Source organism: Planococcus sp. TJ-301 (genome assembly GCF_058268475.1).
Map to the genome: position 1 here is coordinate 228615 of NZ_JBZDOH010000003.1, position 112651 is coordinate 341265.

Below are 112651 nucleotides of genomic sequence, written 5' to 3' on the forward strand. Positions count from 1 at the left end.
AATGAAATTCGCATCGATTTCTTCTGCAGTTTGGTAAGCGTATTCAACGGGCTCTTTGTAAGCGCCTTTGACGATGCGCAGCCGAAGATCCTTATGCTTTTCAATATCGTCCATTGCCCGGTAGAAATAAGCTTGGATCACCGTTCCGACATTGTTGTAATCTTTCAGAAGAGTATCCATCAAATCATATGAAGGTTGTAAATGTCCATAATCTTCCATGTCCAAATTGATGTGCATATCATACTTGCTTGCCGCATCGACGATTTCACGTAAATTTTCATAGCAGAAATCATAATCGATGTCTAAGCCGATTTGGGTAGGTTTTAAGGAAATATGCGCATCTACTCCATTTGAATGAATGCTTTCAATAACTTCCAAAATGCTATTTTTCGCTTTGAGGGCTTCTTCTTTTTCAAAAACAAATTCTCCTAGGTTATCAACTGTGCAGCTGATGCCTTTCGCATTCAATTCACGGATGCTTTTGATCGTCTCTTCGATATCCACTCCCGCTACAACAGTTTGCGCCCCTAATTTAAGGCCATATTTTTTGGCCGCACTGGTTAGAAATTGGTTTTTTGATAAACCGATAAATACGTCTTTTAACATAATTTCTCCTCCTGATCCAATTCACCCAAAAGCTGATTCTGCCCAATGGCATCTGGAATGTTTCCCACTTTATTCACTGTTCGGTATAAGCAAATTTAATTGTAATCTTTTTTCTCGGAACCTGCATCAAAAAACTTCAGTCAATCTCGAAAAGAGCTATGGCATCGCCATAATTTCATCAAATTTCGGAAACGCTTCCCGATATCGCACAGTGTATCATGCGGCCGGCAGCCTCGCCTAATCATAGCTTAAGCTAAAAAAAAGCCTTGCCGCCAATTGTTGGACGGAAGACTCTTTGCAGATCAATTATTGATATACTTTTCGAACACATCGCCAAAGTCTTTGACGTGGTATTGGTTGCGTACCGATGACATCCACGTAAAGCCGAAGTCGGTCAGCTTGGAATACTGCACATCCAAAGCGACATCGTTTGGACGCGAATTCTGCAGCACGACGACAGCTTTGTCCAAGCTTTCATTGGCCATGGAAATCAAGATTTTGTTTTCATAAGTGATTTCCGCAATACGCAGCAGCGATTTGTAAAGGTCCGTCAATTTCTCAATCTGATTTTTTTGAACATCGATCTTGAACGGAATTTGGCCAAGTTTAAAGCCGATTTCAACGTCCAGATCAATTTTCCCTGCTGTTTCCATAAAGACATCCGAAATGAAATGCTGGGAATATGGGTAGCGCCTCAAGGTGCGCTTTGAAGACATTGCGCTTTCGCCGTCAACGTGAATCAAGGCGAGGTTCGTAAAGCAGTATTCATCCGCTTTGGTTTTAATCAGGAAAAAGATTTTTTCCTGGTCTTCATGCATGACATAATCGTCAGCGTCTGTCTTGTCATAGTCCTGTGGGTCGATGATTTTCCCGACATCCGATAATCCTAAAGCGTCTGCAGCCATTTTCTTGAACATGTTTCCATTCCCCTTTTCATGAAAAATAATAATCCTTATGTAAGAAACTGTATACAATTTTCTCCATTTTATCAAATGCTAGCAAGCCGCTGAACAACAAAAAGCCGTTGGAAGTTTCCCAGCGCCCCCTTTCCTTATCCTTCATTTATTCAGCTTCCAAATCGAAGCTTTCAAGCCCATTGCGAATGCCACCCAGGCGATGTAAGGGACCATGAGATTGCCCCGGCCGTTTGATCGTATTGATAAAATTCATACGTCGTCCAAGTTATTGCCGCGAGCATCAATGCCATTTCCGCAAACGCTGTGCCGCGCAGCCCCCATTTGAAGAAAAGGAATGACCACAGAAAATTCAGGCCCAATTGCAGATTGTAGGGAAGCAGCACTTTCTTCGCTTCGTTTTTCGATGCGGATTTTTCCGCCGCCCGGTATTTTGCAACTCCCATGGAAGTGTATAAAGCAGTCCAGGCCAACGGAAAAATCCAAGGCAGAGGGGAAAAAGAAGGCTTTTTCAATTCAGCATACTTTTCTTGAGTATTGCAGTTTGCGAACGCGCCGGCTAATGAACCTCCGACAACCGGCACCATTATGCTCAATGCCAGTTTTCCGGGTTCAATCTTGCCATCCACTTTCAGGAATTCCATGCTTTTTCCTCCTTTAGTTTCCATCAGGCTCTTTACAGGGGCCGCGGATTTTCTTCGCTGCCTTTGTCCACTACATATGTGAACTCCACTGCTACCGATTTCCCTGCGCCCACCCACACGCGGAATTCAACAATCCGCGAACTTTTCACCTCGTAATCGTGCGATGATGACTCCATCTTCCACAAGGTTTCGAAAATCTCATGGTCGATATCGATCTTCACACCTTCTTGTTTTTTGTTCTTCACTTCGTAGATGCACGTCACAACTTCCAAATTGCCGCGCCGTTCGCGCAGCGCTTCTCGGCTTTCCGACAAAATGTCCACTGCTTGCCCGATTTTCAGCGACACGGTTTCCCCATTTGCCGTATGCTCCAAAAAATCTTCTCCGGCAAATTCCAGTTCTCCGTCCGTGTCCTGCTCAAAAACTTTCACGAGCCCCTTCGGCAGCGGAATGCCCAAACCGTTGGCGCTGCTGTTCTTAAACTGCAGCTTCACGGCCGCCTGTCTGCTGTTCCGTTCAACCACATAAGCTTTCTTGAAACTCGCGCCTTCCATCCGCATGAAATTGATTTGCTTTAATTGGCCATTCATTAGCGTGACCGGCCGTTCCAGTGTAAAGGCGTGGTAGTCAGCGAAGCCATGTTCTTCGAACGGCAGGTCGGCGTCCATGTTTTTTTGCTGCATGAAACTCGACTCACGGAACAGATGTGGCGTTTCATAACGGTTCACTTCACCGGAAATGAATTTGAACGCCGCATCCGGAAAGTTGGTTCCGGTATCATTGCGCAGCTTGACCCACCCCGAGAGGCTGACCGTTTCGCTGGCGATTTCAGCAACATAAGATGCCTCCCATTCAATCCCTTTCGTCATATAAGAGACTTGGATTTCTTGCCGCAAGGGCATCGGATCAATTTGGAAAATCAATGAAGGTTTCAGGAAAATCCCATCCGGCAATGCTGGCAAGACTAAGCCCCCTGGCGGATTGATGAGAATCTCACCATTATAAGTGCGTTCACCAACGATGCCGTCCGACGTACTCAACAGGCGCATCGCCATTTCTTCGCCAGCTTCCTGATTGCGAACCGTCACGACCTGCCCGATGTATTTTGCGAGCAGCTTTTGCCCATCAGCCAAGTCATAATCATAATTCTGCTCAAGCACTTGAAGGCCCCGGACCATGACCGAATCCGCCTCGATATGCTCCGCGATATCCATGAACTGGATTTCTGATGCCGGTTCGGATGACTCAAGCAACCGCACTTCTTTCACCAACCCGAAACCGCCATTGTAAACCGTTAGCCGAAGTGATTTCCGTTCTTCTTGCGTTGATTGTATTTTCATGAAAACACATCCTCTCAGCAATTTAAGCCCATCAAAACCGCACATCCTATTTTCCATATAGTAGCATAAATCCGGCTTTTCTATCACATTCATCTGAATATTGTCTACAATTTCACCGCATAGCGATTGAACGGCGCGCAAAAAGACCGCTTCAGCGATTGAAGCGGTCTTTTAAATAGGCGATGACGTATTGCCGGCAGCCGTCTGATAATGGCGAATGCTGTGGATGGACGAATTCGCCATACAGCAAATCGCCCAAAAACCGCACTTCTTCCTGAAATTGACGCTCGGTTTCTGCGTCGTATACCGCCAGTTGAATATAAAGCGAGGATCCGCGTTCGACAAAGTCAATCAATGAAACCCTATGTTCGTTGGCCATGCTTCTATTAAAACAGCCCGACTGCTTTGCCTTCTGAGTCGACATCCATATTCAGAGCGGCCGGCAGTTTTGGCAAGCCCGGCATCGTCATGATATCTCCCGTCAGGCAAACAAGGAATCCAGCGCCCAGTTTCGGGATGATTTCACGGATCGTGATGGTGAACCCTTCCGGGCGGCCTAAAAGTTTCGGCTGGTCAGATAACGAATATTGTGTTTTCGCCATGCAAATCGGCAATTCATCCCACCCGTATTTCTTCAGCTCCAGCAATTGCTTTTGTGCTTTATCCGATAACTGGACATCTGTGCCGCCGTAAACTTTCTGTACAATGGCACGCAGCTTTTCTTCTACTTCATCGCTTTCGTTGTAGAGGAATTTGAAATTAGTTGGGCGTTCCAGCTCTTGTTTTACCAATTTCGCCAGCTCAATCCCGCCTTTTCCGCCTTCAGCCCAGACATTGGTCATGGCAATCGCGACGTTCTGCGCTTCTGCCCATCCCATAATCTCTGCAAGTTCGCCTTCTGAATCTCCGACGAAGCGGTTCAGAGCAACCACCGGTTCGATGCCGAACTGGCGGATGGTATCAATGTGTTTTGCCAAATTGACCATTCCGCGGCGAACCGCATCCGGATCTGTATTCGCCAAGTCGCCTTTTGCAACGCCGCCATGCATTTTCAACGCACGCACAGTGGCCACGATGACCACTGCATCGGGATGGAAGCCGCCTTTTCTCGATTTGATGTGCATGAACTTCTCAGCACCCAAATCTGCTCCGAAACCAGCTTCCGTAACTACAATGTCCGCTAATTGGCGGGCCGTGTTCGTCGCCACCAAGGAATTGCAGCCATGGGCAATGTTCGCGAACGGTCCCCCGTGGATCAATGCCGGCGTCCCTTCGATCGTCTGCACCAAGTTCGGCTTGAAGGCATCTTTCAGCAATAGCGCCAATGCGCCCTCCACTGCAAGTTCGCGCACGGTTACCGGCTCCCGTCCGTACGTATAGCCGATGACCATCTGTGCAAGGCGCTCTTTCAAGTCGTCCATTGATGTTGCAAGACACAGCACAGCCATAATCTCAGAAGCCACCGTGATATCAAAGCCATCTTCACGCGGCACGCCTTGAGCAGGGCCTCCAAGCCCGATTGTCACATGGCGCAGCGCCCGGTCGTTCATATCAAGCGCACGTTTCCACGTAATTCGCCTCGGATCGATGGACAATTCATTTCCTTGGTGCAAGTGGTTGTCGATAAATGCCGCCAATGCATTATTGGCTGACGTGATGGCGTGGATATCTCCTGTAAAGTGAAGATTGATGTCTTCCATCGGCAGCACCTGTGCAAAACCTCCGCCAGTGGCCCCTCCTTTGACACCCATGACCGGCCCAAGTGAAGGCTCTCGGAGTGCCACTACAACTGATTCTTCCAGTTGGTTGAAAGCATCCGCCAAACCGACCGTCACTGTCGATTTCCCTTCACCTGCAGGGGTTGGGCTGATTGCCGTCACAAGGACGACTTTCCCAAGAGCTCCCGCCGGAGGCAATGAATTGACATTAATCTTCGCTTTAAAGTTTCCGTAAAGTTCCAGAGCATCTTTTGAAATTCCCGCACGTTCTGCAATTTCCTGTATTGGCAGCATTTTAGCGCCAGCAGCTATCGACAAATCCGTAAATGGCATCCATGTCCCAACTTTCAATTTTTCTTTTTAGTATAACCTGACAACCTGAAAAATAAAATCAACTGCCGAGCAAAAGTGAACGCCACCTGCAGTTCTGCCCATAAATCCTGCTTTCGCACTATTCTCGCAAGCAAAAATCCCGCACGCCAGAGATCGGCAAGCGGGATTGCATTGTTTAAGGAATCATTTTTGATCTTTTTCGTCTGTTTCGGTTTCTTCCTTTTTACCATGTGAGAAACGAACTTCTTCCATCGACTCCTGGGCTTGTTCTCTGAATTCATGTTCGAGCACATTGTCTTTCAATTCGTCTTTGTTTTTGTCTCTAGCCATGTAATCCCTCCTCTTTGGTGTTAGTCCTTTTATTCCCTAATCAGACCTGATAAAACTGGAAAATCTTTTTAAATTTTTCTGAGTTTCGTAATCTTGCTTTCTCATCCAACAAACCTCATTGCACCAACGAAAAGGTATATACTGTAGAAGAGGTGAAGACATCATGGCCAAACTGAAACCGATTCTGGTCCCGGATACTTTCTGGAAAGCGATTGTGGACAATGATGATTCTTTTGACGACCAATTTTTCTACGGCGTCAAAACAACAGGCATCTTTTGCCGCCCTTCATGCAAATCACGCCTCCCTAAAAGAGAAAATGTCCGCATTTTTAAAAACGCTTTTGTTGCGCTCGACGAAAATTTCCGTCCATGCAAACGCTGCCGGCCGGACGGCTTGAATCTTCCCGCTGAAGAATGGATTGATCAAGTGGCCGAGTGGATTGACTCCCATTTCACCGAGACTGTGGCTTTGGAAACATTAGCGGAAACTTTCCACGGCAGCCCGTATCATTTGCAGCGCCTGTTCACGCATTTTAAGGGCCAATCGCCTTTGGCTTACACCCAGCAGAAACGTCTTGAAAAAGCACTTCAGCTCTTGCAGGCCAGCGATTTGCCGATCGCAGAAATCGCGAGCACCGCTGGATTCGGCAGCACCGCTTACTTTATTACCTTTTTCAAGAAAAAGACCGGGCTTACGCCAGCCCGGTATCGGAAATCATTTCATATAACAGAAAGGGACATGCCCAATGGACACTCTGATTGAATGGTCAATGCTTGAAAGCCGCCACTGGTCACTTTATATCGCCAAAACCCGCGACGGGCTTTGCTATGTTGGGTCGCCAGGAGAATCTTTTGAACATTTCAGCGAGTATTTAAAAAAACGCTTCCCCGGCTGCCACTTAGAAGAGAGCGGGCAAGCATTGGAACCCTACCGCAAGCAATTGCTTGACTGCATCAGCGGTGCCGAATCTTCTTTCACCTTGCCGATTGATGCCAAAGGCACACCCTTTCAGCGCGACGTCTGGAAGGTATTGCAGCAGATCCCTTTCGGACGGACCGTTCCATATTCCGAAATCGCCGGGCTCGTTGGCAGACCAACTGCCATACGGGCTGTCGGTACAGCAATCGGCGCGAATCCTGTGCTCATTGCCGTGCCATGCCACCGGGTCATCGGCAAGAACGGTGCCATTTCAGGATACCGTGGAGGTTTGGAGCTGAAACGATTTTTGCTTGAACTTGAAGCCGGAAAAAACCCCTCAAATCCTTTGATTTGAGGGGTTTTCATTAGCGCTGGACACAGTCATTTCTTCTCAGCGAGCATGCCATTCAAGATAAAGTCTGTATGCATAAATGCAAGCTCAGTCACAGACAGCGTACCTGAAGGATTAAACCATTGATAGCTCCAGTTGGTGACGCCAAGTATTGCGAAAGTCGCCATTTTCGGCTCCAGCCCGATGCGGAATTCACCGCTCTTAATCCCTTCTTTGACAACCGCCTCGATCTTGTTCCGGAACTCAGCGCGTTGGTGCCTGATAATAGCTGCATTCTCTGGAGACAAATGGCGAATTTCACGGTAATAGACTTTGCCTATTTCACCTTGCTCCTCGATATCCCGGATAAGCAGTTCCACAACCTTCACCAGTTTGCCTTTCGCATTTTGCCCGCTTTCCAGAATCTGATTCTGCCTTCTGAGCAAGTCGGCGATATAAGAAGACTGGATATGCATCAACAGTCCTTCTTTGCTTTTAAAATGATAATAGAATGACCCCTTTGTCACTCCGACCCTGTCCACAATGTCCTGGATAGACGTCGCACTAAACCCTTTTTCCACAAAGAGGCTGATGCTTGCCTGGATTAGTTCCGCTTTCATAACACCACACTGCCTTTCTCTGAATCCCGCTGCATATTTTATCCCATTACCTATCGGAGTACCCTCTTAGGCAACAAAAAAACCGCCTGACAGACAGGCGGTTTCAGTTTGAAATATAAATGACCGGATGCTCAGAGAAAATTTTTTTGCGCACTGCGCCGGATTCGACCCATCCCTCAATCTCTCTGCGATTGTCTTCAATGAAAACTTCCACCACTTCCTGGTCCCAGGCCTCGTCGCCTGCTGGGAAATCCAAGAACTCTTCGGACAGGATTTCCACCATTTCTTCTCTCTCAATGGCGAAAGAAAAATCGTCGATGCGGAATGAGTATGAACTGGAATTTGGCACAAGAAGCGTTAGGTAGACTGTATTGTATAGGAAGTTTTTCTCCATGCCTTTATTGTCATCGAACCAATAAGCCAAGATATCGCCTTGCGGCAGCGAACCTTTTTTAGTGCCGTATGTAATTCGGACCTTTTCACCTTGCAAATTCAATTCCTTCAGCGTTTCGGCACCGGGTAATTCCTGGACAATGCCCAAGACCCGTGAGTTATCCCCTACATAAGTTGCGCTCAACTCCGCCAGGTCATTTTCTTTCACAGTTTCAATTGTGGTGATTTCGGTTCCCGCTTCCGCTGAACACGCTGACAGCATGAATGCCGCAAGTATTGCTATCCCTTTTGCCCATCGCATTTCCCGTACCCCCTGTCGCACACTCTCTTACTTTAACTATACGTGCGACTTCCAGAAAAGTTCCAAAAAATTTCAGAGAATTCGGCGAAAGAAAAATCCCTTACCGGTTTTTTAGCATAATAGCGACTGTGCAACGGGAAACGCAGATCAATTTTTCTTCTTCATCCACGATTTTAATATCCCACACCATCGTACTCCGCCCTTTATGGAGCGGTGTGCCTATTGCTGTTACGACTCCAGAAGCTTTCCCCCGGATGTGGTTGGCGTTGATTTCCAGCCCTACAGCAATTTCACTTTCCTGATCGATTAAATTCCACGTTCCGACACTCGCCACTGATTCTGCCAGTACGACAGATGCCCCGCCGTGAAGCAACCCGAACGGTTGATGCGTTGATGCATTTACCGGCATTGTTGCAATTACACGTTCTGCGGAAGTCTCAGTGAATTCTATTCCCAGCGTGCCAATGATTGTTTGTTCATAAGGTTTCAATTCCATGCCTAACACCCTTCCTTTTTATGGTTATTCTCAAAATACCATACCGATGCTCATTTTCCCAGGAGTGAATTTTATATAATAAAAAAACAAATATTTAATAATATGATAAAAAAGAGGACTTTTTGTTCATTTTTGTTTTTCTCACGTCTTTTTTTCGATCCGTTTGATATCCAATTAGAATATCTGTGATTTATTTTCTACTATAAATAACGAATTACATTTAAAGACCTTTAAATTTGTATTTTTTTTACTTTAAACCCCTATTATCTATTTGTAACACAATTGTAATATTAAATCATATTGCCTATTTCTTCTTATAAATATACAATGAACTAGACTATTAGATGCTCGTATATTTTACTATTTTCTGAAACTAAGATGATGGAATGGGGAGAATTAATGAAGAAAATTGCTTTTTCAGTGCTTGCTACAGGTTCTTTAGCCTTATTTTTAGGTGTTACAGATGCAGATGCCAGCTCTTACACGATTAAACCTGGAGACAGCCTTTGGAAAATCGCTTCTTCCAACAAGGTAACTGTAGCAGATTTGAAAAAATGGAACGGCTTAAGTTCTGATGCAATATACGCTAATCAAGTGTTGAAATTAGCACCTGCAGCAACGGCTGCTTTTTCAAACAGCCCGGCCACAGCCCAGAAGCCCCAAACAGCATCGAGTTCCGAATACATAGTAAAATCCGGGGATACACTTTCCCGAATCGCAACTCTACATAAAACGAAAGTCAGCGACATCCAGAAATTAAATGGCCTTACTACACATTTAATTTTTCCAGGACAAAAGCTGAAAATAGCCGGGGCAGCTGCAACCTCTGCTAAACCTGCAACTCCGGCTCCGACTCCAGCAATTGCGCAAGCTCCAGTTGCTTCTTCGGCTTCTTACAAAGTTGTTAAAGGCGATACGTTGTCAGGCATAGCGAGCCGCCACAAAGTTTCCGTTTCTCAGTTGATGAGCTGGAACAGCCTTTCTTCAAGCACGATCCGGATCGGCCAAGTTCTTAAGCTCCAAACGGCTGCTGCGGCAGTCAAACCTGCGCCAGCAGTTGCTGCCCCAGCTCCGGCTCCAGTGGCTTCAGCCGGAACATACACGGTCGCTAAAGGAGATACGTTGACGGGCATCGCCATCCGCCATGGCATTTCAGTGACACAGATCATGAACTGGAACAGCTTGACGTCGAGCACAATCCGAGTCGGCCAAAAACTGAATGTCCAAAATACAGTAGTCGCTACACAACCGACGCCAAAACCTGTTTCCAATCCTGCACCGGCGCCTTCTGGCACTGCCGGGAATCTGATTTCAATCGCCACTTCCCAATTAGGCACACCATATGTTTGGGGTGGAGCATCCGTAGGCGGCTTTGATTGCAGCGGCTACATCTATTACGTATTCAACAAAGCAGGCATCAAAATTCCACGCACCAATACAACAGGCTACGATGCGCGTTCATATGATATCAGCAATCCGCAAGTGGGCGATTTGGTGTTCTTCGCCAATACATACAAACCAGGAATTTCCCATATGGGCATTTATATTGGCAATAACAACTTTATCCATGCCGGTGGGGACCGCGTCCAAATCACCAGCCTGAGCGATTCCTATTGGGGCAAAAAATTCGACAGCTTTAAACGCTTCTATTAAATAAAACCATAAAAAAATCCGATGCCGCTTCCTAAAAGCGGCATCGGATTTTTTAGTTTATCGAATGGCAGATCAAGTACTTTCAATCACGACAGCAATGCCTTGTCCGCCGCCTATGCACAAGCTCGCTACCGCGTATTTCGCTCCGCGGCGCTTAAGTTCGTAAGCAGCCGATAACAGGATGCGAGTGCCGCTCGTGCCCACCGGATGGCCAAGTGCCACCGCGCCGCCGTTGACATTGACTTTATCACGGGAAAGCCCAAGCTCTTTTTCGACCGCCAAATATTGGGCGGCGAATGCTTCATTGATTTCGAACAAATCGATGTCCTCAAGAGACAAGCCGGCACGTTCGAGTGCTTGTTTGATGGCAGGGACCGGACCGATTCCCATAATGGTCGGATCGACTCCTGCCACTCCCCAAGAAACGATGCGCGCAATCGGCTCCAGGCCGTGGCGGTCGACAGCTGTTTGCCCGGCAACAACGACTGAAGCTGCTCCGTCGTTGATGCCTGAGGCATTGCCCGCTGTGACGGTGCCATCTTTTTTAAATGCCGGACGCAGCTTCGCAAGCGTTTCTGTGCTTGCCTCGGGTTTGATGTGTTCATCTTTATCAACCACAACGGTTCCTTTGCGGGTCTTTACTTCGACTCCGACGATTTCTTCTGCAAATACGCCATTCTTTGTGGCGAGCGCAGCCCGCTGGTGTGATTCGACTGCAAAAGCATCTTGTTCTTTGCGTGAAATCGAGTATTGCTCCGCCAATTTTTCGGCCGTCATCCCCATTCCGGCGCCGGTGTATTGGTCTGTCAGCGTAGCCGTCAGCATATCCTCGAATTGCATATTGCCCATTTTCGGGCCATTAAAGCGCTGGTTGAAATTGGCATAAGGCGACATCGACATATTTTCGGCGCCTCCGGCAAGGACCATATCGGCCTCGCCGAGCAGAATATTTTGAGCCGCTGTTACGACAGCTTGTGCACCCGAACCGCATAGGCGGTTTAGTGTCAATGCCGGAACTTCTTTCGGAATGCCCGCTTTTAGGCCGATATGGCGCGCCAAGTAAGCAGCGTTGACGCTTGAATGGATGACGTTGCCGTATACGACGTGGTCGATGTCTTCTACTTTTACATTGGAGCGTTTCAGCGCTTCTATTGCTGTTGCCGTACCCAGCTCCGTGGCGCTGACATTGGCGAACGATCCTCCAAACCCTCCGAATGCGGTTCGTGCTCCGTTTACCAAATATATATTTTCCATCATTTCATTTCCCCTTCCCAATCCACTCATTTTGTTTGTTCCGCCGGTTTGCGCAACGTATGTTTCAGTACTTTTCCTGAAGCGTTTCTTGGCAATTCATCCATAAACTCCACTTCCAGCGGCACTTTGTATTTTGCCAACTGGGCGCCGCAATACGCTTTGACTTCTTCTTCGCTGATTGCCTGTCCTGCTTTTACAACGGCATAGGCTTTCGGCACTTCGCCGTAAACTTCATGCGGTACTCCGACAACCGCCGCCTCCAGCAGCTGTGGAATCTGATAAAGCACTTCTTCCACTTCCACCGGGTAAACGTTCTCACCGCCGCGGATGATCATGTCTTTCTTGCGGTCCACTATATACAATAAACCCTCCTCATCGAATTTCCCTAAATCCCCGCTGTAAAGCCAGCCGTTTTTAATGGCTTGGCGAGTCGCTTCTTCGTTGCGCAAATAGCCTTTCATCACTTGAGGGCCTTTAACCGTTATTTCACCCACTTGCCCTGCAGGGAGCGATTCTCCAAACTCGTCGACCACCCTGATTTCTGTCAGCGGCAGTGCTTCTCCCACCGAACCGATTTTTTCCAATGCCAAATGGTCTTTCAGCGATGAAGCGGCGGGCGCATTTTCTGTTTGCCCGTAGCAATTCTGGACAGCCACTTCCGGAAACGCCTCTTTCAGCTGTTTCACAAGTTCATAGGGCATCGGTGCAGCACCGTAGCAGAACAAGCGCAGCGAAGACAATTCCCGGCTTTTAATATCCGGGCGGTTCAAAAGAATGCTGTACATCGCCGGTACTCCGAAGAACATTGTCGGCTGCTCTGATTCCAGCGTTTGCAAAGTTTGGTCCGGCGAAAACGCTTCTTCGATGACGAGCGAACCGCCTTTTGCCGTAACCGGTGCTACGAATACGTGGCTAGCCGCGCAGTGGAACAAAGGCGTTGAAATTAGCATGCGGTCATCGGCGGTGACGGACAGCGCCTCCGCCCAAATGTCTGCGGTAGCGCCGAGATTGGCATTGGTCAGCATGACCCCTTTCGGTTTCCCGGTAGTGCCTGACGTGTACATGACCACCGCTGTATCATCTCCAGCCAGTTTGACAGGTTTGAATTCTGGCTGCTCACCCGCCATCAAGCGATCGAACGGACCGCCTGCGCCGATTTTCAGCACATCTTGGAATTTGTGTTCGCTCTTTTTGATCACTTCTTCGATTTTCTCTTCGTAAATCAGCGCTTTCGCCTGCGAGTTCGAAAAGATATACTCCACTTCTGGAACGGCCAGTTTTGTATTGATCGGCATGGCGGTAAAACCGCCCAATTGGATGCCGAAATAGCACACGAGAAAGAAATCCGAATTCAACGCATACAAAGCGATGATGTCTTCTTTTTCATAGCCTTTTTGCTGGAAATAAGCCGCCACGCCTTCGGCTTTCCGGTAAAATTCACGATACCTCATTTCTCTGCCTTGGAAAGAGGTATAAACTTTGTCCGGCTGCGTTTTTGCGTATTCAGCAATGCTTTCTGTAATGAACATGCGCTTCATCCCCTTTGGAATCGAATAGCCGCTTCCTCTGCGTTTTGCGGCGGCGGACCAATTGTAAGTGCTTACAAAATATAGTTTTCTGAAAACTCTTTCTATCCTTATCTTATCGGCTTTTATTTTGGATTGCAACGAGATGCTTACCCTGCAGTTTAAAATTCAAATCTTCGTTTAAAAATTTATTTCATTCCATTTCTAGTCACACATTATTTATAATGATTATCATTAAGGATTGATTTTAATGTAGAAACTGTTATCATTGATAAGGTAGTGTTTAATACAAATCCAGAGAACGAGGTGTTCGATTCATGAGTCAAGACAAACAAGGTCTTACAACTAACTGGGGCGCCCCAGTCGGAGATAACCAAAACTCACAGACAGCCGGACAACGCGGACCTGTCCTATTGCAAGATGTTCACCTTCTTGAAAAATTAGCCCATTTTAACCGTGAACGTGTTCCTGAGCGCGTCGTCCACGCCAAAGGTGCAGGCGCACATGGTTATTTCGAAGTGACGAATGACATCACCAAATATACGAAAGCTTCTTTCTTGTCGGAAGTCGGCAAAAAGACGGAAATGTTCGCACGCTTTTCCACAGTAGCCGGTGAAAACGGTTCTGCGGACACCGTGCGCGATCCGCGCGGATTCTCTTTGAAATTCTACACGGAAGAAGGAAACTACGATTTAGTTGGAAACAACACGCCGATTTTCTTCATCCGCGATGCAATCAAATTCCCGGATTTCATCCATACTCAAAAACGCCATCCACAAACCCATCTAAAAAACCCTGACGCAGTGTGGGACTTCTGGTCGCTATCACCGGAATCACTGCACCAAGTCACTTATTTGATGGGTGACCGCGGAATTCCTGCGACGCTTCGCCATATGCATGGATTCGGCAGCCATACGTTCAAATGGACGAACGCTGAAGGTGAATCGGTATGGGTGAAATACCATATGCTGACGGAACAAGGCATCAAAAACATCACACAAGACGTGGCAGATAAAATTGCGGGCGAAAACCCCGACTACCATACGGAAGACTTGTTCAATTCAATCGATCAAGGAGATTTCCCTGCTTGGAAGATGTACGTACAAATCATGCCTTTGGAAGAAGCCGACACGTACCGCTTCGATCCATTCGATGTGACGAAAACGTGGTCGCATAAAGATTACCCGTTAATCGAAGTCGGCCGTATGGTCTTGGACCGCAATCCAGAAAACTATTTTGCGGAAGTTGAACAGGCGACATTCTCACCTGGCACATTGGTACCGGGGATCGATGTATCACCTGACAAAATGCTGCAAGGCCGTTTGTTCGCCTACCACGATGCACATCGCTACCGTGTAGGCGCCAACCACCAGATGCTGCCGATCAATGCGCCGAAAAACCAAGTCAATAATTATCAGCGCGACGGCCAGATGAACTTTGGCAAGAATGGCGGAGCTTCTGTCTATTACGAGCCGAACAGCTTCAGCGGCCCCCAAGAAACAGCTGCTGTTAAACCTGCTCCGCTTGCTGTTGAAGGATTCACTGATTCTGTCACTTATTTGCAAGACGATTTCTATACACAGCCTGGCGACCTGTACCGCCTGCAAAGCCCTGAAGAACAAGACCGGTTGGTCGCTACGTTCGTCGGCGGTTTAAGCGCTGTAACGTTAGAAGAAATCAAAATCCGCCAAATCAGTCATCTTTACAAAGCTGACGCTGAATTCGGCGCTCGTGTTGCTGAAGGATTAGGCCTTAAAGTGCCTGCCTTCTCTGAAACGTTATAATCAATTAGCCCAACCATTCTCAATTAACTGCCGCTCCTCATGGATGCGGCAGTTTTTCTATACAAAAAAGGAAGCGGCTTTTTAAAGGCCGTTTCCTTTTTTAATTTTGCTGCTGCAAACTATTTGCGATAGCTTGCGCCAAGTCTTTGCCGTTTTGGATGCACGCCCCGATGCCGACTCCGTAATACGAAGAACCTGCCAAATGGACATTCGGTACCACGGCTGCCATCTTCATTTCCAATGCATCGACCGCGGCTTTATGGGCCATATGGTAATTGGGCATAAGCCCTTTCCAATCGGTTACTTCGACCGTTGTCGGCTGCGCTTCGATATCCAGGCTTTTTTGGATATCGGACAATGCCACTTTCACTAGTTCTGCATCGGACAATGCTGTCAATCCTTCGTATGCCGGATTCGAACTCTTATAAAAGAGCCTGACAAGCAGGTGGTGGCCGCGTGAAGTATGGCTCCATTTCCGGCTGGTCCACGTACAGGCGTTGCATAAGATGTCACTGCCTTCCGATACGATAAAACCGGTGCCGTCTTTAGGCAGGTTTTCATCCGCAATATCAAATCCCAGGTAGACGCTGATCAGCGAAGAATTCGTCAATTTCTGGAATTCCTCGTCCAGCTCCTCAAGCCCCAACACTTGCTGGGCCACTTGGTGCGGTGTTGCCAAGACAACAAAGTCAGCTCCGATGACGTTTCCTCCTGCGAGCTCAATTACATACCCGTCACCTTGTTTGACAATAGCGGAGACCGGGTCCTCTTTCACGATTTTCGTATCATGAAGCGTTTCTTCAAGCCGATCAATCAATACCGCCATTCCTCCATCAAAAGAAATGAATTTCTTGTTTGCTGCTCCCTGGAAATGGGCTTTATTGGCTTCAAATCCTTTGATGATGCTGCCGTAGTCATTTTTGTAATCCACCAGATAAGGCAAGGTCGTGGCCAGCGTCAAATCGTCCAAGCTGCCGGAATACACGCCAGACAATACAGGGGCGATCTGCTTCTCTACCAGTTCCTCGCCTAGAAACGCCTTCAGGAACTCCCCGAGCGAACTATTGCGTGTGAACGTCTCGTTTGTGCTTTCAAAATCTTTCAGCGCTTCCAGCTTGCCCTGTTCTGACACAAGCGTAGAACTGAACAACGCTTCTTTGTCCATGGGAATCCCGAAGACACTGTCTGCTGGAATTGCATGCAATTTGTTATTGGCATATAGATAAGAAATCCCCGTGCCGTTGTAGACGACTCTTTCCTGCAGCCCCAATTCTCCTACAAGCTGCAGAACACTTGCATGGCGGGCGACGATCGAATCCGCTCCCGTTTCCATGATGAACTCGCCATTGTCCACAGTGCGTATTTTGCCGCCCAGCTGGGCCTCTCCTTCAATCAGCACAAGATCCAATTCAAGGTTCTGGTCCTGCTTCAGCTTTTCCAAATAATGCGCGGCTGATAATCCGGTAATGCCGCCGCCGATGATTGCCACTGTCGCCATATCCAATCCACTCCTTACTATGGTTTCTATTCTATCAACAATTCCCTTTTGCCGCAGGAGATATTTTGTCTTTTTTAACACGCTTTTATTGCGTTTCCTTCTGCAGACTGGTTTGATTAAGATAGAAACATTTAAGTGGACAGAGGAGGACGCACTCATGATAAACGCTATAGACCAAAACATTATCGGACGCCGATCAATAAAGAAATTCAAGCCGGACCCGATTGATCCTGAAGAAATCATCGACTTGCTGAATGTCGCCAGATGGGCACCGAACCATATGCTCAATGAACCTTGGCGTTTTCAATTATATACCGGAGCGGGCAAAGAGAAATTCGTCCAGGCTTTCCTGGATGCTATGACCCAAAAAGATGGCACCATTCCGCAGACAGCGCTGAACAAAGCGCAGTATTTCCGCTCTATACCGGTGCACGTTGTGGCCATTATGCCAGTCGATCCGCGGCAGCGCCGTTGGGATGAAGATTACGGCGCAATTTCTTCGCTGCTGCAGAATTTCCAGCTTGCAGCCTGGGAACGTGGCATCGGCATGATCTGGCGCTCGAACGACTGGGTCTACAATCCGGTATTCCGTAATGCAATCGGGATTGCGCCAGCTGAAAAAATAGTGGCCACGATGATGATCGGCTATCCGCAGCACGTGCCGGAACAAGGCCAACGCACCGACATCCGCAACAAGCTGACGATTATAGACAAATAAAAGATGGCGTTCAGACGCCATCTCTGACTGTAGACTAAAGAGGTTTTAGGATGAATTTTCCCAAAGCCTCTTTTTTCCATATAAAAAAGACCATAAACGCCTCGCATCGATCGAGTTTGTCTACAGCCTGAAAGAGTTCCACGAGTCCTTTTTGCGTTGAATCTATCTTTCCATTACCGCAAAATAATTATCTTCATTGTCCGCAAAGTTGAACACTTTGCCTGAAGGCATTTCTACAATTTCTCCGACTGTAATGTTCTTACCGGTAAACTCCTTGAAAAGCTTTTCGGCATCTTCCGTGAAAAACATCAAAGAAGGAGTGCCTAAATTTAATCCAGGCGACATTTTTGCGACTGTTTCTTTGTTATGCAGAACGATGCTCGTTTCAGCACCCTCTGACGGAGCTATTTCAATCCATCTCATTCCTTGGCTGTTCTCATCAGCGACTACAGCAAACCCCAATTTTTTTGACCAAAAATCCACTGCTTCGTCTTGATTGTTGACGTACAACATAACCTGGCCAACTTTACTGATCATTTCTTCAGCTCCTTTAAGTGTCATGGACTCGTATTTAGTTTATCTTAGTCTATGTTTCAGAACATTTAAATAGTCTTTAGCTTTTTCCTGGATATTGACACGGCCGTACTTATCATAAAAAAACTTTCAAAGCAAAGGTAACCCGTTCAGATGAGAGAAGCAAAACCTTCTATTAGCATTTAAAATCGCAACAATTCCCACTACAAATAAACACCTTATAATAACTCAAAAAAGTATTCTAATTCGTAAGGTTTTCAAAACCTGAAATCTGCGAAACTACACGCCATTTTTTCTTATGCAGTAACTTCATATCGTTCATCTTAAATGAAACAAACGCCGTCTAAAGGTGGCGTTCAGTTAGTCTTTTTTTGTTCATTGTTTGTTAGCACTTGATGCAGTCCATCCTCATACCCATCCAAATATTCGATCTTCCCGATTTTTCCTTTTTCAGGGGCAATTGCATCCCCCTCGAAATTGAATTGACTAGATTCTCCATTCTCATCTGTATATTCTACTTGGAAAGTGAAGGCGTATAGCGTTGGTCCGTGTTCGCTTTGAGCTATTTCAATATTAGAAGCGTTCAACTCATAATCTTGATCAAAACCAGAATACATAAAAGCAGGAACTGCATTTATGAAGTTATCATACCCGTTCTCTGTAAAGTAGGATGCATAGGTTTCTTCCATATAGCTCATTAATGCTTGATATTCGGCTGATTCCAGATAGGCTTCATAATCATCCATATATTCTTCTGAAATTTGCGCTTCCATCGCGGCATCCAATAATTCTTTATATTTCTCATCTGGCCCATCGAATTCCTCTTCGATAACAGCCCGAATCGCTTGTTCATTTTTATCGGCCGTCTCTTCCGCTTCTGCTCCATTTCCCTTTGCTGGCCCTTTGGCTGAACAACCCATAATCAATAAACTGATGAAAATCAAAAAAAGAATGCCGAGAGCTTTTTTCATAGATGAGTGTTCGTTGTTTCTTAAAAAATCCATAAAATGACCTCCTCATAAATTTAGTAAAATAACTACACTATTTCTTCAAACAAATGTGTTCATAGTAGTAATACGGATGAAACTTTAAACAGTTTCTCTTTCCTTACAATTAAATTCCATTTATAGATTTCTATGAAAAAAATAAACTTTCTCTTTTTCAAATTAGGGTTAACAACTGAATTGGCAGTCGTTTCAGCAAGGTTTTAACACCTTACAATAAATATTGTATGTCAATTGAAAGTACGGTTAATTCAATTGTTTAAAAGGGTGCGATTTAATATTGAACGCTTAGATGACAGCAAAGAAAAGACCGCTAATTCAGTTGCGAATTAACGGTCTAATAGCTGCTTTAGTTTTGATTTTGCGCCTCTCAACTGAACGGATTAAAGCAAAGTTTCATGGTCTTTATTGGAGAAAAAGCATTGTGGCAGCGAAATGAAAAGAGCTGTCGAGAGACACTCGACAGCCATTTTTCAGATTAAACTCTTCATCGCTCCGACCGCTCCGGAAAATTCACCGTTCTCCAGGAACAGCGGTATAGAGCCCCTTAAAATCGTATAGCTTTCCACCACTTGTTTGAGCAGCGCATTTTCAATAAACGACGACCCAATATAAATAATAGTTGAGCTGCTGCATTGGCGCGCCGCTTGGACGCTGACAGTGCTGACCGTTTCCCCGACAAGTCCGATGACCGTTGCCAGCAATTCCTCGACCGACAATTCGCTGGATATCGAAAAAAGATCTTGGCCAAAATTGCTGGCTGTCAATTCGCCGGATATCGGCGGTTCTTTGCCTTCATAGATATGCTTTACTTTTAAATCAATCCGCTCTCTGGATCCTTTGCTTGCCAGCCGCACAATTTCATCGAAATCGGTCAAGCCTGTCAGCAAATGGCTCAGGCCAATCAACGTGCCGCCGCCGACTCCCGTCCCACCTAGCCGTTCATGGGTATTGTTCTGAATGCAATGGATAGAAGTCCCGGTGCCTACATTTGTCACCAAATACGCGTCATCGTTGCGCCCCATCTTTTCAAGAAGAAATTGGACGCCTAAATGCGTCGCTTCGAATTCGACCATTTCATTTGTTTCTTTCGTTAAAAAAGAACGCAAAACGCCTGATTTTCCCCCAGTTACACAAATATCCGCTTGGCCCAGCCCATTTATCCAATCAGCCACCTGTTCCATTTCCGCAATCGGATATTTCGCAAAGTGAATTCCCCCCGCTTCCGCGTAAGCCACTTTGATCAGCGTCCCGCCTGCATCAATTCCAACTATCATTTTTGCACCTGCTCCTTCTGGAAACTCCAGCTAATGTGAATTATATCTCAAGAAATTTTACCACAATAATGGTATTCGCGAAATTTTTTTGCCGGATAACGATTGGGCCAGTAACTTGCAGAAAATCCTCATACCAGCTTTTACACGAGGTTTTTGTTTTACATCACTGGCAGTCAGGGTATAGAGGTGAAACTGCAAAGAAAGCCGCGGCTTTTTCAATCTTGTATCCCGTTTGCCTCAATCACTCAATTTATCACCTCATTAAAAAAGGAGCTTGCCAATGCCATATGCTGTTATCGATGATTCCGTCTCTTTGTATTACGAGATAAAAGGGCAAGGCCAACCAATTGTCTTTGTCCATCCGCCTGTCATGGGCCACCAGGTGTTCATGCATCAGGAAATATTGTCCCATCATTACCAGACCATCTTTTACGATCTCCGGGGCCACGGCCGTAGTTCCATCGGCAAAGATCCGCTATCGATTCTCTTGCTGGCCAACGATTTGAAAAAACTGTTGGATTCTATTGGAATTGAAAAGGCGGTTATTTGTGGATTTTCCAATGGAGGTACCATAGCGCAGGAATTCGCTTTGCTTTATCCGGAACGGACAGCCGCTTTGATTCTTACCAGCGCTTATCCAAAAGTGGACCATTTAGGCTTGAAAAGCTTGATTGTTTTCGGAATGGCCATGTCCAAACTTCACCAGATTCCGCTGCTCGCCAAAATGCAGGCCAAGACGCATAAGTATTACCAAAGCGACGAAAAGAAGTTTTTCGATTATGCCAAAAAGGCCAATGCCAAAAGCGTATACGAATTTTGCAAAGAGGGATTGAAGTATGATTCCACCCATTCGCTTTACCGGTTGACCATGCCGGTGCTGATGATCTATGGTTCTCAGGAAAAACCGATGCACCATCATCAAGACGCTTTTCTGCGATCAGTGCAACACGTAGAAGTAGTCTATATAAAAGGTGTCTCTCACGAAACACCACCAAAGAAATTTCCGGAATTCAATGAAATCGTCCATCGATTCCTGCAAAATCTAAACAAGCCGTCTGTCCTTTAATAAAAAGGAGACGGCTTGTTTTATGTTCTTTTCATCTTTTGGCTGTCTGAATCGGCCGTGTTCACGTGGACATTGGCTTCGGAGAAATTCTTTTCGCTGGCTTCTTTTACAATAAGGTGAGGAGAAACCTCTTAACAGCTTAATTCATCTCGCTTCAGAGGGAATATAAAACTATAAAATAATCATTTTTATAACTCAAAACTTCTTTTGAGGCCACCCCTAACTTATTCCGTGTCTTTTTGTGCCCTCTTCTATATAGTAGGAGAAGTAAAAATGAAAATATTTCAATAATTCAAATTACAAAGAAAGACATATTGCTGCTTGGCTCCGCAGGAAACATCTCTTGACCATAAAATGAAGGAGGAATTCCATTGTCTTTGAAAATTGAAAATGCCACGATTTATACAGGAAGAGGCGAGAAGCTGTTACAGTCAGCCATCGTCATTGAAGAAAACAAGATTGTTGCTGTCGGTGAAGAGGCGGCCAAAAGAAGCGCAGAAACCGTTATCGACGCACAGGGAAAAACCATTTTACCGGGCTTTTTCGATATGCACATTCACCTTGGCATGGATGGCATAGCTGATCCATTCGCTCAAATTGCTACTGACAGCCAGGCTACTTCTGCCTATCGCCACCAAGCCAATGCGCAAAAACAGCTGAAATCAGGAGTCACCAGTGTCCGTAACCTGGGTTCTAAGTGGCATATTGATCTGGCGTACCGCGATGCAGTCAATGCAGGTCTTATATCGGGCCCGACTGTTTACGGTTCTGGCCAGCCAATCGTCATGACTGGAGGCCACGGCTACCCTCTCGCTTCTGAAGCTGATGGCGAAGACGAAGTCCGCAAAGCGGCTCGCCAAACATTGAAGCAAGGCGCTGACGTGCTGAAACTGATGGCGACTGGCGGGGTTATGACGCCTGGAGTTGACCCGGGTTCGCCGCAGTTGTCTGAAAAAGAAATGCGGGCAGCTGTTGAAGAAGCACTCCACGCTGGAAAGACCACCGCTTCACATGCCCAAGGTACTGTAGGTATTCAGAATGCCGTACGTGCCGGAATTACAACCATTGAGCATGGCATCTTCCTAGACGACGAAACCATTGAATTGATGATCAAATATGGAACTGTGCTTGTTCCTACCCTTGCCGCACCTTATTATATTGTGAAAAATGCCGATTCCGGAGCGATACCTCCGCATGCCGTCAAAAAGGCTATTTATTGCTATGAGGCCCATAAAGAAAGTTTCCGAAAAGCAGTCCAAGCCGGAGTGAAAATTGCTGCCGGCACAGACGCTGGCACTCCTTTCAACTTGCACGGCGACTTTGCCAAAGAGCTTGAATTGATGCATGAAGGCGGGATGAATATCCGTGACATCATCGCTTCCGCTACTTATGATGCGGCCTCAGTCCTGAATGTCCAAAACGAATTCGGTTCACTGGAAAAAGGAAAAATAGCTGATTTCATCATCTTGTCCGAAGATCCAGAAGAAACCCTTTCTGCTTTCCGTGCAGTCGAGACGGTTTATAAAGGAGGAGCAGTTGTGCATGGCAATCACCACAGAGAAACCATCCCGACTAAATAAAAGACGTGGTCAGCCAAAAAATTGAATATAGTGCTTGTCTGTAAACTTTCGTGAATTTCTTACTTTAGCTAAAACAAGCCGCCTTCCTAAATTACAGGAAGGCGGCTTGTTTTGATCCTATAACTGTCTGAAGCCGCCTGTGTTTGCGCGGACATTGACTTCGGAGAATTTCTTCTCGTTGGCTTCTTTCGATAACAAGGTCCCGACGACTCCACCGAGGAATCCAAGCGGAATGGAAACGATGGCGGGATTGGTCAGCGGGAAGAGAGGAGTGCCTGTAATAATGGCTGCCCCGGCTTCCGGGTTCATGACGCTCGGGCCAATTGACACCAGAACAAGCGCGGACACCAGTCCAGTAATGATGGCCGAAACTGCTCCGGTCGTATTGAATTTCTTCCAGAAAATCGTGTAAACGATAACCGGTAAATTGGCGCTAGCTGCGATACAGAACGCCAGCGACACCAGGAACGCCACGTTCAGGCTCTGGGCAAAAATGGCCAGGATAATCGAGAACACGGATACCCCGACAGACGCGTAGCGGGCCGCAAGCATTTGCTGCCGTTCTGTTGCTTGTCCTTTTTTGATGATCTGGCCGTAAATATCATGGGCAAACGCGGATGCCCCGGTCAGCACCAGGCCGGCCACAACGGCAAGGATCGTAGCAAAGGCTACTGCGGAAATGAACGACATCAGGATATCTCCGCCCAAAGCTTGCGCAAGGAGTGGTGCCGCCATATTGCCGGCAGGGTTGGTATTGATGATGGTTTCAGAGCCCACGAATGCCGCAGCACCAAAACCAAGGAAAATGGTCATAACGTAGAAAATGCCTACTATCCACGTTGCCCACATAACAGAACTCCGCGCCGTTTTTGCGTCACGCACCGTGAAGAAGCGCATAAGGATGTGCGGCAGACCAGCTGTACCGAGGACGAGTGCCAGCATTAGCGAAATGGTATCCAAAGGTATTTTGTATTTTACACCAGGATTGAGGAACGCTTCTCCGTGCGGTGTCGCCGTTTTTACTTGTGCGAACATCTCCAGGATGCTGAAGTCGAAACGCTGCAAGACCAGGAACGACAAGATGACTGTACCGATCATTAGCAGCACTGCTTTGATAATCTGCACCCAGCTCGTCGCGGTCATACCGCCAAACAGGACATAGATCGTCATCATAATCCCGACCAGCAAGACAGCCCATAAATAGTCGATACCGAATAATAATTGGATCAACGCGCCGGCACCGACGAGCTGGGCAATCATATAGAAGATGACAATTGTGATAGAGCTGAGCGCCGCAGCGCCGCGCACTTTCTTCGCGTTAAAACGCGCATTGATCATATCCGCCAGCGTGTATTTCCCCAAATTGCGCAGGGGTTCCGCTACGACGAATAAGACTACCAGATAGGCCACTAAGTAACCGATTGAAAACAGGAAGCCATCAAAGCCAAATAACGCAATCGACCCGGCGATTCCTAAGAATGATGCCGCAGACAGATAATCCCCGGCAATCGCCAGACCGTTTTGCCAGCCGGTCAATCCGCCTCCTGCTGTGTAGAAATCACTCGCTGAATTGGTGCGTTTCGCTGCAAAATACGTTATGACGAGAGTCATCGCAACGATGACTAAAAAAATGATAATGACAGTTGCGTTCATCGGTTTTCCTCCTCGTCATAATTGAATTCTTTTAATGTATCGTGCGCCATTTCATCAAATTTCGCTGCGCGTTTCATGTATACGGTGACAAGAATCCACGTCATGGCGAAAAGGCCGAAAGCAAATATCCACACCCATGAAATATCGCCGATGAAAGGCGCACTTAGCCAATCGGTATAGGAAATGATGAGGTTGAATAATAGATACAAGCCTAAAAATAAGATCGTCGTCGAAATCAAAAATGCCTTTTTCTTCTTCATTAATTCCCGGAAACTGGCAGATGCCTCGATTGCTTCGAAATCCGGGACATGCCCCGCCTCTCTTCTATTCCCTGCCATCTTCGCCTTGTCCTGGCCCTTTGCAGGAACTGAAGCGTTATTCCCCGTTGCCGTTTTCGCCATAATCAACACCCCTTTTTTACTTATACTTTCAGAACATACAAACTATTAAAACATTTAACATTTACCAAGTCAATGTGTTAAATGGTATAGATGGCATTTAATACCATTTCGATGAATGGAATACGACACGCCAAAAAGCCCCGTTGCCATTGTCAGCAACCGGGCTCTAATTTACGCTTTTGCTGCGCCTTAATTTTCGCGCTGGTTTTCTTGGCCGAACGAGGAATTGAACAGTTTGAACAATTGTTCAAATTTGCTCAGGATGTCCAATGCCAGCAAGCCGTTTCCTTCCGCTGTCTTCGGATAGCCGAGCGGCACTGTGCGGCGTACGAGCTGAGCGTATAATTCCGCTTCCGTCAGCTCACGCGCAAATTCCATTTCTGCAATGTTCTTGATCAAGACCAATGCGCCAGAAATATGGGGCGTCGCCATCGAAGTCCCTGATAATGTCGCATATTGGCTGCCAGGATAAGCAGAGTAGATGTTGATGCCCGGTGCAACAATATCGATTTCGTTGTTCGTATTGCTGAAAGGAGCTATTTTTCGGCTGAAGTCGACTGCCCCGACTTGAATGACTTCGCCATAGGCACCGGGATAAGCGAATTCATCGGTCGAGTGGCTATCGTCTCCTTCGTTGCCAGCGGCACAGACAATTGGAATGCCATTGTCGACCGCTCTTTTCACAGCATCGTGAAGTTCTGGGACGTTATCTGGTCCACCAAGCGACATCGAAATGACCGTTGTTTTTTCGCCATTCGGTCCGCGCCAGTCAATAGCATAATGGATGCCGCTGATGATGCCTGCGTAATCCCCTGACCCTTCACCATTCAGCACTTTAAGAATCAGCAGCTGTGTTTCCGGGGCAACTCCCACGATTTTTCCATTAGGGCTCAAGGATGCGGCAACTGTACCTGCTACGTGGGTTCCGTGGCCATTATTATCAGAAAAGTCATTAACATCGCTATTAAAGTCAGCAGTGAAGTTCCGGCCGCTGATGATCCTTCCCTGAAGATCGGGATGGTCCGGTTGGCATCCCGTGTCCAATATCGCTACAACCGTACCTTTGCCGTGCTTGGCCTGTTCCCAAACCGCAGGTGCTTGGATCATCCGCACACCTTCTGGAATTTGCGGGGCTGCTGAAACGATTGCTTCCACCCGAAAAGGGATCAAATGAATATCATGCATAAAAGCGCCTCCTTTTTCATTCATTCTAATGCTGCTACCTGTCCGCCTGTCCGCTGCTTCTAAATCTACTTTCTCTTGCTCTTAGTTCTGTTCTATTTTTCCTTGAAATCCCCTTTTTATTTCCCGGGAAACATTTCTGCAGTATTTTTGCAGGCTGCATAGACAGGCTGCAAAAAAGGTTTTTTAGCCCCTCGGAAAGAATAGTTAAAGAAAGAGGGGGTTTTAAAATGAATGGAAAATGGCTGATTTATGGTGCATATGGCTACACAGGCGAGCTGATTGTGCAGGAAGCGGTGCGCCGGGGGCTGCATCCCGTGATTGCTGGGCGCAATGCTGAAAAACTGGTAGCATTGGCTGCACAATTCCAGTTGGAAACACGAACCTTCCCTTTGGACGGCAGTGCCCATGAACATTTGCAGAACATCGATCTCGTGCTGCATTGTGCAGGGCCTTTCAGCGAAACGAGCAAACCGATGATCGAAGCTTGTCTGGCGTCAGGCGCTCATTACTTGGATATTACCGGGGAAATCCCCGTCTTTGAACATACACATGCCCAACACGAACGGGCCATTGCTGCTGGCGTCATCCTTTGTTCCGGGGTTGGCTTCGATGTCATCCCGACAGACTGCACCGCTTTGAAACTGAAAGAAATCCTGCCGGACGCCACGCAGCTGGCACTGGGCTTCGACTCGGATTCCGGCATATCTCCAGGCACCTATAAAACCGCCGTCCGGGGCCTTGGTTCTGGCAGCGCTGTGCGCCGGAACGGACGTCTTACCGCTGTGCCTCTTGGCAGCCAGCATCGCCGGATCGACTTTGGAAGGGGCACCAAGTCTGCCATTGGGATTCCTTGGGGCGATGTCGCCACAGCCTTTTATACAACCGGAATCCCAGATATTTCGACATGGATTCCGATGCCGCGGGCAGCCGTTTTCGGCGCACGCCTGTCAAACGTCTTGCGCCCTGTACTCGCATCAGGTCCGGTGCAGCAAAAACTCAGCGCTTGGGTTGAACAAAACGTCAGCGGCCCTGACGAAACGCTGCGCAAAAATTCGCCCGCTTTTATATGGGGCGAAGCATCCAATGCGGCAGGCATCCGGAAATCCGTGCGCATCCAAGTAGCGAATGTTTATGACCTGACCGTCTATGGCGCTTTGGAAACGGCGGTACGCCTATTGAACGGCAACTTCCCTGCCGGCAGCTCGACTCCAGCCCGCTTATTCGGCTCGCAGCTCATAGAAGCTCTTCCCGGTTCTGGGAAATTTGAGATTGATACGTTCTACCCTTCCCCAACAAATAAAAACTGATGTGCACAAAAAACAGACCATAGGCGATGCCCAAGTTTAAGGGCACGCCTATGGTCTGTTCGGCTTTGTATGATCAGCTTTTTAAAATCTGCATTCGTTTATTGAATAATGTCGGATAAGACAGGAAACCAAGCATGATGCTTGTCACGGATGCGGTCGTCAACAATAAGAACATAATCAATAGCTGGAATTGGACGGCTTGAATCGGATCTGCCCCTGCAATGATTTGCCCGCTCATCATTCCGGGCAGCTGGACGAGCCCGACAGTCTTTTGGCTTTCAATCGTCGGGATCATGCTGGCTTTGATCGATCGGATCAACTGCCTGTGGATCGCCTGTTTCGGCGTTCCGCCAAGTGACAGGATTAATTCTGTCTGGTCTTGATGCGATTCCACTTCTGCCGTAAAGCGGTTAAGGAAGAGAATCGACAGCACCATCGAGTTCCCGATGACCATGCCGCTGATTGGGATAATGTACTGGGCCGTAGGCGGGGTAATATTAAAACCGATAAGGATTCCTTGCGTCAACACTTCCACAAACACTAGCGTAGCGGCAACCTTCAGCGTAATGCCTTGGATCGAAGCCCCTTTTTTCTGTGCATTATGGGTGGCTGCAACGATCATTAGCGTGACCATCAGAAAAACATAGATCAAGCTGCTAGAATCGAAGACAAATTTCAAGACATAGCCGACGGCCAGCAATTGAATGATTGAACGCACTGTGGCAACCATCGTATCTTTTTCCAAACCCAATTTAAAGGTTTTTGATAAGATCAGCGGGATCAGCACAAAAATCAGCGTTAAAGATAACGTGAAATAACTCATCTCGCTTCCCCCTTCACAAAACGTCTGACTTTTTCATTATGCGGGTCGTTCAATAATTCGCTTTCTCCGGTTTCAATGACTTCGCCGTCCATCATCACCCATGTGTAATCTCCGATTTCGAGTGCCTGTTGCAGGTTATGCGTGATCCATATGATGGTGGTGCCGTATTTATCATTTATTTTCACGATCAATTCCTCTATTTCCTTCAATGAAGTGCGGTCCAGCGATGAAGTGATTTCATCCAGCAGCAGCACCTTGGGTTTGTTGACAAGTGTTCTGGCAATCGACACTTTCTGGCGTTGTCCGCCCGATAAGTCTTTCACATTGCGGTTCAGCAAATCTTTTGCCAGCCCGACGTCTTCCAGCAACGCTTCCGCCTCCTCGACGGGCAATTTCTGGTTCTGCAAATCCAATGGCAAACTCAAATTATCGTAGACAGTGCCGCTGACCATCGGCGCACTTTGCAGCGCGATACCTACCAATCGCCGCAAATCTACTGGATTGTACTGGTTGACCGCTTCACCTTTAATGTACAGTTCGCCTTCGTCCGGTGATAACAGGCCATTGCATAGTTTCAGCAAAGTCGTCTTTCCGGCGCCAGAAGGCCCAACCAGCGTCGTTATTTTTCCTTCAGGAAATGATCCGGTTATCTCTTTTAAAATGTGGAAATCCCCAATGCTGAATCCGACATGATTAAAATGGACAGCCGGCTGGTAGTCGATTGTCATGCAAATCACTTCCTTTTCAAAATGAAGCGGCACACAAATTGATGTGTACCGCCGCGCTGCGCTTACAATTCCCGTTCAGCAAATTCGTCGTCCATTTTCAGGAAATACTCTCCGCCTTCTTCAATATGCTTCATGCGGATGATGATGTCCCGGAAGGTTTTTTCTTCCTCCATCTGTTCTTCGATGAACCAATCCAAAAACGATAGAGACGCGTGTTCTTGAAGTTCATTAGCAAGGGTGACGAGCGCGTAAATATTGCTGGTAACGTCTTTTTCCTGTGCAAGAGAACTTTCCAATACGTCCAGTGCGTCTTCGAAATGGTTTTTAGGTTCATGCAAGGCTTGAAGGACTGGCTTTTCATCCATCGCCGTTAAATAATGGTAAAATTTCATCGCATGTTGATGTTCTTCCTGTGATTGAACTAAATAGAAATTGGCGAATCCGTGGTACCCTTTTTTCGAAAAATAAGCCGCCATGGCCGTATATGCATGCGCCGCCTGTAATTCGTTATTGAATTGGTCATTTAAAGCCAAAGTCAATTTTGCTGGTAACATGATTAATTCCTCCTCTTCCTTATTTATAATCATTCTAATATAGATAATATAACACACCCCAATCCTCTCTGCCAAGCTAATGAGAATTTATTAAGTTAAATGAGAATTTTAATCATTTAAATTGTCTTTCTTCTTAATACTAACGATAATAATTATCATTTGAAGAAAAATAGAATAAAAACAACACTTATAACTTACTTTTAGTAAGTAGTTAGAGTATAATAACCGTTAGATGAAAAGAAACGTATGTAAAGGGGGAAATCCGATGACGGCGATGAAACTTGAACCGGCAGTATTTTCGGTATTAAAAGATAAAATCCAATTGATCAAAATGGACGGCGAAGCGATTTACTTGGTAGGCCCGATCCGCCTGCCTGTGAGCCTTAATGGAGCGACCGTGGAATTCCAGTGGTATAGCTGGCTAAAGCACGATGAAGTGACAGAGGATTATGGCAGTATCATTGAAAAATTATCTTCTTCGAACTTGGCTGAATATCAACAGTCGAGTGTGCTTGTCCACGGCGATTTTAAAAACAGCGAAGAGGCGCTAATACGCATGCATTCGATTTGCCACACCGGCGATATTTTCGGCAGTAAGCGCTGTGACTGCGGCTTCCAGCTGAAGCAATCGATGCAGCAAATCATCGACCACGGTTCGGGTGCCTTGTTCTACCTTGCTAACCACGAAGGGCGCGGCATCGGCCTGTTCAGCAAGGCGATGGCGTATGTCCTGCAGGAGAACGGCTACGATACAGTCGAAGCGAATGAAAGCTTGGGCTTTGTCGATGATTCCCGGAATTACGAAGACGCCATTGCCGTATTAAAGCAATTGCGCACGAAAGCTGTTACCTTGATGACTAATAACCCGAAAAAAGTATCTGCGCTTGAAAATTCCGATCTGGCGATTGCTGGAAGAGTGGCTCTTTGGGGTGACAAATCGGAATACAACGAGAAATACCTGCAGACAAAAATCAACCGCTCCGGGCATTTGGAAGAACTGGAGGACGAGGCACATGCCGCAAGATGATTTTTACATGGCGCTTGCCATCAACAATGCCAAGACAATGAAAGGCCAGACAGAACCGAATCCGCTCGTCGGATCGGTCATCGTCAACGGCGGCCGGGTTGTCGGAATCGGCGCTCATCTGAAAGCGGGTGAACCGCATGCCGAAATTCATGCGCTTCGCATGGCCGGGGATGCCGCATACGGCGGCACCATCTACGTCACCTTGGAACCTTGTTCACATCACGGCCGCACCGGGCCTTGCGCGGAAGCAATCGTAAACGCCGGCTTGAAAAAAGTCGTGATTGCTACGCTGGACCCGAATCCTTTGGTTTCAGGCAACGGCGTGGAGATACTCGAAAAAGCAGGAATCAAAGTAGTCGTCGGTGTATGCGAAGAAGAAGCGCGCCAGATGAATGAAGTTTTCAATCTCTTCATCACCGAAAAAAGGCCATTTGTCACATTAAAGGCTGCTTCGACCTTAGACGGCAAAATCGCTACCCGCTCGCTCGATTCAAAATGGATCACATCAGAAGAAGCTCGGCTGGATGTCCATCAGCTTCGGAGCGAAAACCAAGCGATCCTTGTCGGTGTCGGAACTGTCGTCGAAGATGATCCTGAACTGACGGCGCGCATACCGGATGGCCGCAACCCGCTCCGGATTGTCCTGGATTCGTCGCTGAGGATTTCCCTCGACTCGAAAATCATTACGGACGGACTTGCTGAGACATGGATTTTCAGTGCCCAAAAAGTCGATTCTGAGAAAAAAGCAGCATTGGAACAGCTTGGAATTTCCGTCTTTGAAACCAGCGGCGTGAAACAAGTCGACGTCCGCGATGTCGTCCGCATTCTGGGCGAAAAATCCATTTCTTCATTGTTTATTGAAGGCGGCGGTACAATCAACGCGGCATTTCTTGAAGCGGGCTTAGTGGACAAGACGGTCTTCTACTTTGCACCGAAGCTAATCGGCGGCAAACAGGCGCCTACTTTCATCGAAGGCATGGGCCATGATTTGATGAAAGACGCCGTTGAATTAGAACGCGGCGAATTTGTTAAAATCGGGAAAGACTTTAAGTTTACAGGCTATCCTGTCAAAAAGGGGCAGACATCATGAAATTCGGATTTGACATAGATGATACATTGATCAATTTACGGGGGTACGCTTTCGGAATTTACCAGGAAAAACTTGGCCAGAAAGTCCAGGCATCACATTTCCATCAGCTGGATCGGGTGGAAATCCACAGCCTCTTCGGTATGACCGATGAAGAAGGGCATCATATGTGGAATAGCGTGTTGGAGGAATTGTATTATACGGAATGTCCGATTTACCCGGGAGCGATTGAACTGCTTCAAAAACTGGAACGCCAAGGGCATGAAATCTTTTACTTGACTGCCCGCCCTGGAAAACATGCAGAACGCACAAAAGCTTGGATGAAACAGCAGGGCTTTCCAGTGGCAGACGCCCGTTTTTACTGCGGAATGAAAGATGCTGAAAAAGTGCACATCATTGAAGAGCTTGAACTCGATTATTATTTTGACGACAAGCCTGCGGTTGTTGAACATTTAACGCGCGAATCGCTGACGGTAGTGATGAAGGACCAGTCTTATAATCGCCACTTGGAACATCCGCGCATTAAAGAGTGGAATGAATTTGAACAATTGATTGAAAGCAAAACGAAATCGTAAAGCGTTCAAGAATCAATAAGACCAGCCGGAAGATTTTCCGGCTGGTCTTATTTTTTGAATGGCTCAACGTCATGTTGCAGAATCAACGATCTCCCGGATCAGTCGAGCCGCTTCTCTCGGATTCTCGCTGCCAGTGATGGCCCTGCCGACGATCGCTATTTCAACGGAACTGCTGAGTAGCTCCTTTACAGCATTTTTGTCCAATCCACCGGCTACAGCGATTCTGGCTAAAGGCACGTCGGACACCAGACCCAAAGACGCTGCTCCGGCAGCCCGCCCTTGTTTCTGGCTGTCTTTCCCGATGTGGACGCAAAACAAGTCGGCACCCAAATCCCTTAGCTTCTTCACTCTTGCAGGGTCTTGAATTTCCAATAAATCGATCATGACAGCTTTCCGGTACTGTTTGGCCGCTTCCAAAGCGCCGCGGACCGTTGCGTCACCGGAAAACCCCATGACGGTTACAATATCCGCTCCGGCGCTGAATGCTTGTATAGCTTCACTTTTTCCTGCATCGCAGGTTTTCATATCGGCAAGCAGCACTTTCTCCGGATATAAGTGCTTCATTTGCCGAACAATGTCCAGCCCATATTCTTTAATGACCCCTGTTCCAATTTCAATCAGATTAACAAATTCATAAGTTTCCCCGACCAGCCGAAAACATTCTTCTTTCGGCAAACGGTCCAGGGCAAGCTGGATTTTCATCTTTATCCTCCTTATAGAAAAAACCACATCCATAAGAATGTGGTTTTTTGTTATACTCCTGAATACGCCAGAAATCCACCATCTACAGGTACCGTAATGCCCGTAACGAATCCCGAGTAATTTTCATCAAGGAGCCAGAGCATGGTGCCCACCAACTCGACTGGTTTACCGAAGCGTTTCATTGGTGTACTGTTCATGATTTTCCCCGAACGCGGAGTCAGCGAGCCATCCGCATTCGTCAGCAAATCCTTATTTTGCGATGTCAGAAAAAATCCTGGCGCGATTGCATTGACCCGGAGATTCTGCTCAGCAAAGTGGACAGCCATCCACATCGTGAAATTATTAATGGCTGATTTCGCTGCACTGTAAGCTGGAACTTTTGTCATCGGTGAATACGCACTCATCGAAGAGATATTCAAAATCACTGGAGCTTCCTGCTTCAGCAGTTCCTTGCCGAATACTTGGCTCGCGAGGAAAGTGCCTGTGAAGTTGCTGGCAAATACACCGGAGAAACCGTCTTCCTGCAAATCGAAGAACGTCTTTCCTTGTGCATCTTCCTCGTGTATTTCTATATCCGTGATGGCATCTGGGTGGTTTCCACCAGCGCCGTTGATCAGGATGTCTATGCGGCCGAAGGCTTCTAGAATCTGTTCTTTCGCCTTCTCCAAAGAAGCGCGGTCGAGCACATCCGCAGCAACAGCAATCGCTTCGCCGCCACTGGCACGGATTTCCTCAGCGACAACTTGCCCTTTTTCAGCCGTCCGGTTCAAGACGGCGACTTTTACGCCTTGGGCTGCCAACTGGCGCGCCATTTCAGAACACAAGACTCCGCTGCCTCCTGTAATGACGGCTGTTCGCCCGTTGAGATTTTCATGAGAAGAAAACATAGCGTCCTCCTTTATTTTGATTGATGTGCATCCCATAACCCTAACAAATACATGATGCCTAGGGCACGGTCATAAAGCCCGTAGCCCGGCCGGCATTCTTCGTTCCAAATATGGCGTCCATGGTCAGGTCGTGCATAGCCAGTGTAGTTCTGGTCCGACAGCTGTTTGACAACGCCATTCAAGTCGATCGAGCCGTCTTGTGTATAGTGGGAAGTTTCGATGAAATCCCCGTTTTCGAATATTTTCACATTGCGCAGATGGGCAAAAGGCGAATGCTTCGCAAATTTCGAAGCCAAATCCACCATGTCGTTCTCGGGGTTTGCACCCATAGAACCCGTGCAGAACGTAATCCCATTTGACGGAGAATCCGAAATCGAAATCAGCCGTTCCCAGCTCCTCTCGCCGGTCATGATGCGTGGCAGCCCGAAGATCGACCATGGTGGATCATCCGGATGGATCGCCATTTGAATCCCGCTTGCTTCTGCTGTAGGCAGTATCGCTTTTAGGAAATACTCGAGATTTTCCCATAATTTTTCTTCATCCACGCCTTCATAGGCAGTAAACAATTCCTGGATCCGTGCCATTTTTTCCGGTTCCCAGCCTGGCAATGTCAGATCCGAGGCAGAAGCCACCGTTTCGATCAATTCGGCTGGATCTAAAGATTCGATCTTCTGCTTTTCCAAGAACAACGCTGTCGAACCGTCAGGCAGCGGATGGTAGAGAGATGTACGCGTCCAGTCGAAAATCGGCATGAAATTGTAGCAGATGACTTTCACTCCCGCTTCTCCCAGATTGCGGATCGTTTCTTTGTAGTTTTCGATAAAGCGGTCTCTCTCAGCGTCGCCGAGTTTGATGGATTCATGCACATTGACGCTTTCGACGACATCTGCGTGGAAGCCGAATGATTTGATGTACTCGATTTCGGATTGAATTTCTTCTTTGCTCCATACTTCTCCAGCGGGTTTATGGTGGAGTGCCCATACAATCCCTTTGGTTCCTGGAATTTGCTTGATCTGCTCTAATTGGACACTGTCATTGCCGCGTCCATACCAGCGGAACGTCATATTCATAGAAATCCTCCTTTTATGCTAATTTTCCGAGATAGTCTTTAACCAACTGAACCACTGCTTCTTTGCCGGAAGAACGGTAGGCTTTTGTCAAATCGCTGCCGATTCCGACAGCCACCGCCCCAGCATCAAGCCAGGCATTCATATTGTTGATATTGATGCCGCCAGTCGGCATAATCCGCACATTCGGCAATGGCCCGTTGACAGAGCCGATGAACGAAGGTTCAAACCCGTTGGCCGGGAACAGTTTCAAAATATCGCAACCTGCTTCTGAAGCTTGTACCATCTCTTTGATGGTCATGCACCCCGGAAGGTACGGTACATTATAGCGGTTGCATGTGGCGGCAATATCCGCATCGAAGTGTGGGCTGACGACGAATTTCGCACCGTGCAATAAAGCATGGCGTGCTGTTTCGGCGTCTAAAACAGTTCCGGCGCCGACAAGCGCTTGTGAATTGCTTAATTGTTCGAACACTTTGGCGACATTCGGCGTGGTGTAGGTCAATTCAACCGCCCGCAACCCTCCTGCAACTGCAGCTGTTGCAACTGCAATCGCTTCTTCTGCATCTTTCCCGCGGATCACTGCCACTACTTTCGAATCGAGCAATTGCTGATAAATCTCCATTTTCGGAATCATGTCACTGCTCCTCATTCAAAGACAATTAATGCTTTACGCACTTTGTCCGGATTGTTTTCAACGAAACTGAAAGCTTCCTGCACATCATCCAACGCAAATTTGTGAGTAATGAGGCCATCGGATTGAAGCGCTCCACTATTCAGCAAATCCACTATTTTGCCAAACTGGTTTGTTTGGAGCCTTGAACCGACAATCGTGATTTCCTTTTTCGTAATGGGCAATTGCGGAATAGAAGATGGCCGTTCATCAAAACCGAGAACGACTACATACCCTGCAGGGGAAACCAAGTCAATGCTTAACTCCACTGTTGCCGGCATGCCTACTGCATCAATGACCACATTCGGGCCTTCTCCATTCGTCAGCTCCAATATGCGGTCTTTTACAGACACTTTACCGGCGTTGATTACTTCGTCCGCTCCGCTTTTTTTAGCGAAAGCCATACGCTCTTCACTCAAATCAGTCATATAGACTTTAGCTCCGGCAATTTTTGCCAGCTTTAAAATACAAATGCCGATGGGTCCACAGCCTTGAATGAGTACAGTATCCTCCGCTTCGACATTTCCGCGCCAGACAGCCTGCGCGCCGATTGTATAGGGTTCAGCTAAAACGATTTCATCCCAACTTAAGTCTTTATTTACCGCATGGAGCTGTTTTTCCGGTAAAACTACATATTCGCGCATACCGCCGTCTTCGTGAACCCCGAAGACAGACAGTTTCTCACAGACATTCGGGCGGCCTTTACGGCAAGCATAGCACTCGCCGCAATAATTGATCGGTTCGACCACTACATGATCGCCCGGCTGAAGCCCTTTCACTGCACTGCCCACTTCCGCTACTTCGCCCGCCACTTCATGGCCGACGATGCGCGGGTATGTTGCCAAAGGATTGGTGCCGTGGTAAATATGCATATCCGAGCCGCAAATTCCGACACGTTTGATTTTTATTAAGACGTCGTCAGCTTTCTGGACCGTGGGACGTTCCTGTTCTATGATCCGTAATTCATGCGCTTTTGGTACTTGTACTGCTTTCATCATATAACCACCTATTCAAATAGACTTGGTAAGAACAATGTAATTTGTGGTACGAAGGCAACCAGCATCAAGACTATAAGACTTACACCAATGAATGGAACAAGCTCGCGCGCCGTCTTCCCGATAGAAACTTTTCCGATCTGCGAAGCGACAAAGAGACAAACGCCGACTGGCGGAGTTACAAGCCCGATGACCAAGTTCAACACCATCATAACCCCGAATTGGATTGGATCCATGCCAACTGTCAAAGCCACCGGAAGCAATACCGGGAACAAGATGACAAGCGCTGCAATCGTCTCCATGAACGTTCCGACAAACAATAACAGCAAATTGATCAACAAGATGACGATAATAGCATTTGTTGAAATGCCAAGGATGGATTCTGCCACCAATTGTGGAATTTGTTCACGCACCATAATCCAGCCGAATAAATTCGCGAATCCAACAAGAAGCATGATCGAAGCTGTTGCTGTCATCGAGGACAGCATGATTTCCGGAATTTTTTTGATCGGCAGCTCTTTATACACGAAAATGCCGATGACAAAAGCGTAAAGCACTGCAATAATGGAAGCTTCTGTCGGCGTAAAGAAGCCGCCTAAAATTCCGTATAGGATGATGACTGTCATCAGAAGTGCCCAAAAAGCGCCAACGAAACTTTTCCCAATCGCTTTTGCTGATTGGCGTTCACCTTTTGGATAGTTCCGTTTAACGGAAATGATATACGTTGGAATCATTAGCCCAAGACCTAGAAGAATTCCCGGGACCGCTCCTGCCAAAAACAAATCTCCAATTGATAACGAAGCAAGTGTTCCGACAATAATCATCGGCAAAGAAGGCGGGATAATCGGTCCTACAGTAGATGAAGAAGCAGTAACCGCTGCGGAAAACCCAGCGCCGTACCCTTCTTTTTTCATCGCTGGGATTAATATCGATCCGATGCTTGCTGTATCAGCTAAAGCCGTTCCTGAAATCCCTGCAAAACCCATGGAAGCTCCGACGTTTGCGAGCCCTAATCCTCCGCGGATATGGCCAAACAAATCGTTGGCAAATTTAATGATGCGTTCGGTGATACCGCCTGCATTCATCAAGTTCCCCGCCAGGATGAAACCTGGGATACAAAGAAGAACAAATGAATTCAAACCGCCGAACATTCGTTGTGGTATGATATTGAGCGGAATTTCGGCAAGGAAAAGGTAAAGCAACGATGCAAGCCCCAAGCTAAACGCAACTGGAACCCCTAAAAAGATAAGTACTATAAACGATACAAATAACAGAGTAGCCATTAGTAATCATCGCCTCCGTAGTTCTGGCTGTAATCTTGCTTGTTTTTCACCAGATCGATAATTTTTAACACTGCATAGAACACTAAAAATACAGACATAATTAGCAACGATGCATGGATTACCGACATTTGGAATGGCATAGTTGCCGACCGCTGGTTTTGCCCAAGCATCGTGAAACTGTATCCCTCTTTCACCATGATTAAGCTTAATAGGATAATCGTTAAATAAATCGCCACTTCATAATACCTTCGAAAGTTATCCGACATTTTATTAAGAATCATATCCACATTGATGAATTCGTTTCGCATTAAAGCCAACGGTGCACCAAAAGCAATGCCGTATAGGAATAAATAACGCGTCAACTCTTCTGTCCAAATAAATGAAAATGGAGCGAAACGCGAAATGATTTGAACAGTAACAATTATGATGACCCCCGCGAAGCTGGCTATTGTTAAAAAAGCGAGCGTTCCATCGATTAATTTTCGAAACATCGACATCCGATTCATCCTTCCCTAATGGAAAGGCACATTTAGCCAGATGGCCAAAAGTGCCTTATGCCCATGTTATTCTGCAGCTAGGATCTGTTCGTACAACTCCAATTGTTCAGGTGTTAAAGAAGATTCAACCGCAGGTGTCATCGCTTCACGGAACGCATCTTGGTCAACATCTACGAACTCCATACCTGCATCCACCAATTCCTGCTCAATTGTGGAAATTTCAGATTCATACAATTCCTCGCCCAAAGCCTGCGCTTCTGTAGCGGCATCTTGTACGACTTGTTTCAAGTCATCAGAAAGTGCATTGTATTGCTCGTTGCCCACCAGAATGTAAATCCATGAATATACATGCTCTGTGCGATTCACGTAATCCTGAACTTCCGCCAATCCACCGCTTTGGATCAAGTCAACTGGGTTTTCCTGTCCGTCGATTACCCCTTGCTGCAAGCCAGTGAATACTTCATTAAAGTCCATTACCTGCGGAGACGCGCCTGCTGCTTGCCAAACATCCAAGAACAATGGAACGTTTGGTACCCGCATGCTGAATCCTTTTAAGTCTTCTGGAGTTTTGATCGGTTCACTTGAAGTTAAGTTCCGCGGCGCACGTGTGTGGTAGTAAAGCGCCGTCAAGCCTGCTTCATCGCTGATTTCTTGTTTGATCTGCTCTCCGATTTCACCTTCTACAACAGTTTGGACGTGTTCAAGATCCCGGAATGCATAAGGCACAGCCATCAAAGCCGCATTCGGTGCCCAATTTTGCAAGGTTTCACCTGAAATTACCATATCGGCAGTTCCTGCTTGAATCGAGTTGATCGTATCTGTTTCTCCGCCCAATGAGTTGTTCGGATAAATCGTGATTTCCATCTGCCCATCGGAATTTTCTTCTACTAGTTCTTCGAATTTCTGTGCAGTTTTGTGCCAGATGTGGTTTTCATCTGCCAAGTGACCAAATCTCCATTCAATTGTTTCGCCTGAAGCTGATTCGCCTCCGCCTTCGCTTGCATTATCTGAACTGCATGCACCCAAAACTAAAACCGATGCGCAAATTCCTGTTAACCATTTTTTCTTCATGTTATTCTCCCCTTTGAATGTAATATTTTGTTTTATCATTTCTTGGAAGCCGGAGCCTTCAAGTAATCATACGTTGTCGCAGCAATACTGATGCCTTCGGCCAAATTCCGTTCTTCGTTCTTCTGTTCGATTTCTCCAGGCACCAGAACTCCAGAAAACCCTTCTGCCGCCGGAACTTCCCGGACTTCTTTCATCATTCGATCCATTTGCTCCAAAAAATGGTCTGGGTCAGTGAAAAAGGACGGGTTGATGGCACAGAAATAATGCCCCAGCTTTCTTTTTTTATCCAGATCCCCATACATTTGGTTGATGTGAGGGCCGAAAGCCATACCGGCCAGCAAGCCGGAGAAGATATCAACAATCATGGCTAATCCATAGCCTTTGGGCCCGCCGAATGGCGAAAGGGAAATCACTTTGGAAGGATCCGCCACACTTTCCCCGTCTCATCGACGCCCCATCCTTCGGGGATGCTTTTACCTTCTTCTTTATGCTGCAAGATTTTGCCTAAAGCGACAGTCGATGTTGCCATATCCAGGATGAACGGCTTTTCGGTTTTTGCCGGGACGCCGTAAGCGATCGGGTTGGTGCCGAGAAACGCCTCTTTTCCGCCGAAAGGAACCATGATTTTGTCGGTATGTGTCATGGCAATACCGATCAGGCCATGCTGCGCCGCTTCCTGGACAAAATAACTGAGCGCTCCGCAATGGCTGCTGTTCATCGCAGTGACCATGCCAACTCCGTTCTCCTTGGCCATTTCGATTGCATGCCCCATGGCGACATCGCCTACCAAGTGGCCGAATCCGTCATCCCCATCTACTACGCCAGTGACAGGGCCCGTCGCTTTAAACGAAATTGCCGGATCCGGCTTGATGCCCCCGGCTTGTAGGCGGCTCACGTAATGCTCAGTTCGGAGCGCTCCGTGGGAATTGACCCCTCTTAGATCGGCATGGATCAGAACTTCAGCTATTTTAGCAGCGTGTGCTTGCTGTACGCCCGCAGAAACTAATTTGCTTTGGATAAGTTCTTCAACTTCTTGATGGGGAACCGTTACAGTCGCCATTCTGTCCCTCCTACTCTAGGTTTGTGTGGTTCTTGATGACATTGTCATTTGCAAGGCCCGCATAAGGGCCGTCGATGATTGCAGCATCGAGTACCAAATGGACCGCTTGGTCGAATTGATTGCCTAAGGGTTGGATGGTAGAAGGTTCTTCTGCTCTCCGCTGTTTGGTGGCAGCAGGTATTAAGAGTCCACTGCTGCACCAATCCTCTTGCATTTTCATTTTAGTTGCCGTAACCAGTGCGATATGGGCGCCTTGTTTCAATGCGCTTTGGCAAAGGCCGTTCAGGTGAGCGGAACTGCCAGATCCTGAAATGAGCAGAAGCACGTCCTCTTTTTGAATCGATGGCGTAATGGTTTCACCCACAACGTAGACGGTTTTGCCGCAATGCATCAGTCTCATCGCAATCGCTTTCCCGATCAATCCCGAACGCCCTTCACCGAAAATGAAAAAACGGGAATCCCTCGAGAGCAATTGAACCAAAGAAGCATATTGCGTTGCATCGATCCCTTTCAGAACTTGCTCCATTTCATCCAGAACCGTAAAAGGTGTTTTCATCGCCCAAGCCCTCCCTTACCGTTCGACGGCTTTTTTATTGGCTACAAAATTTTGTACATCCTCTAAATAAGGCAATCCTTCGTTGTCTCCGGAAACCGTCGTCACAAGTGCTCCGACCCCATTGGCGAATTGCAGCAGCGCTGTTGTATCCAACCCTTTTAAAACCCCATAAATGTAGCCCGCATCAAAACCGTCTCCCGCTCCAACTGTGTCCACCGGATTGACTGAAAATCCTGAAGCGGTAATCCAATTGCCGTCCCGGTAAAGCAAGGAACCATTCTCGCCATTTTTAATGACTAAATCTTTTATGTTAAAAATTTCGCTATAGTGTGCCAAGTCTTCGAGCGACTCTTTTCCGGAGATCATCTGTATTTCATCAAGGCCTGTCAGGAGGATATCGATATCCGGGAATATCACTTCATAAGCGGTACGGGCTTCTTCAATGCTCCAGAGTTTCAGACGGATGTTCGGGTCGAACGCTATCAGAATGCCTTTTCGTTTAGCGATCTCAATCACTTTTTTAGCTACTGAAAGATGCTGCTTGTTGATGGCCAAGTAGACGCCTGTCAGGTGGACTGCCTGTATGCCTTCAAAAAGTTCTTCTGTGATGTCTTCAGGTGTAATGGCAGTAACTGGCGATGGCTCCCGGTAGTAATACGTCTTTCCGGCTCCGCCTTCATGGATTTCTTTAAAGTTCAACGAAGTCGGTATGCCTTCGACAAATTCCACCGCTGTCACATCCACTCCCTCGCCGCGTGCAAAATTGAAGATCACTTTTCCGAAATCATCTTTGCCTAAGCGGCTGATCCATCTGCTCTTAAGGCCTAACCGGGCACAGCCGATTGCAAAATTCAGTTCCGCCCCTCCGACTTTCCGTTCAAAATGAGTGACATACCTCAATGGCCCGGTTGATGTGGGGTTCATCGTAATCATGGCATCTCCTATTGTTAATACTCCAAATTCACTAGACACTTTGCTACACTCCTTACTTGCTTTAAATGGATTCTCTTTCAACTAAAATCGGAGAATACCGCCGTTCTTCATATTCCTTTTCAAACACTTTGCTCTCAATAAGCTTTAAAAGCGTCTCTGCCGCATCCTTGCCGATTTCAAATGTCGGCTGTTTGATGACAGTTATCGGAGTGGCAACAATCTCCAAGAACGGTGAATCATCTATTGTCACAATGCCCACATCTTCTGGAATCGACAACTGATTCTTTTTCACAAATTTCAGCAGTTCAATCAATGCCAAATCATTTGTTGCAAAAAAGGCTTCCGGCCGGTCTTTCGAATTCCATACTTCTTGCAATTTTTCACCAATTTGATTGCGCTCTTCAGCGATAATCCAATCCTCTCTAAGAATAAGGCCGAGTTCTTTAACCGTTTTCTTAAACCCACTGATGCGTTCCACTCGTGGCGTCACTTTACTAGCAATCGAAGTAGAAACGAGGCCGATTTTTTTATAGCCTTTCTTTACAATTTGCGAAACCGCTATCTGTGAAGCGCTTTCATTGTCTAGGAGAAGCATCGGGAAAATTGGCTGGTTGATCTTTCTGTCCACAAAAACGATTGGAAAACCCGCTTTTTTCAGCTGCTCGTATAAATCGTCGTTGCCGTTTGTCGGAAAAATAATTAGTCCATCGACTTGCTTAGCTATTAGCATATCGATATAGGCTCTTTCTTTTTTTGGCTGATCATCTGCATTGCATACAAATAAATGAAAGCCGCTTTTTTCGCAAAAATCTTCAATGGCTCGAATGATTTCAGTAGAAAATGTGTGAAGAATATTTGCTACAATAACACCGATTGTGCCGGACTTTTTCTGTTTCAAACTTTTTGCTGCATAATTCGGAATGTAATCCAGCTCTTTAATAGCTTGTTCGACCCGCAATTTTGTTGGTGCTGCCATAAACTCAAATCGGTTATTTATATACTGGGACACAGTGCTCTTTGAGACTCCGGCTTTTTCAGCCACATCTTGCATCGTTATTTTTTTCACCAGTTCACCTCGCTACTAAACCGGTTTAGTAAATCGGTTTAGTGAAAGTATAAATGAAAGCCCTTCCAAAATCAACCCCCTTATTCAGAAAATTTAAAGTTTATAAACAACCCCTTTTCCCACAGCTTGCACCTGGGTTCAGCGCAATGAAAAAGCTACAAAACTTTTTTCTTCTTAGTGAATTAGCTGATCACTCACCGTAGTCATGTGGGACTAATCTTTTACCTGCCATGTGGAGTTGCCGCGCATCAAACATTGGGATAAGTTGGAGTCCATCCTTGCCGAAAGCCGAAACTGAAGAAAAAAATCCCTCGCCTGATTTCTTTCAGGCGAGGGATTTTCAAATTTTATCTTCCTCGCTTAAGCCACTGCTGCCAAAAGCATCATCAAGTGTATCGTAGCGCGCTATTTCGCATACTTTATTGTTTTTTACCTCCATATAGGTATAGATGACCACTTCTCCCCGTTTGTCATCCCACGTGCCTACCTGCTCATAAATTACTTTGTCCTTTTTTGCGTAACGGTTTTGGGTCGCCAAGTGGATGTGAGAGTTTTCCACCCATTGCTTAAGCGTATCATGCCCGACTACGCTGCCTGCTGGGCCGATCATTTCTATATTGTGGTCGGAAACCGCCAATACGCCGGCGACATCTTTGGCATTCACCCGTTCAATCCATTGGTCAGCCGTTTCAATGATGTTCTCCATGCCTTGTCTCCTCCATCTCATTTTCCGATACTATTTTCTGAATTTTAACACAAATTTGTGTTTTTAGCAGTAAAATATTGAGCCAAAACAAAAAGCCCAAAATTTCTTCAGGCTTCAATAATAACTGTTCTTCAATTTTTTAAAGGTTTTTATGAAATGATCCGGATCTTCATGAACCCTATAAGTAATGACCCCTCTATGCGTATGCAGATACAGCAAATTGGCATCTTGCGAAAACGATTTATAAGAAACATCCCAGACGTTCAGCAACTTGAAAACGGATGCTGAAGCGACCACTTCATCTTCAAATAATTGAAGACTGTATTCATTCTGGACAATTCGCATTTCGCCAGCTTCGATGAATCGTTCCGTATCGATGTAAACGATCGATGACAATACCCCTGCTTGAGACATGCTAAGCCGCCTCCCCGGTTGCTCTTTTTATAAAGTTTATCGCACCCTTTACGCAATGCGCAATCAAGTCGGGCCGGCAAACTGGATTACTCATCGTCTTCTTCAGGGAAATCGGTGTCGAAGTATTCATTTGTCAGATCTCCATTTATACCGATTGCTGCGGCGCTTCCTTCCCCTGCCGCAATGATGAGCTGTGACGGGACAATCAATGACGCATCACCCGCGGAATAGACGTTCCAAACGTTGGTACGGCCATAACCGTCCGTCAGAATGCCGCCGTGGGCATTCAATCTGCAGCCGAGCTTTTTGGCAAAAGGAGTTGCATGGCTCCAGTGCGGCGTGACAAATCCGCCGCTTCGGTCAATTAAGGTGCCGTCTTCAAGGCGGACGCTGCGCAACTGTCCATCTTCCCCTTCAAGGCCGTTGATGGCTTCTTCGTATACAAGGATCCCTTTTGCTTCCAGCTTATCGCGGTCTTCCAATTCCAGCCGCCCTACCCCATCCGTGAAAACCACCAAATCCTTGCTCCACGTAAAGACTTTCTTCGCCAATTCAAATACATTCCTATCCGCTATGACCGCAAGAGGCCCGTCCCGAAGCTCCCAGCCGTCGCAATAAGGGCAACTGAACAAGCTGGTGCCATAATAATTTTCAATATCGGGTATATTGGGCAGCTCTTCTTTCAGCCCCGTTGCGAGCAGAACTTTGATGCTGTGATAGACTTCCCCTTTTGCTGACGTCAATACATAATGGGTGTCTGTCACATGTTCGATATCGGCAATCCGGTCTTTCTTTAGCTCGACACAATCATATTTGGCTATTTCTTCATATGCCAGCTGTTTAAATTCCGATGGCTGGATGCCGTCCCGGGTGATAAATCCATGGGACGCCCGGGTCACCAGGTTGCGGCCGTGATTGTCATCGAAAATCAATGTCTTCCTCCTCGATCTTCCAAGCACCAAAGCGGCGTTTAAGCCTGCGGGCCCGCCTCCAATTATTACACAATCGTATCGCATGTCAGCCATCCTCCATAACTTGCTTTATCCTATAAATTTTCCCGGTTTCGGCTGCTGATAAACAAAATGGACCGACGCCAGGCATAAAAAAAGCGCTGAATCCAAAAGGGATTCAGCGCCGCTATTTTATGCCTGTTTGGCCAATAAGCCATTCAATACTTCAATGAAGAATCTGTTTTCTTCCGGTGTACCGACCGAAACACGGATAAATTCAGGCAAGCCCCACGTTTTGCCGTAGCGGACAATGACACCTTGCGCCATGAGGGCTTTATATATTTCCTCGCCGTTCGGGCCGACTTCCACCAAAACGAAGTTCGCTTCGCTTTCCGTATACTTCAGACCCAGTTCTTTAAACGTTTTATAAAAGAGCTCGCGCCCTGCTTTATTAGCTTCACGGGACGCGTTCACGTGTTCCGTATCCGTAATTGCAGCTGTAGCGGCTGTTTGCGCTAAAGCATTGACGTTAAACGGCTCTTTCACTTTCAGGACCGATTGGATGATTTCTTCCGGCGCGATGCCGAAGCCCACGCGCAGTCCCGCAATGCCGTAAATTTTCGAGAAAGTCTGCAGTACGATGACTGGGTAGCCGGCTTTGGCGAATTCAACGCCTTCTGTGTATTCCGGCACATCAGCAAAGTGGCTGTAAGCCCCATCAATAACAACTAAGATATCATTCACTGCGTCGAGCACTTTTTCAATATCCGCTTTGGCCATGATTGTGCCAGTCGGATTGTTCGGCGTACAGATATAAATGATTTTGGTTTTATTCGTAACGGCAGCCAAAATGGCATCAACGTCAAACTCAAAGTTCTCCGCGAATGGCACCGGCACCACTTTTGCCCCCATGATGTGCGCGCCGAAATCGTATTCACTGAATGAAGGCGACGGCACGATGATTTCGTCCCCTTGTTCCAAGAATGCTTCCGAAACGAGCGTGATCAATTCGTCCGCACCGTTTGTCGGGATGATTTGCGACGTTGTTACACCGTATTGCTCGGCGATGGCTGTTTTTAAAGCCGTTGCATCAGCATCGGGGTAGCGGTTCAATTCCGCCAAACTCTTTTTGATGGCTTCTACTGCCTTCGGAGATGGGCCTAGCGGATTTTCATTTGATGCCAATTTGATGACGCGGTCCAAGCCCAATTCTTTCTGTACTTCCCAAATTGGTTTACCCGGTGAATAAGGCTGGATTGTATCCAAAGTTTTACGCGGTAAGATGTTTTTTCTGATTTCCATATGAGCGCCTCCCGATGATGGTTTCCATTGTTTGAATGTTTATTTAAATACAATTATAACTATACCAGTCATTGGGCATTTGCGGCACCTGAAATTACCTGCATTCCATTCAGCAGGCTACGGCAGCCCTTGCCTGCGGGGGCGCTTATTGACCAAGTAGATGCTGAGAATGATTAAACAAAGCCCCAATGCCAGTGTATTGGTAACTTCTTCATCCATAAACACAGCACCAGCCAGCACGGCAATAAGCGGCACCAAAAATGTGAAGGCCGCTACTTTGCTGGCCTCGCCATTATTCATCAAGTGAAAATAGATGACAAAGGCAATCGGCACTCCCAATGTCGCACCGAACCCAAGGCCGATGAAATAAGGCAGGTTCCAGATGATATCAGAACCCTCCTCAAAAAAGCTTCCTACAGCGAGCAGCACTGCACCGCCAATCAGAAATTGCATTGACACCATCCACATCGAATCAACCCGTTTGCCCACCTTTTTCACATATATGACGCCCAGCGCCCAACTGAGCGCCGCCGACAGCGCCATGATTATGCCGACCACTGAAATGGCGCCTGTTAAGCTGTCCGCGCTAATTGCCAATATGCCGAAAAAGCCGACCAGAAGTCCCGAGAATTTCAAAATGGTCATGTTTTCGCCCAGCCACAGCCAAGCAAAAACACCAATCAGGACTGGCTGGCAGTAGACCACGACCGAAAATAGTCCACCTGGCAAGTATTCCAGCCCTGCGGTTTGCAATCCGTAGAAGAGCACCGCATTGAACAATGCTGAAATGCAATATGCCGGCCAATTTTCCCGCCACCTTATGCGTTTCCATGCAGGCAGCAAGACAATAGCCAAAAGCAGCCCGCCTAAAAACGAGCGTGCTCCAGCAAATAAAATCGGCGGGGTGTAGTCGAGCGCCATTTTGTAAATCGACCAGCTGAAGCCCCAAATGAGCACCAGAAAAACCAATAAAGCGGTGGCACGGGTGAAGTATCTACTCAATTCACTATCCCCAATCAACTGTTTTCTAGCGCTGCTTCCATTATACAGAATTGGCCGTTCCTCTTGGCGGCAGTACCGAACTATTTGTAACCTGCTGTTAAATATGGTTAACTGTAACGAGACAAAGTGAAGAGGAGTTTTTCCTAATATGATCAAGAAAATGAAATTCGTATTTGCGCCCCTGCTGCTAGCAGCCGTGCTTGGCGCATGTTCAGATAATGAAGAAACTGCACCGAAAGAAGATACAGCAAAAGCCACAGAAGAACAGGCTGCTGCTGAGCAGAAGACAGAGCTTGAACTGCCGGCCGAAGAAGATGTAGTGGTTGTAGTTAACGACGAAGAAGTATTGGGCAATGTCTATAATAGCGTGGCGCGCCAATTAGAAACTTCAATGGCCACGCAAGGCACAGACATGAAAGAAGAAGAAAATGCCACAATGGTGAAAGACCAAGCGATCGATGTCATTGTTGGCAATAAACTGATTTTGCAGGATGCCGCCGATAAAGGGCATAAAGCAGATGATGCTGTAGTAAAAGAACGCCTTGAAGAGCTTAAGGGACAGTTTGAAAGCGAAGATGCCATGAATAAGGCACTTAAAGAAAGCGGTTATACGCTCGAAGACATTGAAAAGCAGCTCAGCGAACAGATTACGTATGAAGCATATGTTGCCAAAGAATTGAAAACCGAAGAAATCACGGATGAGGAATTGACAGCGGCTTACGACCAATTCAAATCGACATCAGAAGAGGAAGCTCCGCCTTTCGAAGAAATGGAGCCAATGATCCGCCAGTCGCTTGAACAGGAAAAATCTCAGGAAGCTGTTGCGAAACGCATTGATGAATTGAAAAAAGATGCAAAAATTGACGTGAAAATCTAATGATCAAGCCCCCCGGCCAAATTGGCCGGGGGGCTTTTTATTGTGTTTTTTTATAGTTTTTCCTGGCAGAACGCGAGGACTTCTTGCTCTTCGTCTTCTTCAAGTCCGAATTCCAAAATTTCTTTGGAAAGTTTATCCACAAAATTATAATGCGCGATTCGAGCGCCATTGTCGTCAACTGCTAAGATCACACGCAGCTCAAGGCCGCCAGCCGTGTAAAGCTCGTCATCTTCATCAACTTCAACATCCACCAAAAATTCATAACGGCTCCCTACCATGATGCCGGTCGGGTCTTGTATTGCGTGAAAACTAAAATTTGCAAAATCCATTGTAACACCTCCATTCCCTTATTTTAGCCTGTCTGCAGTTTTTTGGATAGCGTAAGCCGAAAAAAATGGGAAGGCGCATTTCACTATCCCTTCACAAAACGTCCGTTTACCTTAAGTCGTCGAGGGAATACTTCTAGAAGACACAGATTACAGAAGGAGTGGAAAATACATGAAAGTATTGGTAATTGGAGCAAACGGCCAAGTAGGCCGGCACATTGTAAAAGAACTATCCGATTCTTCGCATGAAGCCATTGCGCTTGTTCGAAAAGAAGAGCAAGCTGCGCACCTGAAGGAATTGGGAGCAGCTGACGTGGTCATCGGCGATTTGGAAAAAGATTTCAGTTCGGCATTCGACAACGCGGACGCCGTCATCTTTGCTGCAGGGTCCGGCCCTTCCACAGGAGCGGACAAAACACTTACAATCGATTTATGGGGTGCCGCGAAAGCAGCAAAATACGCAGAGGATAAGGGCGTGAAGCGCTTTGTTCAGCTCGGCTCGATGGGTTCGGCAGATCCGGATTCCGGCGGCGAAGAAATGAAGCCCTATCTGGTGGCTAAACGCACCGCAGACGATCTTCTCCAGGCAACCGGCCTGGACTACACAATCGTCCGCCCAGGTGCCCTTTCCAATGAAGAAAAAACAGCACATATTGAAGTCTCCGCTGGCGGATTCACGTCAATCGGCGACCGCTCGATTCCGCGTGCCGACGTTGCGCACATTCTCGTGGAAGTGCTGGATCGTCCCAACACATACCGGAAAACATTCGAAGTACTGCAAGGCAGCAATGAAGCAGGCGCAGAACTCGATTCCCTCTAAACATATGCCAGTACAGGCGCAGAAAAGAGCCCATGGATTTCTGCGCCTTTTTGTGGTACTATAAGCATTACGATAATAGAGGACGTGATAAGTATGATTAATATTCAACCACCAAAAGCGGATGTGACAATCACACAACGCAAACAGGAAATCATCGGCGACGAGGCTGTCGTCAAACCGCTTTACGGGTTTATCGACCTGCATGAGATTCCGCGCGACAAGGGCGGCATCATCCAGTTCTTCAACCATAGCGGCGATTTATTGTTTGTTGGGAAGGCCCGCAAACTTCGCCAGCGCGTTAAAAAGCATTTTGAAGACAGCGTATCACCATTGAAAAACCACCGCGATGAAGTTTACCGCATCACGGTATCTATCGTTGAAGACCCGATGGAGCGCGACATTTACGAAACATATTTGATCAACACCCAAAAAGCGAAATACAACGTCGACAAAGTGTTTTACCAAGAGCAATAGCATGTTTCAACCCCCAGCATCGAATCGATGCTGGGGGTTGTTTTTTTCTGTAGAAAAACTCTTCCTAGTCCGCCAGCCGCTTCTCGAAATAATGCTGGCTGTGCCCTTCTGGATGGTCATTGAGCACGCCGAACTCCCGGAATCCTTGTTTCTTGTAGAACTCCGGCGCCTGAAAACTGAAAGTATCGACTACCAGCAGCCGGTACTGGCGCTCACGGGAATATTGCTCGATGGCCTGCATCAATTGTTCGGCAATCCGCTGGCCGCGGCATTGCGGGTCCACCCATAAGAAATCGATGTGCATATGTCCCCAATACGCTGTTCCGGTTATGCCGCCGAGGATTTCACCCCCGCTGCCGCGGACAACAAACCCGATTGGCCCGCCAAGTGCACGCGCATTTTCGCCCAGCTTTTGCATATTATGCTCAATTACTTTCGAGCGGATAAAGTCCCGTTCCTCTTGCCCATTCGACTGAATGATTTCCATTTTCAATTCCCCCTGATTGCCCTTTATAGATTCCCTTCCATTATATCGCTGATTAATGTTTTAAGCTTTATTTCATTAGGGAATGGTACCTTATCAAAGAGCTTTTTGGGAGGAACCCGTTATGTCATCTCATCCAAAAGAAACCCCTTCTGCCTGGTGCAGAAGCGAATATGATCCGCTGCGCCTCGTACTGCTTTGTCCGCCTAAATACATGGAAATCAAGGAAATCATCAACGATGTGCAAAAGCGTTATCAGCAGGAGAACATAGACGTCGCAACGGCGATGTTCCAGCACCGCCAGTTTGTTGCGGCGCTGCAGGAAAACGGAGTGGAAACTGCAATGCTCGAGCCTTCTGACCATTTTCCTGAACAAGTTTTTACACGCGACATCGGGTTTACGATAGAAGATACAGTATTCATCGGTGATATGGCCGCATCTATCCGCCAAGGTGAAGAAGAAGAATTGCAGAAATGGCTGGCCAAGCGCCAGATCCGTTTCCAATCTCTTGGCAGCCACCGCGTTGAAGGCGGCGATGTCCTCATCGACCAAGATACGATTTTTGTCGGCATCAGCAGCCGAACCTCAGAAAAGGCGATTCAGGAGCTTGAACAAAAGCTTCCTTCGTTCCAGGTCATTCCTGTCCATTTTGACGAACGTTATTTACATTTGGATTGTGTCTTCAATATCTTGTCGCCGACTGAGGCGCTGATTTTTCCAGAAGCGTTGAGCAGCGAGACCGTCTCCATGCTCGCCGAACGCTACACCTTAATCCCCGTCAACCGCGAAGAACAGTTTGCGCTTGGCACGAATGTTTTGTCGATTGGCGGCCGCCGTGTTTTCAGCCAGCCGCAGAACAGCGAAGTAAACGCCCAATTGCGGCAGCACGGCTTTCACGTTATCGAAAACGATTTTTCCGAAATCATCAAATCCGGCGGTGCGTTCCGCTGCTGCACCATGCCTGTCATCCGAAAATAAATAAAAGGCGGCCCGTGAAATCTCCCGGGCCGCCTTTTTGCTTTATTGACTAGCTGTTTTTTCTGCAATCAGTGCCAAAAACGCTTTTACTAAGTCCGCACCGGCTGGTGTGCCGATTGACTCTGGATGAAATTGAAATCCGTAAACCGGATGGTTTTTATGCTTGACCGCCATGATAGAGCCGTCGTCAAGAGCGGTCGCTTGCACCTCCAGGCAGTCCGGCACCGTTTCTGCGCTCAATGCCAGCGAATGATAGCGCATCACAGGAAGCGGCTCTGGAAGACCGCTGAAGAGGCCCCTTCCGTTATGTTCAATGTCGGACACTTTTCCGTGCCTGATTGCCGGCGCCTCAGCGACTTCTCCGCCAAAAGCGGCTCCGATCAGCTGATGGCCCAGGCACACGCCTAGAATCGGTATGGAATCGCAGGCCGCATGGATAAGCCGGATCGATTCCGGCAAAGCGTCCGGGTGGCCAGGCCCGGGCGACAAGATAATCGCGGATGGCTGTTTGGCGATGATCTCTTCTGCACTGAGCACGCCATAGCGCACCACTTCGACCTCGTGGCCTGCTTCAGCCACTGCCTGATAAATGTTATAAGTAAACGAATCAAAATGATCAATCAACAAAATCATCCGAACACCTCCGTCAAGGAACGCGCTTTATGAAGCGTTTCTTCGTATTCCGATTGCGGATCCGAATCATGGACGATGCCGGCACCCGCTTGTACATGGACCTGTTCGTCTTTGACGACGAATGTGCGGATTGCGAGCGCCACATCCAAATTCCCGTTGAAACCGATATAACCGACCGCTCCGCCGTAAACGCCTCTGCGCTCCGTTTCAAATTGCTGGATCAATTGCATCGCCCGGACTTTCGGAGCTCCGGATACCGTGCCTGCAGGCAGACAGGAGACGAGTGCGTCAAGCGGATGCATCGCTTTACTGAGTTCTCCAGTGACTTCTGAAACAAGATGCATAACGTGCTGATAGCGTTCAATAGCCATGTATTTCGGAATTTTCACTGATCCGATCGCCGCTACCTTGCCGACGTCATTGCGGCTGAGGTCTACGAGCATCCTATGCTCCGCCTGCTCTTTTTCATCATTGGCCAGCTCTTCAGCAAGCGCAGCGTCTTCCGCTTCCGTACGGCCGCGTTTGCGCGTCCCTGCAATCGGGTTCGTAATCATATGGCCGCCTCGGACTGTCAGCAAGCTTTCCGGTGAAGCACCGACGACCGCATAGCCGTCGAAATCAATAAAGAATTGGTAAGGCGACGGATTCTGTTTGCGCAGCTTGCGGTATAGCTGGAAGGCATCTCCCGCGTAGGCCGCAGACAAGCGCTGCGACAGCACCACTTGAAAGATATCGCCTTTCCGGATATGCATTTTCGCCTGCTCCACCTGCTTGCGGAATGCTTCGGCGTCAATTTTCGAACTGAAAGCCAACGGCGGCTGATGCATTTCCGCTCTCTCCGTTTCCGGCTCGCGCAACTGCGCTTCAATCTCTTCGACTTTACCTTCAAATGAAATAATCGTAGCATCATGCTTTACATGGTCGAAAACGATGATTGTTTCGTAGAGCTGGAGATGGATATCGGGCATCTGCAAGCTATTCTCTACGGCTGCCTCGACCGGTTCGTAGACGCCAATTGCGTCGTAGCCGATATAGCCGAGCGCGCCTCCCGTAAACGGCAGCCCTTCGACAACTGCTTCCCGCACCGGCATCAGCCTTTTTAAAAGTTCAAGTGGTTTTCCAGTATGCAAAGTTTCCTTGCCAGACCTGAAATCCATTTCCCTCAATGTTTCCCCTTCTCCGATATAAGCCTTGGAAGGGTCTGCCCCAATGAAAGAATAGCGGCCTGTAGCCGTTGTTTTCAGCGAACTTTCCAGCAGGCATTTGCGAGGTCCTGCTAAACGGTTGAACACCGCAATCGGCGTCAATGAATCTCCTTCGATCTTTTTCATTTTCATCTCTGCTCATCTCCTCTGCTTGTCGATCTTCTTGGCTAAAACAAAAAAGCCCCCAGCAAAGGATATCCCTTGCTGAGGGCGGATTTAACCGCGGTGCCACCTCATGTCAAAGCTGAACCAGCTTTTCCTCTGACCCCAGTAACGCGGGGGAAACGGGCCTCCCTACTCCAACTTCAAGGGGCCACTCATAAGTCCATTCACATGTGCGCCCCGCCAGTTTCCACCTGACACTGGCTCTCTTTGAGAGGCTTTCACATGCTACTCTTCTTATTCGGCGATTTGCTCAACTATGCTCAACTCTGCTGTACATCGGCGGTGCCCATCCGGCACCTTCTGCCTTAATCCGTACAAAAAGGTTGACCTCATCTTATGAAATCCAGCCGATTTTGTCAACTGAAAGCAAAATAATATGATAATTCTGTTTCTGCAAGCCATTTTAAGGTAATCTAATACTAAGCGAGTCCATTAACTAAATGAGGGGGCAACAAAAAGATGAAAAAACATTGGTTTTTAGCAACCGCATTTTTAACTTTACTGCTGATCTTATCCGGATGTGCCGGAGAAAGCGGCGGGGATGGCGCCGAAAGCGGCGGAGACTCTGGCGACAAGACGAAAATCAGCTTCATTCATTGGCGCGGCGAAGATAAAGCGGTCCTTGATGAAATCATCACTGAATTTGAAAGCGCTAACCCTGACATCACGGTGGAAATGAACATCTATCCATCCGACCAATACCAAGGCACTGCCCAGCGGATGCTTGCAGACGGTGCGACAGGAGATGTCTTTACCTCATTCCCTGGCGCACAGTTCGAATCGATTCAAAGCGCCGGCCTGTTTGAAGATTTGAGCGGCGAGGAGTTCATCGCTAACTTTGATGAAAACCTTATTGCAGTCGGACAAAAAGACGGCAAGCAATACGCAGTCCCTTATCAGCTCGTTTTCAATATGCCCGTCTACAACAAAGGCATGTTCGATGAGCTAGGATTGGAACCTCCGAAAAGCTGGACAGAGTTCCAGGAGATGGCTGATACCTTGCTTGAAAATGGCATCACGCCGATTGCCTTCCCTGGCGCGGACATCGGACCGAACCAATTTATGAACAGCATGATGATGAACAATGCCCCTGATGAGGAAATTTTCGCCAAACTACAAAGTGGCGAAGAGTCTTTGACAAACGAATGGTGGGTTAAAACTCTGGAAGACTTCAAATTATTGGCTGACAAAGGCTATATTCAGGAGAATGCCTTAGGCACCAATGCAGATGCTGCAATGTCGATGGTAGCCAATGAAGAAGCTGCCATGATTGCGACTGGTTCTTACCATATGGCTTCCCTTTTGAAACTGAATCCCGACTTGCAATTGGATTTGCTGGCACCGATTACAGTAGAAGAAAGTGAAGCGGTCTACGAAGGCATCAACACTGCGACTTTCATGCTCGCAGTCAACAGCAAGTCAGAGAAGAAAGAGCAAGCGAAGAAATTTATCGAGTTTTTGAGCCAGCCTGAAGTTGCATCTAAATACGCAAACGAAACTGGCCAGCATTTGACGGTTACTGACGTCACCTACGAATCAGACGCATTGAAAAATACCGCTTATTGGATTGACGAAAAGAAAACACGATTCCAGCCGCGCTTTTTGATCACCAACGCGCAAATCGAAGCAGCCGTACTTAGCTCGATTGAAAATGTCCTGGGCGGAGAAGAACCTGCAGCTGCAGCTGAAGCTGCCCAAAAAATCGTAGACGAAAACAAGGAATGAGATTATGAGAACACCTAAATCCATCTATCTATTTTTCTTGCCTGGCCTCCTCTTATACAGCGTCTTTTTTCTGTATCCGACGGTCAGTGCATTATTCTATTCTTTCACAAATTGGGACGGCTTCAGCGATGCGTTTCAATTTGTCGGCATCGACAATTACCAGCGCGCTTTCACAGCGGATTCGATTTTCCGGAAAACCATCGGCAATAACTTGAAATTTATGTTTGTCGTTGTCATTTTCCAGACGCTTGTCGCATTGGCGTTTGCCTTAATCATGTTAAAAAATACAAAAACCACTATTTTTCTGCGTGCGTTGTATTTTTTTCCGACGATCCTGTCTTCGGTGTCTGTAGCGTTCATCTGGGCGTTCATCTACGACCCTTCCCTTGGAATCCTTAATCGCGGCCTGTCGACCATTGGCCTGGATTTCCTGGCGCAAAACTGGCTCGGAAATGCCAACATCGCCATCTACTCGCTGGCAATTACACAGGTCTGGTTCCATGCGGGCCAAATGCTCATCATTTTCGTTGCCGGCTTGCAGGCGATTCCGCAGGAAATGTATGAAGTGGCGAAAATTGAAGGGGCCAACAAATGGCAAACGTTCCGCCAAGTCACTTGGCCGTTGCTTGCACCTTCTGCAACCATTGTTGTGGCTTATACGACCATCCAGTCATTCAAAGCGTTCGATTTGGTGTTTGCAATGACCGGTGGCGGCCCCAATTATTCGACAGAAATCATCGCCACCTATATCTACGGCGTTGCGTTCGAAGGCTATCAATTCGGCTACGCCAGCGCCATTTCGGTCATTTTCATGATCATCATCGCCTTTATCACGTTTCTGCAATTCAAAGCATTGCGATCGGATCGGGTCTCTTATTAATGAAAGGAGGAAAACAGTGTGCTTTTCCGAAGGTTTTCCCTCATCGTCTATGCTTTGTTAATTTTGATCCCGTTGTTGGTCGTAATACTGACGTCAGTCAAAACTCTTCAGGAGACATTCGCCAACCCGCTTGGCTTTCCTGCGGGCGGTATCAAGTTTGATAATTATATTGCGATTTTCCAAGAACAAACGATGGCCGGTTATTTTATGAACAGTACGATTGTGACACTTTTTTCTGTCACACTGACTTTGCTTTTCGCGTCAATGATCGCTTTTGGCATCACACGGCTCAATAGCTGGATGGGCAACGTCATGTTCATCTTGTTCACGCTTGGCATGATGGTGCCTGCGCAGGTCATCATGGTGCCGCTGTATTCGCTGATGCTCGATTTCGGGCTGACGAACAGCCTGGTGGGATTGATCTTGGTCAACATCTCATCCACGCTGCCGATAGCGGTATTCATCCTCACCGGCTTTATGAAAACTTTGCCAAAGGAATTATTTGAGGCTGCCACCATTGATGGTGCGGGCAATTGGCAAATGTACACGAAAGTCGCCATTCCGCTGTCGCTGCCGTCTTTGTCGGCCACTGCCATCTTCCTGTTTGTGATGCATTGGAACGACCTGCTTTACCCCTTGCTGTTCATCACGGACAATGCGTACAAAACCCTGCCTCTCGCATTGCTCGAGTTCCAAGGCCAGTATTCGACAAACTACCCGATGCTGTTCACCGGCGTCATCATCGCTTCTGCACCGATGGTCATCGCTTACGTCTTCCTGCAGCGTTTCTTTGTTGCCGGCATGACAGCTGGAGCAGTAAAAGGCTAATCAAAGACGACAATAGAAAAAGACAATGCCTGGTGCAAATTCGCACCAGGCATTGTCTTTTTTCGCTTCTTACCAGAAAGCGGGTTTCGCCACCATCAGCCACAGCATCAATCCCAGCAAGAGAACGTAAAGCCAAATTGATCGGTTCAGCTTACGCAGCAATGCCTTGCGATCTGCGTTCGGCTCCTCGAATTTCCGCAGCACCGGCTTAAATGCCCGCGCCAGAAAGAAAATGGAACCGACCATTACAGCGAGCGTCAAGGCGATCCAGGAATCCGCCCATGCCCAGCCGCTTTGCCAGATGAGCAAGGCGCCGGTGGCCACCAGCACATGCCCGGCATGTTTGACGAGCCGTACCGCTGATCTAAAAGTGGCAATCTGCGATTTTAGGACAACCTCTTCCACGCCCTCCATCCGCTTCACCAGCGGAAGCAACACAAAAAACGGACCAATCGATAAAATCGCACTGAATATGTGGAGATATAAAATCACGGTATACATATTATCTATTTCTGTATCTCTTTAAATTCATGGACCCAGACGCCCATTTCAGGAAGCCACGGCATCCCCGGGTGGAATTTCAAAATCGATTGCTTGTAACCCTCAACGCTATCAAAGCCTTCTTGGCGCGCTTTCTCCTCGTTCAAATCTCCAAGTGTTTCCGCATATACCCGCTCTACGGTGAATTCGCGCCCTTCCAGCACCATCACTTCTCCGATGTCTGCGTAGCGGCCATTGCGCCGCGTAGCTGTTTTCAAGCCAGCCAGCACTTTTTGCACATCTTTTTCATTTGTTACTAAACGTTCAATGGTGCAGGTTTTTGGCGGCAGCCCGCCTTTTGTATGATCAGCCATCTTTTATTCCACCTTCCATTCGTTCTGTCTCCATTATATACGTTCCAACCATGCAAAAGTCATTCCCACACAGAACATCCCTTGTGTCAGAATGAAAAAGCATAAAAAAGCCACCGGTTTTCCCGGCAGCTTGCCAGCTGGAACTTCCAGCCCTTCTACTTTTTATTAATTTGCAAAGTAATGCTTGCCGATTTTCTTAATGACCGAACGTGAATAAATCCATGAATCTGTAACACCGGCAGGGTTGTAATAATACGTCGCGCCGCCTGACGGATCTGATCCCAACATCGCAGCCCGCGCCGCTTTATAAGCTGTTGAGTTCGGGTTCATTCGATATTGGCCATCGCTCACTGCGGTAAACGCATTAGGCTGAAAAATGACATTGTATGTAGAGTTCGGGAACTTACTTGAAGACACGCGGTTCAAAACAACAGCTGCCACAGCCACTTGGCCGGTATAGCTTTCCCCACGCGCTTCTCCGTAGACAGTACGCGCCAACATCTCCACTTCTTTCATTTCACTGCGTGTCATCGGGCCGGTAAAGCCGGTCGCCGGAACGCCAAAATCACGTTGAAAACGAATGACCGCGTTTTTAGTAATGGAACCGTAGTACCCGGTCGGATTAGTATCGAAATAACCAAGTTTCTTCAACTGGCTTTGCAAGGCAGACACTTCATGGCCGCTGACCCCCGTATGCAAATCGGGTGCATGGGCTTGCGCGTCCGTTTGAGAAAAGCTTAAAAAGAATAAAGTCATTGATAAAAATGCAATCTTCTTGAAAATCTTCATGTTTTTGCTCCCTTCTATTTAGGGAATAGTTAGACAATCCCTTCCATTCAGTATAAAGATTGACAGTAAAGGAAGAAACCCGACAGACCTACTTGATTTCAAACATATGGAACGTTCTAAAGTCGTATGCTTTCTTGGAAAGGGACAATTTTCCATCATTTTTGCAATATTTATATGAGAAAAGCCTTAAGTGAGGCTTTATTAAAAAGGAATCCCTTAGCTTTAAAGCGAATACCTTATCACACACGAATGTCCCAAGGAGGTAATGCCATGTTCATTCCACAGCCTTTTGATGAATTCCTTGAAGTGAAATACGAACGGATCACCGACACGAGCGTTAAATTGACGTTGCCCATAAAGCCGGTTTTTACTGCCAGTTCCGGATTCATACACGGCGGCATCATTTCTACGCTCGCTGACGCAGCGCTCCGCAACGCCGTTTCGCCCGATGAAAACGGCCGGCCGAAAGTCGTCGCCATCGATTTGAATGTAACGTTTTTAAAGAAATCAAAATCCGGGACCCTGATCGCGCGCGCATTTGCCGTAAAAGAAGGTGCGAACCTCACACACGCAGACTGCATTATCCACGATGACCACGACCACGTCATCGCAAAAGCGAAAGCGATTTTGTTTAATCAATAAAAAGATCCGAAAGCGCGATGCTTTCGGATTTTCAGTAATGCATTATTTCCTTATAAGGTGCAGCTGGGCGAATTGGCCAGTTTGTTTTGCGCTCAATAACGTAAACTCCGTCTCCATGTCCATCGGCTGAAACAGCGGAATGCCGTCTCCGATTAGCACCGGGGCATACGAGATGATCAGTTCATCGATAAGCCGCTCTTTCAGAAAAGCGTGCAGCAATTGGCTGCCGCCAATGACCCAGATGCCTTTTCCGGGTTCTTTCCGGAGCCGCTCCACAAAATCGGGAATCGCTTCATCGGTAAAAGTGACATGCTCATCAGCGCCAGATGCCGATTTGGAAAATACATATGATTTTTTATCGGGATACGGATACTTGCCGTTCTCATGTTCCATCACCCAATCATACGTGCGGCGCCCCATAACGACAGTATCAATCGTTTCCATATAGTCGGCATACCCTGCGTCCCCGTCCATTTCCACTTTGAACAGCCAGTCCAATGAATCACTTTTTGTCGCAATAAAACCGTCCAGGCTTGCCGCAATGTAACAGCTGACTTTCCGCTTACTTGTCATCTCGTTGCCTCCTTATTTTTGTTCAATTTCAATCACCTGCTTCTATTTTGCCGTTTTCCTTTTTTATAATCAATGGCTTCCGCTTTGCTCTTTTGGTAAAGTGTAAGAAATCCACTCTGAGGGAGGCTCTCACATGAAAAAGATTGTCATTGTATCGGATACGCACATTCCCATCCGCGCTAAAAAGCTGCCGCAGGTGTTGGTTGCTGAATGCCAAAAGGCTGACTTCATCATTCATGCCGGAGACTGGCAGACGATGGATGTCTTTTACGAATTATCGGCCTACGCGGAAACGGACGGAGTCACTGGCAATGTCGACCCTTGGGACATTCTCGACAGGTTCGGCAAGAAGAAGATTTTCGAGATTGAAGGCTTAAAAATTGGCGTTATCCACGGCGACGGCATTCGCAATACGACGGAACAGCGGGCGTTTGAAGCATTCGCTGACGACAATGTCGACATCATCGTATTCGGCCATTCCCATATCCCCGTTATGCGCGATGCAGGCGGCGTGACGCTTTTCAATCCCGGTTCCCCTACGGACAAGCGGCGCCAGCCCCAGTACTCGTTCGGTCTGCTGGAAATCAGCGACTCCTGGCAACTCCGCCATGTATTTTTTGACAAAGAACAATAAAAAAAGTGGATTGGGCGATGCCCGATCCACTTTTTTATTGTTCTTTTCTTTTCAGCACGAAGCCGAGCTTGCTTAACGCGGTTTCAAGATTCGCTTCAATGATCTCACCTTTTAAAGCCTCTGCGAAATGTGGCACTTTTAATGCCATGAATGGCTGTATGCCGGTAATGACCGGTGTGACACCTATGATTTTCAACGCACTGACAAGCATCAGTAAATACTTGCCCACTTCCGAGTTGAGTTGTGTGACGCCAGAAACATCTATGATCAAATAATCCATTTCTACGCCGCATTTCTCCAGCACATCCTCAATAATCGCCTGTGCACGCCGTGGCGTGATATGCCCGATTACTGGCAGGATGGAGACGCCTTTCGTAACAGGCACAAGCGGAGAGGAAAGCGACTGGATTTGTTCGTTTGCTTTCTCGAGCTCCAATACATACGTCAAAAGCGCTGACATCATTTCAAACGCTTGCTGATGTTCTTCTGTAAAGTCGAAGGGCTGGTTATCCAGTCCGCAAATCGTGCCATAGATGTCGCCATTTTCATAATAAACCGGAATTCCCATGAAAGAGCCGTTATTGAATTGCGAAGCGATCTTGAGCTTTCCAGCATCTCCGCTTTTTGAGATATCGTCAATCTTCAATGGCTCATCGCCATAATTGACGCTCAGGCTGCAAAAAGTCTGTTCAAAAGGCGTGGAGCTGCCTTCTTGCACCAACTCTTCTCTGGTGTTGACCGCTTTGATGATTTTATTGGTGATGCCGTCGTTTTTCGCAATAAATAAGGTATTGATGTTCATTTGCTTGCTGAGCATATGCAAGATGTGTTCAGCAGCCTCGTCAAAATTCTGGAAGCTCCTCAGCTTTTTCATATCTTTCAAAGACATTTTCTCTTCCTCCTTCATGAGGCCGGCACCCGTCTACCGTCTTAGATTCTTTTTTTAAACATACTATTTGTTTCTGTGCTTTGCAAATTCATGCAGGGCGCTTCAGACATCCAAAGAAAAGGTTCAGGAGTTTCCACAAGCGGGTATAGCCTAACATACCCTTTTAAAGGAGCTGAAGCGGATGAATGCGAAAGAAGATAGCTTGGAAATCGAATTGCTGCATCAGACAGATTCAATCATCGAGTTTAAATGGACCCATACCGGCGACACCTGCAAAGTGAAAAGAGATGCTGAAACGATATACAGCGGCACAGGCAATTCTTTTCAGGACACTGGCTTGGAGTCGGGTGAACTTTACACGTACACAATCGAACGGCTCGATGCGTCTGGGACCGCCAAAGAACGGATCAAAATGCGGACCTCTACCGAAAACCGGTCTGAGGACTGCAACAACCTCCTCGAGCGGGCCGCCGTCACTGCCATTGTTTCCAGCTCGAAAATTTCATTGGCCTGGAGTGCCATTGAAGGGCTTGAGGAATTCGAAATTTATCGGGATGGACAATTGATCGGCACTGCCGAAAAAAACCAATTCTCCGATTACAGTGCTTCGAAAGAAATCGGGCATACGTATCAGGTAAGAGCCAAACGGCCTCTTGAAAAATCCGAATCCACTTTCAGTAAAGAAAAATCCCTGGCTGCCCATGTTTTCGGCTTGCTCAATATAAAGTCTTCACAAGATGAAGCGGCCATGGAAAAGTTCGGTATTACCTTTGAATTAGCCTCTGCCGATTATCTCTTATCGGGTTCACCGACAACGGATGTCGAAGACCAGAACCTTAAATGGGATTTCCGCTATAGCACATTCTTGCCTGATGACTTTTTGCTCAATCCCAATCTATTGTCATTCAACCGCTATTTTTCAGGTGACGATCGAGGGTTTGACGCCGATTCTTCCCATTACCGGACGCAAGTGAACTTCAATATCGACTTGAAGGAAAGCGACGCTGCCATCAAATTCACTAAAGACGTCGGCATCAGTATCGCTTATGATTGGCGCAAGAAATTCCGGAAAGCCGATGTGGCTTCTGCTGATGATGTCTACTTGGAAACAGTGGAAGAAGATGAACGGAACGTTACAGTGCAATTGCATCATAGTGTCGGCAACCCGCTGACCCCTTCCCCAAATATCGACTATGACGTTGCGGCAAGGTTTTACAGGGACAGCCATTACGATATTGCCGGCATGCACGATCAGGCGCCGAACCACGAAGTTTATTTGCGTACTGGTGCCGAAAGCAGCTGGAAGGAAATTCACCAAGCGGAAAGCAAAGGCCTTGCATGGATGTCCGACGCAATTGCCAGCCAGTACTGGCGCATATTCAATTTTCATTGAAAATAATTGTAAAAGGCAAAAAAAGAGCCGGAAGCGCAATGCGCCTCGGCTCTTTGTCATTTGTCCAAGAATCGTTTGCGGATATGAGGCGGCGGCAGCATGCAGCTGTCAAGCTTGCCGAATACTTTATAACGGTTTTTTGCAATCACATCATACGCTGCGTCTCCAATGAAACGCGGGAACGGCTTCAAGTAATAAGCGAGTTTCCAAAGGCCCGTCAAATGATTGGAAATCATTAATGCACCTTCCGATTTTACAAAAGCTTGCCCGTTTTTGATCAGCACCAAGCTATCTACGTCAGCTGGCACATCGTGCTTTCTGCTGAGCTCTTTGCCGATATCGCTTTGCAGTGAAGCAAATTGATAATATCCTGCAGGGTCATGATTTATGATGAACTGGACGCTGGAGTCGCAAAAATTGCAATCTCCATCGAATAAAATAATCGCATGTTCCATTATTATTTCCTCCTTCATTAAAAAAGCCATATACATGGCTGAAACGGTTTGTCCGATTTCAACCTACATAGCTATTAAATAACCTCTTTTGCCCCTGCTCAAACACTAATGGCCTGCCACAGTCCCTTGATTGAAGAATAGTCTCCAGCCTAACGCCCTCTTTTTCCAGACCGAACTGCGCAGTGTTTCGCGCCCACTCTGTTCATTGACAATCTTATAAGTCGTCAACACCGCTTCCGGTCCAAGTTCGTGCAGCTGGAAATCGGAGATTGTTAATGGGTCCGTTGACAAAGCATGGTCACGTTCGATATCGGCACGGTAGATCATGTATCCGGAACTGCCGATTTCAAAAAATTCATCATCCAGCACCGCGCCGATTTTCTCTTTGGAACTCCGCACTTCAGGCTTGAGGTGGCTGCATTCAAGACGGTAAATCTGTTGTTTTAACTCTTCCATTCGGACACTTCCTTTAACGGTATTTCTTTAACTTTAGGCAACTGCCTGCCCCCAGTCAATAAGGCGATAAAAAAATATCCCCGCTTCTGTAAGCGGGGATATGACTTATTGTTTTTTCTCGTCATCGTAGAATTCGTCCATGTGTTTGCCCGGCTGGTCTTGTGGGCCGTCAGAAGAGCCGAAATCTTCGACATCCTCGAAACTGTCTTCGTAATCGCGCAGCCGGCTGTCGTCTTTTTTGGCTGGCCGGGAAGTCGAACTGCCTAGGGCATCTTCTTCAGGCGGCCGTGTCGTCAAATCCGGATTCTGATGAGCATGCTCAATGCACGTCAATGCTGTCGGCAAAGCTTCTAGCCGTTCGAACGGAATGTCTTTTCCGCATACTGAACACTTTCCGTAAGTCCCGGTTTGTATTGCGGCAAGCGCGTCATATGTTTCATCCAGTTCTTCTTGTTTAAACTGATTGATTGCCATTCCGCGTTCCTGGTCGAAAAGGTCCGTTGCATTGTCTGCCGGATGGTTATCGTAATTGGAAAGCTCTGTACGCTCGAATTCCTCTTTATGTTCGATGCGCCCTTCAAGCCGTTCTTTCTGTTCGATCAATATTGCCTGCATTTGTTTAAGTTGTTTGTCTGTCATGGTTATTCCTCCTCAAAAAACTGCTTGTTCTGTATATTGCCTTTTTCAGCAAAATCAAACCTGGCGGGGTTTTCAGCGCTGGCGATTCGCGATTTCAAGCTCTGTGCTGAAAAATGAATTTGACAGCGTTCTGAAAGTCTTTTACTATGAGTGAAGCTATTGAAAATTCATAAGCCGGCAACGGGAGAGGTTCATAGCATTTCACCCTCTATAAAAAACTATGGATCGACGAATTCAGCCGCCTTCAGACGCAACCGGCTTTTTCCTCTTCCTTATTTTATAGGCCTCTCTCAAGCCCACACACTTGAAGGAGGCCTTTTATATGGCAGGACGCAACGAAGAAACATTGGACCACCTAGAACTTCTCGGCAATCAAAACACGAAATACAAATTCGAGTATGACCCGGATATCCTTGAAGCGATCGATAATCTGCATACCCGCGATTATTTCGTAAAATTCAATTGCCCGGAATTCACATCGCTATGCCCGCAGACAGGACAGCCTGATTTTGCGACAATTTACTTGAGCTTTATCCCTGATAAAAAATTGGTGGAAAGCAAATCGCTGAAACTGTATTTATTCAGCTTCCGCAACCACGGCGACTTCCATGAAGATGTCGTCAACATCATCATGAATGACTTGATCAAACTGCTCGATCCCCGCTATATCGAAGTATGGGGCAAATTCACGCCACGCGGCGGCTTATCGATTGACCCTTATACGAATTACGGAAAACCAGGCACCAAATACGAAGAAATGGCTTCATACCGCATGATGAACCACGACATGAATCCTGAAACAATCACTAACCGATAATAAAAAAATCGCCAGCATGGTGCTCATGCTGGCGATTTTTCGTATAAATTTCCGGTAGGGGCTTATTCGCTTTTCACCAAATTTTTTGTGGAGCCAATTTTGCCGGTTGTTTGGTACCGACTTTTGCGGGCACCAAGAGAAAATCGGCTACGATCGGCAAATGGTCCGACACATCGGTATGCATGACTGCACTTTGGATTACTTCTAGTTGTGAGCATGAGAAAATATAATCAATCCGCGTCGCTGGGTTAAAGATTTCCCCGGTTTCTACATTTTTATAAGGGGCAGGATACGTGTAGGCATTCCCTCTTTTCATCTTCAAAAAAGCGTCCGAATAAGGACCGTTGAGTTTTTGGATATGGGGATGCTGCGGCGGCGCATTGAAATCACCTAGCACAATGCGCGGCAAATGGCGCTTGCCTGAAATATTCAGCAGTTCTCCGATGTTTACTTTAAGCTCTTCCTCTTTCAATGCAAGGTGCGTATTGAAGACATGGATATGCTTGCCTTTCACTTCCACAACCGCTTCGAGGATTCCGCGCTGCTCATTTGTGCCGAAATCACTTTTGACAGGTGTCAGGGAATGATTTTCCGAGTATTTGATCGGGTATTTGCTAAGAATGGCATTGCCGTATTGGCGGCGCGGCTGGTCGGCTAAAGCTGATTCGATGTCTAAGTTCGCTCCGAATGCGGCATGCATCCCAAGCCTTTCGCTGAGCCAATCCACTTGGTCCATAAACGAGCTGCGGTCCGAGAAGAACCGGTCCACTTCCTGCAATCCAATAACGTGGGCACATGAATCTTCTATGACCGATGCTGTTTTTTCCAAATCCACAATGCCGTCCATACCCAAGCCATGAGCAATATTGAATGACATGACTTTAACCGAAATATTCGCTTCCATTCTTCCTGCGTGCATACAAACATCTCCTTTAGAATCAAGCAATTCACTGGCAAGCACCCGAGTTAAAGTTATTGTAGCAGGCTATTGTTGCGTGTTAATATCGCACATGTTAAGGATTGTAAAGAATATGTAAAAAGGCAGCTCCGGGAAAACCGGAACTGCCTTTTGCGTTTGTTTATTGCTGAAATCCGACATACACATGAATGGCATCCCGCAGGAATTCGGCTGCTCCCGGACGGACCTTCTCATAATAGGCCGAAAAACGCGGATCGTCGGTATACATCTGCGCAAGCCCTGCATGCGCTCTTTTGCTGTAGGATGGCCAAGTGAAGTCCAGCCATTCTTTATGCAGTGCTGCCGCTTCCTGCGCAGCTGCGCTTGAGGCATCGCCCGTCTCCATTGCTTCCGCAAGTTTTGCCAGCAACCTCTTTTCAATATGCATAAAGTCACTGTACTGCGCTTCGCTCATATTGAACATTTTGGCATTTGATTGGTCAACGATATCATCGCCGTATGTCTCTCGCACTTCCTTGCCATAGCGTTGCTCATTGTCTTCAATCAGCTCTTTCTTGAAGCCTTCGAATTTTTCGCTGTCGCTCATGCTAATCGTCCCCTCCTTTGCGGAAATTGTCTTTTCCACATTATTAATCAGGCGGTCGAGCTGCGTGCGCTGCTCAAGGAGCTGGCGGCGATGCGCTTGCAAAGCTGAGGTCCCGTCGAATGCCGCATTGTTGACGATTTCTTTGATGCTTCCGAGATCCAGTCCAAGCGCCCGGTAAAAAAGAATTTGCTGAAGCTTATCCACTTCGTTGCGGCCATAGATTCGGTAGCCGGCGGAATTTTTCCGTGCCGGCTCGAGCAATCCGATTTCATCGTAATAGCGCAATGTCCTCGTACTGACACCCGCTATATGCGCGAGCTTTTGAATCGTGTACTCCATACGCCCACCTCCTGATGCATCTACTTTACACCTTGCCGTTGCGTCAAGGTCAAGCGGGAATTTCAGGTCAATTGTTGCTCTGCGAATTCCCTGTAGAGCGCATGCGATGCGGCCAATTCCTCGTGTGTGCCGGTTCCAGTGACGCGCCCTTTTTCAATAAAGACAATCTTGTCCGCGTCAACGATCGTCGACAAGCGATGGGCAATGACGAATGTCGTGCGCCCTTCCATCAAACGGCTAAGCGCCTGCTGGACAATGCCTTCTGACTGGCTGTCGAGGCTCGCTGTCGCTTCATCCATCATGAGGATTTTAGGATCCCGCAAAAAGGCGCGCGCAATGGCGATCCGTTGGCGCTGGCCGCCTGATAATTTGACGCCCCTTTCACCGACTTGGGTATCGAGCCCGTCCGGGAATTCATTGATAAAGCCTTCCGCATAAGCCATGCGCGAAACACGCCATAACTCTTCGTCTGGAATCTCTTCAGCCTCGGACAGGCCATACGTCAGATTCGCGCGTATGGTGCCGCCCATCATGGCGCTTTCCTGCGATACGTAACCAATCTGGCTGCGCCAGGCATCCAGGGATATACTGCTGATTCCGACGCCGCCGATGGTGATTTCACCGGATGCCGGTTCGTAATAGCGTTCCAGCAAACTGAACACCGTTGTTTTGCCGCCGCCGCTCGGCCCCGCAAAAGCGATCATTTCTCCCGGCTGTGCTTCAAAAGAAATATCCGCCAGCACCGGTTCTCCAGTTTCATAAGCAAAACTGACGTTGTCGGCGCGCAAAGTTTTTCCGGCAATGTCCATTTGGGTGCCGGCTTGCGCTTCTTCAAGCGGCACCGCCAAAATTCCGATGATACGTTCCGTTGCGCCTTTCGCTTTTTGCAATTCCGTAAAGAAACGGGCAAACGTAGCGAGCGGCACAATGATTTGGAACAAATACAGAAGGAACGCGACAAGCGACCCTGTCGACATTGAACCTTCTGCTACACGGATACCTCCGTAGCCCAAAATCATGACAATGACCAGCATGACAGCCAAATACATGAGCGGCGCAATCAATGCATAAATTTTCGCTTCTTTCATGCCAATATCGTATAAGCCTGTAATTCCACGAAGGCCTTTCTTTTCTTCGACTTGTTCAGCTGTCGATGATTTCATTAAACGGATTTCACTTAAAGTTTGCTGGACATGCCCGGTGAACTGCGCCGTTTCATCCTGCAGGCTGCGCGAAATCTTCGCCATGCGCCGGCCAAGCGGAATCATGATCGCTACTGTCAGCGGCACTGATACCATCATCAAAAGAGTCATTTTCCAGTCCAGAACCGCTAAGATAATTACAGCACCAATAATGGAAATGATCCCCGTAACAAATTGCGGGAAATGATCGGTAATCAGATTCCGCACAATGCCGGTATCATTGACCACCCGGCTCACCGTCTCGCCACTCGATTGCTGATCGAAATAGCTGACGCGCAAACGAATCAAATGGACCCACATGCGCTCCCGCAATCCTGCGACGATGCGCTGGCCCACTTTGCTCAACAGATAAATTGAGACGCCGTTAATGATGGCCTGCAGGATAAACGCTGCACCGATACCTACCATCAGCGGCATACTCAACGAATCGAGCGAGAAGCCATCCACCAAGTCTTTCGTCAATAACGGCACGGCTAATCCGACAAGCGTCGTCACCAAACTTGCGGCAAGCCCGAAGGACAGAGCAGCTTTTGGAATTTTCAACGACATCAACAATGCCAAAAACGGTTTTAAGCCAATTGCTTCCTCTTTTTCTTTCATCCATTAAAACTCCATTCCATCCTTTTAATCCTTAACGATTCTCCCCCTGTTAAGCAGCGGAGACTTTCCGGTCTTTCGGCAACGCCATTCCGACCAGCCCAATAATCGGCAAAAATGACACAACGACCATCGTCTCATAAATTCCGATGGCATCCATCAACATCCCGATAGCTACACCGCCAATCGCACCCATGCCGAAAGCCAGCCCGACCGTCAGCCCTGACATCGTTCCGATCTTGCTGGGCACCAGTTCTTGTGCATAAACGACCGTTACCGAGAAGCTAAGCATAATGAAAAATCCGATAAACGCCAGCAGCATAACCACAAACCCCAACGTAACGTATGGCAATGCAAGTGCAAGCGGAATCGGCACCAATAGTGATAAGACGATGACATTCTTACGCCCAATGCGGTCCGCCAATGGCCCTCCAAAAAAGGTCCCTGCCGCTCCCAATGCCAGGAACAGGAATATGTAAAGTTGGCCCTTCTGAATCGTCAGCCCATATTCTTCTATCAAATGGAAAATATAAAAGCTTGTTATATTCGTGACATAGAACGAACGCGCAAAAATGATGACCAGCAGCAGTGCCAATGCGATGCCAACCTGCTTTTTCGACAGCTCCGGCAATGACGACAACAGCACTTTCCTGCCATTGCCTGCCCGTTCACGCGCCAGCTCAGCTTTGTACCACATTGAAATGCGCGAAAGGATGAAAATCCCAAGCGCCGCAACAAAAAGAAATAACGCCGCTCCTTGCTGGCCGAGCGGCACCAAGATAAATGCACTGATCAACGGCGCCAATGCCTGCCCCGAGTTGCCGCCCACCTGGTAAATCGATTGCGACAAACCGCGGCGATGCCCCGCCGCCATAAACGAAACGCGGGATCCTTCCGGATGGAAAACCGCGGATCCCAAGCCCAGGAACATCACTGACACCACAATCATCCAATATTCCGGTGCGAATGCCAGTCCTGCCATGCCTAGAAACGAACTTGCCATACCGAACGGCAGCGCGAAAGGCATCGGTTTTTTATCGCTGATAAACCCGACGACCGGCTGCAGCACGGACGCGACAATATTGAGCGCAAACGCAATCATCCCGAGTTGCGTGAAGGTCAGGCCCAGATCTGCCTCCAGAATTGGAAACATCGCCGGGATGACCGCCTGAAGCGAATCATTTAAAAGATGGCATGCCCCCATCGCGAACATGACAGGGTATACTGGATTCCCCACCACTGGGGATGTCGCTATTTTAGCCATCAGCCTGCCTCCCATCCAAAATCCTAATCACTTCCATTATAGAATATTTCTCCACACGAAGACATTTACAGCATTGAGCTTTTTTCTCGTTTGAAAAACTTCATTTTCAGATTAGTTATCAAGCTGCTAAGTGAGCCGATATTTCGCAAAACAGTCCCGCTTTCCTGCGGGAGTCAGAACTGTTTTGCTCCATATCCGGAGTCTAGAACCAACTTTAGAAATCATATCTTTCCAGTACTTAGATACAAGAAATGATTTTCTATTTAGACTCCCCTTTGAGTAGAGTGAAAGGCGGCGAACAAGTTGGACAAAAGAATTTTGTCCGACTTGTTTGCGACGAAGCGCAAAGCGCTGCAACGCACTTTTTGTCCCGAAGCTAGCGAAGCGTTGCAACGGTTTTTCATGTCCCGAAGCTAGCGAAGCGTTGCAGGGACAGGGACAGGAGCAACGGTTTTCGAAGCGATGCTGAGGCCGTGCCCGCGGAACGCGTCCGCCTAGAGCGCAATGAAAAAATTGCCCTCAATCGAAAAAACACCCGCAGACTTGTGTCTGCAGGTGTTTTAAACAGCTTTTGCTTGTTGCCAGTTTTCAAGGCGTCTGTCCAGCAGGAAATTTCCGAACGGGATGAAAGCGACTGCCACTGCAGCCACTGAAAAACGGAACGGCCATTTGAAGATGAACGTCATATAAGCGATCATCACGCAGTAAACCGTGAACAACCCTCCGTGGACCGCGCCGACAACACTGACAGCCTCTGGAAACCCAAAGAAATATTTTAACGGCATGGCCAGAAACAATAAGATCAACAACGAACTTCCTTCAAGCAATCCCATGAACCGGAACTTGCTTAATGCATTTTTAATCATCTTTTCCCCTCGCTATCTATTTTTTTATTATAGAAGGGATAGAGGGTTGGAAACAAGCAGGAGAACAGCAAATGGCGCTTTTTAGCCATTAACCCTTCAAGATTCCGCCACATTTTTCCGTTTGCCCAGTTTTACGAATAAGACTTTCAAGTAATCGCCTTCTTTAAATTCTTTGCGCACCCGGAAATCTTTCGGCAAAGTGTATTCTTCGACGATCTTATACGACATGTCTTCTTCTGTGAAAGCTTTTTCGATAAAGCCTTTGAATTTCTGCATGCTGAACGATGCGCTATTCGTCGAAGCCACGATGACGCCCTTATCTTCAGTGATGGCGATGGCTTCCCGCATCAGATGCGTATAGTCTTTCGATGTGCTGAACGTGTATTTTTTCGAACGCGCAAAACTTGGCGGGTCGAGGACGACCAAGTCGAATTTCAATTCTTTGCGCTTTGCGTATTTAAAATAATTGAAGACGTCCATCACAAGGATGTCCTGGCTTTCGTAATCGATGCCGTTGACACTGAATTGCTCAATGGTTTTGCTATTGCTGCGCTTCGCTAAATCGACGCTCGTCGTCTTCATGGCCCCTCCTAGTGCAGCAGCTACCGAGAATGCCCCTGTATAAGAAAACGTGTTCAGCACTGTCTTGCCTTTTGCATAGCGTTCTTTGATGGCATTGCGGACATCGCGCTGGTCGAGGAAAATGCCAGTCATCGCACCATCATTCAAATAAATGGCGAAGTTAATGCCGTTTTCTTTGACGATCAACGGGAATTCGCCGCGTTCGCCTGCTACGAAGTCGTCTTCTTCGATGTATTGCCCTTTCGCATCAAAGCGTTTTTTCTGGTAAATCCCTTTGCAGTCTGCAACGTTCTGCAGCGCTGCTACCACTTCGTCCTTAAACGAATAAACACCTTCACTGTACCAGCTGACAAGGTAAAATCCGCCGTAATAGTCGATCGACAAACCGCCGAAGCCGTCGCCTTCTCCGTTGAACACACGGAATGCCGTTGTGTTGGGGTCATCGTAAAAACTTTTGCGTTCCGCAATTGCTGCTGCCAGCGTCCGCTCAATAAACCCTTGGCTGATTGCTTCGTCTTTATTGCGCGTCAATACCCAGCCGTAGCCCTTGTTTTGTTTGCCGTAATAGCCTTTTGCCAGGAACTTATCCTGTTTATCCGTCAAGTTGACGATGGTGCCTTCTGTTTCAAGCACATCCACATTTTCAAGCGCTTCTTTAGCAATTAAGGGATAGCCCCTTTGGAACTCCGCTTTCGCTTTATCGTTCACTTTGATCGTAAGTTCTTGTCTCATCATCACTCATCCTATTCTTTAAAATCGATTGTCTTCTCTTCAGTGTATTACAATCACGTGGCTAATCATACCGCCGCCTGGAATGCCTTGCCGCAAGATCCGAAGCAGTAAAGCGATATATTGCATAAAGAATATTTAACATTCCCACAAATTGGTGTATACTTTTATTATTAACAGCAAGAGAAAGGGTGCACTTGCAATGCCGATTCCAGTAAATCACGCAAAACCGATTCGCATGTCCGCGAAAGAAAGCGCGTATAACCAATTACAGCAATGGATTATTGATGGCACCTTAAAGCCAGATGAAAAATTGGCTGATACGGAACTTGCGCAAGCGTTGAATTTAAGCAGGACCCCCATTCGGGAAGCGCTGCAATTATTGGAGGTACAGGGATTCGTGGAAATGTTCCCCGGCAAGGCGACCCGTGTGACACGGGTAGAAAAGGAAGATCTCAAAACCTTGTTGCCGCCGCTTTCTGCTCTACAGGCACTGGCTGCCGAATTGGCCATACCCCGCTTAGACAGCGAATTGATAAATTTACTCACCGAAACAAATCAGCGTTTTGCTGATGCTATAAAAGCCCGGGATAATTTCTCGGCATTGAAAATCGATCAAGAATTCCATCAACATATCGTAGATGCTGCCGGCAATCCGTATGTCGACACCATCCTTGGCCGTCTACAAGCGCATGTCCGCAGACAGTTTTTCCACCATTCTTTGATTTTGACCCAGCAGTCTGTTGAAGAACACAGCCAAATCATTGGCGCGCTAAAAGAACAAGACCCTGATAAAGTCTGCATGCTGATGAAAGCGAATTGGAACCGCACAGTGGACGAGTTATCGCTATAGCTTCCGAATGCCATAGAAAAAAGCTGTCTCCTGAGCGTTAAGCTCTAGAGACAGCTTTTTTTGATATGGAAGCCGGCTCGATTTTCGAATCGGCTTCCATTTAAAAACTTATGCTTCGTTGCGCGCCGTTTGGACATTGACGCCTTTCCGGCTTCGCGCAATGACGGTAAATACGGCAATAGTAGCCAGTGCTGGGACAATCCAGCCAAGCCCTTCATTGTAAAGCGGCAATGATGCGGCATAGAAATCGATGATCGACTGCAACCAATCGGGATTGGCAATGCCGAGCGACGCAGTCAGCGTCTTCAATCCATCGATGATTGCGATAAAGAATGTCGCTGCCATAGCAGCTGCGTAAACGATTCGATCGTGTTTGAATACCGGTGAAAGGAACGCCAAGATGATCAAGACGATGGCCAGTGGATACAAGAACATCAAGACAGGAACCGAATAAGCGATGATGTTTGAAAGACCCGCGTTTGCCACCACTAAAGAGAAGACCGAGAAAATGACCACGTATGCTTTATAGCTGATTCTCGGCATCAATTTGTGGAAGTATTCCGCATTGGCGACGGTCAGGCCGATAGCTGTCGTCAGACAGGCAAGCGTAATAATGACCGCAAGCAAAAGCGTACCGAATGTTCCGAAGTAATGGGACGATGCTCCGCTTAATACAGGGCCGCCTGTTTCAAAAAGCCCTAAAGTGCTTGTGCTGGTTGAGCCCAGGTAAGCGATGCCAGCATAAACGATTGCCAGAAGCCCTGCAGCGACAACTCCGCTTTTCAGCGTTGCGGATAAAATCCCTTTTGGTGAAGTGACGCCCAATTTGCGGACAGTAGCAATGACAATAATGCCGAATACCAAAGAGGCCAAGGCATCCATCGTGTTATAACCTTCTGTGAATCCTTTTAAAAAAGCGCCGCTTGCGTAAGCTTCTTGGGGAGCCGCCGCTTTGCCCATCGGATTTATCACGGCCATAATCAATAGCGCAGCCAGCGTAACAAGAATTGCCGGCGACAGGAATTTGCCGATATTATCGATCAGTTTCGAAGGATTGAGCGACAGCCATAATGAGATCAGGAAGAAAATCACTGTAAACACTGGCAGCCCGATTGATGCGAAGTCTCCGCCAACAAAAGGAGCAATGCCGATTTCATATGATACAGCGCCCGTTCTTGGAAGTGCAAAGAACGGTCCGATTGTTAAATACAAAAGTGATGTAAAAATAATGCCGAACACGGGGTGCACACGGCTCGAAAGGTCTTGCAAATCACTGCTCTTTGAGTAGCCGATAGCTAAAATTCCAAGGAGCGGCAAGCCGACGCCTGTAATCAGAAAGCCCAGGATGGCCCATGCAACTTCAGAGCCGGCAGCTTGTCCGAGTTGGGCCGGAAAAATCAAGTTCCCTGCACCAAAAAACAATGCGAACAACATCATTCCTATGACAACATACGCGCTAAACGATAACTTCTTATCCATTTCACTTTTTCCTCCTAAGCAATAAGCTTTGTATTTTCTATGACAAAAGAAATGTTAAAATAATATTTCGCCACTCTAATTTCCGTATGCAATATATCGCATAAAGTCATAATACAATATTCATAGAAAAATGCAACATAATTTACTTTAAATTTTCAAAAAAACAGTCAATTTTGTAAATCTGATGAAAGAACACACTTTTTCGAAATAATTTTTCTCAAAAAAAGGAAATCTTGCTGATTTATAGAAATTTCATATAAAAAATTCCGGCCTGTGAAGACCGGGATTTCGTATACTGTAAAACCGTTAGTTAATCATGTAACGTTGCTGCTAAGGTACACTTCTTCGAACGGCTGAACGATGACAAAGCCTTCTCCTGTAAATTCCATCTGGATCGATTCGCCGCTTCCGCGCCCGAGAAATGTCCGCAGCGAAACATCGGTACGGAACTCGGGTTTCAAGTTGCCTGACCAGGCAACAGTGGCGTTCGGATCGGTCAGCACCGGCTCGCCCGGACGCACGAGCAGCGTTAATGGCTCGTAATGGGAAGTGATTGCCACCCGCCCTTTGCCTTTCAACGTCACATTGAACAAGCCACCGGCCATGACCCCGGCCATTTTCCTCATCATCTTGATTTCCCACTGGATGCCCGGTTCGAAGGCCAGCAAATCATTGCCGTTGACGGTAATGGCTTCATCGTTCAATTCAAAAATCGTGATTTTTTTCCCTTTGTCTGCCAGATACAGCCGGCCGCGGCCGACCGCTTTCATCAACGAAGTCCCTTCACCGGTCAATGCTTTTTTGAACATTGTGCCAACGCCGTGTTCAAGAACGCCTTCACGCTCGAACTTGATCTGTCCGGTATAAGAAATCATCGAACCTGCTTTTGCCCACACCATATCCTCTAAATTCACTTCCAGGATGCGCGGTGTTTCCAGCTCGAAATAATCGTTTTCCCGTTCGTCCTGCTTGGTCTGCCGGATAAATTCGGCAATCGTGTAATTCGTCATGTTTCAATTCCCCTTTCCTTCTATTGTATCTATTTACGGATGCCGCATCTTGAAGGTTTCATTAATCTGTCCGCGGTGTTTCTCGGATTTCACGAATCTTATGCCCCGCTTCAAGAGGAAAGTGTTGTAGAATAACTAATTATGGAAGTAAGCTCCGCTTGCTTTGCTAATCCCACCGGAAGGCGCGATGTCCAATGAAATTTTTAATCACCTTTACGCAGCTGATCGTATTATACGGATTTTACGTTGCTGGCGAGTGGCTTCGGGATTTATTCAATTTACCGCTTCCTGGCAGCATCATTGGCTTCTTGCTGCTTTTTATGGCATTGCTCCTGAAAATTTATCCGCTGCGGTGGATTGAATCCGGCGCGCAATTCCTTCTCGCTTTTTTATCATTGTATTTTATCCCGGCCACGGTCGGTGTCATACAGTACGGCGATTTGTTCACGGGCAAGGGCCTGTGGCTGATCGCCATTGCGATGATCAGTACATTGGTGACAATGGGCGTATCCGCAGTACTCAGCCAATGGGCTTCCCGGCGCACTGACGAAAGGAGCTTATGACGCTTATGGATCTGATTCTGTTGTCATTGCTGTTTGCCGCATTAACCATCGCCGCTTACTTGTTTTTGAACGCTCTTTACTTAAAATACCGCTGGACGCTTCTGACGCCCGTGTTGACGACGACCGCGGCGCTAATAGTGATTCTGTTGCTATTCGAAATCCCCTACGAGCGCTATATGCTCGGCGGACAGTGGATTGGCGCACTGCTCGGACCAGCTGTTGTTGCACTTGCAGTCCCTCTTTACAAGCAGCGGAAATTATTGGCGCAAAACTTGGTGCCCATCACGCTCGGCGTATCAGCAGGCGCATTGGTGGGCATGCTCAGCGGTGCGCTGCTGGCAAAATTGATGGGCTTTTCCACCGAAATGATTTTAACGATTTTGCCAAAATCGATTACTACACCTGTCGCGATGCAGCTTGCCGATTCGCTTGGCGGAATCCCAGCCTTGGCGGCTGTATTCGTCATGGTCGCGGGGTTTACAGGCATCCTCACCGGTCCCTGGCTCCTAAAAACGCTCCGCATCGATTCAGCCATCGGGCGCGGCATCGGCCTTGGCACATCCGCCCATGGGCTTGGCACCGCAAAAGCTTTTGAATATGGCATCGAAGACGCCTCGATGAGTTCAGTAGCGATGACGTTGAGCGCCGTAGCCGGTTCGTTCCTTGGTCCCGCAATCGTCTGGCTGTTATTTATGTAAACAACAGAACCCCCATGCGCAATTGGCGCATGGGGGTTCTGTCATGGCAGATTCAATTGCCAGGAAACACCGAAACGGTCGATCAGCCAGCCGAATTTCCGGCTGAACGGATAATCCCCGAGCGGCATCAGCTCTTCGCCGCCTTCAGACAGCTGGCTGAAGGCGCGGTCAATTTCCGACTCGTTTTCGCATGTCACATATAACGAAATGGCCGGCGTAAAAGTGAAATCATGCTTGATTGTGCTGTCGATGCACAGCAAAACTTGATCCGCCAACCGAAATTGGGCCAACATCACCGACCCGTTTTCGTTGTAAGTGACATTGTCGATAGCAGAATCTTTAAAAACAGCCGTATAATATTTCATCGCTTCTTCCGCTTGCCCAGTAAACATTAGGAAAGTGGTAACTTTCGGGAGTTGCCGTTCCATTGCAATCCTCTCCTTTATGATTGGCTGATGTCTCTTCTATTGAAGCCTATAAATCCAATGACTAAAAGTACGGCAGCGGCAGCAGCTAATGCGCTTAGAACGCCATAATCCACAGTTTCGATCGGCACTTTCGCAACATAGCCATAAGGCGTCAGCTTTTGCACCCAATCCGGGAATTGAAACAGTCGACCAAAATAAATGGCAATAAAAGAAAAAGCGATGTAAAGCCACATAATGCCGGTGAACCTCGGCGCCCAGCCGAGCAATAACACAGCTATGCCGACCATCACCCATGCCGCCGGCACATACGCCATCGCCGCCTTTAAGAACATGCCGAGCTTCAGATCTTCCTCAATGACAGAAGTCCCGACGCCGCCAAGACCGAAGCCAGCCAGGCCCAACATAACAAAGCTTGCCAGTATAGCGAGCAGCACATAGCTTCCGAGCAGCCGATTTTTCGATACGGCCTTGCTCAGGATATGCTCCAACCGGCCGTTGGTTTCTTCCCCTTTCACTTTCAGCACCGCCATCAGTACCGGAATCGTCCCAAGGATTGCCATAACAGACATCAGCACAGGGATGAATTGTTCAGTTATGGAAAACCCGGATTGCTGGACAATCAGCTGCTGCATCAAATCGATATCTTCAAAAAAAGATTCCATGTCGCCGAGCACCGAGCCGTAGGATGCACCGATCAATAAAAGCCCCGCTGCCCATGCGATGAGTCCCGTCCGTTGAAGCCGGAATGCCAGGCCAAACGGGTTTGCCAGCCCTTTGGAAGCATGCGGCCTCCCCGCACGCACCGGAAGAAAGCCGGAGCCGAGGTCGCGCACCGAATTCAGATACAGTGCAAGAAGCACAAGCACAAACGCCGCGCCAGCCGTCAAGAAGATGGGCCACCAGTAATTATTGACATAGGCCTCTGTACGGAGAATCCAGCCGAGCGGAGAAAAAAGCGATAGCGTTCCGCCTGACAGATCCCCGATTGCGCGGATCATATACGCCAGCAGCAAGGCCGTAATCGACAAGCCGACAGTGCCCCTTGAACTCTGGGAAAGCTGAGCGAAAACAGCCGCTATTGCAGCGAATACCATGCCTGCAGCACCCAGCGCAAAGCCATAGACGAAAGACCCTTCGGCATCGATGCTGTCGATGTTCAGCGCCATCAATGAGACCGCGGTCAAAACAGCAAGCAGGACATTCACTCCAAATAATACGAGCAGCACCGACAGCAAGTTCGACAACCGGCCGACCGGCAGCGACCGGATCATCTCCAGCCGGCCATCTTCTTCGTCCGCGCGCGTATGGCGGGACAGCAGGAGGATATTCATGAGGCCGACCACCACAGCCGTCATCAGCAGCATTTCATGGCTCAGCATCGCTCCGATTGTATAATTGTCCAAACCATAGCCCGGGCCGACCATCGCTGTCATCGCCGGATTGCGCATTGTTTCCGCCATCGCCTGCCGTTCCGCGTCGTTCTGGTACAAGCCAGTGAACGCAAAAGCGATGATGCACGACATGGCGACGAATGACACCAGCCATAAAGGCAGCCGAAGGCGGTCGCGCTGAACGATAAAACGCATCAGAGCACTTGTACCTTGCAGTAAATGACTGCCCATTAGCCCCCGCCTCCCGGACGAGCGGCTGTTTCATAATGGCGGATGAACAACTCCTCCAATGTTGGCGGGGAACTGTCCATTCGCGTAATGCCGAAAGCGCTGATATGGCGCATGATGGCATCCAGCTCTTCCGTATCCGCCTGAAACGACACCGCTCCGTCTTCGGTCGTGACGCCGCTGACGCCTTTCATTTCCCGCAAACCGGCAATCGGCAGTTTCGTCTCGACTTGGACGATTGTGCCGGTCAAGTGCCGAAGCTCTTTCAACGTTCCCGTTTCAATGATCTTCCCTTGTTGGATAATCGCCACCTTGTCGCAGATCTTTTCCACTTCGGACAAGATATGGCTCGACAAGAGGACGCTTTTGCCTTTCGCTTTCACTTCCATGACATATTCCTGGAACACCCGCTCCATCAGCGGATCCAGGCCGGAAGTAGGTTCATCGAGGATGTAAAGGTCGGCATCCATGCATAGGGCAGCGACCAGCGCCACTTTCTGTCGATTGCCCTTGGAATAGGCCCGGCATTTCTTGCGCGGGTCCAAATCGAACCGGCGGATCAGCTCTTCCCGTTTGCCGTCCGGTTTGCCGCCCCGCAATTTGATGAATAAATCGATAACTTCCCCACCAGTAAGATTCGGCCATAAATTGACGTCCCCCGGCACATAGGCGACCCGTTTATGGATTTCCACCGCGTCTTTCCACGCATCCAGGCCAAAGATTTTCGCCTTTCCTTCGGTTGCTTGGAGGATGCCAAGCAACACGCGCAGCGTCGTCGATTTCCCTGATCCGTTCGGGCCGATAAAGCCGAAAACCTCTCCCGCTTCCACTTCAATATCGACACCATCAAGCGCCTTGAACTCACCGAACTTCTTCGTTAATCCACTGGTCTTCAGTACAGCCATGTGCATCACCCCGTTCTGGCCCCTTTGCTCTTATAGAATTAATTCGATGCACCGCCAGCCATCCCCTGCAAACGAATTGAAAGAATAGTTAAACTTATAGCAAAGTTGCAAGAATACTTTGCTCCCTTTAGTTTATAATGCTATGTTTTTAATAGATTACATTTCAAGGAGGGACCAAAAGATGAAGAATTTATTGAAAAAACAGGGTTGGGCTTTGCTCGCAGGCACTTTATCCCTTTCACTTTTAGCAGGCTGCGGATCTTCTGAGAGCGACAGCGGCTCTGAAGAAGCCAAAACGGCTTGGGACGAAATCAAAGAAGAAGGCACATTGACTGTTGCCACTTCCGGCACATTGTTCCCGACTTCTTTCCGCGAAGAAGGCACAGATGAATTGACCGGCTTCGAAGTTGAAGTCGTGCGCGAAATTGCTGAACGCCTGGAGCTTGAAGTCGAATTCACTGAGCTCGGCTTTGATGAAATGCTGACGTCTGTCCAAACTGGCCAAGTCGACTTAGCGGCGAATGACATTGAAGCAACTGAAGACCGCAAAGAGAAATTCGCTTTCTCGACACCATTTAAATTTTCTTATGGCACAGCGATTGTCCGCAAAGATGATTTGTCGGGCATCAAGACATTGGAAGACTTAAAAGGCAAAAAAGCGGCTGGGGCTTCCACGTCTGTCTACATGGAAACGGCACGTTCTTACGGTGCTGAAGAAGTGGTTTACGACAACGCAACGAACGAAGTGTATTTGCGCGATGTTGCAATCGGACGCACGGATGTTATCTTGAACGATTATTATTTGCAGACCTTAGCTTTAGCGGCTTTCCCGGAATTGAACATCACTATTCACCCCGACATCAAGTACAGCCCGTCGGAAGTGAGCATGGTCATGAACAAAGACAATAAAGAATTGGTTGAAAACGTCAACGGCGCTATCGAAGAAATGCTGGAAGACGGTACAATCGCCGAGATTTCAAAAGAGTTTTTCAACGGCGCTGACGCAACACAAAAAATCGACATCGAAGAATAAAAGAAGGGAAGCTGTCCGCGTTTGCGGATAGCTTTTTTTGTATTTAGCGGTGCTGCCTTCCAACGAATCTCCGTATTCTCTTCCGTTCATCCGCGCAAAGCCGTATAATTGAAAAAATAGTTAGAATAATCAGAGGATGAGGTGGCGGCATGGACTTTACTTTCACCCCGCTCGGGGACCAGGCGATTACCATTGAAGCCGGCAAAGAAATCAGCGAAGGCGTGCAGCAGCGAATCCGGAAAGCGGCGGCGCTGCTCGAAGACCGCCCACCTGCCTGGATGGTCGAATCTATTCCGGCGTTTACGACAATTGCGGTTTTCTACAACCCGCTTGCCGTCTTATACGATGAAGCAATATCGGCTTTGGAAGAGCTCTTGCAGCACGCTGGTGAAATCCCTGTGCCGGCTCCGCGCACAGTCGAAATTCCGGTCTGCTATGGCGGCGATTTTGGTCCCGACCTCGAATTCGTGGCAGCGCATAACGGATTATCTGCAGAAGAAGTCATCGCCATCCATAGCAGCGGCGTTTACGCTGTGTCAATGATCGGTTTCGCTCCAGGCTTTCCGTTTATCAGCGGCATGTCCGAGAAAATCGCCGCGCCCCGCCGGGAAAGCCCACGGCTGCGCATTCCAGAACGCACTGTCGGCATCGCCGGTATCCAGACCGGCGTCTACCCGATCGAAACACCGGGCGGCTGGCAATTGATCGGCCGCACCCCAATGCGCTTGTTCCGGCCAGAGCAGGAAACGCCGAGCTTGCTGAAAGCCGGGGACATCATCAAATTCCGCCGGATTTCGGAACAGGAATATCACGAATGGGAGGAACATCGCGATGCTGAAGATTCTTAAAGGCGGTATGCTGACATCGGTGCAAGACCTTGGCCGCTACGGCTTCCAAAAATACGGCGTCATCGCAAGCGGCGCGATGGATCCTTTTGCGCACCGCATCGCCAATTTGCTCGTTGGAAACTATGAAAACGCCGCGGCGCTGGAAATTTCGCTCACCGGCCCTACAATCGAGTTTGAAACCGATGCAGCTATCGCTTTATGCGGCGCAGATCTGTCGCCTCAAATTGACGGCAAAGAGTGCAGAATGTGGCGCATTCTGGCTGTCAAAAAAGGCAGCGTCTTATCGTTCGGCGCGCCCAAGAAAGGCTGTCGGACTTATCTAGCCGCAGCAGGCGGCATCGATGTGCCGGAAGTAATGCACAGCAAATCGACGTATTTGCGTGCAGCGATCGGCGGCTTCCAAGGCCGGGCGCTGAAAGCGGGCGACCGCGTCCCATTAAATCCGGTGGACCCGAAACGCGCAGCAGCGCTGGTAAAAGCGGCGAATTCCGGACAGGAATGGCAAATTCCCGCCATTCGCTACTTTAATGAACCCGTTGTCCGCATCATGAAGGGCCGGCAATTCGGCTTGTTCGATGCCGAAAGCCAAACGCGGCTCTTCGACGGCCTTTTCACTGTCGGCACACATTCCGACCGCATGGGCTATCGCCTTGAAGGCACGCCGCTTGCACTGAGTGAGGCAGCGGAACTGATATCGGAGCCTGTCGCGTTCGGCTCGATTCAAGTGCCGCCGGACGGCAACCCCATCGTCTTGATGGCGGATCGCCAGACGACCGGGGGCTATCCAAAAATCGGCCAAGTGGCAAGCATCGATTTGCCGCTCATCAGCCAGCTGAATCCGGGAGATAAAATTCGCTTCAAAGAAATTTCGCTCGAGGAAGCGCAAAAGCGCATGATTGCACAAGAACAGCAAATTCGCCAAATGAAAATTGGAATCGACTTGAAAATGGAGGAATGGAAATGACGTTTAAAGTGGATTTGAACTGCGATATGGGAGAAAGCTTCGGAGTCTACCGCATGGGCAATGACGAAGCCATTCTGGATTACATCACATCGGCCAATATCGCCTGCGGCTTTCATGCCGGCGACCCTGCTACGATGCGCAAAACCGTTCAGCTCGCATTGGAAAAAAATGTCGGCATCGGCGCCCATCCCGGGCTGCAGGATTTGGTCGGCTTCGGCCGGCGCAACCTCAGTTTGTCTCCCCAGGAAGCTTATGACCTGGTCGTCTACCAGATCGGTGCCTTATCGGGCTTTGTCCAGGCGGAAGGCGGCAAGATGCAGCACGTTAAAGCCCACGGCGCACTCTATAATATGGCCGCGCAAAATGTCGGCTTGTCGGAGGCGATCGCGGAGGCAGTGTATAAAATCGACCCGGAACTTATTTTATTCGGCTTGTCCGGCAGCGAATTGGTGAAAGCCGGGGAAAAGATCGGTTTGCGCACTGCCAATGAAGTTTTCTCAGACCGCACTTACCAGGCGGACGGCAGCCTGACGCCGCGCAGCCAGCCGAATGCGCTCATCACCGATACCGCTACGGCACTTGAACAAGTCATCCACATGGTTAAAGAACATAAGGTCATCAGTACCCAGCAGCAGGAAATCCAAATCAAAGCCGACACCATTTGCATCCACGGCGACGGCGCTACTGCGCTCGATTTCGCGGCTGCCATTTCAAGCTCATTGGCCGATGCAGGAATCGACATCATCAAGGTAGAAGAGTTTATGTAATTCCATTCCAAAGGAGGCATTACGATGAACAAAGATGCGAAGATCATTAAAAAAGCAAACCGCAGCGTCCTGCTCGGCGCTGCGTTCCTGATGGCGACTTCCGCCATCGGTCCGGGTTTCCTCACCCAGACGACCGTTTTTACCGATCAATTGATGGCATCGATGGGCTTTGTCATTCTCATTTCCATCATCATTGATATCGGAGCCCAGACCAATATTTGGCGCATCATCGCCGTATCCGGCAAGCGTGCGCAGGACATTGCCAATGATGTGCTGCCAGGGCTCGGCTATTTCCTGGCCTTGCTCGTCGTCATGGGTGGCCTGGCCTTCAATATCGGTAACGTCGGCGGCGCCGGCCTTGGGATGAATGTCTTGTTCGGCATCGATGCTAAAACCGGCGCCATTTTAAGCGGCTTGCTGGCTATCGGCATCTTTGTGGTCAAAGAGGCAGGCAAAGCGATGGATCGTTTCGCCCAAATCCTTGGGTTCGTTATGATCGCCTTGACGATTTACGTCATGATTTCAGCCCAGCCGCCGATTGGTGAAGCCGTTGTCAAAACCTTTGTACCGGATACCATTGACATCTTTGCCATCGTAACGCTTGTCGGCGGAACGGTCGGCGGCTATATCACCTTTGCCGGTGGCCACCGTTTGATCGATGCCGGCCTTATCGGCAAAGAACATGTGCGCGATGTCACGCGCAGCTCGATTACCGCCATCCTGATTGCGTCTTTCATGCGCGTCATTCTTTTCCTGGCGGTTCTTGGCGTCGTTTCGCAAGGTCTGCAGCTGAACCCGGAAAACCCGCCGGCTTCTGTGTTCCAATTGGCTGCCGGCAATATCGGTTACAAGATTTTCGGCGTGGTCATGTGGGCGGCGGCTGTGACATCGGTTGTCGGAGCGGCCTATACGTCCGTATCGTTCATCCGCACATTCAGCCCGGCGCTTGAAAAATACAACCGCCTGTTGGTTATCAGCTTTATCGTCATTTCGACTTCCGTCTTCGTCATCATCGGCCAGCCTGTGCTGATCCTGCTGTTGGTGGGCTCGCTGAATGGTTTGATTCTACCGATTGCCCTCGGCGTCATGCTCATTGCTGCGCATAAGGCGAAAATTGTCGGCGATTACAAGCATCCGCTCTGGATGACCATTTTTGGCGTCGTCATCGTCATCGCAATGGCGTGGATGGGGATTTACACTTTGTCGAACGGCATTCCTCAGTTATTTGAATAGCTATAACATATTATAGAAAAACGGTTGAGTGATTTTGTCTGGCCAACCGATTTTGCATACGATAGGATGGATACCATTTGAATCAAAAATCTTCCAGGCATTATACTGCTCAGCTGTTCATGACGCTTGTTTCAGCAATCGGCTGGGCAGTGATCATCTTTTCCGCACTCGGCGTACAAACACTTAAAGATCCTTTTGAATTGCTTTTTTTATTCGCCTTTATTTTTATAGCTGAATATTTTCCGATGCCTTTTCAAAAAGGAAATTCTTCATTAACCTTCCCAATTATCTATTTGGCATATTTGCTATATGGAATTGAAATAACGGCGGTGTTATATTTTACTGCTGTTCTGTTGACTACATTAATCAATCAGCGCCCGCTCCGGATCATCTTTTTCAATCCGGCCCAACTGGTGCTGAGCCTTGTCTTGGCTGACAGGATCACAAATTGGGCCGCTCCTCAGCTGGAGCTCACGGAACCTTCATTGAGCATTTTTTTCTTATTGTTGTTTATCGGTTCTTTTTATTTCATCAATAACGTGATTGTTGACATCGTATTGCTTCTGAGGCCGGAAAGGTACACTTTATCCACCTGGGTCCAGAAAAGCCGGGCAGAACTTTTCAGTTTTTCCATCTCCATGGTTTATGGGCTGCTCCTCCATTATTTGGGCAGTCAAAACCGGGGCGACGGGGACATCTTGAGCTATTTCTTCTTCTTATCCCCTTTGATTTTCTTGGCGATCATCAGCTCGGTCATTATCCGGTTGAGTGCCGATAAGCAAAGGTTGAAAGCACTGTTCCACTTTTCTTCGGAATTGAATAAAGCCATTCCGATTTCCGGCTGGGAAAATGACATCAAACAGCTGATTAAAGAAGTAGTTTCTTATGAAGAAAGTTATTTGTTCACCCGCGATGAAAAGGGAAATTGGAATCTAGCGATTGCTGAAGGAGACTTGGCGCTTACGGAGGAAGCTGCTGCTTTCACAGCATTGAACCAAGTGCATTCCACTACTGTCTATAACAAAACCGATATTCATTTATCGCCGCTAGGCCAGCGATTCAATACGGCCATCCAATCTGCTGTGTTTGCGCCGTTGATTTTTGAGAATGAGCTGGTCGGCTGCCTAATCATGGCGAAAACACGTACAAATAGCTTTATCGTAGAAGATGTCCATTCGATTTCAACCATTGCAAATCAATTAGCTATTTTCCTGAAAACGCAGATGCTTTTCTCCGAAAAAGAGCAGCGGATTTTATTGGAAGAGCGCAATCGCATCGCACATGACATACATGATGGCATCGCCCAAATCCTGGCAGGAGCCGTGATGAAGTTCGATGCTGCTGCTAAGAAGATCCATTCCCATCCGAAAGATGCACGGTGGCTCGTCAATGACAGCAATAACATCTTGCGCGGCGCACTGCAGGAAATAAGGGATTCCATATACGCTTTGCGCCCTTATCCAACCGAACAGCATGGCCTCTATATGGCTATCAAAAATAAAATCGAAGAACTGAATCAAGACAAAACCTTGGATCTCGACATCACTTTTGAAAGCCGGGGCATTCAGCCAAAATTGAATTTGGTGGCGGAAAAAGCTATTTTTTCTATCATTCAAGAAAGCCTGCATAATTGCATTAAACATGCACGAGCTGAAAAAGTCGGCGTTATGCTGAACTACCAAAGAGACCAGATTTTGTTGACAGTCAAGGACGACGGCATTGGTTTTTCGTTATATGAAGCCATGACGACGGCCATGAAAGAGCCGCATTACGGAATTCTGCAAATGAACGAAGATGCGGAAAAAGTCGGTGCCACATTCCAGATAGAAAGCAGCCACAACATCGGCACTGAAATCTTTGTCAGAATTCCTAAAGCTGGATTTGAAGGAGGATAACCAGGTGATAGAAGTAGTTTTAGTAGATGACCACGCAATACTGAGAGACGGCCTAAAAACCATGATCGGACAGGAAGACGATATGAAGGTCATCGGCGAGGCAACCGGCGCAGCGCAATTGAAAGCGATGCTGTCGACCATCAAACCGGCGGTTATCATAATGGATATCAATATGCCGGAGATTAATGGGATTGAACTGACCAAGTGGGTAAAGGGCCACTATCCAGAAATTAAGGTGATCGTGCTGACGATGTATAAAGATGATGAATATTTCATGGCCGCTATCCGCGAAGGGGCCAATGGCTATTTGCTGAAAGACTCTCCTTCTGAAGAGGTTATCTCAGCTCTCCGGCTGGTAAGCCAAGGGGAATCGGTCATTCCGCCGGCAATGACCAAAAAGCTTTTGTCGTTTCATCACGCTGACAACAAAGCCGATGGCAATTCACTGACGCCAAGGGAGACTGAAGTGCTTCTCGGTCTGGTCGAAGGCTTGTCGAACAAAGAAATCGCAGATCGGCTATTTATCAGTGATAAAACGGTCAAAATCCATATGAGCAATATCTTTAAGAAATTGAATGTCAAAAGCCGTTCGCAAGCATTAATCTATGCAGTCCAACATAAATTGGTGCCATTGCTGTAAAAGCGCAAGGCGACCCTGGCTACTACTTAGGTAGTAGCCAGGGTCGCCTTTTTAACTATTTAAAATACACCCGATGTAGAATGGCTGAAAAATGCGGGTTATGACATGCTTGATAAAGCAAAATATTCCGACTTTTAAAGGAGAGAAATTTATGACAAAAAGCTTACACATCGCAACAGTTTTGTTAATGGCTTTGCTATTGGTCTTCCAGCCTGCTGGAACAAACCGGCAAGCTGCTTCCGCTTCTGCCGGAACAGCAATCGACCCCATATTAGAAACGCTGCTCCTGGAAAAAGACCATTCCGCTCCGATTGAGGTGATCATCACTTTCCGGGACACTGAGAAAGTGATGCCGGAACATTTCCAGCTGCTGAAGAAGTTAGGCATTAAGACAGGCGTCTCTTTCAACAGCCTGCCAATCGCAGGAGCTCTTTTGACTCCCCAACAGATTAAGGCCCTCTCTTTAGAACAAAGTGTCCAGTCCATTTACTATAACGCACCGTTAGAGTACGACAACGAAACGTCCACTTCCCTGACCGGCGTCGACCAGCTTAGAGAAGACGCTGCTATTCAAGAAGCGAATGGTGGCTTTCCGCTGACTGGCCAGAATATCGGTGTCGTTGTTAACGACAGCGGAGTTGACGGAACCCACAAAGACCATCAGCTAGGCCGCAACCTGGTACAGAATGTCTTGGCCAGCACGAACTTGAACAGCACCATCGGCCTGGCTCCAATCACGTATGTGGAAAATGTCCCTAACACCGATTCCACTTCAGGCCACGGCACGCATGTGGCAGGCATTGTCGGCGGAACAGGTGCAATGTCCGGAGGCAAATATGAAGGGGTGGCGCCTGGCGCGAATTTGATCGGTTATGGTTCCGGTGCAGCAATTGCCATCCTCGATACCATCGGTGGTTTCGATTATGCTTTGACACACCAACGCGAGTACAACATCCGTGTCATTACCAATTCATGGGGAGACACAAGTGATTCGAATACTGATTTCGATCCGAACCATCCGATCAACGTGGCTACTAAAAAATTATACGATCGCGGCATCACCACCGTTTTTTCTGCCGGAAATTCCGGCCCTGCTGAATCGACCATTTCCGGCAATTACAAAAAAGCGCCGTGGGTAGTCACAGTAGCAGCAGGAGATCAAAATAGGCAACTGGCTGGCTTTTCTTCAAGAGGAGTAAAAGGCAAAGGCGGAACAGTGACAATTGACGGTGAAACCTTCCAATGGGCGGATCAGCCGACAATTACAGCTCCAGGGGTTGATATTATTTCAACTCGTGTGCTGTCTCCGTTGTCAGCGCTAAGCGTACAGAAGGATTCGGCAACAATCTCGCCTGCTCACTTGCCGTATTACACGACGTTCAGTGGCACATCAATGGCTGCACCTCATGTTGCCGGCATTATCGCTTTGCTGCTTGAAGCAGATCCAACCCTTTCTCCAACCGAAATCAAAAATGCATTGCAGCAAAGTGCAACGCCGATGGGCGGCTATGAGTCTTGGGAGACCGGCTCTGGCTACGTTAATGCCTACGCTGCTGTCCAATTGTTGAACAACACAACAGAACCCGTTCCAGCAAATTAAAAGAATACCCGCCTTTCTGAAAATGGAGAGGCGGTTTACCATTACCACTTTGTTTTGCCTAACAGCTCATGCCTTTGCTTAAAAAATACAACTTAAGCGGAATGGCTAAATAGCAGAAGAAAATAAATAAGGTGGCATCATCAAAACAATTGAAAAGAGGTTGGAAAATGAAAAAAGCATTGATATTCGCAATTTTATTATTTTTAATTTTCCCAGCATTCTCACCTGCTGGAGCAACAGAACTCACTTCCTCTACCAAGACGGCCGTCGATGAGAAAATCTGGTCGGCATTCGATGAAAGTAACACTGCCCAAGTCATCATTACATTTAAAGGCGATGGCAAACCGACAGATAATCAGCGAGCACTTGTTCAAAAACTTGGCATTGACTCTGCCGTTACGATGCAAAGCTTGCCAATAATCGGGGCAATTGCCACAAGACAGCAAGTAGAACAACTTGCTCAGAACGACGAAGTGCAATCGGTTTACTTGAATGAGAAATTGACCTATTTTAACGCAGATGCCTCTGCCATCACCGGCGTGGATAAAGTCCAATCTGATTCAGGGTTCCAGCAGCAAAACAGTGGATTTCCTTTATCAGGTGACGGCGTTGGCGTAGTCATCAACGACAGCGGGGTCGACGGCACACATAAAGACCACGAATTGGGCAGAAACCTTGTACAGAACGTTTTAGGTACTACCAATCTGCAAGGTACTGGAATCATCCCAATCTCTTATACAGAAAATGTTCCTAACACTGACACGAATTCAGGACACGGAACGCATGTTGCCGGCACGGTCGGCGGCACGGGCGCATTGTCCGGCGGCAAATATGAAGGGGCTGCTCCCGGAGCAGACTTGATCGGCTATGGGTCAGGCGGTGCTTTGTTCGTTCTTGATGGCATCGGCGGATTCGATTACGCCATTACCCACCAAAGAGAATACAATATTCGTGTTATCACCAATTCATGGGGCTCTTCAGGTGATTTTGATCCAAACGCCCCAATTAATATCGCCAGCAAAAAAGCGCATGACCGCGGAATCGTTGTGTTATTCGCAGCTGGCAATGCTGGTCCTGCCGAAAATACACATAACCCTTATGCAAAAGCTCCATGGGTCATCTCTGTTGGCGCAGGTGAAAAAGACGGCACCCTCGCTGATTTTTCTTCACGCGGAACTCAAGGTGTCGGTGGAACATTTGAAATGGATGGACAAACATGGAGTTGGACAGACGCTCCAACATTTGTAGCGCCAGGCGTCGATATCGTTTCCACACGGACCGTTTCCCCGGTCACAACTTTAGCAGCCCAAAAGGATCTTGAAACGTTGGATCCCGCACATTTGCCATACTACACCGTCATGAGCGGAACATCTATGGCCACCCCGCACGCAGCTGGCATAACAGCATTGCTATTGGAAGCAGATCCGACTTTATCTCCGGATGAAGTGAAAACCGTATTGCAGCAAACAGCGACGAATATGCCCGGCTATGAAACTTGGGAAGTCGGAGCAGGATATGTGAACGCTTATGCCGCTGTCGACAGTGTGATAAACGGCGCTTCTTACGGTGCGACATTGAACAGCACCAAAGAATTCAATGCCAATGTCATCTCAGAAAGAACAACTGAAGAATTTGCAGTAGATTATACTTTATCAACTAGCACCCAGCACAGCTTCACCGTTAAGGAAGGATTATCAACTCTGTTTGCGAAAGCCAATGCAGCAGGCGTTCTTGAACAAACAGGAAACCCTGTAAATTTGGTGCTCATCTCCCCTGATGGCACTGAATACAGTTCAGGGATCAGCTTGCTGTTCCCGACCACTTATGAACGGACAGTCATCGTCAACAGCCCGGCTGCCGGCGAATGGAAACTGGAAGTTCGTGGGCTTCGCGGAAACGATTTGAATCCTGTAGGATTGGCAGTGCCGGAGACGGTAAAAGGAGCGATTGCCTTTACGAAAGTAAGCGGCATTACTGGTGCTTCTGATATTGCAGGACATCCTGCTGAAGCGGCAATCGCCATGGGTATCCAGAACCGGCTGATCGACTCATACTCAAACGGCCTCTTTAAACCAGATGCCAAACTAAATCGTGCAGACTTAGCCACTTCTTTAGTAATGGGAGCGGAAATCCGCCAGAATATGACTTCAGCAGCAAACTTCGCTGACTTAGGGGAACTTGCCCCATATGCAGCAGCCGTCATTTCCAAAGGCGCCGCTTTCCGAGATTACAGCCAGACTTCAAAAGGTGTTGTAGAACTTCGCGCAACTGGAGCATTCGATCCGAAAGGCACAGTTACAAAAGCGGAACTTGCATACTCACTGGTACAGAGTTTAGGATTGCAGAAACAAGCCGAAGCGTTTACAGGTGACATAACAGTCCAGTATAACGACAAGCGGATATTAATCAGTGACCAAGCCACTATTCCGGCTCATCTAAAAGGCTATGTCCAATTAGCATTGGACTTGAATATCTTGAATGCGCAGTTTACCGCCACCCAAGGGAAATATGACTTAAAACCGACAATCAGCGCTTCATTTGCGCCAGCCCAGGAAGTGAAACGCGGTGATTTCGCGGTAGCTTTCAGCCGATATTACGGGGCATTTTTCGCTAAATAAACTTCAAAACGCCATCTCCTTTTAACAGGGGATGGCGTTTTTTATACAGCATGAGGAACCGGTAGCAGTCCAGCTCATAGCGGATCAATGCGGTGTTTAAACGCTAATTCTTTAGAACAATTGATTTAACCGAAAAGAAACCAGCCATTCGCTTACTGGCTGGTTTCTAAAGTTAATCCGTGACCACTGCCTCAACCTGATAAAGAAATTGTTTCGTCCGTTCCTCTTTCGGATGGAGAAAAATTTCTTTGGATGTTCCCTGCTCTACAATGACCCCTTCGTCCATAAAAACGACGCGGTCTGCAACTTCTTTCGCAAAATTCATTTCATGTGTGACAATCACCATGGTCATTCCTTCTTCAGCCAAGCTTTTAATAACCAGCAGCACTTCACGGACAAGCTCAGGATCAAGCGCTGAAGTGGGTTCATCAAACAGCATGACCAGCGGATTCAACGCGAGCGATCTGGCAATCGCCACCCGCTGCTGCTGCCCTCCTGACAACTGCGCAGGAAAATGGTCGCTGCGGTCACCTAACCCCACTTTGGCCAACAAAGCTTCGGCGATTTTTTTCGCTTCTTCTGGCTTCATTCCGTGAATGGCAATAGGTCCTTCCATGATATTTTCAATGGCAGTCTTATGAGGAAATAAATTGAACGATTGAAATACGAATCCCGTTTTTTTCCTCAGCTCCCTAATGACCTTCTTACGCTGCCTGTCAATTTTCCCGCCAGCATGGACTTGGTATTCGCCAATTTGAATGATGCCTTCCGTCGGCTCTTCCAAGAAATTCAAGCAGCGCAGCAAAGTGGATTTCCCGGAGCCGCTGGGACCCATAATAACCACCACTTCGCTCCTATCAATGGTAAGATCAATGCCTTTTAATACCTCATTGTCGCCAAAGGCCTTTTTTAAATTATCTATTTGGATCATAGTCATGGCAATCTCCTAACTTGTCAACGGACTAAGTATTTGGAACTCTGCACTTCCAGTCTGTCCAATAGTTTGGTGAAAAACGAAATCAAAATCCAGTAAATTGCTGCGGCCACTAAATAAATTGTCAGCGGTTCGAACGTTTTAGCGATGATCAAGCTCGACATTTGCAATAATTCCGTAACGGTAATCACCGAAACAAGCGATGTATCCTTTATCAACACAATAAACGAATTGGACAGTGTTGGAATCGCGATCCGCAAGCTCTGCGGCAAAATGATTCGCTTTAACGCCTGAGGATAGGTCATTCCCATCGACATCGAGGCTTCCATTTGCCCGCTGTCCACCGCCAAAATGGATGCGCGGAAAGATTCTGAAAGGTAAGCACCCGCATTTAAGCTTAACGCCAATACACCGGAAGAAATCGGATCCAAGGCAATTCCTATTTGCGGCAAGCCGTAATAGATGACGAATATTTGAACCAGCAACGGCGTTCCCCGCATAAGGGAAACATACGTATTCGCCACTTCGTTTAACACTTTCACTTTCAGGATCCGGATGATGGCTGTAAAAAATCCAATCACTAATGCGATAACGATAGAAATCGCTGCTAAGAAAATTGTCATTAATGTCGCTTTTAATAATGATGGCAATGAATCAATAATAATAGTAAAGTCCATAGTTCCTCCCGTCAGACAAGCGCTATGAATGTTATCCCGCTCAAACGAAAACTTCTTCTTTGTAGTCAATGTCGATTCCTAAACGTTTCAATTCATTTAGAAATGGCTGGAATCGATCCCGAATAATCAAGCTTTCGATCGGAATAACCCCTGTCTCAGTTATTTTCTTTGTCGCAATCAGTTTCGCTATAATCAGCGCCGGAAGCGCAGTTGTCTTAGCCATTGAGGTAATATTCCGTTCATGATCATATAAATCAATCATTTCCCATAAATGCTTGGTCCGTTTTCCGTCTTTTGTGCCCGTTACTTCCACTCGCAAGACTGTAATGTCTTCATGCGAATCCCCTTTCATTTTCGAAACAAGTACTTTCTCGGCAAAAGCCCGGGGTGTAGTCATGGTTCCTTCTATTTCAATGGGGTTGTCATCTAGAAATCCCAGCTCGCCAATCACTTTCATTTTTTCCCAGTGTCCTGGGTAGCGCACTGTTTTTTCATATAAATTTTTCACTTTTCCTTTTAACATGAAAGCTGTACTATGGGCATCGGTGATTACGGTTTCACATAGCCCGACCGGTTCGGGGAAAGTAATCTCTTGCAGATTCGAAAGCGGCGCCAATTCGACGATTTTCCCATCCTCAATAGCCGTTGCCGGTTTTGTATACAGCCCTAATAAACTTTCGAGGCGATAAACCACTTGATACCATAACGGTGGAATAGGGTGCATCGGAATTCCGCCGCATGTCATGACTGCTTCGGCCGCTTCGTCCAAGAGGTCTATGCCTTGTGCCGCTAAGAAGTTTGTAATTCCCGGGGCGACACCGCATCCCGGTACAATGATGACGCCTGCCTGCTGTGCTTGTTCATGCAAATCCATTTTCTCCATGAACAGAGAGCCCACGAGATCCACTAAATGGCAGTTGGAGGCGATAGCCGCCTTAATGGCGGCCAAGCTCAGCGAATGAGGAAGGCAGGCTACAGCCAAGTCAGCACCTGTTAAAACACGCGCAATATCTTCTTCTGTTTTTAACGCAGCTACTTTGCCGATCACTTTCGCGCTATCGGCAATGGCCAAGCATTTATCGATGCTGGCTTGACTAAAATCCACAGCCGTAATAACGTCGATTTCCGGAAATTTACTCATTTCCGTCACTACCGTTGTGCCAATCATTCCGGTGCCCAAGACAAAGATATGCAAGCTTCTCATCCTCCTTCTCCATGCTTTGCTTCAATTAACTTGAAAACACTAAAGGAACAAAGATGTTCCTTTGGCCACTTCGAGCATCCATCAATTTTCTAACGGCTCTGTTCCGAACCATTTTTTGTAGATTTCATTGTAAGTTCCATCTTCTTTCATTTCTCCCAGCGCCACGTTTACTTTTTCGATAAAATCTTCATTGCCTTTATTGACCGCCATGCCAATTTCATCTTTATTTAAAATATCACTCGCTATTTTAATCGGCAGACCCTCTTCTTTAATGTTGTAGCTGATCAGCAATTGGTCGTTGATGATGGCATCCAAACGCTTGTTTGTCAAATCCTGGATATAATCACTGACGGCTTTGTATAACTTCACGTCGGCACCTTCAACGCTATTCGCCACTTCTTCAAAAGTAGTCCCTCCGCCAACGCCGACTTTCTTTCCTTTAATATCTTCAAGTTTCGTAATATCATTTGTATCTTCACGCGTTACTAGCACTGAGCCCGTGATTACATATGGATCCGTAAAATCGACACTTTTTTTGCGCTCTTCTGTCACGGTCATTTGGCCGATAATGATATCAAATTTATCAGCTTTTAAACCGCCGATCAGCCCATCCCATTTGGTGGCAATAAAATTCGCTTCAACTCCAAGACGTTTGGCGAGTTCATTCGAAATATCCACATCGAATCCTTGGTACTCATCATTATCGTCAATGAAATTAAATGGCGGGTACGTCCCTTCAAATGCAACATTCAACTCTTTGGATTCTTCAATCCGGCTGAGGACAGTATCTGCGCCGCTTTTTTTCTCCCCTTGTGCCGTTTCTTTAGCATCTCCTGAACCGCAAGCTGCCAACATACTAATGATTAGTACAATAACGAACGACCACACAGCATTTTTCTTCATCCTATTTTCCCCCTTCTTTTTTAGAACTGCTTTTTTCTTCTGATGCGGAAAAATAACGTTCTACCGATTTGCACACAAAACAAACCCGTTAACGGTGAATCGGAGAACATGGATGGATGGCTTTTCTGAGAGGGAAAATCAAACCGATGAAATCATACAAGCGAGGAGTTCTAACGTCATTTTTCTCTTCCTTTTTTTAGAAGGTATTCCATTCATTATTCTCTACTAAAATCCAAAAGTCAATCAAACTTTCAGATTTTTCAGATAAAAAAGATTGTTTGAAGAAACACCTGAAACAAAGAAACTAGTAGATGCCCGCTTATGCAAAAAGAAAAAAGCTCACCCTAAGGCAAGCTTTTCCCACTGTAACTTTTGTTAATTGACACCTAGCATTGCCTCCGGCTCAGAAGCCGGCTCCGCTTTCGGTGTCCGTGCATCCTGCAGCCAGCATGCCGCTGTATGGCCTTGTTCCACTTCGGTATCGTGCGGCGTATACGAATGGCATACTTTCATTGTATGCGGGCATCTTGCCGCAAAAGCGCATCCTTCGCCAAGCGTTGCGAGCGTTGGCGGAGAGCCGGCAATCGGCAATAGCGGCTGTCCTTTGTCTTCATTGAGCTTCGGCATCGATTTAAGGAGACCGAGTGTATAAGGATGCTGTGGATTATAGAAAATCTGATCCAGCGTTCCTTGTTCGATAATCTTGCCGCCGTACATGACAGCAACTCGGTCCGCCATATTGGCGACGACACCGAGATCATGAGTGATTAGGATAATAGCCGTGTCTGTTTTTTGCTGCAGATCTTTCATCAAGTCCAGAATTTGCGCTTGGATGGTGACGTCAAGCGCTGTTGTCGGCTCATCTGCAATCAGTACTTTCGGATTGCAGGCAAGTGCCAAAGCAATGACGACGCGCTGGCGCATTCCTCCGGAAAATTGATGCGGGTAATTGTCCAGCCGCTGCTCCGCTTTCGGAATCCCTACTAATTTCAGCATCTCGAGCGCACGGTCGCGTGCCTGTGCTTTCGTCATGTTCTGATGGCGCTGGAGGCCCTCCATGATTTGCTTGCCGACTTTCATCGTCGGATTCAGCGACGTCATCGGGTCCTGGAACACCATCGAAATTTCGGAGCCGCGGATATCGGTGATTTCTTTGGCAGAGAGGCTCAGAAGGCTTTTTTCGCCATAAAGAATATCGCCTTTGCTGATTTCGGTATTGTGTTTTGGCAATAAACGCATGATCGATTTCGCCGTCACGGATTTCCCCGAGCCCGATTCACCGACAATCGCCAGTGTTTCGCCTTTTTTCAGCTCAAAGCTGACACCGCGGACAGCAGTGACTTTACCGGTTTGGGTCTTGAATGAAACATGCAGATTATCAACTGTCAAAATATTTTCTTTCATCGGATAGGACCCTCCCCTATTTTCTCATTTTTGGATCTAATGCATCGCGCAAACCGTCACCCAGCAAGTTGAAGCAAATCATGATCGTGCTGATAACAAGCGCAGGGAAAATCAATTTATACGGGAAGTACCTCATTGATTTATAGCCGTCTTCGATCAATACGCCGAGCGATGCAAGCGGCGCCTGCAAGCCAAGGCCGATAAAACTCAAGAAGGCTTCAAAAAATATCGCTGTCGGAATAGTGAACATGACCGTGACGATAATCGGCCCCATAACGTTCGGCAGCAGATGCTTCGTGATCAAGCGGCCGTTCGAAGCACCGAGTGTGCGGGAAGCCAAGACGAATTCCTGGCCTTTCAATTGCAGGATCTGCCCCCGCACAACTCGTGCCATGCCAACCCAGCCGGTGATGACCATTGCCAAAATGATGGAACGGACGCCCGGTTCAAGCACCAGGATAAAGAGGATGATGACGATCAAGTTCGGTATCCCCATCAGCACCTCAATAATCCGTTGCATGACGTTATCCACCCGCCCGCCGTAGAACGAGGAAATCCCGCCATAAATCACGCCGATAATTAAATCGAGTGCCGCAGCCACAACTGCGATGAACAAGGAAATTTGCGTCCCTGTCCAAACACGCGTCCACAAGTCGCGGCCAAATTCATCCGTACCGAACCAATAATTGGTTTCCACTTGCCGCTCGGCGTAAACATCCGTGCCTTGTGCGTTCAAGCCATTAAAGCCGAGCCATTCCATGCCTTCCACTTTCGGCGGCAAATTGGAATGAGCCAAGTTTTGTTCGCGGTACGTGAATTCATTCATGCCCGGCCCGATCAGCGCCAAGACGATTAAGAACACCAACAACACCAACGAAATCATGGCACCTTTGTTTTTAGCAAGGCGATGGAACGCTTCTTTCCAGAACGACTGGGAAGGCGTACCGATTTCTTCGCTTTTGCTTTGGTCAAGCGGCGATTTCACAAAAAGGTCGGCCGGGATGCCGTCCGGCGTGTATTCGCCATGCGTTTCAATCCCTCGCTTGCCCGGCAATTTCGCGTCTAATTCTGTCATGCTGATTCCCCCCTATAATTGATGCGAGGATCCAGGAAACCGTATATGATGTCGACGACAAAGACGACAAAGATGAACAGCGCGCTATAGAAAATAGTGATTCCCATGATAACGCTGTAATCGAGCACCAGAATAGACAATGTGAATTGCTCCCCCAGCCCCGGCACCGAAAAGATTTTTTCAATGACCAGCGTACCGGTCATAATGGAAACCGCCAGTGGTCCAAGCATCGTGACAACCGGAATCAGCGCGTTGCGGATAACGTGCTTCACCACAACCTGCTTTTCGGTCATCCCTTTTGCGCGTGCGGTAATGACATAATCCTGGCCGATGACTTCAAGCATTTCACTGCGGATAAACCGCGCGACTGTCGCCGTTACAGTTACCGACAGTGCAATCGACGGCAACAGGGTGCTCGAATAGCCTTCCCATAGCGCGACCGGAAGCCAGCCGAGCTTAACGCCTACATAATACTGCAGCAAAGCTGCAAAGACGAATGACGGAATCGACATCCCCAAAACAGCAAGAGCTACAGAACCGTAATCGAAAAGTGAATTATGCTTTAATGCGGAAATGATGCCGAGCACCATTCCGACAATCGCTCCAATGATCAGCGCCTGCAAGCCGATAAATGCCGAAGGGCCGATCCGGCTGCTGATCATGCTTTCCACAGTCCGTCCTTCATGTTGGAAAGAATAGCCTAAGTCGCCTTGCACCAAGTTGCCGATATATCGGAGATACTGGATGCCAACTGGCTGATCCAGCCCATACTTCGCGTTCAACACTGCCATTTGCCCAGCCGTCAATTTTTCCGGATTGGTGAATGGAGTTCCAGGAAGCAGCTGCATAAGGAAAAACGTTGCAGTGACAATGATAAAAAGCGTAATAATCATGTAACCAATCCGCTGGATTAGATACCGTTTCATAGGAACACCCCTATTTCTGTATGGTAAGTCTGTTCTGGATGAAAAAAATACGAGGGGCGCCCATTACTCGGCTACACCCTCGTATCTATAGCTGCATAATCTGCAAATTATTCTTCGATAGATGTCCACTTATAAGAGAATGTAGCACCAGTAGGGTGGACAATTAAACCTTTGATTTTATCTCTCATCAAGATAGCTGATCCGTCTTGGTAAAGCGGTGCAATTGCAGCATCTTCTTCCAAGAGGATTTTTTCAATGTTCAACAGCATTTCGTAGCGTTTCGCTGCGTCAGTTTCAACGCGTGCTTGTGATACTAATGCGTCAAGTTCTGGGTTGTGGTAGTCCATGCGGTTAGCAGAACCGTCTTTTAGCCACATATCCAAGTATGTCATCGGGTCGCTGTAATCCGGGCCCCATGAAGACAATGACAAGTCGTATTCAATCGCTTTTTCAATTTCCAAGCGCTGTGCGAATGGCACTGCTTTGATCTCGAGTTTAAAGCCTGGAAGATTTTCTTCAAGCTGTGCCTGAAGGTATTCCGCCACTTTTTTGTGGTCGTCAGAATCTGAAATGTTGATTGATGCCGTTACATCCGCAACGCCAGCTTCTTTAAGGCCTTCAGCGAATAATTTTTGCGCTTCTTCAACCGTACCTGTGTTGAAATCGCCGTTCAATTCACGGAAGTCCGTACCATCCGGATTTGTGAAGAATCCTGCTGGCACCACTCCGTTAAGAGGTGTAGAGCCGTCTTTCAAGATAACATCTGTCAAACTCTTTTTATCAATTGCCATATTCACTGCTTGGCGGACTTTCTTGTTGCCCAGCACTGGATGGTTATGGTTGAAGCGCAAGAAAATCATGCTCGGCTCCAAAATCGTATTGAAGTTCGCATCGTCTTTGAATTGCTCTACAGACTCAGAGCTCAGGTCAACACGATCCACTTTGTTTGTTTCATACAAGTTGACACCAGTAGTTGAATCTTTTACAACGTAAGCGTTGATCGTATCCAATTTAACCGCTTCTGCGTCCCAGTAGTCTGCATTTTTTTCGTATTTCCAGCCTTGCTCGTGCGTCCATTCAACCAATTTGAAAGGTCCGTTAAACAATAGGTTTTCTGCTTCAAGTGCATATTGATCGCCTTGCTCTTCAACGAATTTCTGGTTTTGCGGCAAGAATGTTGGGAAAGTCAACAATGACTGAAGTAATGGGTTTGCGCTTTCCAGCGTAACTTCCAATGTTTTTTCATCAATCGCTTTAACACCCAATTCCTCAGCATCCACTTCTTCGTTCATGATTGCTTCAGCATTTTTGATGCTTGCTGTAACGAACATGAAGTTGTATGGGCTCGCATCTTTCATGACGCGCTTCCAAGCATATTCAAAATCCTGTGCTGTAACCGGCTCGCCATTGCTCCATTTTGAATCGCGCAATGTGAACGTATGTACAGTCTGATCTTCGTTTTCTGTATGTTCTGCTACTAAAGCGTCAATCGGCTCATGATTTTCATCTTGGCGGTACAAGCCTTCGTTGACATTATTTAGCACTGTGAATGCTACGCCATCGTGTGCTTTTGTAGAATCCATTGTAGGAATATCAGCAACAGCTGAAACATTCAATACTTGGCCCGCTGTTTCTTCGCCGCCTTCTGATCCCGACCCTTCTGAAGAGCTTTCGGAAGAGTTAAAGTTACATCCGGATAATATTAAGACGAATGACATTAAAACCAATAAAGCTTGGGCTTTCATCTTTTTCCCCATTTTTCTACCCCCTGTGTTTTCTAATAATTCTTTTTAATCATAATAGTAATTTACAATTTAGGCAACAAAATATTTAAATTTTCTAAAATTAGAAATGCATGGTAATCTATAATTATTCAAGGAAAGGACCAATTATATGACTTCAAAACTACTACTGTTCAGCGTCTCCATCTTTTCTTCAATTATTCTGTCATTTATGCTGTATACTCCGTGGAGCTTTATCAAATGGCTAGACGCTGTATTCTTGGTCAGCCTCTTTCTTCTCATGGCGGCGGCGGTGATGTCCCTCATCGAAGGAAAGTTTTTCGAAGCGTTCATCCATAGCACAAAAAACTTTTTTGCAAAAGTAAATAAAAAAGAACAATTGATCCGGGAAAGCGAAAAACGCTCGTTTGAAAATCCCAGCTTCGAGAAAGTTTTTCCGGCGCGGAAAAACTTCTTTATCATCGGCATGCTGTTAAGTGCCGGTTCATTGCTCTTATCCACTGCTTTTTATTATTTTTGATGCGTTCTGACAGAAACAGGCGGGAAAAACTCAATGAGTTTCCCCGCCTGTTTTTTTTATGGATGTAAAGTTTTTCTGAACTCTATTTTTTTAGTGCCCAAAAAACCAATTCATCATCCGCCCCTGTCTGGTGCATGCCCAGCTTTTCGAGCACTTTTATCGAGGCGGCATTGCCATGCGCGCATTCAGCGATTACCTGCATCACTCGGCCTGTTTGGAAAGCCCATTCAATCAGCCCGTTAACTGCTTCTGTGGCAAAGCCCTGATTTTGCGCTTCCACCGCGATGCCATAGCCGATTTCAACCACTCCGCCGCTGTCTGGAATCCCTTTAAAGCCGGCGTCGCCAATAACTTTGCCATCCCGCCGGCATACGACCATCCACACGCCCCAGCCCAGCAACTCAGGTCTGTCTTCCAATTCCGCCAAATGCATATTAATGTGCGGTCCCATATCGTATTGGGCCGCGAAATCGCTGTAGTTTTCAGGCGTGCATGGCACCAAGTCCAATCGCTTTGTCTGAATTTCCATATTGTCTCCTTTCAATCCTTCACTTAACGTCATAGTTCAATCATTATTTCCAGATGTGCCGGCTAATGCTTTAACCATACGGTAGTTTTGCAGCTGCACTCCAAGGCGCATTACAGTTCGCGGTTGGGTAACGGCAAACCCGTAATGTTCAAAAAAGGGCTTCGCGGTGATGCTGGCGTCCACAATAAGCTTTGCCAGCCCTTGCACCAGTGCTGCTTGCTCGATTTCCCAAAGCAGCCGGCCTGCAATCCCTTGACGTTGATAATCTTTGTGGACATACAAACGTTCCAATTTGCCGCCAGCCGCCAAGTCAGCGAATCCGGCAAGGTTTCCGTCTTTCCAAGCGACAAATGTTTTGTTCTCAGCAAGAGAAATGCGCCATTGTTTCACCTTCTCTTGCCGCAGCACTTCAGGCGCCCATGCAGCGAGCTGTTCCGGCAAATAATCCGCCGCATTGACCGAATGGACTGTGCCGTAAAACAGCGCAACGATTTCTTCAGCATGCAACGGTTCAAATTCCCTGATCTCAATTGCATCATGTGCGATCAGCGCAGGCAATTGCTGCAAATGGGTGATGGAAAAGTCGGCGCTTGGCGCCTGCCCATACGGGTTTTCCATCCAGATCGCCGACATGCCTACCGCCTTGGCTGCCACTACATCGTTTTCCGGATGGTCGCCGATATACACTGCTTCATGGGCTTTGACACCCATTGCCTTCAGCGCCTTTTCAAATATGCGCGGATCGGGCTTAGACATGTTTTCTATCCCCGACACCAAAATTACGCTAAAATATCCTTCAATGCCGAGCGTTCGGATGCTATCCATCTGCAGCTGCCCCGGCCCATTCGTAATAATCGCCAATTGGATGCCGCTCTTTTCCAGATTTTGAAGCATTTCCTCGAGCCCTGGAAAACCCATGCAATGTTCTTTGAATCGGCTGACGTAATCTGCCAGCATTATTTCCCAGGAAATACCCGTTATGCCGAATTCCTCGATCAGCTGCTGATAGACTAGGTCTTTCCAGCGATAGCCTCTCGCATCCAGTTCAATGAACCGCTGCACATACTGTCTTTTCGGGATATGCCCGAGCTCTCCAGGGAACCGGTCGTATTGAACCCCTATAAAGGAAGCAATCGACCGATCGCGGTCCAATAACGTGCCGTCTAAATCAAATATTGCCGCTTTGAACACGCTCCATTCACCTCTCTTCCATCGCTTTGTAAATCTCCAGTGTTTCTAATAGGAATTCCTTGTCATACCCCGTCCTGCCGTGGATCCGCTCCACCCACTCTGCAAGATCCGCTGCCGGTCGGTCACGGAAAAGCCCCTCTGACGTGCTGAGGAAGCTTTTCCAATCATCAAACTCCCAATGCGCCGTTTCCTCTTTATAAGGCACACGCACTTCTAAAAGCGGTTTCGGATAGACGTGGTTTTGCGAAAATTCCGCTGCTTGCCAGAACACGTTGTCATCTACCGGGTCCAGCTCATACGTTTGCCGCGACATTTTACCTCCTGGCCGGTAATAGACAATTTCCGCGTTGCCATTAGCTGCGGATATCTGGACTTCCGCTCCCGGGAAAAAACCTGCGATCCTTTCCCTGCTGAATGCCGGATCGTCCGCATCTAAAAGCACCGGCTGCAGCCATTGGTCGCCAAGGTCGCATAAATAGCGCCGGCCTCTCTTGTCTTCTGCTACTACTGCCGCATGAGCTTCCTCGGTCCCCAATTCGCTGCCGACCGGATAAGCTTTAATCCCTTCTTTTCGGAATTCGTCCAACAGCCACAACGCCAGATCAAAGCAATTCCCAGTAATGTTATATTGCTGCCGTTGCTGCTTCATCAATTCAACAGAGCGCTGCTTTTGGCCACCAGCTCTTCTGAAAAACCACGCCTTCGTCAAGGTTTCCATCGGGAATCCATCAAACCGTTTCCAGACTTCCAAAATTTCATCAGACGCTTTCATGCCATCAACCTTCTTTGCTGATTTTTTTAATCTTATATGCACATTGTATGCGATGCCATCTTGTTTACTTTCGATTCCGCCGAACCGGAATCCTTTAAAGCGGCACAACCAATCTTAAGTTCTTGCATCTCTCTCGCCGCATACCTCATACCGCATATAATTAGGTTGAGAAAGGAGTGTCCCGAAATGAATTTGTACCAAATCGGCAACGCCACAATTCCTGCTGTGTGGATCGCCACCTTATCGCCCTTGTCATCCCCGCTGTCATCTGGCGTGTCATCAGCAGTAAAAAAATCGGCAAATGGGATTGGAACGCGTTCACTTTATACTTTTTGGTTTGGAAAGCGAACTATATTCTTTTTAACTTCGAGGAATTTTTAGACTTTCCTATGTCCGTGCTGTATTTTAACGGCGGTGCGTTCGGCCATATGCTGGAATTGGCCGCACTGGGGATGGCCGAAAAAAAACACCCTGGCCCCTAATAGGATGCATTACCAGTCCCGCAGTTATTTTTTGTCGCTTTTCTATGTATAATCCAGAACGCGGCGTCAGCGCAGCTCTTTTGAAGAAAGTTTATAGGCTTCCATGATTCTAGCGTGGAGCTCTTCAAGCGGCAATGAACTATCGAGCTTCAGCACCGGACTCTTGGATTCTTCCATTTGGTGAGCATGCTCAGCATACGTTCCGACCATGTCCTTGTCTTCAGCCTTTAAATACGTCTGGCACCATTCCAAAAACTCATTCGTCATTTCTTCATGTTCATTAAGCGAAAATAGGCTGTTCCGCTCGAATTCCCTTGCGCGCAGCCTCTCCAGCCGGAGATCTTCATCAAGAAAAAGAAAAACCAGCAAATTCCGGTCGCTAAAGCCATCTTTGCACCAGGCATAGACAGAACCCGAAGCCACGTAGCTTTTGGAAGATTCCATATCCCTCCGGTACATCGCCAATCGCTCTTCAACAGAATAGCTTTCTGTAAAAATATCATCTTTCCAGATGTAACTGTCTGTATCAATCCATTTCACTCTTTCTTTTTCGCCGATAAACTTCCCCAAAGTGGTCTTTCCGGTACCCGACCCGCCAATAATCTGGATTTTCATTGACCTATTCCCCCTGTTCCAAGTAAACTCTTCTTCCATAATACGACAAAAAAAGCGTTCGTAAAGTGACTTATCACTTTGCGGACGCTTTCTGAAATAGCTTTCTTTTACAATTCCTCACCATTCGTCTGAATCACTTTTTTATACCATTCAAACGAATCCTTTTTAGAACGCTTCATCGATCCATTTCCTTCGTTATCGCGGTCAACGTGAATCATGCCGTAGCGTTTTTTCATTTCGCCGGTTGTGAACGACACAATATCGATGATTCCCCATGGTGTATAGCCCATCAGATCGACGCCATCGTATGTGACGGCTTTTTCCAATGCCTCGATATGGGATTTCAAATAGTCGATTCTTTGCGCGTCATGGATTGAGCCATCTTCTTCGACTGTATCAATTGCGCCAAAACCGTTTTCAACAATGAAAAGAGGAATCTGGTAACGGTCGTAAAGGCGATTCAATACATATCTCAAGCCCGTGGGGTCAATCGCCCAGCCCCAGTCGCTCGATTTGATGTATGGATTTTCTACGACATTCGGCAATCCGCCGGTCACGATATTACCGTAATCACCATTTTGAACATTGCTGTTCACCGTCGTGGACATGTAATAACTAAAGCCCACATAATCCACTTTGCCGTTTCTTAGAATTTCGTCATCGCCCGGTTCCATTTGGATGGTATAACCTTCACGTTCAAACTCTTTTAACACGTAGCTTGGGTAATGGCCGCGTACATGAACATCCGGGAAGAAATAGCGCTGTCTCATTTCTTCTTCTGCCAGCATCACATCTGCCGGATTTGAAGAATACGGATAAATCGGCACATGGGAAACCATGGCTCCAATCTTGAATTCGGGATTGATATCTTTTCCGGCGGATACAGCGAGTGCGCTTGCAAGCAGTTCATGATGGCCTGCTTGGTACATCACTTCTTTCGCATTTTCACCTTCCTGGACAACTACACCTGAGTTTGTCCATAGGAATAGCGGATTGTCTACGTCCATTTTGTTATTGATTTCGTTGAAGGTCATCCAATATTTCACCTTGTCCTGATATCGGTTAAAGCAAACTTCGGCAAACTTGACGAAATGGTCTACTACTTTACGGTTTCTGAATCCCCCGTATTCTCTTGCCAAATGCAGCGGCATTTCAAAATGGGAAAGCGTGATGACCGGTTCGATTCCGTGCTTCAGCAATTCATCAAACACATTGTCATAGAATTTCAAGCCTTCTTCGTTCGGCTCCGCTTCGTCGCCTTTCGGAAAAATCCGGCTCCAGGCGATGGATGTCCGCAAGCATTTTAATCCCATTTCACCAAACAAAGCGATATCCTCTTTGTATTTGCTGTAGAAATCAATGGCTTCGTGGTTCGGATAAAATTTGTTGGCCTCGATTGTTTCGGTTATTTCTCTGGCTACACCGTGCGCGCCAGCCGTCATGACATCCACAACGCTCGGCCCTTTTCCGCCTTGGTCCCATCCACCTTCAAATTGGTGGGCCGCTAAAGCGCCGCCCCATAAAAAATCATTTGGTAATTTACCCATTCTATCTCACTCCCTCTTTAAGAATCGTCATTAATTTTGTTGAATGCCCCTTTATATTAATTGTACCGGTACAATTAATCAAGTAGTACACAATTTAATTAGTATGATAATATTTGATTGGATGAGCTTTTAAAGGCTGTATGTTATAATTCGGGTATCATTTAGACCATAAAGCAAAGAGGTATGCCCATGTTAAAATATCAGCACATCGCAGACGAACTGGAAAATTACATAGAAGAACATAAGCTGCAGCAAGGCGCTAAGCTGCCAGTCCTGCAAGATTTGATGCTCCAGTTCCATGTCAGCAAAAGTACAGTGACGAAAGCATTGGAATTGTTAGAGAAAAAAGGTGTCGTATTTCAAGTTCGAGGCAGCGGGATTTTTGTCAGAAGGCATAAGAGAAATGGCTATATCAGCTTGCTGTCGAATCAAGGCTTCAAAAAAATGTTGGAAGAATTTCAACTCACGTCAAAAGTGATCGAACTCGACGTACGAAAACCGACAAAAGAAGCTGCGCTTAATTTGAATATCGGCGTCGGCGACGATGTCTACTACGTCAAAAGAATCCGGTTTATCCACGGACAGACGCTGTGCCTGGAGGAATCGTATTTCACCAAATCAATCGTCACATATTTGAACAACGAAATCATCACTGAATCGATTTTTAATTACATTACGGAAGGGTTGGGCTTGAGTATTGGATTTGCCGATACGTTTCTTCATGTCAACAAATTGACCGCTGAAGAAGCTCAGTATTTAGAGCTGAAAGAAGGCGATCCCAAACTATACGTGGAATCCATTTTCCACTTAACCAATGGCCAGCCATTCGACTTTTCCAAAGTAACGTATAACTATGTACAATCTCAGTTCTTTGTTCAAGCGGATTTGTAGACTATGAAATATGTGCCTGCCCTCTCTCAGCAGAGGGCAGGCTTTTTCTATTCCTGAACCTAAAAAAAGACGTTCGCAAAAGTGGCTGGCCACTTTTCGAACGTCATTTTTTTCTATATTTATTTACAAACGGATTTATTCCACTGTTACAGACTTAGCCAAGTTGCGTGGCTTGTCTACGTCGCAATCGCGGTGAAGCGCTGCGTAATAGCTGATCAACTGCATTGGGATAACAGAGACAAGCGGTGACAACAATTCATTGACCTTCGGAAGCACAAGGCTGTCGCCTTCTTCCTGCAAGCCTTCCATTGAAATGATGCATGGGTGAGCGCCGCGTGCTGCTACTTCTTTGACGTTTCCGCGGATGCTTAGGTTAACCGCTTCTTGCGTTGCAAGCGCGATAACCGGAGTGCCTTCTTCGATCAAAGCGATCGTTCCGTGCTTCAATTCGCCGCCGGCAAAACCTTCCGCTTGGATATACGAAATTTCTTTCAGTTTCAATGCGCCTTCAAGACCAACGAAATAATCCATTACGCGGCCGATAAAGAAGCAATTGCGTGTAGTTGAAAGGAAGTCACGGGCAATTTGCTCCATTTCTTCTTTCATGTCCACTTGGGCTTGGATCGCGTTTGCAACGATTCCAAGTTCCTGCACGAGGTCAAAGCCGATTTCAAGGCCTTTGGACTGTGCTGTTACTGCTGACAAGATCGACAAGACAGCAATTTGTGCTGTGTATGCTTTTGTCGACGCGACGGCAATTTCAGGGCCTGCGTACAACAATAACGTGTAATCCGATTCACGTGAAAGCGTAGAACCGGCAACGTTTGTGATCGTCAATGATGGGTGGCCCATCTCTTTGATCTTCACAAGAACTTGGCGGCTATCAGCCGTTTCGCCTGATTGCGAGATAAAGATGAATAATGGTTTTTCAGACAGAAGCGGCATGTTGTAGCCGAATTCGCTCGCTACATGCACTTCTACTGGAATGTGCGCCATTTTCTCGATGTATTCTTTGCCGATCAAACCAGCGTGATAGCTTGTACCTGCTGCGATAATGTGAATGCGGTCTGCATTTTTCATCGCATCCAGGATTTCCGGCTGGATTGTCAATTGGTCTGCGCCGTCCTGGTAAGCTTGAACGATTTTGCGCATAACTGCAGGCTGCTCGTCAATTTCTTTCAACATATAATGAGGGTATGTCCCTTTTTCGATATCGCTCATGTCGATTTCCGCTGTGAACGGTTGGCGGCTTACCACTTCACCGTCCAATGTTGAAATTTCAACGCTGTCTTTGCGGACGATGACGATTTCTTTGTCCATCAATTCCACAAATTGGTTCGTGACCTGAAGCATTGCCATTGCATCACTTGCGACAACATTAAAGCCTTCACCAAGTCCAACAAGCAACGGGCTCTTGTTTTTCGCAACAAAGATCGTCTGCGCTTCTTCAGCGTCCAATAACGCGATTGCGTATGAACCCTTCAACAATGTCAAAGTTTTGCTGAACGCTTCTTTTGTCGTCATGCCTTCTGCAACTAGCTTGCCGATCAACTGGACGATTACTTCTGTGTCCGTGTCTGAATCCATTTCAACGCCAGCCAAATAATCGCGCTGCAAATGATGATAGTTTTCGATAACGCCATTATGGACGATCGTGAAGCGGTCCGAAGTATTTTGGTGTGGATGGGCATTGACTTTATTCGGTTTGCCATGAGTCGCCCAGCGCGTATGCCCAATTCCCGTCGTTCCCATTACTTCATCTGCTACGATTGCGCGCAAATCAGCAATGCGGCCTTTTTCTTTGAATACTGTGACGCCTTCACCGCCGCGCACTGCAATACCCGCTGAATCGTATCCACGGTATTCCAATCGTTCCAACCCTTTTAACAAAATTTCCTTTGAATCATTTTCCCCGATATATCCTACAATTCCACACATTTTAAATTCCTCCATTTTCCTATAAGTCAAAATGAGCGTTTGCCTACGTTCGCAAACGCTTCCGATGAGCCCATCCACACCGTTGTCCAACCGATCACTCAGCTGTTTTGGATGCAAGATATTACGACCGGGCTTCGCGGCCGGGAGGTATCCGCCGAAACATCGATACTCCTCCTCCTCGTCTACTGGAAACAGATTTGTCCATCCGATTTTTCCAGTACAGGCGCTTCAACTATTTTCCTTGTACGCTTTGCTATCCCCCTTTTCCTGCGGCCCGAAATAGGCAATTTCATCATACCTCCCAACACTTGGAAAGTCAATGAAACCCCATTGAAATAGGGCTTCAGGACCCTGTTGCGCCTTTAAATGACCCCATTCTTTTTGGAAGCGCTTTCTTTATTGGCTATTAAAAAAAGCTCTTGCTGGCCATTTTCATGGCATTCAAGAGCTTCCTTCAGCTATTTTATTTCATGCCCATTTCTGCGCGCACGACTTCGGCAATGCGTTCTACATACTCTTCACAAGCAGCAGCGGATGATGCCTCAACCATGACGCGAACCAATGGCTCTGTTCCGGATGGGCGCACCAGCACACGGCCGTTGCCTCCCATTTCCGCTTCGACTTCCGCAATTTTTGCAGCAACTTTCGCATTGTCAGTTACAGCATGCTTATCGGTGACGCGGATATTCACCAGTTTCTGTGGGAAGATCGTCATTTCTCCAGCCAGCTCCGACAATTTCTTGCCGGTCACTTTCATGATGTTCACCAATTGAAGGCCTGTCAACAAGCCGTCGCCGGTTGTATTGTAATCCAGGAAAATGATGTGGCCCGATTGCTCGCCGCCCAGATTGTATTCGTTCTTTTTCATTTCTTCAACCACGTAGCGGTCACCGACAGCGGTCTGTCTGCTTTCCATTCCGTGCTCTTCCAATGCTTTGTAAAAGCCCATATTGCTCATAACAGTCGAAACGACTGTGTTCTTTTTCAAACGGCCTTCACCATGCAGGTATTTCGCGATGACGTACATGATTTGGTCGCCATCGACAATCTTGCCTTTTTCGTCCACCGCGATCAAACGGTCGCCGTCGCCATCAAATGCAAGACCGATGTCGGCATTTTTAGCCAATACCAATTCTGCTAACTTCTCCGGATGCGTCGAGCCCACTTTATCGTTGATATTCAAGCCGTTCGGTGAAGCACCCATTGATGAGATGTCAGCATCCAGATCTGCGAAAACATGCGTCGCCAATGTTGAAGTCGCACCATGTGCGCAATCCAACGCTACATGGATATTTGTGAACTCTTCATCTACTGTCTGCTTCAAGTACTGAATGTATTTTTGACCGCCTTCGAAATAATCCGTAATGCTGCCAAGGTCTCCGCCTGTCGGACGCGGCAATAAATCTACTTCGCTATCAAGCAGCGCTTCGATTTCCGCTTCCTGGTCGTCGGACAGTTTAAAGCCGTCCGAACCGAAAAACTTGATGCCGTTGTCTTCTACCGGGTTATGAGAAGCTGAAATCATGACGCCTGCTTCAGCGCTCATGACACGCGTCAAATAAGAAACTCCCGGTGTGCTGATGATGCCGAGGCGCATTACTTCCGCCCCTACTGACAGCAAGCCTGCAGCCAATGCGCCTTCAAGCATTTCCCCTGAAATCCGCGTATCGCGGCCGATCAATACCTTCGGCTTTTCTTTCGAACTCTTTGTTAATATATAACCGCCGAAGCGACCTAATTTAAAAGCTAATTCAGGTGTCAGTTCGCTATTAGCTACACCTCGCACACCATCAGTTCCAAAATATTTACCCATTATGTTCTCTCCTTTTGACTCTATCTTCATTACAGAATAATCCATTTTTATACTTTAATGCATTTTGCGCAAAACAGCAAAATTCAAGAAGGGCTTTTGCCGAAATTCGGCAATTTTCAAGTGCCTGCAGGCATCTCAAGCTCATTCTCGACCGTTATATCCGCTTCAACCGTGATCTTTTCCGGATCCAGTGAAGTGATTCCGTTCGGCAGCAGCAAATCGATATCGAGCTCTGAATTAGCAGCTGTGATATCCGCTACATCGACCTCCACCGGCAATTCCGCGATCTCGTCGACGATGTTTTTCGGCCCATAAATCCGGACATTCTCTACAGAGGATTCCAGTGAATTGATGGTGATGCCCGCTGGCGGCTCGCCGCTTTGGCTCAAGCTCACAGGCACTTCCTTGCTGTATTCTTCGATACCGACCGCCACTTGGACCGCTTCAGGCTCAATCGTGACATTTTCAAGCTTCGTCAAATCATTGGCAAGGACGCGCACGCGCGCCTCTGTTTCAAACGACTTGTTGATGCCGGGCTCACCCGTAATGGTTGCTTTAACAAAGCTGATAGAGTCAATGACGCTTTTCGGCCCTGTCACCATAACGGAATTCGGATCGGCCACCATGCTCTCGAGCACGAAGCCCTCTGCAAGAAGGCGTTCGTTCAATTCCGGATCGATGCGGAATTCCTGGCTTACTCGTTCCTCAATGTTGATTTCAACAAATGCCGGGTCCATCTGCACCCGCAATTGCTCAGACAAATTCTCTGTCTGAATTGAAATGCGGTGCTCTCCCATTTCCAAGTCCCGCAAATCGACGAATAACGTAAAATCCTTTAATTGGCGCGTAGTCTGCACGACGCTCGTCGGACCTGAAATCGTCAAGTCCACCGTCTCAGGCAGGCCGCTAACCATTAAATTGGTGTCATCATAATAAACTTCCAATGCCACATCTTCAATTTTTTCAGTAATTGTTCCGCTGTCGACTGCGCTATTCGTATCATCAGCCGCTTTGACGGAAAAGAATAACAGGAATGCGAGCAACAATGCCATGATCCGTAAAAACCAAGGGCTGTCCATCAAATTATCCATTCTTTTTCCCCCTCCAGTTCCACCAGGAAGAATCCGCTTGCTGTTGCTGTTCGGCTCCGAACCAGATTCTGCGCAATTTCGCTTCAAAATCCTCGAGCGACAAGTTGCGATGCAGATCGCCATTGGCTGTCAGGCTGATTGCACCTGTCTCTTCTGAGACAATGACTGTAATAGCGTCTGTCACTTCACTGATGCCAAGCGCTGCCCGGTGGCGCGTTCCCAGCTCTTTTGAGATAAAAGGGCTTTCTGACAGCGGCAAATAGCAAGCCGCCGCTGCAATCCGGTTTCGCTGGATGATAACTGCACCATCGTGCAAAGGCGTATTGGGAATGAATAAATTGATCAATAACTCTGACGTAATGTCGGAGTTCATCGGAATTCCCGTTTCGATGTATTCACTCAATCCGGTTTCGCGTTCAATCGAGATTAACGCACCGATTCGGCGTTTCGCCATATAGCTGACTGACTTGACCATGGCTTCGATCAATCGGTTGCGCTCAGATTCTTCGTTCAGCGTGCTGCTGGAAAATAGCTTTCCTCGCCCCAGCTGCTCCAATGCGCGGCGCATTTCCGGCTGAAAGATGATGATGATAGCCAAAAAGCCCCAATTCAGAACTTGTTGCATGATCCAGCCGAGCGTCTCCAAATTGAGCGCTTGGGTAATCAGATACGCAATGACGATGAAGAATATCCCCTTCAATAATTGGACAGCCTTAGTCCCTTTAATGAGGGTGATCAATTTATAGACAACGAACCATACTAATAAAATATCAATGACATTCACTAAAAGTTCGAGTGGTGTTTGATTTGTTAAATTATCCAAAAACGGCATCTGCAACCCTCGCTTTTCAACATCTGCATATACTTTAGTATATCATAACCCGATTTTACTTGCCCCGAAAGAAAAAACCTATCCCTGGAAGGATAGGCTCTACTTGTCTTCACTATTGTTGCTGCTGAAAATAGCGGCAGCATCTTTTGAAACTTCCTTGATGCCGTACCACAACCATTCGAAAATCTGGTCGATTTCTTCAATTTCACCGGTAATCACACCGCTCGAAGCCATAAACTGGCCGTTGACGATCGTCACGTCGCCGTTTAGTTCGCCTTCTACCCTAAGATCGCCATTGCGGATGGTCAAATCGCCGTCGACGACCATTCCTTTCGGTACAATGACCGTTTCGTCCTCTACCTGCAGATTCGGCTGTTTGGTGAATGCAAATTGCTGGTCTTCATTGAAACTCGTAAACAGCGCAGCGCTCATCATCAAGATGAACAAC

117 protein-coding genes, 1 pseudogene and 1 other annotated feature (2 of these 119 only partly in view) are annotated in these 112651 nt (G+C 47.4%); of the genes and pseudogenes, 37 read left to right on the plus strand and 81 right to left on the minus strand.

From position 1 onward, the window contains the following. The 8 genes from AC4EHJ_RS14005 to AC4EHJ_RS14040 form a co-directional block, all read right to left on the minus strand. Window positions 1-606: the 5' portion of a proline dehydrogenase family protein gene (locus AC4EHJ_RS14005; protein ID WP_490976245.1), read on the minus strand. It extends 375 nt beyond the left edge of the window; only the first 606 of its 981 coding nucleotides appear in the window; it begins with the start codon at window positions 604-606; the stop codon falls past the left edge of the window. A 302-nt stretch (window positions 607-908) separates the two neighbouring features. Continuing rightward, window positions 909-1523: a PH domain-containing protein gene (locus AC4EHJ_RS14010; protein ID WP_490976246.1), complete on the minus strand. Its 615-nt coding sequence runs from the start codon at window positions 1521-1523 to the stop codon at window positions 909-911. Between the two features lie 141 nt (window positions 1524-1664). Further along, window positions 1665-1715, minus strand: coding sequence for a hypothetical protein (locus AC4EHJ_RS14015; protein WP_490976366.1), 51 nt, complete (start codon window positions 1713-1715; stop codon window positions 1665-1667). Then, window positions 1694-2164, minus strand: coding sequence for a TspO/MBR family protein (locus AC4EHJ_RS14020; RefSeq protein WP_490976247.1), 471 nt, complete (start codon window positions 2162-2164; stop codon window positions 1694-1696). Before AC4EHJ_RS14020 ends, AC4EHJ_RS14015 begins: the two co-directional genes overlap by 22 nt. Before the next feature lie 32 nt (window positions 2165-2196). Beyond that, a complete protein-coding gene (locus tag AC4EHJ_RS14025) occupies window positions 2197-3504 on the minus strand; it encodes a DUF4139 domain-containing protein (protein WP_490976248.1) in 1308 nt (435 codons plus the stop codon). Window positions 3505-3655: 151 nt separating this feature from the next. After that, on the minus strand, window positions 3656-3883 hold the full coding sequence (locus AC4EHJ_RS14030; RefSeq protein ID WP_490976249.1) for a hypothetical protein: 228 nt from the start codon (window positions 3881-3883) through the stop codon (window positions 3656-3658). Between the two features lie 7 nt (window positions 3884-3890). Continuing rightward, complete coding sequence (locus tag AC4EHJ_RS14035; protein WP_490976250.1) at window positions 3891-5555, minus strand: formate--tetrahydrofolate ligase; 1665 nt, start codon at window positions 5553-5555, stop codon at window positions 3891-3893. Between the two features lie 183 nt (window positions 5556-5738). Then, a complete protein-coding gene (locus AC4EHJ_RS14040) occupies window positions 5739-5885 on the minus strand; it encodes a hypothetical protein (protein ID WP_490976251.1) in 147 nt (48 codons plus the stop codon). 163 nt (window positions 5886-6048) lie between these two features. Between AC4EHJ_RS14040 and AC4EHJ_RS14045 the strand changes: the two genes are divergently transcribed. Beyond that, window positions 6049-6648 (plus strand): bifunctional transcriptional activator/DNA repair enzyme AdaA, encoded by a 600-nt coding sequence (locus AC4EHJ_RS14045; RefSeq protein WP_490976252.1) that lies wholly within the window; start codon window positions 6049-6051, stop codon window positions 6646-6648. Further along, window positions 6632-7159 carry a methylated-DNA--[protein]-cysteine S-methyltransferase gene (locus tag AC4EHJ_RS14050; protein ID WP_490976253.1) on the plus strand — a complete coding sequence of 176 codons (528 nt, stop codon included), beginning with the start codon at window positions 6632-6634 and terminating at the stop codon, window positions 7157-7159. Before AC4EHJ_RS14045 ends, AC4EHJ_RS14050 begins: the two co-directional genes overlap by 17 nt. Before the next feature lie 26 nt (window positions 7160-7185). Here AC4EHJ_RS14050 and AC4EHJ_RS14055 read toward each other — a convergent pair whose 3' ends face one another. The 3 genes from AC4EHJ_RS14055 to AC4EHJ_RS14065 all read right to left on the minus strand — a co-directional run bounded on the left by AC4EHJ_RS14055 (window position 7186) and on the right by AC4EHJ_RS14065 (window position 8945). Next, a complete protein-coding gene (locus tag AC4EHJ_RS14055; RefSeq protein ID WP_490976254.1) occupies window positions 7186-7755 on the minus strand; it encodes a TetR/AcrR family transcriptional regulator in 570 nt (189 codons plus the stop codon). 103 nt (window positions 7756-7858) lie between these two features. Next, window positions 7859-8449, minus strand: a complete 591-nt coding sequence (locus AC4EHJ_RS14060; protein ID WP_490976255.1) for a DUF4825 domain-containing protein — start codon at window positions 8447-8449, stop codon at window positions 7859-7861. A 100-nt stretch (window positions 8450-8549) separates the two neighbouring features. Then, on the minus strand, window positions 8550-8945 hold the full coding sequence (locus tag AC4EHJ_RS14065; protein WP_490976256.1) for a hotdog fold thioesterase: 396 nt from the start codon (window positions 8943-8945) through the stop codon (window positions 8550-8552). 399 nt (window positions 8946-9344) lie between these two features. Here AC4EHJ_RS14065 and AC4EHJ_RS14070 point away from each other — a divergent pair, with 399 nt between their 5' ends. Further along, window positions 9345-10598: a C40 family peptidase gene (locus tag AC4EHJ_RS14070; RefSeq protein WP_490976257.1), complete on the plus strand. Its 1254-nt coding sequence runs from the start codon at window positions 9345-9347 to the stop codon at window positions 10596-10598. A gap of 72 nt (window positions 10599-10670) precedes the next feature. On the opposite strand, the gene AC4EHJ_RS14075 is transcribed toward AC4EHJ_RS14070, so the two are convergent. Then, window positions 10671-11852: an acetyl-CoA C-acetyltransferase gene (locus tag AC4EHJ_RS14075; protein WP_490976367.1), complete on the minus strand. Its 1182-nt coding sequence runs from the start codon at window positions 11850-11852 to the stop codon at window positions 10671-10673. 26 nt (window positions 11853-11878) lie between these two features. Next, window positions 11879-13381 carry a class I adenylate-forming enzyme family protein gene (locus AC4EHJ_RS14080; RefSeq protein ID WP_490976258.1) on the minus strand — a complete coding sequence of 501 codons (1503 nt, stop codon included), beginning with the start codon at window positions 13379-13381 and terminating at the stop codon, window positions 11879-11881. Between the two features lie 314 nt (window positions 13382-13695). Here AC4EHJ_RS14080 and katA point away from each other — a divergent pair, with 314 nt between their 5' ends. Beyond that, window positions 13696-15162, plus strand: coding sequence for a catalase KatA (gene katA, locus AC4EHJ_RS14085; protein WP_490976259.1), 1467 nt, complete (start codon window positions 13696-13698; stop codon window positions 15160-15162). Window positions 15163-15262: 100 nt separating this feature from the next. On the opposite strand, the gene AC4EHJ_RS14090 is transcribed toward katA, so the two are convergent. Further along, on the minus strand, window positions 15263-16660 hold the full coding sequence (locus AC4EHJ_RS14090; protein ID WP_490976260.1) for a protoporphyrinogen oxidase: 1398 nt from the start codon (window positions 16658-16660) through the stop codon (window positions 15263-15265). Window positions 16661-16817: 157 nt separating this feature from the next. Here AC4EHJ_RS14090 and AC4EHJ_RS14095 point away from each other — a divergent pair, with 157 nt between their 5' ends. Then, window positions 16818-17378: a nitroreductase family protein gene (locus tag AC4EHJ_RS14095; RefSeq protein WP_490976261.1), complete on the plus strand. Its 561-nt coding sequence runs from the start codon at window positions 16818-16820 to the stop codon at window positions 17376-17378. Between the two features lie 162 nt (window positions 17379-17540). Here the strand turns inward: AC4EHJ_RS14095 and AC4EHJ_RS14100 are convergent, their stop codons facing one another. From AC4EHJ_RS14100 to coaW, 3 genes are all read right to left on the minus strand, one after another. After that, entirely contained in the window at window positions 17541-17915 is a 375-nt protein-coding gene (locus AC4EHJ_RS14100; protein WP_490976262.1) for a VOC family protein, read from the minus strand. 353 nt (window positions 17916-18268) lie between these two features. Next, on the minus strand, window positions 18269-18916 hold the full coding sequence (locus AC4EHJ_RS14105; RefSeq protein WP_490976263.1) for an LptM family lipoprotein: 648 nt from the start codon (window positions 18914-18916) through the stop codon (window positions 18269-18271). A gap of 473 nt (window positions 18917-19389) precedes the next feature. Then, window positions 19390-20193, minus strand: a complete 804-nt coding sequence (gene coaW, locus AC4EHJ_RS14110) for a type II pantothenate kinase (RefSeq protein WP_490976264.1) — start codon at window positions 20191-20193, stop codon at window positions 19390-19392. A gap of 280 nt (window positions 20194-20473) precedes the next feature. Here coaW and AC4EHJ_RS14115 point away from each other — a divergent pair, with 280 nt between their 5' ends. Both AC4EHJ_RS14115 and AC4EHJ_RS14120 read left to right on the plus strand, forming a co-directional pair. Continuing rightward, on the plus strand, window positions 20474-21259 hold the full coding sequence (locus tag AC4EHJ_RS14115) for an alpha/beta fold hydrolase (RefSeq protein ID WP_490976265.1): 786 nt from the start codon (window positions 20474-20476) through the stop codon (window positions 21257-21259). Between the two features lie 371 nt (window positions 21260-21630). Next, a complete protein-coding gene (locus AC4EHJ_RS14120; protein WP_490976266.1) occupies window positions 21631-22839 on the plus strand; it encodes a metal-dependent hydrolase family protein in 1209 nt (402 codons plus the stop codon). 117 nt (window positions 22840-22956) lie between these two features. Here the strand turns inward: AC4EHJ_RS14120 and AC4EHJ_RS14125 are convergent, their stop codons facing one another. The 3 genes from AC4EHJ_RS14125 to AC4EHJ_RS14135 all read right to left on the minus strand — a co-directional run bounded on the left by AC4EHJ_RS14125 (window position 22957) and on the right by AC4EHJ_RS14135 (window position 26078). Further along, window positions 22957-24492, minus strand: coding sequence for a solute symporter family protein (locus AC4EHJ_RS14125; RefSeq protein ID WP_490976267.1), 1536 nt, complete (start codon window positions 24490-24492; stop codon window positions 22957-22959). Then, window positions 24489-24893, minus strand: a complete 405-nt coding sequence (locus AC4EHJ_RS14130) for a DUF485 domain-containing protein (protein ID WP_490976268.1) — start codon at window positions 24891-24893, stop codon at window positions 24489-24491. Before AC4EHJ_RS14130 ends, AC4EHJ_RS14125 begins: the two co-directional genes overlap by 4 nt. Before the next feature lie 189 nt (window positions 24894-25082). Next, window positions 25083-26078: a S8 family peptidase gene (locus tag AC4EHJ_RS14135; protein WP_490976269.1), complete on the minus strand. Its 996-nt coding sequence runs from the start codon at window positions 26076-26078 to the stop codon at window positions 25083-25085. 227 nt (window positions 26079-26305) lie between these two features. Here AC4EHJ_RS14135 and AC4EHJ_RS14140 point away from each other — a divergent pair, with 227 nt between their 5' ends. Beyond that, a complete protein-coding gene (locus AC4EHJ_RS14140; RefSeq protein WP_490976270.1) occupies window positions 26306-27385 on the plus strand; it encodes a saccharopine dehydrogenase family protein in 1080 nt (359 codons plus the stop codon). A 73-nt stretch (window positions 27386-27458) separates the two neighbouring features. Here AC4EHJ_RS14140 and AC4EHJ_RS14145 read toward each other — a convergent pair whose 3' ends face one another. The 3 genes from AC4EHJ_RS14145 to AC4EHJ_RS14155 all read right to left on the minus strand — a co-directional run bounded on the left by AC4EHJ_RS14145 (window position 27459) and on the right by AC4EHJ_RS14155 (window position 29490). Then, the gene (locus AC4EHJ_RS14145) at window positions 27459-28208 is read right to left on the minus strand and encodes an ABC transporter permease (protein WP_490976271.1); all 750 of its coding nucleotides are present in this window, start codon (window positions 28206-28208) and stop codon (window positions 27459-27461) included. Then, a complete protein-coding gene (locus AC4EHJ_RS14150) occupies window positions 28205-28936 on the minus strand; it encodes an ABC transporter ATP-binding protein (protein ID WP_490976272.1) in 732 nt (243 codons plus the stop codon). Before AC4EHJ_RS14150 ends, AC4EHJ_RS14145 begins: the two co-directional genes overlap by 4 nt. 62 nt (window positions 28937-28998) lie before the next feature. Further along, window positions 28999-29490, minus strand: coding sequence for a ferritin (locus tag AC4EHJ_RS14155; RefSeq protein ID WP_490976273.1), 492 nt, complete (start codon window positions 29488-29490; stop codon window positions 28999-29001). A 265-nt stretch (window positions 29491-29755) separates the two neighbouring features. On the opposite strand from AC4EHJ_RS14155, the gene AC4EHJ_RS14160 reads away from it, so the two are divergent. The 3 genes from AC4EHJ_RS14160 to AC4EHJ_RS14170 are packed head-to-tail and all read left to right on the plus strand — an operon-like array spanning window position 29756 to window position 32179. After that, window positions 29756-30517, plus strand: a complete 762-nt coding sequence (locus tag AC4EHJ_RS14160; protein ID WP_490976274.1) for a GTP cyclohydrolase II — start codon at window positions 29756-29758, stop codon at window positions 30515-30517. Next, window positions 30504-31607 carry a bifunctional diaminohydroxyphosphoribosylaminopyrimidine deaminase/5-amino-6-(5-phosphoribosylamino)uracil reductase RibD gene (ribD, locus tag AC4EHJ_RS14165; RefSeq protein WP_490976275.1) on the plus strand — a complete coding sequence of 368 codons (1104 nt, stop codon included), beginning with the start codon at window positions 30504-30506 and terminating at the stop codon, window positions 31605-31607. Before AC4EHJ_RS14160 ends, ribD begins: the two co-directional genes overlap by 14 nt. Next, entirely contained in the window at window positions 31604-32179 is a 576-nt protein-coding gene (locus AC4EHJ_RS14170) for a 5' nucleotidase, NT5C type (protein WP_490976276.1), read from the plus strand. The genes ribD and AC4EHJ_RS14170 overlap by 4 nt, the downstream gene beginning before the upstream one ends. Before the next feature lie 69 nt (window positions 32180-32248). Here the strand turns inward: AC4EHJ_RS14170 and hxlA are convergent, their stop codons facing one another. The 17 genes and pseudogenes from hxlA to AC4EHJ_RS14255 form a co-directional block, all read right to left on the minus strand. After that, complete coding sequence (gene hxlA, locus AC4EHJ_RS14175) at window positions 32249-32881, minus strand: 3-hexulose-6-phosphate synthase (protein WP_490976277.1); 633 nt, start codon at window positions 32879-32881, stop codon at window positions 32249-32251. A 50-nt stretch (window positions 32882-32931) separates the two neighbouring features. Beyond that, window positions 32932-33768 carry an SDR family oxidoreductase gene (locus AC4EHJ_RS14180; RefSeq protein ID WP_490976278.1) on the minus strand — a complete coding sequence of 279 codons (837 nt, stop codon included), beginning with the start codon at window positions 33766-33768 and terminating at the stop codon, window positions 32932-32934. Between the two features lie 11 nt (window positions 33769-33779). Then, window positions 33780-34838 (minus strand): mannonate dehydratase, encoded by a 1059-nt coding sequence (gene uxuA, locus AC4EHJ_RS14185; protein WP_490976279.1) that lies wholly within the window; start codon window positions 34836-34838, stop codon window positions 33780-33782. Window positions 34839-34851: 13 nt separating this feature from the next. Further along, complete coding sequence (locus tag AC4EHJ_RS14190) at window positions 34852-35472, minus strand: bifunctional 2-keto-4-hydroxyglutarate aldolase/2-keto-3-deoxy-6-phosphogluconate aldolase (protein WP_490976280.1); 621 nt, start codon at window positions 35470-35472, stop codon at window positions 34852-34854. A gap of 11 nt (window positions 35473-35483) precedes the next feature. After that, window positions 35484-36503, minus strand: coding sequence for a zinc-binding alcohol dehydrogenase family protein (locus tag AC4EHJ_RS14195; protein ID WP_490976281.1), 1020 nt, complete (start codon window positions 36501-36503; stop codon window positions 35484-35486). A gap of 11 nt (window positions 36504-36514) precedes the next feature. Then, the gene (locus tag AC4EHJ_RS14200) at window positions 36515-37786 is read right to left on the minus strand and encodes a TRAP transporter large permease (RefSeq protein ID WP_490976282.1); all 1272 of its coding nucleotides are present in this window, start codon (window positions 37784-37786) and stop codon (window positions 36515-36517) included. Further along, window positions 37786-38283: a TRAP transporter small permease gene (locus AC4EHJ_RS14205; protein WP_490976283.1), complete on the minus strand. Its 498-nt coding sequence runs from the start codon at window positions 38281-38283 to the stop codon at window positions 37786-37788. Before AC4EHJ_RS14205 ends, AC4EHJ_RS14200 begins: the two co-directional genes overlap by 1 nt. A 66-nt stretch (window positions 38284-38349) precedes the next feature. Continuing rightward, window positions 38350-39354, minus strand: coding sequence for a TRAP transporter substrate-binding protein (locus AC4EHJ_RS14210; protein ID WP_490976284.1), 1005 nt, complete (start codon window positions 39352-39354; stop codon window positions 38350-38352). A 35-nt stretch (window positions 39355-39389) separates the two neighbouring features. Next, a pseudogene (gene allD, locus AC4EHJ_RS14215) lies at window positions 39390-40414 on the minus strand (ureidoglycolate dehydrogenase). A 10-nt stretch (window positions 40415-40424) separates the two neighbouring features. Further along, window positions 40425-40970, minus strand: a complete 546-nt coding sequence (hxlB, locus tag AC4EHJ_RS14220; protein ID WP_490976285.1) for a 6-phospho-3-hexuloisomerase — start codon at window positions 40968-40970, stop codon at window positions 40425-40427. A gap of 15 nt (window positions 40971-40985) precedes the next feature. Next, the gene (locus tag AC4EHJ_RS14225) at window positions 40986-41942 is read right to left on the minus strand and encodes a sugar kinase (RefSeq protein ID WP_490976286.1); all 957 of its coding nucleotides are present in this window, start codon (window positions 41940-41942) and stop codon (window positions 40986-40988) included. Between the two features lie 22 nt (window positions 41943-41964). Next, entirely contained in the window at window positions 41965-42969 is a 1005-nt protein-coding gene (locus AC4EHJ_RS14230) for a LacI family DNA-binding transcriptional regulator (RefSeq protein ID WP_490976287.1), read from the minus strand. Window positions 42970-43309: 340 nt separating this feature from the next. After that, window positions 43310-43675 (minus strand): nuclear transport factor 2 family protein, encoded by a 366-nt coding sequence (locus AC4EHJ_RS14235; protein ID WP_490976288.1) that lies wholly within the window; start codon window positions 43673-43675, stop codon window positions 43310-43312. A 114-nt stretch (window positions 43676-43789) separates the two neighbouring features. Further along, a complete protein-coding gene (locus AC4EHJ_RS14240) occupies window positions 43790-44089 on the minus strand; it encodes a hypothetical protein (RefSeq protein WP_490976289.1) in 300 nt (99 codons plus the stop codon). An 86-nt stretch (window positions 44090-44175) separates the two neighbouring features. After that, on the minus strand, window positions 44176-45114 hold the full coding sequence (locus AC4EHJ_RS14245) for an NAD(P)/FAD-dependent oxidoreductase (RefSeq protein ID WP_490976290.1): 939 nt from the start codon (window positions 45112-45114) through the stop codon (window positions 44176-44178). A 117-nt stretch (window positions 45115-45231) separates the two neighbouring features. Then, window positions 45232-46341 carry a histidinol-phosphate transaminase gene (gene hisC, locus AC4EHJ_RS14250; protein WP_490976291.1) on the minus strand — a complete coding sequence of 370 codons (1110 nt, stop codon included), beginning with the start codon at window positions 46339-46341 and terminating at the stop codon, window positions 45232-45234. 117 nt (window positions 46342-46458) lie between these two features. Then, the gene (locus AC4EHJ_RS14255) at window positions 46459-47343 is read right to left on the minus strand and encodes a DMT family transporter (protein ID WP_490976292.1); all 885 of its coding nucleotides are present in this window, start codon (window positions 47341-47343) and stop codon (window positions 46459-46461) included. A gap of 148 nt (window positions 47344-47491) precedes the next feature. Here AC4EHJ_RS14255 and AC4EHJ_RS14260 point away from each other — a divergent pair, with 148 nt between their 5' ends. Then, window positions 47492-48220 (plus strand): SurA N-terminal domain-containing protein, encoded by a 729-nt coding sequence (locus AC4EHJ_RS14260; RefSeq protein ID WP_490976293.1) that lies wholly within the window; start codon window positions 47492-47494, stop codon window positions 48218-48220. 50 nt (window positions 48221-48270) lie between these two features. Here AC4EHJ_RS14260 and AC4EHJ_RS14265 read toward each other — a convergent pair whose 3' ends face one another. Beyond that, a complete protein-coding gene (locus AC4EHJ_RS14265) occupies window positions 48271-48549 on the minus strand; it encodes a DUF6509 family protein (RefSeq protein ID WP_490976294.1) in 279 nt (92 codons plus the stop codon). Between the two features lie 169 nt (window positions 48550-48718). Here AC4EHJ_RS14265 and AC4EHJ_RS14270 point away from each other — a divergent pair, with 169 nt between their 5' ends. Beyond that, complete coding sequence (locus AC4EHJ_RS14270; RefSeq protein WP_490976295.1) at window positions 48719-49366, plus strand: SDR family oxidoreductase; 648 nt, start codon at window positions 48719-48721, stop codon at window positions 49364-49366. Window positions 49367-49459: 93 nt separating this feature from the next. Further along, window positions 49460-49840, plus strand: coding sequence for a nucleotide excision repair endonuclease (locus AC4EHJ_RS14275; RefSeq protein WP_135503431.1), 381 nt, complete (start codon window positions 49460-49462; stop codon window positions 49838-49840). A 64-nt stretch (window positions 49841-49904) separates the two neighbouring features. Here AC4EHJ_RS14275 and AC4EHJ_RS14280 read toward each other — a convergent pair whose 3' ends face one another. After that, the gene (locus AC4EHJ_RS14280) at window positions 49905-50327 is read right to left on the minus strand and encodes a GNAT family N-acetyltransferase (protein ID WP_490976296.1); all 423 of its coding nucleotides are present in this window, start codon (window positions 50325-50327) and stop codon (window positions 49905-49907) included. Window positions 50328-50448: 121 nt separating this feature from the next. On the opposite strand from AC4EHJ_RS14280, the gene AC4EHJ_RS14285 reads away from it, so the two are divergent. Beyond that, window positions 50449-51303: a dimethylarginine dimethylaminohydrolase family protein gene (locus AC4EHJ_RS14285; RefSeq protein ID WP_490976297.1), complete on the plus strand. Its 855-nt coding sequence runs from the start codon at window positions 50449-50451 to the stop codon at window positions 51301-51303. 42 nt (window positions 51304-51345) lie between these two features. Here AC4EHJ_RS14285 and AC4EHJ_RS14290 read toward each other — a convergent pair whose 3' ends face one another. Together AC4EHJ_RS14290 and trpE are read right to left on the minus strand one after the other, a co-directional pair. Then, window positions 51346-51936, minus strand: a complete 591-nt coding sequence (locus AC4EHJ_RS14290; RefSeq protein ID WP_490976298.1) for an anthranilate synthase component II — start codon at window positions 51934-51936, stop codon at window positions 51346-51348. Further along, on the minus strand, window positions 51933-53273 hold the full coding sequence (gene trpE, locus AC4EHJ_RS14295; RefSeq protein WP_490976299.1) for an anthranilate synthase component I: 1341 nt from the start codon (window positions 53271-53273) through the stop codon (window positions 51933-51935). Before trpE ends, AC4EHJ_RS14290 begins: the two co-directional genes overlap by 4 nt. 71 nt (window positions 53274-53344) lie before the next feature. Beyond that, window positions 53345-53557 (minus strand) — a binding site (T-box leader). A gap of 208 nt (window positions 53558-53765) precedes the next feature. On the opposite strand from trpE, the gene AC4EHJ_RS14300 reads away from it, so the two are divergent. The 3 genes from AC4EHJ_RS14300 to AC4EHJ_RS14310 are packed head-to-tail and all read left to right on the plus strand — an operon-like array spanning window position 53766 to window position 56739. Further along, window positions 53766-55031, plus strand: a complete 1266-nt coding sequence (locus AC4EHJ_RS14300) for an ABC transporter substrate-binding protein (RefSeq protein ID WP_490976300.1) — start codon at window positions 53766-53768, stop codon at window positions 55029-55031. A gap of 4 nt (window positions 55032-55035) precedes the next feature. Then, entirely contained in the window at window positions 55036-55911 is an 876-nt protein-coding gene (locus AC4EHJ_RS14305) for a carbohydrate ABC transporter permease (protein ID WP_490976301.1), read from the plus strand. An 18-nt stretch (window positions 55912-55929) separates the two neighbouring features. Then, on the plus strand, window positions 55930-56739 hold the full coding sequence (locus tag AC4EHJ_RS14310) for a carbohydrate ABC transporter permease (RefSeq protein ID WP_490976302.1): 810 nt from the start codon (window positions 55930-55932) through the stop codon (window positions 56737-56739). A gap of 69 nt (window positions 56740-56808) precedes the next feature. Here AC4EHJ_RS14310 and AC4EHJ_RS14315 read toward each other — a convergent pair whose 3' ends face one another. The 3 genes from AC4EHJ_RS14315 to AC4EHJ_RS14325 all read right to left on the minus strand — a co-directional run bounded on the left by AC4EHJ_RS14315 (window position 56809) and on the right by AC4EHJ_RS14325 (window position 58382). Beyond that, entirely contained in the window at window positions 56809-57240 is a 432-nt protein-coding gene (locus AC4EHJ_RS14315) for a DUF2269 family protein (RefSeq protein WP_490976303.1), read from the minus strand. 5 nt (window positions 57241-57245) lie between these two features. Next, entirely contained in the window at window positions 57246-57593 is a 348-nt protein-coding gene (locus AC4EHJ_RS14320; protein ID WP_490976304.1) for an ASCH domain-containing protein, read from the minus strand. 165 nt (window positions 57594-57758) lie between these two features. Further along, window positions 57759-58382: a cell wall hydrolase gene (locus AC4EHJ_RS14325; protein WP_490976305.1), complete on the minus strand. Its 624-nt coding sequence runs from the start codon at window positions 58380-58382 to the stop codon at window positions 57759-57761. A gap of 270 nt (window positions 58383-58652) precedes the next feature. Between AC4EHJ_RS14325 and AC4EHJ_RS14330 the strand changes: the two genes are divergently transcribed. After that, a complete protein-coding gene (locus AC4EHJ_RS14330) occupies window positions 58653-59024 on the plus strand; it encodes a PaaI family thioesterase (protein WP_490976306.1) in 372 nt (123 codons plus the stop codon). A gap of 42 nt (window positions 59025-59066) precedes the next feature. On the opposite strand, the gene AC4EHJ_RS14335 is transcribed toward AC4EHJ_RS14330, so the two are convergent. Next, window positions 59067-59597 (minus strand): dihydrofolate reductase family protein, encoded by a 531-nt coding sequence (locus AC4EHJ_RS14335; RefSeq protein ID WP_490976307.1) that lies wholly within the window; start codon window positions 59595-59597, stop codon window positions 59067-59069. Between the two features lie 133 nt (window positions 59598-59730). Here AC4EHJ_RS14335 and AC4EHJ_RS14340 point away from each other — a divergent pair, with 133 nt between their 5' ends. Beyond that, window positions 59731-60231: a metallophosphoesterase family protein gene (locus AC4EHJ_RS14340; RefSeq protein WP_490976308.1), complete on the plus strand. Its 501-nt coding sequence runs from the start codon at window positions 59731-59733 to the stop codon at window positions 60229-60231. 34 nt (window positions 60232-60265) lie between these two features. Here AC4EHJ_RS14340 and AC4EHJ_RS14345 read toward each other — a convergent pair whose 3' ends face one another. After that, on the minus strand, window positions 60266-61120 hold the full coding sequence (locus AC4EHJ_RS14345) for a GAF domain-containing protein (protein WP_490976309.1): 855 nt from the start codon (window positions 61118-61120) through the stop codon (window positions 60266-60268). A gap of 181 nt (window positions 61121-61301) precedes the next feature. Here AC4EHJ_RS14345 and AC4EHJ_RS14350 point away from each other — a divergent pair, with 181 nt between their 5' ends. Continuing rightward, complete coding sequence (locus AC4EHJ_RS14350; RefSeq protein WP_490976310.1) at window positions 61302-62513, plus strand: DUF3238 domain-containing protein; 1212 nt, start codon at window positions 61302-61304, stop codon at window positions 62511-62513. Between the two features lie 56 nt (window positions 62514-62569). On the opposite strand, the gene AC4EHJ_RS14355 is transcribed toward AC4EHJ_RS14350, so the two are convergent. The 3 genes from AC4EHJ_RS14355 to AC4EHJ_RS14365 form a co-directional block, all read right to left on the minus strand. After that, complete coding sequence (locus AC4EHJ_RS14355) at window positions 62570-62968, minus strand: thiol-disulfide oxidoreductase DCC family protein (protein ID WP_490976311.1); 399 nt, start codon at window positions 62966-62968, stop codon at window positions 62570-62572. Window positions 62969-63073: 105 nt separating this feature from the next. Next, a complete protein-coding gene (locus tag AC4EHJ_RS14360; protein WP_490976312.1) occupies window positions 63074-63424 on the minus strand; it encodes a nuclear transport factor 2 family protein in 351 nt (116 codons plus the stop codon). A gap of 105 nt (window positions 63425-63529) precedes the next feature. After that, the gene (locus tag AC4EHJ_RS14365; protein WP_490976313.1) at window positions 63530-64063 is read right to left on the minus strand and encodes a TraR/DksA C4-type zinc finger protein; all 534 of its coding nucleotides are present in this window, start codon (window positions 64061-64063) and stop codon (window positions 63530-63532) included. 322 nt (window positions 64064-64385) lie between these two features. On the opposite strand from AC4EHJ_RS14365, the gene queF reads away from it, so the two are divergent. Further along, window positions 64386-64880, plus strand: coding sequence for a preQ(1) synthase (gene queF / locus AC4EHJ_RS14370; protein ID WP_490976314.1), 495 nt, complete (start codon window positions 64386-64388; stop codon window positions 64878-64880). Between the two features lie 73 nt (window positions 64881-64953). Here queF and AC4EHJ_RS14375 read toward each other — a convergent pair whose 3' ends face one another. From AC4EHJ_RS14375 to AC4EHJ_RS14400, 6 genes are all read right to left on the minus strand, one after another. Continuing rightward, on the minus strand, window positions 64954-65799 hold the full coding sequence (locus AC4EHJ_RS14375) for an endonuclease/exonuclease/phosphatase family protein (protein ID WP_490976315.1): 846 nt from the start codon (window positions 65797-65799) through the stop codon (window positions 64954-64956). Window positions 65800-65959: 160 nt separating this feature from the next. Next, complete coding sequence (locus AC4EHJ_RS14380; protein WP_490976316.1) at window positions 65960-66724, minus strand: MerR family transcriptional regulator; 765 nt, start codon at window positions 66722-66724, stop codon at window positions 65960-65962. 62 nt (window positions 66725-66786) lie between these two features. After that, entirely contained in the window at window positions 66787-68526 is a 1740-nt protein-coding gene (locus AC4EHJ_RS14385; RefSeq protein ID WP_490976317.1) for an ABC transporter ATP-binding protein, read from the minus strand. A 49-nt stretch (window positions 68527-68575) separates the two neighbouring features. After that, complete coding sequence (locus AC4EHJ_RS14390; protein ID WP_490976318.1) at window positions 68576-69787, minus strand: MFS transporter; 1212 nt, start codon at window positions 69785-69787, stop codon at window positions 68576-68578. Between the two features lie 560 nt (window positions 69788-70347). After that, complete coding sequence (locus tag AC4EHJ_RS14395) at window positions 70348-70653, minus strand: DUF3817 domain-containing protein (RefSeq protein WP_490976319.1); 306 nt, start codon at window positions 70651-70653, stop codon at window positions 70348-70350. A gap of 96 nt (window positions 70654-70749) precedes the next feature. Continuing rightward, window positions 70750-71967: a class I SAM-dependent rRNA methyltransferase gene (locus AC4EHJ_RS14400; RefSeq protein ID WP_490976320.1), complete on the minus strand. Its 1218-nt coding sequence runs from the start codon at window positions 71965-71967 to the stop codon at window positions 70750-70752. A gap of 199 nt (window positions 71968-72166) precedes the next feature. Between AC4EHJ_RS14400 and AC4EHJ_RS14405 the strand changes: the two genes are divergently transcribed. Beyond that, window positions 72167-72817 carry a GntR family transcriptional regulator gene (locus AC4EHJ_RS14405; RefSeq protein ID WP_490976321.1) on the plus strand — a complete coding sequence of 217 codons (651 nt, stop codon included), beginning with the start codon at window positions 72167-72169 and terminating at the stop codon, window positions 72815-72817. Between the two features lie 108 nt (window positions 72818-72925). Here AC4EHJ_RS14405 and brnQ read toward each other — a convergent pair whose 3' ends face one another. Both brnQ and AC4EHJ_RS14415 read right to left on the minus strand, forming a co-directional pair. Next, complete coding sequence (gene brnQ / locus AC4EHJ_RS14410; RefSeq protein WP_490976322.1) at window positions 72926-74296, minus strand: branched-chain amino acid transport system II carrier protein; 1371 nt, start codon at window positions 74294-74296, stop codon at window positions 72926-72928. A gap of 314 nt (window positions 74297-74610) precedes the next feature. Further along, on the minus strand, window positions 74611-75306 hold the full coding sequence (locus AC4EHJ_RS14415; protein ID WP_490976323.1) for an AIM24 family protein: 696 nt from the start codon (window positions 75304-75306) through the stop codon (window positions 74611-74613). 194 nt (window positions 75307-75500) lie between these two features. On the opposite strand from AC4EHJ_RS14415, the gene AC4EHJ_RS14420 reads away from it, so the two are divergent. Beyond that, a complete protein-coding gene (locus AC4EHJ_RS14420; RefSeq protein WP_490976324.1) occupies window positions 75501-75869 on the plus strand; it encodes a CidA/LrgA family protein in 369 nt (122 codons plus the stop codon). Between the two features lie 5 nt (window positions 75870-75874). Continuing rightward, complete coding sequence (locus AC4EHJ_RS14425) at window positions 75875-76567, plus strand: LrgB family protein (RefSeq protein ID WP_490976325.1); 693 nt, start codon at window positions 75875-75877, stop codon at window positions 76565-76567. A 41-nt stretch (window positions 76568-76608) separates the two neighbouring features. On the opposite strand, the gene AC4EHJ_RS14430 is transcribed toward AC4EHJ_RS14425, so the two are convergent. The 3 genes from AC4EHJ_RS14430 to AC4EHJ_RS14440 are packed head-to-tail and all read right to left on the minus strand — an operon-like array spanning window position 76609 to window position 79519. Beyond that, a complete protein-coding gene (locus AC4EHJ_RS14430; RefSeq protein WP_490976326.1) occupies window positions 76609-76995 on the minus strand; it encodes a VOC family protein in 387 nt (128 codons plus the stop codon). Window positions 76996-77009: 14 nt separating this feature from the next. Further along, the gene (locus AC4EHJ_RS14435; protein WP_490976327.1) at window positions 77010-78617 is read right to left on the minus strand and encodes an ABC transporter permease; all 1608 of its coding nucleotides are present in this window, start codon (window positions 78615-78617) and stop codon (window positions 77010-77012) included. Further along, entirely contained in the window at window positions 78617-79519 is a 903-nt protein-coding gene (locus AC4EHJ_RS14440) for an ABC transporter ATP-binding protein (RefSeq protein ID WP_490976328.1), read from the minus strand. Before AC4EHJ_RS14440 ends, AC4EHJ_RS14435 begins: the two co-directional genes overlap by 1 nt. Window positions 79520-79700: 181 nt before the next feature. On the opposite strand from AC4EHJ_RS14440, the gene AC4EHJ_RS14445 reads away from it, so the two are divergent. The 9 genes from AC4EHJ_RS14445 (at window position 79701) to AC4EHJ_RS14485 (ending at window position 91117) form a co-directional block, all read left to right on the plus strand. Next, window positions 79701-80552, plus strand: coding sequence for a transporter substrate-binding domain-containing protein (locus AC4EHJ_RS14445; RefSeq protein WP_490976329.1), 852 nt, complete (start codon window positions 79701-79703; stop codon window positions 80550-80552). Between the two features lie 149 nt (window positions 80553-80701). Beyond that, on the plus strand, window positions 80702-81400 hold the full coding sequence (gene pxpB, locus AC4EHJ_RS14450) for a 5-oxoprolinase subunit PxpB (RefSeq protein ID WP_490976330.1): 699 nt from the start codon (window positions 80702-80704) through the stop codon (window positions 81398-81400). After that, window positions 81384-82364 carry a 5-oxoprolinase subunit C family protein gene (locus AC4EHJ_RS14455; RefSeq protein WP_490976331.1) on the plus strand — a complete coding sequence of 327 codons (981 nt, stop codon included), beginning with the start codon at window positions 81384-81386 and terminating at the stop codon, window positions 82362-82364. The genes pxpB and AC4EHJ_RS14455 overlap by 17 nt, the downstream gene beginning before the upstream one ends. After that, the gene (locus tag AC4EHJ_RS14460) at window positions 82361-83131 is read left to right on the plus strand and encodes a LamB/YcsF family protein (RefSeq protein WP_490976332.1); all 771 of its coding nucleotides are present in this window, start codon (window positions 82361-82363) and stop codon (window positions 83129-83131) included. Before AC4EHJ_RS14455 ends, AC4EHJ_RS14460 begins: the two co-directional genes overlap by 4 nt. A gap of 24 nt (window positions 83132-83155) precedes the next feature. After that, window positions 83156-84364, plus strand: coding sequence for an NRAMP family divalent metal transporter (locus AC4EHJ_RS14465; RefSeq protein ID WP_490976333.1), 1209 nt, complete (start codon window positions 83156-83158; stop codon window positions 84362-84364). Between the two features lie 77 nt (window positions 84365-84441). Continuing rightward, the gene (locus AC4EHJ_RS14470; protein ID WP_490976334.1) at window positions 84442-86259 is read left to right on the plus strand and encodes a GAF domain-containing sensor histidine kinase; all 1818 of its coding nucleotides are present in this window, start codon (window positions 84442-84444) and stop codon (window positions 86257-86259) included. 4 nt (window positions 86260-86263) lie between these two features. Next, the gene (locus tag AC4EHJ_RS14475) at window positions 86264-86899 is read left to right on the plus strand and encodes a response regulator (RefSeq protein ID WP_490976335.1); all 636 of its coding nucleotides are present in this window, start codon (window positions 86264-86266) and stop codon (window positions 86897-86899) included. Window positions 86900-87050: 151 nt separating this feature from the next. After that, complete coding sequence (locus tag AC4EHJ_RS14480; protein WP_490976336.1) at window positions 87051-88499, plus strand: S8 family serine peptidase; 1449 nt, start codon at window positions 87051-87053, stop codon at window positions 88497-88499. Window positions 88500-88666: 167 nt separating this feature from the next. Continuing rightward, complete coding sequence (locus AC4EHJ_RS14485; RefSeq protein ID WP_490976337.1) at window positions 88667-91117, plus strand: S8 family serine peptidase; 2451 nt, start codon at window positions 88667-88669, stop codon at window positions 91115-91117. Between the two features lie 172 nt (window positions 91118-91289). Here the strand turns inward: AC4EHJ_RS14485 and AC4EHJ_RS14490 are convergent, their stop codons facing one another. From AC4EHJ_RS14490 to AC4EHJ_RS14525, 8 genes are all read right to left on the minus strand, one after another. Beyond that, entirely contained in the window at window positions 91290-92048 is a 759-nt protein-coding gene (locus tag AC4EHJ_RS14490) for an amino acid ABC transporter ATP-binding protein (RefSeq protein ID WP_490976368.1), read from the minus strand. A gap of 23 nt (window positions 92049-92071) precedes the next feature. Then, on the minus strand, window positions 92072-92728 hold the full coding sequence (locus tag AC4EHJ_RS14495; RefSeq protein WP_490976338.1) for an amino acid ABC transporter permease: 657 nt from the start codon (window positions 92726-92728) through the stop codon (window positions 92072-92074). A gap of 40 nt (window positions 92729-92768) precedes the next feature. Then, window positions 92769-93923 (minus strand): saccharopine dehydrogenase family protein, encoded by a 1155-nt coding sequence (locus AC4EHJ_RS14500; RefSeq protein WP_490976339.1) that lies wholly within the window; start codon window positions 93921-93923, stop codon window positions 92769-92771. Between the two features lie 90 nt (window positions 93924-94013). Then, complete coding sequence (locus tag AC4EHJ_RS14505) at window positions 94014-94835, minus strand: transporter substrate-binding domain-containing protein (protein ID WP_490976340.1); 822 nt, start codon at window positions 94833-94835, stop codon at window positions 94014-94016. A gap of 375 nt (window positions 94836-95210) precedes the next feature. Next, entirely contained in the window at window positions 95211-96239 is a 1029-nt protein-coding gene (locus AC4EHJ_RS14510; RefSeq protein ID WP_490976341.1) for an ABC transporter ATP-binding protein, read from the minus strand. Between the two features lie 16 nt (window positions 96240-96255). Next, window positions 96256-97314 carry an oligopeptide ABC transporter permease gene (gene opp3C / locus AC4EHJ_RS14515; protein WP_490976342.1) on the minus strand — a complete coding sequence of 353 codons (1059 nt, stop codon included), beginning with the start codon at window positions 97312-97314 and terminating at the stop codon, window positions 96256-96258. Beyond that, window positions 97311-98240, minus strand: coding sequence for an ABC transporter permease (locus tag AC4EHJ_RS14520; protein ID WP_490976343.1), 930 nt, complete (start codon window positions 98238-98240; stop codon window positions 97311-97313). The genes opp3C and AC4EHJ_RS14520 overlap by 4 nt, the downstream gene beginning before the upstream one ends. A 107-nt stretch (window positions 98241-98347) precedes the next feature. Further along, window positions 98348-99997: a peptide ABC transporter substrate-binding protein gene (locus tag AC4EHJ_RS14525; RefSeq protein WP_490976344.1), complete on the minus strand. Its 1650-nt coding sequence runs from the start codon at window positions 99995-99997 to the stop codon at window positions 98348-98350. Window positions 99998-100133: 136 nt separating this feature from the next. Between AC4EHJ_RS14525 and AC4EHJ_RS14530 the strand changes: the two genes are divergently transcribed. Continuing rightward, complete coding sequence (locus AC4EHJ_RS14530) at window positions 100134-100502, plus strand: DUF3899 domain-containing protein (RefSeq protein WP_490976345.1); 369 nt, start codon at window positions 100134-100136, stop codon at window positions 100500-100502. Between the two features lie 82 nt (window positions 100503-100584). Here AC4EHJ_RS14530 and AC4EHJ_RS14535 read toward each other — a convergent pair whose 3' ends face one another. From AC4EHJ_RS14535 to AC4EHJ_RS14545, 3 genes are read right to left on the minus strand one after another with little or no spacing between them, the layout of a single operon-like run. After that, window positions 100585-101031 (minus strand): GNAT family N-acetyltransferase, encoded by a 447-nt coding sequence (locus AC4EHJ_RS14535; RefSeq protein WP_490976346.1) that lies wholly within the window; start codon window positions 101029-101031, stop codon window positions 100585-100587. Window positions 101032-101067: 36 nt separating this feature from the next. Next, window positions 101068-102222 (minus strand): GNAT family N-acetyltransferase, encoded by a 1155-nt coding sequence (locus AC4EHJ_RS14540; protein ID WP_490976347.1) that lies wholly within the window; start codon window positions 102220-102222, stop codon window positions 101068-101070. Between the two features lie 7 nt (window positions 102223-102229). Beyond that, on the minus strand, window positions 102230-102994 hold the full coding sequence (locus AC4EHJ_RS14545) for a hypothetical protein (RefSeq protein WP_490976348.1): 765 nt from the start codon (window positions 102992-102994) through the stop codon (window positions 102230-102232). 176 nt (window positions 102995-103170) lie between these two features. On the opposite strand from AC4EHJ_RS14545, the gene AC4EHJ_RS14550 reads away from it, so the two are divergent. Beyond that, entirely contained in the window at window positions 103171-103476 is a 306-nt protein-coding gene (locus AC4EHJ_RS14550; RefSeq protein ID WP_490976349.1) for a hypothetical protein, read from the plus strand. A gap of 66 nt (window positions 103477-103542) precedes the next feature. On the opposite strand, the gene AC4EHJ_RS14555 is transcribed toward AC4EHJ_RS14550, so the two are convergent. Both AC4EHJ_RS14555 and bglA read right to left on the minus strand, forming a co-directional pair. After that, window positions 103543-104091 carry a P-loop NTPase family protein gene (locus AC4EHJ_RS14555; protein WP_490976350.1) on the minus strand — a complete coding sequence of 183 codons (549 nt, stop codon included), beginning with the start codon at window positions 104089-104091 and terminating at the stop codon, window positions 103543-103545. Between the two features lie 107 nt (window positions 104092-104198). Then, the gene (gene bglA / locus AC4EHJ_RS14560) at window positions 104199-105638 is read right to left on the minus strand and encodes a 6-phospho-beta-glucosidase BglA (protein WP_490976351.1); all 1440 of its coding nucleotides are present in this window, start codon (window positions 105636-105638) and stop codon (window positions 104199-104201) included. A gap of 189 nt (window positions 105639-105827) precedes the next feature. Here bglA and AC4EHJ_RS14565 point away from each other — a divergent pair, with 189 nt between their 5' ends. Beyond that, entirely contained in the window at window positions 105828-106529 is a 702-nt protein-coding gene (locus tag AC4EHJ_RS14565) for a GntR family transcriptional regulator (RefSeq protein ID WP_490976352.1), read from the plus strand. Between the two features lie 135 nt (window positions 106530-106664). On the opposite strand, the gene glmS is transcribed toward AC4EHJ_RS14565, so the two are convergent. The 5 genes from glmS to AC4EHJ_RS14590 all read right to left on the minus strand — a co-directional run. After that, on the minus strand, window positions 106665-108467 hold the full coding sequence (glmS, locus tag AC4EHJ_RS14570; RefSeq protein ID WP_490976353.1) for a glutamine--fructose-6-phosphate transaminase (isomerizing): 1803 nt from the start codon (window positions 108465-108467) through the stop codon (window positions 106665-106667). 463 nt (window positions 108468-108930) lie between these two features. Then, window positions 108931-110280, minus strand: coding sequence for a phosphoglucosamine mutase (gene glmM, locus AC4EHJ_RS14575; RefSeq protein WP_490976354.1), 1350 nt, complete (start codon window positions 110278-110280; stop codon window positions 108931-108933). 116 nt (window positions 110281-110396) lie between these two features. Continuing rightward, on the minus strand, window positions 110397-111371 hold the full coding sequence (locus tag AC4EHJ_RS14580; RefSeq protein ID WP_490976355.1) for a CdaR family protein: 975 nt from the start codon (window positions 111369-111371) through the stop codon (window positions 110397-110399). Continuing rightward, the gene (gene cdaA / locus AC4EHJ_RS14585) at window positions 111364-112203 is read right to left on the minus strand and encodes a diadenylate cyclase CdaA (RefSeq protein ID WP_135502831.1); all 840 of its coding nucleotides are present in this window, start codon (window positions 112201-112203) and stop codon (window positions 111364-111366) included. The genes AC4EHJ_RS14580 and cdaA overlap by 8 nt, the downstream gene beginning before the upstream one ends. A 99-nt stretch (window positions 112204-112302) precedes the next feature. After that, window positions 112303-112651: the 3' portion of an anti-sigma factor family protein gene (locus AC4EHJ_RS14590; protein ID WP_490976356.1), read on the minus strand. The gene runs 284 nt beyond the window's last position; the window shows 349 of its 633 coding nt (coding positions 285-633); its start codon lies beyond the right edge, outside the window; its stop codon occupies window positions 112303-112305.

Coding starts and splice junctions, on each gene's coding strand:
- AC4EHJ_RS14180 (WP_490976278.1), bottom strand. CDS start 33,768: ATGTTTTCTTCTCATGAAAATCTCAACGGGCGAACAGCCGTCATTACA.
- AC4EHJ_RS14385 (WP_490976317.1), bottom strand. CDS start 68,526: ATGAAAGAAAAAGAGGAAGCAATTGGCTTAAAACCGTTTTTGGCATTG.
- AC4EHJ_RS14545 (WP_490976348.1), bottom strand. CDS start 102,994: ATGAAAGCGTCTGATGAAATTTTGGAAGTCTGGAAACGGTTTGATGGA.
- AC4EHJ_RS14030 (WP_490976249.1), bottom strand. CDS start 3,883: ATGGCCAACGAACATAGGGTTTCATTGATTGACTTTGTCGAACGCGGA.
- glmS (WP_490976353.1), bottom strand. CDS start 108,467: ATGTGTGGAATTGTAGGATATATCGGGGAAAATGATTCAAAGGAAATT.
- AC4EHJ_RS14040 (WP_490976251.1), bottom strand. CDS start 5,885: ATGGCTAGAGACAAAAACAAAGACGAATTGAAAGACAATGTGCTCGAA.
- AC4EHJ_RS14415 (WP_490976323.1), bottom strand. CDS start 75,306: ATGACGAATTACACGATTGCCGAATTTATCCGGCAGACCAAGCAGGAC.
- AC4EHJ_RS14395 (WP_490976319.1), bottom strand. CDS start 70,653: ATGATTAAAAATGCATTAAGCAAGTTCCGGTTCATGGGATTGCTTGAA.
- AC4EHJ_RS14580 (WP_490976355.1), bottom strand. CDS start 111,371: ATGGATAATTTGATGGACAGCCCTTGGTTTTTACGGATCATGGCATTG.
- AC4EHJ_RS14275 (WP_135503431.1), top strand. CDS start 49,460: ATGATTAATATTCAACCACCAAAAGCGGATGTGACAATCACACAACGC.
- hxlA (WP_490976277.1), bottom strand. CDS start 32,881: ATGAAAATCCAGCTTGCCCTGGACCGTTTGCCGAAAGAAGAATGTTTT.
- bglA (WP_490976351.1), bottom strand. CDS start 105,638: ATGGGTAAATTACCAAATGATTTTTTATGGGGCGGCGCTTTAGCGGCC.
- opp3C (WP_490976342.1), bottom strand. CDS start 97,314: ATGACAGAATTAGACGCGAAATTGCCGGGCAAGCGAGGGATTGAAACG.
- AC4EHJ_RS14485 (WP_490976337.1), top strand. CDS start 88,667: ATGAAAAAAGCATTGATATTCGCAATTTTATTATTTTTAATTTTCCCA.
- AC4EHJ_RS14100 (WP_490976262.1), bottom strand. CDS start 17,915: ATGATCAGTAAAGTTGGCCAGGTTATGTTGTACGTCAACAATCAAGAC.
- AC4EHJ_RS14335 (WP_490976307.1), bottom strand. CDS start 59,597: ATGACAAGTAAGCGGAAAGTCAGCTGTTACATTGCGGCAAGCCTGGAC.
- AC4EHJ_RS14375 (WP_490976315.1), bottom strand. CDS start 65,799: ATGCACGCAGGAAGAATGGAAGCGAATATTTCGGTTAAAGTCATGTCA.
- AC4EHJ_RS14035 (WP_490976250.1), bottom strand. CDS start 5,555: ATGCCATTTACGGATTTGTCGATAGCTGCTGGCGCTAAAATGCTGCCA.
- AC4EHJ_RS14065 (WP_490976256.1), bottom strand. CDS start 8,945: ATGGAATTGAAACCTTATGAACAAACAATCATTGGCACGCTGGGAATA.
- AC4EHJ_RS14555 (WP_490976350.1), bottom strand. CDS start 104,091: ATGAAAATCCAGATTATTGGCGGGTCGGGTACCGGAAAGACCACTTTG.
- AC4EHJ_RS14315 (WP_490976303.1), bottom strand. CDS start 57,240: ATGTATACCGTGATTTTATATCTCCACATATTCAGTGCGATTTTATCG.
- AC4EHJ_RS14105 (WP_490976263.1), bottom strand. CDS start 18,916: ATGGATTTTTTAAGAAACAACGAACACTCATCTATGAAAAAAGCTCTC.
- AC4EHJ_RS14330 (WP_490976306.1), top strand. CDS start 58,653: ATGTTCATTCCACAGCCTTTTGATGAATTCCTTGAAGTGAAATACGAA.
- AC4EHJ_RS14390 (WP_490976318.1), bottom strand. CDS start 69,787: ATGGCTAAAATAGCGACATCCCCAGTGGTGGGGAATCCAGTATACCCT.
- AC4EHJ_RS14245 (WP_490976290.1), bottom strand. CDS start 45,114: ATGGCTGACATGCGATACGATTGTGTAATAATTGGAGGCGGGCCCGCA.
- AC4EHJ_RS14530 (WP_490976345.1), top strand. CDS start 100,134: ATGACTTCAAAACTACTACTGTTCAGCGTCTCCATCTTTTCTTCAATT.
- AC4EHJ_RS14325 (WP_490976305.1), bottom strand. CDS start 58,382: ATGAAGATTTTCAAGAAGATTGCATTTTTATCAATGACTTTATTCTTT.
- AC4EHJ_RS14190 (WP_490976280.1), bottom strand. CDS start 35,472: ATGATTCCGAAAATGGAGATTTATCAGCAATTGCTCGATTCGAAAGTA.
- AC4EHJ_RS14010 (WP_490976246.1), bottom strand. CDS start 1,523: ATGTTCAAGAAAATGGCTGCAGACGCTTTAGGATTATCGGATGTCGGG.
- AC4EHJ_RS14435 (WP_490976327.1), bottom strand. CDS start 78,617: ATGGGCAGTCATTTACTGCAAGGTACAAGTGCTCTGATGCGTTTTATC.
- AC4EHJ_RS14360 (WP_490976312.1), bottom strand. CDS start 63,424: ATGGAAGAGTTAAAACAACAGATTTACCGTCTTGAATGCAGCCACCTC.
- AC4EHJ_RS14285 (WP_490976297.1), top strand. CDS start 50,449: ATGTCATCTCATCCAAAAGAAACCCCTTCTGCCTGGTGCAGAAGCGAA.
- AC4EHJ_RS14265 (WP_490976294.1), bottom strand. CDS start 48,549: ATGGATTTTGCAAATTTTAGTTTTCACGCAATACAAGACCCGACCGGC.
- AC4EHJ_RS14045 (WP_490976252.1), top strand. CDS start 6,049: ATGGCCAAACTGAAACCGATTCTGGTCCCGGATACTTTCTGGAAAGCG.
- hxlB (WP_490976285.1), bottom strand. CDS start 40,970: ATGAAAACACCTTTTACGGTTCTGGATGAAATGGAGCAAGTTCTGAAA.
- AC4EHJ_RS14350 (WP_490976310.1), top strand. CDS start 61,302: ATGAATGCGAAAGAAGATAGCTTGGAAATCGAATTGCTGCATCAGACA.
- AC4EHJ_RS14240 (WP_490976289.1), bottom strand. CDS start 44,089: ATGTCTCAAGCAGGGGTATTGTCATCGATCGTTTACATCGATACGGAA.
- AC4EHJ_RS14405 (WP_490976321.1), top strand. CDS start 72,167: ATGCCGATTCCAGTAAATCACGCAAAACCGATTCGCATGTCCGCGAAA.
- coaW (WP_490976264.1), bottom strand. CDS start 20,193: ATGATAGTTGGAATTGATGCAGGCGGGACGCTGATCAAAGTGGCTTAC.
- AC4EHJ_RS14280 (WP_490976296.1), bottom strand. CDS start 50,327: ATGGAAATCATTCAGTCGAATGGGCAAGAGGAACGGGACTTTATCCGC.
- AC4EHJ_RS14260 (WP_490976293.1), top strand. CDS start 47,492: ATGATCAAGAAAATGAAATTCGTATTTGCGCCCCTGCTGCTAGCAGCC.
- AC4EHJ_RS14480 (WP_490976336.1), top strand. CDS start 87,051: ATGACAAAAAGCTTACACATCGCAACAGTTTTGTTAATGGCTTTGCTA.
- AC4EHJ_RS14135 (WP_490976269.1), bottom strand. CDS start 26,078: ATGCATGATATTCATTTGATCCCTTTTCGGGTGGAAGCAATCGTTTCA.
- pxpB (WP_490976330.1), top strand. CDS start 80,702: ATGGACTTTACTTTCACCCCGCTCGGGGACCAGGCGATTACCATTGAA.
- hisC (WP_490976291.1), bottom strand. CDS start 46,341: ATGGAAATCAGAAAAAACATCTTACCGCGTAAAACTTTGGATACAATC.
- AC4EHJ_RS14420 (WP_490976324.1), top strand. CDS start 75,501: ATGAAATTTTTAATCACCTTTACGCAGCTGATCGTATTATACGGATTT.
- AC4EHJ_RS14490 (WP_490976368.1), bottom strand. CDS start 92,048: ATGATCCAAATAGATAATTTAAAAAAGGCCTTTGGCGACAATGAGGTA.
- AC4EHJ_RS14050 (WP_490976253.1), top strand. CDS start 6,632: ATGGACACTCTGATTGAATGGTCAATGCTTGAAAGCCGCCACTGGTCA.
- AC4EHJ_RS14290 (WP_490976298.1), bottom strand. CDS start 51,936: ATGATTTTGTTGATTGATCATTTTGATTCGTTTACTTATAACATTTAT.
- uxuA (WP_490976279.1), bottom strand. CDS start 34,838: ATGAATATGACGTTCCGCTGGTATGGACGCGGCAATGACAGTGTCCAA.
- AC4EHJ_RS14205 (WP_490976283.1), bottom strand. CDS start 38,283: ATGTCGATGTTTCGAAAATTAATCGATGGAACGCTCGCTTTTTTAACA.
- queF (WP_490976314.1), top strand. CDS start 64,386: ATGGCAGGACGCAACGAAGAAACATTGGACCACCTAGAACTTCTCGGC.
- AC4EHJ_RS14400 (WP_490976320.1), bottom strand. CDS start 71,967: ATGAGACAAGAACTTACGATCAAAGTGAACGATAAAGCGAAAGCGGAG.
- AC4EHJ_RS14020 (WP_490976247.1), bottom strand. CDS start 2,164: ATGGAATTCCTGAAAGTGGATGGCAAGATTGAACCCGGAAAACTGGCA.
- AC4EHJ_RS14055 (WP_490976254.1), bottom strand. CDS start 7,755: ATGAAAGCGGAACTAATCCAGGCAAGCATCAGCCTCTTTGTGGAAAAA.
- cdaA (WP_135502831.1), bottom strand. CDS start 112,203: ATGCCGTTTTTGGATAATTTAACAAATCAAACACCACTCGAACTTTTA.
- AC4EHJ_RS14195 (WP_490976281.1), bottom strand. CDS start 36,503: ATGAAAGCAGTACAAGTACCAAAAGCGCATGAATTACGGATCATAGAA.
- AC4EHJ_RS14535 (WP_490976346.1), bottom strand. CDS start 101,031: ATGGAAATTCAGACAAAGCGATTGGACTTGGTGCCATGCACGCCTGAA.
- ribD (WP_490976275.1), top strand. CDS start 30,504: ATGCCGCAAGATGATTTTTACATGGCGCTTGCCATCAACAATGCCAAG.
- AC4EHJ_RS14200 (WP_490976282.1), bottom strand. CDS start 37,786: ATGGCTACTCTGTTATTTGTATCGTTTATAGTACTTATCTTTTTAGGG.
- AC4EHJ_RS14340 (WP_490976308.1), top strand. CDS start 59,731: ATGAAAAAGATTGTCATTGTATCGGATACGCACATTCCCATCCGCGCT.
- AC4EHJ_RS14170 (WP_490976276.1), top strand. CDS start 31,604: ATGAAATTCGGATTTGACATAGATGATACATTGATCAATTTACGGGGG.
- glmM (WP_490976354.1), bottom strand. CDS start 110,280: ATGGGTAAATATTTTGGAACTGATGGTGTGCGAGGTGTAGCTAATAGC.
- AC4EHJ_RS14150 (WP_490976272.1), bottom strand. CDS start 28,936: ATGACAATCGACTACCAGCCGGCTGTCCATTTTAATCATGTCGGATTC.
- AC4EHJ_RS14495 (WP_490976338.1), bottom strand. CDS start 92,728: ATGGACTTTACTATTATTATTGATTCATTGCCATCATTATTAAAAGCG.
- AC4EHJ_RS14430 (WP_490976326.1), bottom strand. CDS start 76,995: ATGGAACGGCAACTCCCGAAAGTTACCACTTTCCTAATGTTTACTGGG.
- AC4EHJ_RS14445 (WP_490976329.1), top strand. CDS start 79,701: ATGAAGAATTTATTGAAAAAACAGGGTTGGGCTTTGCTCGCAGGCACT.
- AC4EHJ_RS14115 (WP_490976265.1), top strand. CDS start 20,474: ATGCCATATGCTGTTATCGATGATTCCGTCTCTTTGTATTACGAGATA.
- AC4EHJ_RS14425 (WP_490976325.1), top strand. CDS start 75,875: ATGGATCTGATTCTGTTGTCATTGCTGTTTGCCGCATTAACCATCGCC.
- AC4EHJ_RS14455 (WP_490976331.1), top strand. CDS start 81,384: ATGCTGAAGATTCTTAAAGGCGGTATGCTGACATCGGTGCAAGACCTT.
- AC4EHJ_RS14130 (WP_490976268.1), bottom strand. CDS start 24,893: ATGGCGAAAACGGCAACGGGGAATAACGCTTCAGTTCCTGCAAAGGGC.
- AC4EHJ_RS14305 (WP_490976301.1), top strand. CDS start 55,036: ATGAGAACACCTAAATCCATCTATCTATTTTTCTTGCCTGGCCTCCTC.
- AC4EHJ_RS14090 (WP_490976260.1), bottom strand. CDS start 16,660: ATGGCGACAGTGGCAATCATCGGCGGCGGCATTACCGGATTATCAGCC.
- AC4EHJ_RS14270 (WP_490976295.1), top strand. CDS start 48,719: ATGAAAGTATTGGTAATTGGAGCAAACGGCCAAGTAGGCCGGCACATT.
- AC4EHJ_RS14235 (WP_490976288.1), bottom strand. CDS start 43,675: ATGGAGAACATCATTGAAACGGCTGACCAATGGATTGAACGGGTGAAT.
- AC4EHJ_RS14525 (WP_490976344.1), bottom strand. CDS start 99,997: ATGGGGAAAAAGATGAAAGCCCAAGCTTTATTGGTTTTAATGTCATTC.
- AC4EHJ_RS14460 (WP_490976332.1), top strand. CDS start 82,361: ATGACGTTTAAAGTGGATTTGAACTGCGATATGGGAGAAAGCTTCGGA.
- katA (WP_490976259.1), top strand. CDS start 13,696: ATGAGTCAAGACAAACAAGGTCTTACAACTAACTGGGGCGCCCCAGTC.
- AC4EHJ_RS14520 (WP_490976343.1), bottom strand. CDS start 98,240: ATGAAACGGTATCTAATCCAGCGGATTGGTTACATGATTATTACGCTT.
- AC4EHJ_RS14155 (WP_490976273.1), bottom strand. CDS start 29,490: ATGTTACCAGCAAAATTGACTTTGGCTTTAAATGACCAATTCAATAAC.
- AC4EHJ_RS14355 (WP_490976311.1), bottom strand. CDS start 62,968: ATGGAACATGCGATTATTTTATTCGATGGAGATTGCAATTTTTGCGAC.
- AC4EHJ_RS14440 (WP_490976328.1), bottom strand. CDS start 79,519: ATGGCTGTACTGAAGACCAGTGGATTAACGAAGAAGTTCGGTGAGTTC.
- AC4EHJ_RS14145 (WP_490976271.1), bottom strand. CDS start 28,208: ATGAGTTATTTCACGTTATCTTTAACGCTGATTTTTGTGCTGATCCCG.
- AC4EHJ_RS14095 (WP_490976261.1), top strand. CDS start 16,818: ATGATAAACGCTATAGACCAAAACATTATCGGACGCCGATCAATAAAG.
- AC4EHJ_RS14070 (WP_490976257.1), top strand. CDS start 9,345: ATGAAGAAAATTGCTTTTTCAGTGCTTGCTACAGGTTCTTTAGCCTTA.
- AC4EHJ_RS14025 (WP_490976248.1), bottom strand. CDS start 3,504: ATGAAAATACAATCAACGCAAGAAGAACGGAAATCACTTCGGCTAACG.
- AC4EHJ_RS14505 (WP_490976340.1), bottom strand. CDS start 94,835: ATGAAGAAAAATGCTGTGTGGTCGTTCGTTATTGTACTAATCATTAGT.
- AC4EHJ_RS14320 (WP_490976304.1), bottom strand. CDS start 57,593: ATGGCTGATCATACAAAAGGCGGGCTGCCGCCAAAAACCTGCACCATT.
- AC4EHJ_RS14160 (WP_490976274.1), top strand. CDS start 29,756: ATGACGGCGATGAAACTTGAACCGGCAGTATTTTCGGTATTAAAAGAT.
- AC4EHJ_RS14465 (WP_490976333.1), top strand. CDS start 83,156: ATGAACAAAGATGCGAAGATCATTAAAAAAGCAAACCGCAGCGTCCTG.
- AC4EHJ_RS14140 (WP_490976270.1), top strand. CDS start 26,306: ATGAATGGAAAATGGCTGATTTATGGTGCATATGGCTACACAGGCGAG.
- AC4EHJ_RS14345 (WP_490976309.1), bottom strand. CDS start 61,120: ATGTCTTTGAAAGATATGAAAAAGCTGAGGAGCTTCCAGAATTTTGAC.
- AC4EHJ_RS14380 (WP_490976316.1), bottom strand. CDS start 66,724: ATGGAGTACACGATTCAAAAGCTCGCGCATATAGCGGGTGTCAGTACG.
- trpE (WP_490976299.1), bottom strand. CDS start 53,273: ATGAAAATGAAAAAGATCGAAGGAGATTCATTGACGCCGATTGCGGTG.
- brnQ (WP_490976322.1), bottom strand. CDS start 74,296: ATGGATAAGAAGTTATCGTTTAGCGCGTATGTTGTCATAGGAATGATG.
- AC4EHJ_RS14075 (WP_490976367.1), bottom strand. CDS start 11,852: ATGGAAAATATATATTTGGTAAACGGAGCACGAACCGCATTCGGAGGG.
- AC4EHJ_RS14125 (WP_490976267.1), bottom strand. CDS start 24,492: ATGAACGCAACTGTCATTATCATTTTTTTAGTCATCGTTGCGATGACT.
- AC4EHJ_RS14300 (WP_490976300.1), top strand. CDS start 53,766: ATGAAAAAACATTGGTTTTTAGCAACCGCATTTTTAACTTTACTGCTG.
- AC4EHJ_RS14080 (WP_490976258.1), bottom strand. CDS start 13,381: ATGTTCATTACAGAAAGCATTGCTGAATACGCAAAAACGCAGCCGGAC.
- AC4EHJ_RS14365 (WP_490976313.1), bottom strand. CDS start 64,063: ATGACAGACAAACAACTTAAACAAATGCAGGCAATATTGATCGAACAG.
- AC4EHJ_RS14510 (WP_490976341.1), bottom strand. CDS start 96,239: ATGAAAGAAAATATTTTGACAGTTGATAATCTGCATGTTTCATTCAAG.
- AC4EHJ_RS14060 (WP_490976255.1), bottom strand. CDS start 8,449: ATGCGATGGGCAAAAGGGATAGCAATACTTGCGGCATTCATGCTGTCA.
- AC4EHJ_RS14565 (WP_490976352.1), top strand. CDS start 105,828: ATGTTAAAATATCAGCACATCGCAGACGAACTGGAAAATTACATAGAA.
- AC4EHJ_RS14210 (WP_490976284.1), bottom strand. CDS start 39,354: ATGAAGAAAAAATGGTTAACAGGAATTTGCGCATCGGTTTTAGTTTTG.